At 65.8% G+C, this 113,599-nt stretch carries 96 protein-coding genes, 6 tRNA genes, 1 pseudogene and 1 riboswitch (1 of these 104 only partly in view); of the genes and pseudogenes, 57 read left to right on the top strand and 46 right to left on the bottom strand.

All coding sequences use genetic code 11. The features are described 5' to 3' along the window. The first annotated feature begins 27 nt into the window (after window positions 1–27). Entirely contained in the window at window positions 28–1,539 is a 1,512-nt protein-coding gene (locus ASC78_RS22215; RefSeq protein ID WP_055806359.1) for an alpha/beta hydrolase family protein, read from the top strand. A gap of 123 nt (window positions 1,540–1,662) precedes the next feature. Beyond that, window positions 1,663–2,364, top strand: a complete 702-nt coding sequence (msrA, locus tag ASC78_RS22210) for a peptide-methionine (S)-S-oxide reductase MsrA (protein ID WP_055806357.1) — start codon at window positions 1,663–1,665, stop codon at window positions 2,362–2,364. Window positions 2,365–2,367: 3 nt separating this feature from the next. Here the strand turns inward: msrA and ASC78_RS22205 are convergent, their stop codons facing one another. Continuing rightward, window positions 2,368–3,399: a class I fructose-bisphosphate aldolase gene (locus ASC78_RS22205; RefSeq protein ID WP_055806350.1), complete on the bottom strand. Its 1,032-nt coding sequence runs from the start codon at window positions 3,397–3,399 to the stop codon at window positions 2,368–2,370. Window positions 3,400–3,450: 51 nt separating this feature from the next. Next, window positions 3,451–4,623, bottom strand: a complete 1,173-nt coding sequence (locus ASC78_RS22200; RefSeq protein ID WP_055806347.1) for an NAD(P)/FAD-dependent oxidoreductase — start codon at window positions 4,621–4,623, stop codon at window positions 3,451–3,453. A gap of 85 nt (window positions 4,624–4,708) precedes the next feature. Here ASC78_RS22200 and ASC78_RS22195 point away from each other — a divergent pair, with 85 nt between their 5' ends. From ASC78_RS22195 to ASC78_RS22115, 17 genes are all read left to right on the top strand, one after another. Further along, on the top strand, window positions 4,709–5,602 hold the full coding sequence (locus ASC78_RS22195; RefSeq protein ID WP_055806345.1) for a LysR substrate-binding domain-containing protein: 894 nt from the start codon (window positions 4,709–4,711) through the stop codon (window positions 5,600–5,602). A 14-nt stretch (window positions 5,603–5,616) separates the two neighbouring features. Then, window positions 5,617–6,069, top strand: a complete 453-nt coding sequence (locus ASC78_RS22190) for a GNAT family N-acetyltransferase (protein WP_055806341.1) — start codon at window positions 5,617–5,619, stop codon at window positions 6,067–6,069. 155 nt (window positions 6,070–6,224) lie between these two features. Then, window positions 6,225–7,190, top strand: a complete 966-nt coding sequence (locus ASC78_RS22185) for a MurR/RpiR family transcriptional regulator (RefSeq protein WP_055806338.1) — start codon at window positions 6,225–6,227, stop codon at window positions 7,188–7,190. Continuing rightward, entirely contained in the window at window positions 7,187–8,143 is a 957-nt protein-coding gene (locus ASC78_RS22180; protein WP_055806335.1) for an isoaspartyl peptidase/L-asparaginase family protein, read from the top strand. The genes ASC78_RS22185 and ASC78_RS22180 overlap by 4 nt, the downstream gene beginning before the upstream one ends. Window positions 8,144–8,164: 21 nt before the next feature. Beyond that, a complete protein-coding gene (locus ASC78_RS22175; protein ID WP_055806333.1) occupies window positions 8,165–10,042 on the top strand; it encodes a dipeptide ABC transporter ATP-binding protein in 1,878 nt (625 codons plus the stop codon). Window positions 10,043–10,098: 56 nt separating this feature from the next. Further along, window positions 10,099–11,649, top strand: a complete 1,551-nt coding sequence (gsiB, locus tag ASC78_RS22170) for a glutathione ABC transporter substrate-binding protein GsiB (RefSeq protein WP_055806330.1) — start codon at window positions 10,099–10,101, stop codon at window positions 11,647–11,649. A 135-nt stretch (window positions 11,650–11,784) separates the two neighbouring features. Then, a complete protein-coding gene (gene gsiC / locus ASC78_RS22165) occupies window positions 11,785–12,705 on the top strand; it encodes a glutathione ABC transporter permease GsiC (RefSeq protein ID WP_055806327.1) in 921 nt (306 codons plus the stop codon). Window positions 12,706–12,715: 10 nt separating this feature from the next. Further along, on the top strand, window positions 12,716–13,636 hold the full coding sequence (gene gsiD / locus ASC78_RS22160) for a glutathione ABC transporter permease GsiD (protein WP_055806325.1): 921 nt from the start codon (window positions 12,716–12,718) through the stop codon (window positions 13,634–13,636). A 21-nt stretch (window positions 13,637–13,657) separates the two neighbouring features. After that, complete coding sequence (locus ASC78_RS22155) at window positions 13,658–14,737, top strand: P1 family peptidase (RefSeq protein WP_055806322.1); 1,080 nt, start codon at window positions 13,658–13,660, stop codon at window positions 14,735–14,737. After that, a complete protein-coding gene (locus ASC78_RS22150; protein ID WP_055806319.1) occupies window positions 14,734–15,552 on the top strand; it encodes a M55 family metallopeptidase in 819 nt (272 codons plus the stop codon). Before ASC78_RS22155 ends, ASC78_RS22150 begins: the two co-directional genes overlap by 4 nt. 330 nt (window positions 15,553–15,882) lie before the next feature. Next, window positions 15,883–17,688 (top strand): nitrite/sulfite reductase, encoded by a 1,806-nt coding sequence (locus ASC78_RS22145; RefSeq protein WP_055806316.1) that lies wholly within the window; start codon window positions 15,883–15,885, stop codon window positions 17,686–17,688. Then, window positions 17,685–18,080, top strand: a complete 396-nt coding sequence (locus ASC78_RS22140) for a DUF934 domain-containing protein (protein WP_055806313.1) — start codon at window positions 17,685–17,687, stop codon at window positions 18,078–18,080. The genes ASC78_RS22145 and ASC78_RS22140 overlap by 4 nt, the downstream gene beginning before the upstream one ends. Window positions 18,081–18,101: 21 nt before the next feature. Further along, on the top strand, window positions 18,102–18,734 hold the full coding sequence (locus ASC78_RS22135; protein WP_055806310.1) for a phosphoadenosine phosphosulfate reductase domain-containing protein: 633 nt from the start codon (window positions 18,102–18,104) through the stop codon (window positions 18,732–18,734). A 43-nt stretch (window positions 18,735–18,777) separates the two neighbouring features. Further along, window positions 18,778–19,731, top strand: coding sequence for a sulfate adenylyltransferase subunit CysD (cysD, locus tag ASC78_RS22130; RefSeq protein WP_055806307.1), 954 nt, complete (start codon window positions 18,778–18,780; stop codon window positions 19,729–19,731). Beyond that, the gene (locus ASC78_RS22125; RefSeq protein WP_055806304.1) at window positions 19,731–21,071 is read left to right on the top strand and encodes a sulfate adenylyltransferase subunit 1; all 1,341 of its coding nucleotides are present in this window, start codon (window positions 19,731–19,733) and stop codon (window positions 21,069–21,071) included. Before cysD ends, ASC78_RS22125 begins: the two co-directional genes overlap by 1 nt. Before the next feature lie 43 nt (window positions 21,072–21,114). Beyond that, window positions 21,115–21,444 carry a ferredoxin FdxA gene (gene fdxA / locus ASC78_RS22120; RefSeq protein WP_055806301.1) on the top strand — a complete coding sequence of 110 codons (330 nt, stop codon included), beginning with the start codon at window positions 21,115–21,117 and terminating at the stop codon, window positions 21,442–21,444. After that, window positions 21,402–22,472: an NAD(P)/FAD-dependent oxidoreductase gene (locus ASC78_RS22115; protein WP_055806297.1), complete on the top strand. Its 1,071-nt coding sequence runs from the start codon at window positions 21,402–21,404 to the stop codon at window positions 22,470–22,472. Before fdxA ends, ASC78_RS22115 begins: the two co-directional genes overlap by 43 nt. A gap of 17 nt (window positions 22,473–22,489) precedes the next feature. On the opposite strand, the gene ASC78_RS22110 is transcribed toward ASC78_RS22115, so the two are convergent. Together ASC78_RS22110 and ASC78_RS22105 are read right to left on the bottom strand one after the other, a co-directional pair. Beyond that, window positions 22,490–23,092, bottom strand: coding sequence for a DUF1326 domain-containing protein (locus tag ASC78_RS22110; RefSeq protein WP_082517628.1), 603 nt, complete (start codon window positions 23,090–23,092; stop codon window positions 22,490–22,492). A 103-nt stretch (window positions 23,093–23,195) separates the two neighbouring features. Continuing rightward, entirely contained in the window at window positions 23,196–23,993 is a 798-nt protein-coding gene (locus tag ASC78_RS22105) for a DUF2182 domain-containing protein (protein WP_055806291.1), read from the bottom strand. A 384-nt stretch (window positions 23,994–24,377) separates the two neighbouring features. Between ASC78_RS22105 and ASC78_RS22100 the strand changes: the two genes are divergently transcribed. Then, the gene (locus tag ASC78_RS22100; protein WP_055806288.1) at window positions 24,378–25,727 is read left to right on the top strand and encodes a purine-cytosine permease family protein; all 1,350 of its coding nucleotides are present in this window, start codon (window positions 24,378–24,380) and stop codon (window positions 25,725–25,727) included. Here the strand turns inward: ASC78_RS22100 and thiD are convergent. Further along, window positions 25,681–26,541, bottom strand: a complete 861-nt coding sequence (gene thiD, locus ASC78_RS22095; RefSeq protein WP_055806284.1) for a bifunctional hydroxymethylpyrimidine kinase/phosphomethylpyrimidine kinase — start codon at window positions 26,539–26,541, stop codon at window positions 25,681–25,683. The genes ASC78_RS22100 and thiD overlap by 47 nt on opposite strands. Before the next feature lie 140 nt (window positions 26,542–26,681). Between thiD and ASC78_RS22090 the strand changes: the two genes are divergently transcribed. The 6 genes from ASC78_RS22090 (at window position 26,682) to ASC78_RS22065 (ending at window position 32,095) form a co-directional block, all read left to right on the top strand. Further along, the gene (locus ASC78_RS22090) at window positions 26,682–27,773 is read left to right on the top strand and encodes an FAD-dependent oxidoreductase (protein WP_055806281.1); all 1,092 of its coding nucleotides are present in this window, start codon (window positions 26,682–26,684) and stop codon (window positions 27,771–27,773) included. Continuing rightward, a complete protein-coding gene (thiS, locus tag ASC78_RS22085; RefSeq protein ID WP_055806278.1) occupies window positions 27,770–27,973 on the top strand; it encodes a sulfur carrier protein ThiS in 204 nt (67 codons plus the stop codon). The genes ASC78_RS22090 and thiS overlap by 4 nt, the downstream gene beginning before the upstream one ends. A 34-nt stretch (window positions 27,974–28,007) precedes the next feature. Continuing rightward, window positions 28,008–28,829 (top strand): thiazole synthase, encoded by an 822-nt coding sequence (locus ASC78_RS22080; RefSeq protein ID WP_055806275.1) that lies wholly within the window; start codon window positions 28,008–28,010, stop codon window positions 28,827–28,829. After that, entirely contained in the window at window positions 28,826–29,758 is a 933-nt protein-coding gene (thiE, locus tag ASC78_RS22075) for a thiamine phosphate synthase (protein ID WP_055806272.1), read from the top strand. The genes ASC78_RS22080 and thiE overlap by 4 nt, the downstream gene beginning before the upstream one ends. A 10-nt stretch (window positions 29,759–29,768) precedes the next feature. After that, window positions 29,769–31,928 carry a TonB-dependent siderophore receptor gene (locus tag ASC78_RS22070; RefSeq protein ID WP_055806269.1) on the top strand — a complete coding sequence of 720 codons (2,160 nt, stop codon included), beginning with the start codon at window positions 29,769–29,771 and terminating at the stop codon, window positions 31,926–31,928. A gap of 91 nt (window positions 31,929–32,019) precedes the next feature. After that, window positions 32,020–32,095 (top strand) — tRNA-Asn (locus ASC78_RS22065). Between the two features lie 169 nt (window positions 32,096–32,264). On the opposite strand, the gene ASC78_RS22060 is transcribed toward ASC78_RS22065, so the two are convergent. From ASC78_RS22060 to ASC78_RS28130, 4 genes and pseudogenes are all read right to left on the bottom strand, one after another. Further along, window positions 32,265–33,047 (bottom strand): TIGR04325 family methyltransferase, encoded by a 783-nt coding sequence (locus ASC78_RS22060; RefSeq protein WP_235505172.1) that lies wholly within the window; start codon window positions 33,045–33,047, stop codon window positions 32,265–32,267. A 145-nt stretch (window positions 33,048–33,192) separates the two neighbouring features. After that, window positions 33,193–33,483, bottom strand: coding sequence for a hypothetical protein (locus ASC78_RS22055; RefSeq protein ID WP_055806266.1), 291 nt, complete (start codon window positions 33,481–33,483; stop codon window positions 33,193–33,195). A 709-nt stretch (window positions 33,484–34,192) separates the two neighbouring features. Then, a pseudogene (locus ASC78_RS22050) lies at window positions 34,193–35,987 on the bottom strand (acetate--CoA ligase); the annotation flags it as partial. A 1-nt stretch (window position 35,988) separates the two neighbouring features. Further along, window positions 35,989–36,393, bottom strand: a 405-nt coding sequence (locus ASC78_RS28130) for an acetyl-coenzyme A synthetase N-terminal domain-containing protein (protein ID WP_443082742.1), incomplete at its 3' end; no start/stop codon positions are given. 155 nt (window positions 36,394–36,548) lie between these two features. Here ASC78_RS28130 and ASC78_RS22045 point away from each other — a divergent pair. Further along, window positions 36,549–37,187, top strand: coding sequence for a YqhA family protein (locus ASC78_RS22045; protein ID WP_055806262.1), 639 nt, complete (start codon window positions 36,549–36,551; stop codon window positions 37,185–37,187). A gap of 13 nt (window positions 37,188–37,200) precedes the next feature. Here ASC78_RS22045 and ASC78_RS22040 read toward each other — a convergent pair whose 3' ends face one another. Continuing rightward, window positions 37,201–38,118 (bottom strand): LysR family transcriptional regulator, encoded by a 918-nt coding sequence (locus tag ASC78_RS22040; RefSeq protein ID WP_055806261.1) that lies wholly within the window; start codon window positions 38,116–38,118, stop codon window positions 37,201–37,203. A gap of 101 nt (window positions 38,119–38,219) precedes the next feature. Here ASC78_RS22040 and ASC78_RS22035 point away from each other — a divergent pair, with 101 nt between their 5' ends. Next, the gene (locus tag ASC78_RS22035) at window positions 38,220–38,837 is read left to right on the top strand and encodes an NAD(P)-dependent oxidoreductase (protein WP_055806259.1); all 618 of its coding nucleotides are present in this window, start codon (window positions 38,220–38,222) and stop codon (window positions 38,835–38,837) included. Between the two features lie 57 nt (window positions 38,838–38,894). Here the strand turns inward: ASC78_RS22035 and fumC are convergent, their stop codons facing one another. Further along, on the bottom strand, window positions 38,895–40,292 hold the full coding sequence (fumC, locus tag ASC78_RS22030; protein ID WP_055806256.1) for a class II fumarate hydratase: 1,398 nt from the start codon (window positions 40,290–40,292) through the stop codon (window positions 38,895–38,897). A gap of 549 nt (window positions 40,293–40,841) precedes the next feature. On the opposite strand from fumC, the gene proV reads away from it, so the two are divergent. The 6 genes from proV to ASC78_RS22000 all read left to right on the top strand — a co-directional run bounded on the left by proV (window position 40,842) and on the right by ASC78_RS22000 (window position 47,556). After that, window positions 40,842–42,104, top strand: coding sequence for a glycine betaine/L-proline ABC transporter ATP-binding protein ProV (gene proV, locus ASC78_RS22025; protein WP_055806254.1), 1,263 nt, complete (start codon window positions 40,842–40,844; stop codon window positions 42,102–42,104). A 21-nt stretch (window positions 42,105–42,125) separates the two neighbouring features. Further along, window positions 42,126–43,298, top strand: coding sequence for a glycine betaine/L-proline ABC transporter permease ProW (gene proW, locus ASC78_RS22020; RefSeq protein ID WP_055806251.1), 1,173 nt, complete (start codon window positions 42,126–42,128; stop codon window positions 43,296–43,298). Window positions 43,299–43,320: 22 nt separating this feature from the next. Continuing rightward, window positions 43,321–44,331: a glycine betaine/L-proline ABC transporter substrate-binding protein ProX gene (gene proX / locus ASC78_RS22015; protein ID WP_082517627.1), complete on the top strand. Its 1,011-nt coding sequence runs from the start codon at window positions 43,321–43,323 to the stop codon at window positions 44,329–44,331. A 71-nt stretch (window positions 44,332–44,402) separates the two neighbouring features. Next, window positions 44,403–45,956 (top strand): fumarate hydratase, encoded by a 1,554-nt coding sequence (locus tag ASC78_RS22010; RefSeq protein ID WP_055806250.1) that lies wholly within the window; start codon window positions 44,403–44,405, stop codon window positions 45,954–45,956. Next, window positions 45,953–46,765, top strand: coding sequence for a glutamate racemase (murI, locus tag ASC78_RS22005; RefSeq protein ID WP_055806247.1), 813 nt, complete (start codon window positions 45,953–45,955; stop codon window positions 46,763–46,765). The genes ASC78_RS22010 and murI overlap by 4 nt, the downstream gene beginning before the upstream one ends. Window positions 46,766–46,776: 11 nt before the next feature. Continuing rightward, window positions 46,777–47,556: a hypothetical protein gene (locus ASC78_RS22000; protein WP_200934348.1), complete on the top strand. Its 780-nt coding sequence runs from the start codon at window positions 46,777–46,779 to the stop codon at window positions 47,554–47,556. A 21-nt stretch (window positions 47,557–47,577) separates the two neighbouring features. Here the strand turns inward: ASC78_RS22000 and ASC78_RS21995 are convergent, their stop codons facing one another. The 13 genes from ASC78_RS21995 to ASC78_RS21935 form a co-directional block, all read right to left on the bottom strand. Beyond that, window positions 47,578–48,879: an MFS transporter gene (locus tag ASC78_RS21995; RefSeq protein WP_055806242.1), complete on the bottom strand. Its 1,302-nt coding sequence runs from the start codon at window positions 48,877–48,879 to the stop codon at window positions 47,578–47,580. Window positions 48,880–48,922: 43 nt separating this feature from the next. Beyond that, window positions 48,923–49,555 (bottom strand): DUF6806 family protein, encoded by a 633-nt coding sequence (locus ASC78_RS21990; protein WP_055806239.1) that lies wholly within the window; start codon window positions 49,553–49,555, stop codon window positions 48,923–48,925. Between the two features lie 22 nt (window positions 49,556–49,577). Then, window positions 49,578–49,669, bottom strand: a tRNA-Leu gene (locus tag ASC78_RS21985). A 104-nt stretch (window positions 49,670–49,773) separates the two neighbouring features. Beyond that, window positions 49,774–49,847, bottom strand: a tRNA-Cys gene (locus tag ASC78_RS21980). Between the two features lie 64 nt (window positions 49,848–49,911). After that, window positions 49,912–49,987 (bottom strand) — tRNA-Gly (locus ASC78_RS21975). Between the two features lie 54 nt (window positions 49,988–50,041). After that, the gene (gene lon, locus ASC78_RS21970) at window positions 50,042–52,480 is read right to left on the bottom strand and encodes an endopeptidase La (RefSeq protein ID WP_055806236.1); all 2,439 of its coding nucleotides are present in this window, start codon (window positions 52,478–52,480) and stop codon (window positions 50,042–50,044) included. A 119-nt stretch (window positions 52,481–52,599) separates the two neighbouring features. Further along, on the bottom strand, window positions 52,600–53,865 hold the full coding sequence (gene clpX, locus ASC78_RS21965) for an ATP-dependent Clp protease ATP-binding subunit ClpX (RefSeq protein WP_055806233.1): 1,266 nt from the start codon (window positions 53,863–53,865) through the stop codon (window positions 52,600–52,602). A gap of 121 nt (window positions 53,866–53,986) precedes the next feature. After that, window positions 53,987–54,595, bottom strand: coding sequence for an ATP-dependent Clp endopeptidase proteolytic subunit ClpP (gene clpP, locus ASC78_RS21960; protein WP_055806230.1), 609 nt, complete (start codon window positions 54,593–54,595; stop codon window positions 53,987–53,989). Window positions 54,596–54,727: 132 nt separating this feature from the next. Further along, the gene (gene tig / locus ASC78_RS21955; protein ID WP_055806227.1) at window positions 54,728–56,044 is read right to left on the bottom strand and encodes a trigger factor; all 1,317 of its coding nucleotides are present in this window, start codon (window positions 56,042–56,044) and stop codon (window positions 54,728–54,730) included. A gap of 26 nt (window positions 56,045–56,070) precedes the next feature. Then, window positions 56,071–56,157: transfer RNA gene (locus ASC78_RS21950), tRNA-Leu, on the bottom strand. A gap of 100 nt (window positions 56,158–56,257) precedes the next feature. After that, window positions 56,258–59,413, bottom strand: coding sequence for an efflux RND transporter permease subunit (locus ASC78_RS21945; RefSeq protein WP_055806224.1), 3,156 nt, complete (start codon window positions 59,411–59,413; stop codon window positions 56,258–56,260). Beyond that, complete coding sequence (locus ASC78_RS21940; RefSeq protein WP_055806223.1) at window positions 59,410–60,603, bottom strand: efflux RND transporter periplasmic adaptor subunit; 1,194 nt, start codon at window positions 60,601–60,603, stop codon at window positions 59,410–59,412. The genes ASC78_RS21945 and ASC78_RS21940 overlap by 4 nt, the downstream gene beginning before the upstream one ends. A gap of 100 nt (window positions 60,604–60,703) precedes the next feature. Further along, on the bottom strand, window positions 60,704–62,626 hold the full coding sequence (locus tag ASC78_RS21935) for a potassium transporter Kup (protein ID WP_082517626.1): 1,923 nt from the start codon (window positions 62,624–62,626) through the stop codon (window positions 60,704–60,706). Window positions 62,627–62,697: 71 nt separating this feature from the next. Between ASC78_RS21935 and hpnC the strand changes: the two genes are divergently transcribed. From hpnC to ASC78_RS21910, 5 genes are read left to right on the top strand one after another with little or no spacing between them, the layout of a single operon-like run. Further along, complete coding sequence (hpnC, locus tag ASC78_RS21930; protein WP_055806220.1) at window positions 62,698–63,609, top strand: squalene synthase HpnC; 912 nt, start codon at window positions 62,698–62,700, stop codon at window positions 63,607–63,609. Next, a complete protein-coding gene (gene hpnD, locus ASC78_RS21925; RefSeq protein WP_055806218.1) occupies window positions 63,606–64,445 on the top strand; it encodes a presqualene diphosphate synthase HpnD in 840 nt (279 codons plus the stop codon). Before hpnC ends, hpnD begins: the two co-directional genes overlap by 4 nt. Beyond that, window positions 64,442–65,701, top strand: coding sequence for a hydroxysqualene dehydroxylase HpnE (gene hpnE, locus ASC78_RS21920; protein WP_055806215.1), 1,260 nt, complete (start codon window positions 64,442–64,444; stop codon window positions 65,699–65,701). The genes hpnD and hpnE overlap by 4 nt, the downstream gene beginning before the upstream one ends. Further along, window positions 65,698–66,000, top strand: coding sequence for a hypothetical protein (locus tag ASC78_RS21915; RefSeq protein WP_055806212.1), 303 nt, complete (start codon window positions 65,698–65,700; stop codon window positions 65,998–66,000). Before hpnE ends, ASC78_RS21915 begins: the two co-directional genes overlap by 4 nt. A 35-nt stretch (window positions 66,001–66,035) precedes the next feature. Further along, window positions 66,036–66,341: an NIPSNAP family protein gene (locus tag ASC78_RS21910; RefSeq protein ID WP_055806209.1), complete on the top strand. Its 306-nt coding sequence runs from the start codon at window positions 66,036–66,038 to the stop codon at window positions 66,339–66,341. Window positions 66,342–66,350: 9 nt separating this feature from the next. Here ASC78_RS21910 and ASC78_RS21905 read toward each other — a convergent pair whose 3' ends face one another. Beyond that, window positions 66,351–67,082 (bottom strand): HAD family hydrolase, encoded by a 732-nt coding sequence (locus tag ASC78_RS21905; RefSeq protein WP_055806207.1) that lies wholly within the window; start codon window positions 67,080–67,082, stop codon window positions 66,351–66,353. A 15-nt stretch (window positions 67,083–67,097) separates the two neighbouring features. Between ASC78_RS21905 and hemH the strand changes: the two genes are divergently transcribed. Further along, on the top strand, window positions 67,098–68,132 hold the full coding sequence (hemH, locus tag ASC78_RS21900) for a ferrochelatase (protein WP_055806204.1): 1,035 nt from the start codon (window positions 67,098–67,100) through the stop codon (window positions 68,130–68,132). Here the strand turns inward: hemH and ASC78_RS21895 are convergent. From ASC78_RS21895 to ASC78_RS21855, 9 genes are all read right to left on the bottom strand, one after another. Next, window positions 68,129–68,635 (bottom strand): DUF1993 domain-containing protein, encoded by a 507-nt coding sequence (locus ASC78_RS21895; RefSeq protein ID WP_055806200.1) that lies wholly within the window; start codon window positions 68,633–68,635, stop codon window positions 68,129–68,131. The genes hemH and ASC78_RS21895 overlap by 4 nt on opposite strands. Before the next feature lie 51 nt (window positions 68,636–68,686). Then, entirely contained in the window at window positions 68,687–69,574 is an 888-nt protein-coding gene (locus ASC78_RS21890; RefSeq protein WP_055806197.1) for an alpha/beta fold hydrolase, read from the bottom strand. Beyond that, window positions 69,571–70,638, bottom strand: a complete 1,068-nt coding sequence (locus ASC78_RS21885; RefSeq protein ID WP_055806196.1) for a branched-chain amino acid ABC transporter permease — start codon at window positions 70,636–70,638, stop codon at window positions 69,571–69,573. The genes ASC78_RS21890 and ASC78_RS21885 overlap by 4 nt, the downstream gene beginning before the upstream one ends. A 16-nt stretch (window positions 70,639–70,654) precedes the next feature. Beyond that, a complete protein-coding gene (locus ASC78_RS21880; protein WP_055806193.1) occupies window positions 70,655–71,638 on the bottom strand; it encodes a branched-chain amino acid ABC transporter permease in 984 nt (327 codons plus the stop codon). A gap of 160 nt (window positions 71,639–71,798) precedes the next feature. Next, entirely contained in the window at window positions 71,799–72,518 is a 720-nt protein-coding gene (locus tag ASC78_RS21875) for an ABC transporter ATP-binding protein (protein WP_055806190.1), read from the bottom strand. Continuing rightward, entirely contained in the window at window positions 72,515–73,279 is a 765-nt protein-coding gene (locus ASC78_RS21870) for an ABC transporter ATP-binding protein (protein WP_055806187.1), read from the bottom strand. Before ASC78_RS21870 ends, ASC78_RS21875 begins: the two co-directional genes overlap by 4 nt. A 39-nt stretch (window positions 73,280–73,318) precedes the next feature. Further along, a complete protein-coding gene (locus ASC78_RS21865; RefSeq protein ID WP_055806184.1) occupies window positions 73,319–74,776 on the bottom strand; it encodes an extracellular catalytic domain type 2 short-chain-length polyhydroxyalkanoate depolymerase in 1,458 nt (485 codons plus the stop codon). A gap of 168 nt (window positions 74,777–74,944) precedes the next feature. Beyond that, window positions 74,945–76,132: a substrate-binding domain-containing protein gene (locus ASC78_RS21860; RefSeq protein WP_055806182.1), complete on the bottom strand. Its 1,188-nt coding sequence runs from the start codon at window positions 76,130–76,132 to the stop codon at window positions 74,945–74,947. Between the two features lie 199 nt (window positions 76,133–76,331). Continuing rightward, a complete protein-coding gene (locus tag ASC78_RS21855) occupies window positions 76,332–77,873 on the bottom strand; it encodes a sigma-54 interaction domain-containing protein (RefSeq protein WP_055806760.1) in 1,542 nt (513 codons plus the stop codon). A 158-nt stretch (window positions 77,874–78,031) separates the two neighbouring features. On the opposite strand from ASC78_RS21855, the gene ASC78_RS21850 reads away from it, so the two are divergent. The 4 genes from ASC78_RS21850 to ASC78_RS21835 are packed head-to-tail and all read left to right on the top strand — an operon-like array spanning window position 78,032 to window position 84,583. Further along, on the top strand, window positions 78,032–78,757 hold the full coding sequence (locus ASC78_RS21850; RefSeq protein ID WP_055806180.1) for a CerR family C-terminal domain-containing protein: 726 nt from the start codon (window positions 78,032–78,034) through the stop codon (window positions 78,755–78,757). Continuing rightward, the gene (locus ASC78_RS21845) at window positions 78,754–80,247 is read left to right on the top strand and encodes an efflux transporter outer membrane subunit (protein ID WP_055806177.1); all 1,494 of its coding nucleotides are present in this window, start codon (window positions 78,754–78,756) and stop codon (window positions 80,245–80,247) included. Before ASC78_RS21850 ends, ASC78_RS21845 begins: the two co-directional genes overlap by 4 nt. Continuing rightward, window positions 80,244–81,476: an efflux RND transporter periplasmic adaptor subunit gene (locus ASC78_RS21840; RefSeq protein ID WP_055806175.1), complete on the top strand. Its 1,233-nt coding sequence runs from the start codon at window positions 80,244–80,246 to the stop codon at window positions 81,474–81,476. Before ASC78_RS21845 ends, ASC78_RS21840 begins: the two co-directional genes overlap by 4 nt. Next, window positions 81,473–84,583, top strand: coding sequence for an efflux RND transporter permease subunit (locus ASC78_RS21835; protein WP_055806172.1), 3,111 nt, complete (start codon window positions 81,473–81,475; stop codon window positions 84,581–84,583). Before ASC78_RS21840 ends, ASC78_RS21835 begins: the two co-directional genes overlap by 4 nt. 217 nt (window positions 84,584–84,800) lie before the next feature. Here the strand turns inward: ASC78_RS21835 and ASC78_RS21830 are convergent, their stop codons facing one another. The 3 genes from ASC78_RS21830 to ASC78_RS21820 form a co-directional block, all read right to left on the bottom strand. After that, window positions 84,801–86,315 carry a tripartite tricarboxylate transporter permease gene (locus ASC78_RS21830; RefSeq protein ID WP_055806170.1) on the bottom strand — a complete coding sequence of 505 codons (1,515 nt, stop codon included), beginning with the start codon at window positions 86,313–86,315 and terminating at the stop codon, window positions 84,801–84,803. A 1-nt stretch (window position 86,316) separates the two neighbouring features. Further along, window positions 86,317–86,853: a tripartite tricarboxylate transporter TctB family protein gene (locus tag ASC78_RS21825; protein ID WP_055806168.1), complete on the bottom strand. Its 537-nt coding sequence runs from the start codon at window positions 86,851–86,853 to the stop codon at window positions 86,317–86,319. Window positions 86,854–87,031: 178 nt separating this feature from the next. Beyond that, window positions 87,032–87,991, bottom strand: a complete 960-nt coding sequence (locus tag ASC78_RS21820; protein WP_055806165.1) for a tripartite tricarboxylate transporter substrate binding protein — start codon at window positions 87,989–87,991, stop codon at window positions 87,032–87,034. Window positions 87,992–88,118: 127 nt separating this feature from the next. Between ASC78_RS21820 and ASC78_RS21815 the strand changes: the two genes are divergently transcribed. From ASC78_RS21815 to ASC78_RS21800, 4 genes are read left to right on the top strand one after another with little or no spacing between them, the layout of a single operon-like run. Continuing rightward, window positions 88,119–88,799, top strand: a complete 681-nt coding sequence (locus tag ASC78_RS21815; protein WP_055806162.1) for a response regulator transcription factor — start codon at window positions 88,119–88,121, stop codon at window positions 88,797–88,799. Next, window positions 88,796–90,217, top strand: coding sequence for a sensor histidine kinase (locus tag ASC78_RS21810; RefSeq protein WP_055806160.1), 1,422 nt, complete (start codon window positions 88,796–88,798; stop codon window positions 90,215–90,217). Before ASC78_RS21815 ends, ASC78_RS21810 begins: the two co-directional genes overlap by 4 nt. A 2-nt stretch (window positions 90,218–90,219) precedes the next feature. Then, complete coding sequence (locus ASC78_RS21805) at window positions 90,220–90,654, top strand: RNA-binding S4 domain-containing protein (protein WP_055806156.1); 435 nt, start codon at window positions 90,220–90,222, stop codon at window positions 90,652–90,654. 51 nt (window positions 90,655–90,705) lie between these two features. Further along, entirely contained in the window at window positions 90,706–91,512 is an 807-nt protein-coding gene (locus ASC78_RS21800) for a PPK2 family polyphosphate kinase (RefSeq protein WP_055806153.1), read from the top strand. Window positions 91,513–91,552: 40 nt separating this feature from the next. Here the strand turns inward: ASC78_RS21800 and ASC78_RS21795 are convergent, their stop codons facing one another. After that, window positions 91,553–92,221, bottom strand: coding sequence for a hypothetical protein (locus ASC78_RS21795; protein WP_055806150.1), 669 nt, complete (start codon window positions 92,219–92,221; stop codon window positions 91,553–91,555). Between the two features lie 225 nt (window positions 92,222–92,446). Here ASC78_RS21795 and ASC78_RS21790 point away from each other — a divergent pair, with 225 nt between their 5' ends. After that, the gene (locus ASC78_RS21790) at window positions 92,447–94,255 is read left to right on the top strand and encodes an ABC transporter ATP-binding protein (RefSeq protein ID WP_082517624.1); all 1,809 of its coding nucleotides are present in this window, start codon (window positions 92,447–92,449) and stop codon (window positions 94,253–94,255) included. Window positions 94,256–94,329: 74 nt separating this feature from the next. On the opposite strand, the gene ASC78_RS21785 is transcribed toward ASC78_RS21790, so the two are convergent. The 6 genes from ASC78_RS21785 to cysS form a co-directional block, all read right to left on the bottom strand. Then, a tRNA-Ser gene (locus tag ASC78_RS21785) sits at window positions 94,330–94,422 on the bottom strand. A gap of 26 nt (window positions 94,423–94,448) precedes the next feature. Next, a complete protein-coding gene (locus ASC78_RS21780) occupies window positions 94,449–95,717 on the bottom strand; it encodes an aspartate kinase (RefSeq protein WP_055806148.1) in 1,269 nt (422 codons plus the stop codon). A 67-nt stretch (window positions 95,718–95,784) separates the two neighbouring features. Beyond that, window positions 95,785–96,762 carry a tRNA lysidine(34) synthetase TilS gene (gene tilS / locus ASC78_RS21775; protein ID WP_055806145.1) on the bottom strand — a complete coding sequence of 326 codons (978 nt, stop codon included), beginning with the start codon at window positions 96,760–96,762 and terminating at the stop codon, window positions 95,785–95,787. A gap of 11 nt (window positions 96,763–96,773) precedes the next feature. Next, complete coding sequence (locus ASC78_RS21770) at window positions 96,774–97,754, bottom strand: acetyl-CoA carboxylase carboxyltransferase subunit alpha (RefSeq protein ID WP_055806142.1); 981 nt, start codon at window positions 97,752–97,754, stop codon at window positions 96,774–96,776. 16 nt (window positions 97,755–97,770) lie between these two features. After that, on the bottom strand, window positions 97,771–98,421 hold the full coding sequence (locus tag ASC78_RS21765) for a DNA-3-methyladenine glycosylase family protein (protein WP_055806755.1): 651 nt from the start codon (window positions 98,419–98,421) through the stop codon (window positions 97,771–97,773). Between the two features lie 17 nt (window positions 98,422–98,438). After that, window positions 98,439–99,815 (bottom strand): cysteine--tRNA ligase, encoded by a 1,377-nt coding sequence (gene cysS / locus ASC78_RS21760; RefSeq protein ID WP_055806138.1) that lies wholly within the window; start codon window positions 99,813–99,815, stop codon window positions 98,439–98,441. A 192-nt stretch (window positions 99,816–100,007) separates the two neighbouring features. Between cysS and ASC78_RS21755 the strand changes: the two genes are divergently transcribed. From ASC78_RS21755 to ASC78_RS21735, 5 genes are all read left to right on the top strand, one after another. Beyond that, window positions 100,008–100,598, top strand: coding sequence for a tetratricopeptide repeat protein (locus ASC78_RS21755; protein ID WP_055806136.1), 591 nt, complete (start codon window positions 100,008–100,010; stop codon window positions 100,596–100,598). 88 nt (window positions 100,599–100,686) lie between these two features. Further along, window positions 100,687–101,286 carry a peptidylprolyl isomerase gene (locus ASC78_RS21750; protein ID WP_157634511.1) on the top strand — a complete coding sequence of 200 codons (600 nt, stop codon included), beginning with the start codon at window positions 100,687–100,689 and terminating at the stop codon, window positions 101,284–101,286. A gap of 30 nt (window positions 101,287–101,316) precedes the next feature. Then, a complete protein-coding gene (locus ASC78_RS21745; RefSeq protein WP_055806132.1) occupies window positions 101,317–101,829 on the top strand; it encodes a peptidylprolyl isomerase in 513 nt (170 codons plus the stop codon). 13 nt (window positions 101,830–101,842) lie between these two features. After that, window positions 101,843–102,625 (top strand): UDP-2,3-diacylglucosamine diphosphatase, encoded by a 783-nt coding sequence (locus ASC78_RS21740; RefSeq protein WP_235505171.1) that lies wholly within the window; start codon window positions 101,843–101,845, stop codon window positions 102,623–102,625. Between the two features lie 8 nt (window positions 102,626–102,633). After that, window positions 102,634–103,425 carry a zinc-dependent peptidase gene (locus ASC78_RS21735; protein WP_055806129.1) on the top strand — a complete coding sequence of 264 codons (792 nt, stop codon included), beginning with the start codon at window positions 102,634–102,636 and terminating at the stop codon, window positions 103,423–103,425. Window positions 103,426–103,499: 74 nt separating this feature from the next. Here the strand turns inward: ASC78_RS21735 and ASC78_RS21730 are convergent, their stop codons facing one another. Beyond that, window positions 103,500–106,430, bottom strand: coding sequence for a DUF349 domain-containing protein (locus ASC78_RS21730; protein ID WP_055806747.1), 2,931 nt, complete (start codon window positions 106,428–106,430; stop codon window positions 103,500–103,502). Between the two features lie 135 nt (window positions 106,431–106,565). After that, complete coding sequence (locus ASC78_RS21725; RefSeq protein WP_055806128.1) at window positions 106,566–110,372, bottom strand: DUF748 domain-containing protein; 3,807 nt, start codon at window positions 110,370–110,372, stop codon at window positions 106,566–106,568. A 595-nt stretch (window positions 110,373–110,967) separates the two neighbouring features. Between ASC78_RS21725 and ASC78_RS21720 the strand changes: the two genes are divergently transcribed. From ASC78_RS21720 to nrdR, 3 genes are all read left to right on the top strand, one after another. Next, window positions 110,968–111,822, top strand: coding sequence for a lytic transglycosylase domain-containing protein (locus ASC78_RS21720; RefSeq protein WP_055806125.1), 855 nt, complete (start codon window positions 110,968–110,970; stop codon window positions 111,820–111,822). Window positions 111,823–111,839: 17 nt separating this feature from the next. After that, window positions 111,840–111,966, top strand: a riboswitch (ZMP/ZTP riboswitch). 41 nt (window positions 111,967–112,007) lie between these two features. Further along, window positions 112,008–113,252: a serine hydroxymethyltransferase gene (gene glyA / locus ASC78_RS21715; RefSeq protein WP_055806122.1), complete on the top strand. Its 1,245-nt coding sequence runs from the start codon at window positions 112,008–112,010 to the stop codon at window positions 113,250–113,252. A 19-nt stretch (window positions 113,253–113,271) separates the two neighbouring features. Continuing rightward, window positions 113,272–113,599, top strand: the 5' portion of a protein-coding gene (gene nrdR, locus ASC78_RS21710; protein WP_055806121.1) for a transcriptional regulator NrdR. The gene runs 116 nt beyond the window's last position; only the first 328 of its 444 coding nucleotides appear in the window; it begins with the start codon at window positions 113,272–113,274; the stop codon falls past the right edge of the window.

Raw genomic sequence — 113,599 nt, 5'->3', positions numbered from 1 at the left:
CACCAACAAAGCGGAGAGAGACACCTCATGCATTCAGCGCGCCTGACATTTCTTGCCCTCGCAGCCAGCCTTGCCGTCGCATCCTGCGGCGGGGGTGGCGGCGGCAACGGTTTTGCCTTCACGCCACTGCCTCCGGCTCCGGCTCCCGCGCCACCGGCGCCGCCGCCTCCTCCCCCTCCTCCCCCGCCTGAAGAAACCCGGCTGCAGGACAGCCGCAATTCATTCGCGCCCGCCGATCCTGCGGCCACCACTTTTGCGGCGCTCGCGGCCGACGCAAGCGACACCATCGACAACGCCACCACCAGCCGTTGGGCCGGCATGCTGGGCGGCGCGCAATATCGCGTCGAAGTGCCCGCCAACTGGAACGGCAAGCTCGTGATGTACGCGCACGGCTATGCCGGCGACGTCAACCTGCTGGTGGTGAACAATCCTTCGATCCGCCGCTACCTGATCCAGAACGGCTACGCCTGGGCCGCCTCGAGCTACAGCAAGAACTTCTACGACGTACGCGCCGGCGTGGAAGACACCAATGCACTTGCCCTGCAGTTCAACGCGATCGCCAAGGCCAACGGCCGCGAGCTCGCGGCGCCGTCGAGGCTCTACATCACGGGCCACTCGATGGGCGGCCACATCACCGCGGCGGCCATCGAGGACGAGGCCTACGCCACGGCCAATCACAAGGTGAAGTACAACGGCGCGGTGCCGATGTGCGGCGTGCTCGGCGACACCGAGCTGTTCGACTATTTCTCGGGCGCACAGGTCGCCGCGCAGGCGCTGGCCGGGTTGCCCAAGTACCCCACCGTCAACTGGTCGGACATCAAGGCCCAGGTCACCGGCACGCTCTACACCGCCTTCCCGGGCACGCCGACGGCCACCGGTTTGAAGTTCGCCTCGGTGGTGAAGAACCTCACCGGGGGCGAACGGCCGATGTTCGACCTGGGCTTCACGCAGGGCGGCTCGTTCGCGGCGGTGTGGGGCGTGTTCGGCAGCGACGGCACGGTCAACGGCATCCTGAACAGGAGCACGCTCGACACCAACCGCTTCACCTACACCATCGACGGCGACGTGCCGGGGACCACGGCCCTGAACGCCTCGGTGCTCAAGCTCACCGCGGCCGCCGACGCCAACCGGTTGCGCACCGACGGTCTACGCTGGATACCCAAGGCCAACGGGGATTTCAAGATTCCCGTGGTCACGCTGCACACGCTGGGCGACCTCTACGTGCCCTTCAGCATGGAGCAGATCTACCAGCAGCGCGTGGCGGCCAAGGGCAACGGCGGCTGGCTGGTGCAGCGCGCGGTTCGGGGCATCTCGCACTGCGACTTCACGCTCGCCGAACAGGTCGAGGCCTTCGACGCCATGGTCAAGTGGGAGCGCGACGGCGTGAAGCCGGCGGGCGACGACGTGATCACCGCGGCCACGGTGGCGGACCCGGCCTATGGCTGCACGTTCACGCGCCCGTTGGGCACGGTGGACGAAGGCAACACCAGCAAGGCGACCCGGCCGGGCGCAGCCGCCGCACGCCCCTGCCCGCCCTGATCGGACGTGACCGGCGAGCAGGATTTCGCGCAGCAAGAGGCGGGGAAGCGACATTGACGCCCGTTCCAAACGGCGGCAATGTCGCACCATCGGCGTGGCACCGAACGCCTTGAAGGACGACGCATGAGACTCCTTGCACTCACCGCCGGCACGCTGGTAGCCGCAGCCCTGGCCTGGCACGCCGCGCCCTCGTTCGCCGAGCCGGCGCGCCGCGTGCCCCCGCCCAGGTTCGATGTGATGACGCCGCCGACCGCGATATACGAAACCGCCGTGTTCGCCGGCGGCTGCTTCTGGGGCGTGCAAGGCATATTCCAGCGCGTCAAGGGCGTGAACATCGCCGTGTCGGGCTATGCCGGCGGTGATGCGAAGACCGCACGTTATGAGCAGGTGGGCTCCGGCCGCACCGGCCATGCCGAATCGGTGCGCATCGTCTACGACCCGAAGCAGATCAGCTACGGCAAGCTGCTGCAGATCTTTTTTTCTGTGGTGCACGACCCGACCGAACTGAACCGGCAGGGTCCGGACACGGGCCCTCAATACCGCTCCACTGTGTTTGCCGAGAACATCGAGCAGGCCCGCGTGGCGAAGGACTACATCGCGCAGTTGGATCGGGCCAAGATCTTCGGCAAACCATTGGCCACCACCATCGAAATGTCGAAGCCCTTCTATGCGGCGGAGGCCTATCACCAGGACTTTCTTACTCGCAATCCGAGATACGGCTACGTCGTGATCTACGACATGCCGAAGCTCGAGAACCTCAAGAAGCTGTTTCCGGAGAGCTACCGGGCGACGCCCGTGCTGGTGAACCCGGCAAAGAGCGGGTGAATTTCAGGCGCCTTTCGGCGCATCCGTCGCCGCATCGTAGTTGCCGCGACGTGCTGCCTGGTTGCAGCGCGCGCGATGCACGAGCGCTTTCTGCGCCGATTCGACATTAGCGCGGTCGCCTTTCCAGGCATCCAGGGCCGGCTGCTGGACGGCGCGCGAATATGAAAACGCCAGGGCCCAGGGCAGCCGCGACTTGAATCTCTGGTTCATTGCGTTCAGCCGGGCAGAAGCGAGCTGCGCCGATTGGCCGCCCGAGAGAAATGCGATACCCGGCACTGCGGCAGGCACGGTGCGCAACAGGCACGCCACCGTGGCGTCCGCCACTTCTTCCACGCTCTCCTGCTGCGGACAGGCTTGCCCAGGCAGCACCATGTTCGGCTTCAGGAGCATGCCTTCGAGCAGCACGCCTTGCAGCCGAAGCTGGGCGAACACCGCGTGCAGCGTGTCTTCCGTGATCTCCGCGCAGCGTGCCAGCGAATGATCACCCTCCATCAGCACCTCGGGTTCGACGACGGGAACGAGTCCCGCCTCCTGGCACAGCGCTGCGTAGCGTGCCAGCGCATGGGCATTCACCTCGATGCAGGCGCGAGTGGGCAAGCCAGCCCCCGGCGTGATGACGCCGCGCCATTTGGCAAAGCGCGCGCCCATTCCAGCGTATTCGGCCAGGCGCTCGCGCAGCCCGTCCAGGCCTTCGGTGACCGTTTCGCCCGGATGGCCCGCCAGCGGCTTGGCGCCGGTGTCGACCTTGATTCCGGGAATGATGCCCTCTGCGTCGAGCGCCGAGACGAACGACGCGCCCGTGCTGGTTCGCTGCCGGATGGTTTCGTCGAAGAGGATCGCGCCGCTGATGCATGCGCCCAGGCCCGGCGCGGTAACGATCAGTTCGCGCCAATCGCGCCGCGCGTCCTCGGTCAAGGGGATGCCCAATTTGGTGAAGCGCTTGTGGCAGGTGGCGTTGCTCTCGTCCATGGCGAGCAAGCCCTTGTCCGCGGCGACCAGCGCCTGTGCGGTATCGATCAATGCCTGTGCAGTCATGATGATGTGACCCTCACTTGCAGCAATCGTACGCCCCTGCCCCGCCTCCGGCTAGATCACGTTCTTTTCGACCAGCGGCCGGTTCTCCAGGATCCGCGCGAATGAAAGCGGCGACAGGTCGAGTCCGCGGTATTCGCCGTAGCGGATGAGCTCGGCCACGCCGCGCCCCGCCGCCGGGCACTGCTGCAGGCCATGCCCCGAGAAGCCGTTGGCAAAATACATGTTCTCGCAGCCCGGATGCAGGCCGAGGATCGCGTTGTGGTCGAACAGGTTCATCTCGTAATAGCCGGCCCATGCCCCCGTCATGCGAATGGCTTCGAAGGCGGGCACGCGCTTGCCCAAGGCAGGCCAGATGAAATCGTCGAACACGCGGTAATCGACTTCGAGCGGCGCATCGTCGCGGTCCCGGTCCTGAGGCGGCGAAAAACCACAGATGAAGCGGCGACCCTCGGGCCGAAACCAGATGCCCGACGTGTCGATGACCAACGGACAGCCTGGCAGGGTCTCGGGGCACGAGAAGCTGAACACCATGCGGCGCCGGCCGCGCACCGGCAGGTCGACACCGGCCCAGCCCGCCACCTTCGCCGCCCACGCACCGGCGGCATTGACCACCAAGTCGGCCTGCAGCACGTTGCCGATGTCGAGCTCGACGCCCGTTACCCGATTTCCGCTGCACTGCAAGCCGGTCGCCTTTGCCTGCACATAGAGCGCCCCCTGCGAGATGGCCTTCTTGCGAAAGGCCTGCAGCAGGCTGTAGCCGTCGTACCACCCCTCGCCTGAAAGGCCCAGCGACGCCAGCGCGATTTCCTCGGTCGACATCCACGGAAAGCGCGCCTGCAGTTCGTCGGGCGCCATCAGGAGCACGTCGACGCCATGGGCCTTTTGCAGCGCGTGGTTCTCGCGCAGCACATCGACACCATCCGTCGGCGCCAGGTAAAGGTACCCGGGCTCGACCAGGCCGATGTCGGGCACGTTGTCGCCCACGCGCAAGGTTTCGCCAAGGCCGCGGAAAAATTCGATGCCGTAGAGCGACATCTCGATGTTGATGGCCGTGGAGAACTGCTGCCGGATCGAACTGGCGGACAAGGTCGACGACGCCTGCGTGTACGAGAAGTCGCGCTCGACCACGGTGACCTCGAACGGTTCCTCCAGCGGATCCCGGTTCAGGAAATAAGCGATGGAGGAGCCGATGGCGCCGCCGCCGATGATCACCACACGACGCATGAAATACCCTTTTTGCTGTTCGCCAACGGGCCCATTGTCCCAAGCGCCGCGAAAAATCGCGAGCCCCGCACGCAGAATAGCAACGATGAGAAAAGACATTCCCAACCTTGGTGCGCTGCAGGCCTTCGAGGCTTCGGCACGGCTGGGGAGTTTCACCCGTGCAGCGGCCGAATTGGCCCTCACGCAGAGCGCCGTCGGTCGGCAGGTGGCCTCGCTGGAGCAGCGGCTGGGGGTGCCGCTGTTCTCGCGCGTTCGCCGGCGCCTCACTCTTACCGACACGGGGCGCGAATACGCGGCGCGCATCCGCCGTCACCTCGACCAGATCCGCCGCGACACGTTGGAAATCAGCGCCGGGCACGACATGGGTTTTGTGCTCGAAGTGGCCGTGGTGCCGACTTTCGCCACGCAATGGCTCATTCCGCGCCTGCCCGATTTCAGCCGCCGGCACCCCAACATCACCGTCAATCTCTCGGCGCGGTCGCAGCCTTTCTCGTTCCAGGAGAACGCCTACGACGCTGCCATCTATTTTGGCGACCAATTCTGGCCCGACACCCAGGGCGGGCTGATCTTTTCCGAGGGCGAGATGGTGCCTGTCTGCAGCCCCGCGTTCCGCGATGCCAACGGCCCTTGGGATGAATCGGCCTTCGAACGCTGCCGCCACGTTCACCTGGGCACCCGCGCACACGCCTGGCGCGACTGGTATGCGCAGCAGGGCTGGGACTACACCGTGCACGCCTCGCGCGGGCCGCGCTACGAACTTTTCACCATGGTGACCGCCGCGGCCGCCGCCGGCATGGGCGTGGGCCTCGCGCCGCGCATCCTGATCGAACGCGAATTGCGCACCGGCGAACTCGTCATCCCGATCGACCGCCACCTGGACGTGCGCCAGGGCTACTACTTCGCCCATCCCGAAGGCCGGCCGGCTTCCGGGGCGCTGGAGCATTTCAAGCGCTGGGTGCTCGGGCTCACGCCCGGTTGAAGAGAGATCTCCGCATGAACATTGCGCTCGAACACCCCGATCAACCCGACGTGATCCAGCTCGTCGAGGCGCTCGACGCCTACCAAAAGCCGCTGTATCCGCCGGAGTGCCACTACGGCATCGACATTGCGGCGCTGTCGGCGGCGCACGTGCTGTTTGCGGTTGCACGCGACCAGCGGGGTACGGCCGTGGGCTGCGGTGCCATCGTTCTGGAGAGCGCCTACGGCGAGCTCAAGCGCATGTTCGTGCGCCCGGAACACCGTGGCCAGGGTGTCGCTGCCAAGGTGCTGGCGTTCCTCGAGAACACCGCCGTCGCCAGGGGCTGCAAGAAATTCGCATTGGAAACGGGCATCAGCCAGCCAGAAGCATTGGCCTTCTATGCACGAGCGGGCTATGTCGAACGTGGGCCGTTCGGAAATTACCCGGCAGACCCGTTCAGCGTGTTCATGGAAAAAACACCGGCTTAGCCTCGCCGAGCACACCGTCGCAGACCTCTGGGGCGGCCGCTGCTGGCCTGCAATTTGCTCCTTCGATCAAAAATGACAGAAAATTTTCTTTTTTGTCTTATATTTGTAAACCTATTTTCATCAGGCGCCCCTTTTTCGGGTGCACGACCCCGCGCATGAGCACCAACGTCGACAACACGGGCACCACCGTGGCCCAGCGCATTGCGCAGGCCCTGCCGCGGCTGACGCGTTCGCATCGCCAGGTCGCCGACTTCGTGCTGGAGCACCCACTGCAGGTTGCGACCTTGCCTATCGACGAGCTCGCCGCCGCCGTGGGCGTGTCGGTCGCCACGGCCAACCGCTTTGCTCGGGCGCTTGATTTCGACGGCTACGCCACCTTTCGCGCCGAGCTCGTGCGCGGGTTTGAATCATTGGTGGCGCCTGTGGAGCGCCTGCGCGGCAATCTCGAGCGTCCGACCACCGTGGCCGAGGTGTTCGCCACCGCGCTCGACGAAAGCCGCCGCAACATCGAAGCCACGCGCCAGTCGCTGGACTACGCCGCTTGCGAGGCCGCGGTGCAGCGCATCGGCAAGGCGCGCTCCATTTACATTGCCGGCTTTGGCGCGAGTGCATGGCTCGCGGGACTGCTGCAGCACGGGCTCGATGGCAGCTGCAACGACGTGCGCATGCTCTCCAGCGTCAGCGGCGTGACGCATGCGGCGCGCGCGCTGATGCACGCCGGGCCGCAGGACCTGTTCATCGGCCTGACTTTTCCGCGCTACCTCACGGACACGGTGGCGCTGGCCCAGATCGCCAAGGGTCAGGGTTGCGCCGTGCTGGCGCTGACCGACCGCCCGAGTTCGCCGCTGGCGCCGCTGGCCGACGTGGCGCTCTATTGCCAAACCGAAACCAACTATCGGCCGAACTGCGAGACCAGCGTGCTTGCATTGATCGAGGCACTGACCAGCGCGGTGGCGCTGCGCGCGCCGCGCGCGGTCCAGTCCGCGAGCCGCATCCTGCAGGCCGTGCGGCCCTGGCTGCATGGCGCGCAAGGCCTGCCCCGGGTCGATGCCGCCACACAACCCGCCGGCGCAGCCACCACGGCCGATGCCCGCAAGAAAAAGAAGAAAGCTTCCCGATGAAGAACGTCACGCCCGTCATTGCCATTCACGGCGGCGCCGGCACCATCAACGCCACAACGACCAGCGCGGCCCAGGCGCAGGCCTATCACGATGCCTTGCGGAACGTGGTGCTCGCTGCACAGGCGCTGCTTATCAAGGGCGCATCCGCACTCGACGCCACCTGCCTCGCGGTCGAAATGCTCGAGGACTGCCCGCTCTTCAACGCGGGCCATGGCTCGGTCTTTACGCACGACGAAACGCACGAGCTCGATGCCGCCGTGATGGACGGCGCCACCCTGGCCGCGGGCGCGATTGCAGGCGTGTCCCGCATCCGCCACCCGGTGCGCGCCGCACGCGCTGTGCTCGAAGACGGCGCCCATGTGCTGCTCGCCGGGCCCGGCGCCGAAGCCTTCGCGCGCGAGCACGGGCTGGAGATGGTCGAGCCCTCGTATTTCTCCACCGAGGCGCGCCGCCAACAGCTCCACCGCGTGCGGGGCACCGGCCGCGTGGTCACCGACCATGAAGGCGCGGCCATGACGCCGCCACTCGACGAAGACAAGAAGCTGGGCACCGTGGGCGCCGTGGCGCTCGACATGCACGGCCATGTGGCCGCGGCCACTTCAACGGGCGGCATGACCAACAAGCGCGTCGGCCGCATCGGAGATTCGCCGCTGATCGGCGCCGGCACCTATGCCGACGACCGCACCGCCGCAGTCTCTTGCACTGGCAGCGGCGAAATGTTCATCCGCGTGGCAGCCGCCTACGACGTTTGCGCCCGCATGGCGTACGGCGGCGCCACGCTTGAAGCGGCCACGAATGCGGTCGTGCAGCAGTCGCTGCCCGCCATCGGCGGTACCGGCGGGCTGATTGCCGTCGATCGCCACGGCAACCTGAGCCTCGCCTTCAACAGCGAAGGCATGTACCGCGCCCACGCACGTGGCGACGAATCACCGGTCACGGCCATCTTCGCCTGACGCCCCCCTCCTCGCACTCCCATGTCCACCCCTTCCCTCGCCCTGCCGGACGGCCGCGTCCTCGCCGTCGACGATCTCACCGTGCGCTTCTCGACCTCCGAGCGCACCGTCGATGCCGTCAAGAATCTCTCGTTCCACGTCGACCATGGCGAAACGCTCGCGGTAGTGGGCGAATCGGGTTCGGGCAAGTCGGTCACGTCGCTGGCGCTGATGCGGCTGGTGGAGCATGGCGGCGGCCGCATCCTCGGCGGACGCATGGCGTTCCGCCGCCGCAATGGCGAAGTGCTCGACCTGGCGCAGGCACGCGACACCACGATGCGCGGCATTCGCGGCGCGGACATCGCGATGATCTTCCAGGAGCCGATGACTTCGCTCAACCCGGTGTTCACGGCCGGCGAGCAGATTGCAGAGGCCATCCGTATCCATCAGGGTAAGAGCAATGCGGCCGCGCGCGCCGAGGCATTGCGCATGCTGGAGCTGGTGCGCATTCCCGAAGCGCGCAACGTGCTCGATCGCTTTCCGCACCAGCTCTCGGGCGGCATGCGCCAGCGCGTGATGATCGCGATGGCGCTGTCGTGCAAGCCGCAGCTGCTGATTGCCGACGAGCCCACCACCGCGCTGGACGTGACCATCCAAGCGCAGATCCTCCAGCTCATCCGCGAGCTGCAGAAAGAGATGCGCATGGGCGTGCTCTTCATCACGCACGACATGGGCGTGGTGGCCGAAATTGCCGACCGCGTGCTCGTGATGTACCGCGGCGACAAAGTGGAAGCAGGCAGTTCCGACACGGTCTTCGCCTCCCCCCAGCATCCGTACACCAAGGCGCTGCTGTCGGCCGTGCCCAAGCTCGGCGCCATGCAAGGCACCGACCTGCCCGCCAAGTTCGAACTGCTGCGCACCGAAGGCAGCCCCGACGCCGTGCGGGTCACCGACACCACACCGCAGACCACGGTGCGCGAAGAAGCCGGCCCGATCCTGCGCGTGCGCGACCTCGTGACGCGCTTCGACGTGCGCAGCGGCTTCTTCGGCCGCGTGAAGCGCCGCGTGCATGCGGTTGAGAAGATCAGCTTCGATCTCTACCCCGGCGAGACGCTGGCGCTCGTGGGCGAATCGGGCTGTGGCAAGTCGACAACCGGTCGCTCGCTGCTGCGGCTGGTCGAAAGCCAGAGCGGCGCCATCGAGTTCGGCGGCCAGAACATCCGTGAGCTGCCGACGCGCGAACTGCAGGCGCTGCGCCGAAATATCCAGTTCATCTTCCAGGACCCGTTCGCCTCGCTCGATCCGCGCGTGACGGTCGGTTTCTCGATCATGGAACCGCTCTTGATTCACGGCATCGCCAAGGGCGCCGAGGCGCAACAGCGCGTCGACTGGCTGCTGAAGAAGGTCGGCCTGCCGCCCGAGGTGGCACAGCGCTATCCGCACGAGTTCTCGGGCGGACAGCGCCAGCGCATCGCGATTGCGCGCGCACTCGCGCTCAACCCCAAGGTGGTGGTGGCGGACGAATCGGTGTCGGCGCTCGACGTTTCCATTCAGGCGCAGATCGTCAACCTCATGCTCGACCTGCAGCGCGAGCTGGGCGTCGCGTTTCTCTTCATCTCGCACGACATGGCGGTGGTCGAGCGCATCAGCCACCGCGTGGCCGTGATGTACCTCGGCCAGATCGTCGAAATCGGCCCGCGCCGCGCGGTGTTCGAGGCACCGCAGCACGCCTACACCCGCAAGCTGATGGCCGCGGTCCCGGTGGCCGACCCGTCGCGCCGCCACAAGCCGCGCGCACTGCTCGAAGGCGAGATCCCGAGCCCTATCCGCGCCGTGGGCGACGAGCCCGAGGTGCCGCCGCTGGTGCAGGTTGCGCCCGGTCACTTCGTGGCACGGCACGCCATTGGCGGCGCGTTCTGATTTTTTAACCCGCAGGCCCTCCTGCTTTTTTCTCGAACCGACTGGAGTTTCTTTCCATGAAGCAATCTTCTTCCTCCCTGCGATGGGCATCGGCACTGCTGGGCCTGGCCGCTCTGGCGATGACCGGCACGGCAATGGCCGCGAAAGACGCGGTGCTGTCGATCGGCTATCAGCCCGAGACCCTCGACCCGTACAACACCAACACGACCATCACCACGGCCGTGACCAAGACCTTCTACGAAGGCCTGTTCCAGTTCGACAAGGACCTGAAGGTCCAGAACGTTCTGGCCGAAGGCTACGAAGTGTCGAAGGACGGCCTGGTCTACACCATCAAGCTGCGCCAGGGCGTCAAGTTCCACGACGGCACCGACTTCAACGCCGAAGCCGTGAAGTTCACGCTCGACCGCGTACTGAACCAGGAAAACAAGCTGCTGCGCTACAACCAGTTCAACCGCGTGGGCAAGGTCGAGGCACTCAACCCCACCACCGTGCGCATCACGCTGAAGGAACCCTTCGGTCCCTTCATCAACTCGCTGGCCCATGCATCGGCAGCAATGATCTCGCCCACCGCGCTGAAGAAGTGGGGCAACAAGGACATCGCCTTCCACCCCGTGGGCACCGGCCCCTTCGAGTTCGTCGAGTGGAAGCAGACCGAAGCCGTCAAGGCCAAGAAGTTCGATGGCTACTGGAAGAAGGGCTACCCCAAGGTCGACACGGTGCAGTGGAAGCCGGTGCTCGAGAACAACACGCGCGCCGCAATGCTGCAGACCGGCGAAGCCGATTTCGCATTCCCGATTCCCTACGAGCAAGCCGAGCTGCTGAAAAAGAGCGACAAGCTCGAAGTGGTGGCCATTCCTTCGATCATCACGCGCTTCCTGGCTTTCAACATGCTGCAGAAGCCCTACGACAACCCGAAGGTGCGCGAAGCCATCGGCTATGCCATCAACAAGGAAGCGCTGGCCAAGGTCGCTTTCGGCGGGTATGCCTTCCCCGCGCAGGGCGTGTTGCCGCAAGGCGTGAAGTTTGCCGAGAAGATGGCGCCCATTCCCTACGACGTGAAGAAGGCCAAGGAACTGCTGGCCGAAGCCGGCTACCCGAACGGCTTCGAGTCGGTGCTGTGGAGCGCCTACAACAACACAACCAGTCAGAAGACCATTCAGTTCGTGCAGCAGCAGCTCGCGCAAGTGGGCATCAAACTGCAGGTGCAGGCGCTCGAAGTGGGCCAGCGCACCGAGCAGGTCGATGCATGGCCCGATCCGAAGACGGCCAAGGTTCGCATGTACTACACGGGCTGGTCGTCATCGACCGGCGAGGCCGACTGGGGCCTGCGCCCGCTATTCGCCTCTGAAGCCTGGTCGCCGAAGCTGAACAACATGTCGTTCTACAAGAGCGACGTGGTGGACAACGCGCTGGCCAAGGCTCTGATTACCGTGGACGACAAGGAAAAGGCCGCGCTCTACAAGACCGCGCAGGAAGAGATCCGCAAGGACCTGCCGCGCGTGCCGCTGGTGACCGAGCAGAACCTGTCGGCGCACTCCAAGCGCCTGTCGGGCGTGTTTGTGATGCCTGACGGCAACATCAACATCGACGCGATCTCGGTTAATTGACCCACCCCCGAAGCGGCTCACTTCGTGTAGCCGCCTCCCCCTCAAGGGGGCGACACCAGCGGCCCGGCAAAGCCGGTTCCGCGGTGTCCCCCGATTGGCCCCGAGGCCTTGACGAGGGTTGATTGTCTGTATGCCATGCTGAATTACTTTCTCAAACGACTGTTGGGCCTGATCCCGACACTGCTCATCGTGGCAGTGCTGGTGTTCCTGTTCGTCCACATGCTGCCCGGCGATCCGGCGCGCCTTGCCGCCGGCCAGGACGCCGACGAGCAGACGGTGGCCATGGTGCGACAGGAGCTGGGCCTGGACAAGCCGCTGCCGCATCAGTTCGTAAGCTTCTTCACTCACATGCTGCAAGGCGACTTCGGCACCTCGATCCGCACGCGGCGGCCGGTGTCGACGGAGATCGGCGAGCGCTTCTTCCCCACGGTGATGCTCACCATCACCAGCATGGTGTGGGCGGTGATTTTCGGCATGGGCATCGGCATCGTCTCCGCGGTGTTCCGAAACCAATGGCCCGACCGGCTCGGCATGACGCTGGCGGTGTCGGGCATCTCCTTTCCCGCATTTGCACTCGGCATGCTGCTGATGCAGATCTTTTCGGTCCAGCTCGGCTGGCTGCCCACCGTGGGCGCCGCCACCTGGAAGCACTACATCCTGCCCTCGATCACGCTGGGCGCCGCCGTGGCGGCCGTGATGGCGCGCTTCACGCGCGCATCGTTCGTCGAGGTGATCCAGGAAGATTTTGTTCGCACCGCGCGCGCCAAGGGCGTGCGGGAGCGCACCGTCATCATCAAGCACTGCCTGCGCAACGCGCTGATCCCGGTCGTCACGATGATGGGCCTGCAGTTCGGCTTTTTGCTGGGCGGCTCGATCCTGGTCGAGGCGGTCTTCAACTGGCCTGGCCTTGGCCGCCTCTTGGTCGATGCGGTGCAGATGCGCGACTACCCCGTCATCCAGACGTTGGTGCTGCTGTTCTCGCTCGAATTCATTTTGATCAACCTGGTGGTCGATGTGCTGTACGGCTACATCAACCCCACCATTCGCTACAAGTGAGGCAGCCGACATGACGCAAGCTTCCGGCGTGTCTGCCGAAATCATCGTCCCGCCCGTGGTGGCGGTTCAAACCGCAGGCAAGGTCCGCACGCCCTGGGGCGAATGCTGGCGCCGCTTCAAGAAGCAGCCGGTGGGCATCGTGGCCGCGCTCTTCGTGCTGCTGCTGGTGTTCATCGCGGTGTTCGCGCCGTGGATCGTGCCCTTCGACGCGGAGAACTTCTTCGACTACGACATGCTGAACACCGGGCCCTCGGCCACGCACTGGTTCGGCGTCGATCCACTGGGCCGCGACATCTTCAGCCGCATCCTGATGGGTGCGCGCATCTCGCTGATGGCCGGCTTTCTTTCGGTGCTGGTGGGCGGCTTCATCGGCACGGCCTTCGGCCTGCTCGCGGGCTACTACGAAGGCTGGTGGGACCGCATCGTGATGCGAATCTCCGACGTGCTGTTCGCCTTCCCCGGCATCCTGCTGGCGCTGGGCGTGGTCGCCATCCTGGGCAGCAGCATGACCAACGTGGTGGTGGCGGTGTCGGTGTTCAGCGTGCCGGCCTTTGCGCGCCTGGTGCGCGGCAACACGCTGGTGCTGAAGCAGCAGACCTACATTGAGGCGGAGCGCAGCATCGGCGCGTCGGACTGGACCATCATCGTGCGGCACATCCTGCCGGGCACCATTTCGTCGATCGTCGTGTATTTTTCGATGCGCGTCGGCACGTCGATCATCACAGCGGCCAGCCTTTCGTTCCTGGGCATGGGCGCGCAGCCGCCAACGCCCGAATGGGGCGCGATGCTCAGCGAAGCACGCGCCGACATGGTGACCTCGCCGCACGTGGCGCTGTTCCCCAGCCTGGCCATCTTCTTCACGGTGCTGGCCTTCAACCTGCTGGGCGATGCGCTGCGCGACGCGCTCGACCCGAAGATCGACCGCGAGTAGCCTGCACTTCTTTCTTCATTCATGGCATCGAATCCCCCCCGCATCGGCAACCTGCTCCAGGGTCCGCGCAACGCGATCACCGACGTGGAAGGCGTGACGGTGGGCCACCGGACGCTCGATGACGGCCCGGTGCAAACCGGCGTGACGGTGATCCGGCCGCATGCCGGCGACCCGTTCCGCGACAAGGTGCCGGCCGCCGCAGTGGTGCTCAACGGTTTCGGCAAGAGCGTGGGGCTGGTGCAGATGGCCGAGCTCGGCGTGCTCGAGACCCCGATCGCACTCACCAACACCTACTCGGTGGGCACGGTGGCAACTGCGCAGATCCGCCATTGCGTGACCGCCAACCCCGAGAGCGGCCGATCGCTGCCCACGGTCAATCCGCTGGTGTTCGAGTGCAACGACGGTTTTCTCAACGACATCCAGCGCCTGGCGGTGAGAGAGGCCGACTACCTGCATGCGCTCGAGGACGCCTGCAGCGAGTTTGCACAAGGCTGCGTGGGGGCCGGGCGCGGCATGTCGTGCTTCCAGCTCAAGGGCGGCATCGGCAGCGCCTCGCGCCGGGTGTCCGCGCAGGATGGCGGCGTGCACACAGTCGGCACGCTGGTGCTGGCCAACTACGGCCGCCCATCGCAACTGGTGCTGGCCGGCCAGGCGGTCGGCGAGCAACTGGTGTCCAGGCTGGCCGCAGAAGGCAGCCGGACATCGAGGGAGTCCGAAAAAGGCTCAATCATCATCGTGGTGGCCACCGACGCGCCGCTGGACGCACGCCAGCTGCGCCGGCTGGCCTTGCGCGCGGGCGCCGGCCTGGCGCGCACCGGCTCGGTCTTCGGCCATGGCAGCGGCGACATCGTGCTGGCCTTCTCGACTGCCTGCACGGTGCCCGACCTCGCCGAACGCCCGATGCCGGCCATTGCGCTGGTGCACGAGAGCCTGCTCGACGGCCTGTTCCAGGCCGCGGCCGACAGCACCGAGCAGGCCATTCTTCATGCGCTGTGGCACGCGACGGCCGTCACCGGGCGCGACGGCAACCATCGGGCAACGCTGACCGATTTGCTGCCCTCCTCCGCTCTTTCTTCCTCTGAACCGACACGCGCCCAATGAAAGTCCTGATCTCCACCGACATCGAAGGCGTTGCGGGCGTTTACCACTCGGAGCAGGTGCGCTCCGGCAACCCCGAGTTCGAGCGTGCACGCCTGCTGATGGCGCAGGAGGCCAATGCGGCCATTGCGGGCGCCTTCGATGCCGGCGCCACAGACGTGCTGGTCAACGATTCGCACGGCGGCTTTCGCAACATGCCCCCCGACGTGCTCGATGCGCGCGCCCGCGCGGTGCAGGGCAAACCGCGCTACCTGAGCATGGTGGCCGGCGTCGACGAAGGCGTGGACGCGATCTGCATGGTCGGCTACCACTCGCGCGCGCAGGGGCGCGGCATCCTGGCGCACACGATCAACAGCTTTGCCTTTGCAGGCATCTGGCTCGGCGACCAGGAGCTGGGCGAGGCCGGGCTCTATGGCGCGCTGGCCGGCGAGTACGGCGCGCCGGTGGTCATGGCCAGCGGGGACGACGTGTTCATCGCCGAGAACCGGCCGCTCTTTCCGCACGCGACCTTTGTCGAGACCAAGCGCGCCACGGGGTTCAACAGCGGCGTGTCGCTCTCGCCCGACCGCTCTCGCGAGGCGATCCGGGCCGGCGTGGCGGAGGCTCTGGCCCGGCGCGCCAACGCAAGCCCGCTGGTCTTCAAGGGTCCGCAGATGGTCACGCTGCGCACCCAGTCGCCGGCCATGGCCGACCTGTTCTGCCAGTGGCCGGCCTTCGAGCGCGTCGACGGCGTGACCTTGCGCTTCACTGCGAACACGGTGGAGGCCGCGGTGCGCATGCTGAACTGCTGTTCAGCAATGTCGTCGATGCTGCGCTGAAAGTATTACTCCCTCTCCCTCCGGGAGAGGGCTGGCGTGAGGGCCGGCAACGGTAAACCTTGCGCAATTGCCCTTTCCCCAAGGAGAGAGTGGACAAACGCGGAACTCCTGCGGGCGTTATCCTTGGTCTTGTGAGAGCCCTCTCGCCTTATCCAGAATAAGCATTCAACCGCCCGGAAACCCGCATGGGCGCTGGAGAATAAGCTTATCCGCATAAAGCGCGAACCAAAAAATAGTTTGCTTCCATAAGGCCAGCTTTCAGAATCTCGGCTTCTTGCTGGGGCGCCCCGTTGTACGTGCGGCACCGCACTTCTTCAAGACACACGCACGATGTACCAATACACAGAATTCGATCGCCAGTTCGTCCATCAACGGGCTGCCCAGTTCCGGGACCAGCTCGAGCGCTGGCAAAAAGGCCGTCTCCACGAAGACGAGTTCCGCCCCCTGCGCCTGCAAAACGGCTGGTACGTGCAGCGCTACGCACCGATGCTGCGCGTGGCCGTGCCCTATGGCGAGCTTTCGAGCCGCCAACTGCGCGTGCTGGCCCGCATTGCCCGCGAGTACGACGAGCCCGAGGCCGAGGTCTACAAGAAGGCGCTGGAAACCCAGGGCCTGCTCGGCACGCACAAGCTGCCCACGCACTACGCCCACTTCTCGACGCGCCAGAACGTCCAGTACAACTGGATTCCGCTTTCCAAGTCGGCCGACGTGATGGACCTCCTGGCTTCGGTCGACATGCACGGCATCCAAACCAGCGGCAATTGCATTCGCAACATCACGAGCGACGAGCGCGCCGGCATCGCGATCGACGAGATCGCCGATCCGCGCCCGTTCGCGGAAATCATGCGCCAGTGGAGCACGCTGCACCCTGAATTCGCCTTTTTGCCGCGCAAGTTCAAGATCGCCATCACCGGCGCCACCGAAGACCGCGCCGCCACCGGTTGGCACGACGTGGGCCTGCACGTGGTGAAACACGAGGCTGGCGATGCATCACAAAACATCGCCCCTGGCGATGTGGGCTTCCGCGTCCAGGTAGGCGGCGGCATGGGCCGCACGCCCATCATCGGCACCGTGCTGCGCGAGTTCCTGCCGTGGCAGCAGATCATGAATTACCTCGAAGCGGTGATCCGGGTCTACAACCGCTATGGCCGCCGCGACAACATCTACAAGGCGCGCATCAAGATCCTGGTGAAGGCCGAAGGCCAGCGCTACATCGACGACGTCGAGGCCGAGTACAAGCAGATCCTCGAACACGACGGCGCACCGCACACCATCACGCAGGAAGAGTACGACCGCGTGGCCGCCTCCTTCGTGCCGCCGACGCTCGCCACCCGCGTGCTGCAAAGCGCCGAGAAGACCGACGCCGAGCTGCGCGCCCACGCCGCGGACGACGTGCAGTTCGCCCGCTGGCTGGCCCGCAACGTGGCCCCGCACAAGAACCCCGCGTTGCGTGCTGTCACGTTGTCGTTCAAGCGCCTGAAGCAGGCACCCGGCGATGCCTCGGCCGACCAGCTCGACACGCTCGCCGTGCTGGCCGACCGCTTCTCGGCCGGCGAAGCCCGCGTCACGCACGACCAGAACATCGTGCTGCCCTGGGTGCATGCCGAAGACCTGCATGCGCTGTGGCTTGCCGCCCGCGCCGCCGGCTTTGCCAGCGCCAACGTGCATCTGCTGACCGACATGATCGCCTGCCCCGGTGGCGATTTCTGCTCGCTGGCGAACGCACGTTCCATTCCGATTGCCGAAGCGATCACCGAGCGCTATCAAGACCTCGACGAGCTCGACGACCTGGGCGAGATCGACCTGCACATCAGCGGCTGCATCAATTCGTGCGGCCACCACCACAGCGGCCACATCGGCATCCTCGGCGTCGACAAGGACGGCAAGGAGTGGTACCAGGTGTCGCTGGGCGGCTCCGACGGCTCCGCACTCAGCGGCACCCCGCAGGCGGGCAAGGCGGTCGGCCCCTCGTTCTCGGCGGCCGAAGTGCCGGGCGTGATCGAGGCCGTGCTCACGACGTACCGCGACACCCGCGAAGGCGGCGAAACCTTCATCGACACCCTGCGCCGCGTCGGCCACGACCCATTCAAGGCCGCCGCCAACGGTGCGCGCTTCAAGGTGGAGGAAGCAGCATGAACCGGAACCTGAACATCCTGGCCGCCGAAGAGCACATCGACGACGGCGACCCGAAGGTTCTGCAGCTGCCGAACGATGCCGATCCGCTCGCCATCGAGGTGTGCCTTGAAGACATCGAGCGCATCGACCTGAGCTTTCCGAAGTTCACCGATGGCCGCGCCTACAGCCAGGCATTTTTGCTGCGCCGCCGCCTCGGCTTCAAGGGCGACATCCGCGCCACCGGCGACGTGCTGATCGACCAGCTGGTGCAGATGGAACGCACCGGTTTCTCCAGCGCCGTGCTGAAGGAAGGCGTGGACGCTACCGACGCGCAGCGCCAGTTCGATCGTTTTTCCGCCTTCTACCAGGGCGATGCAGTGAAGACCGCGCCGCACTTTGCGGCTGGCACCTGAGCCCGATTGGAAACCTTAGACATGAGCATCGCCACGGACATCGACTTCGCACGCATCAACACCGAACTCGGCCGCAACTCGGAGGGCTTGGTGGACTGGGCGATCGGCCTGGGCCAGCCTTCGATCATCACCACCAACTTCCGCCCGTTCGAGGCCGTGATCCTGCACATGGTCACGCGCGCAAAGCGGGATGTTCCCGTGGTCTGGATGGACAACGGCTACAACACCGAGGCCACCTACCGCTTTGCCGACGAGGTGACGAAGCTGCTGGGCTTGGACCTGCACATCTACCTGCCGCGCCGCTCGCGTGCGCATCGTGAAGCGGTGGAAGGCCCGACCCCGGCGCTCGACGATCCGCGCCATGCCGCTTTCACGGAAGAGGTGAAGCTGGAGCCCTTTGCCCGCGCGCTGCGCGAGACGGCACCGAAGGTCTGGTTCACCGCGCTGCGCGCCACCGACACGGCGGTGCGTGCGCAGATGGACCCGGTCAGCGTCAATCCGGACGGCCTGATCAAGGTTGCGCCGCTCCTGCACTGGTCGTCCAAGGAGCTGTACGCCTACTGCGAGGCGCATGGCCTGCCCAACAACTTCGACTACGTGGACCCGACCAAGGGCGAAGACAACCGCGAATGCGGATTGCATCTTGCGCATTGAGCGCCAACGCCGCACCGAATCTTCGTATTCAGCACCCCATCCGATGAACGCCCGTACCGAAACCGAACTGCTGGTGCCGCCCATGCACTCTCCCGCGCACCTGTCCAACACCCACCTCGACGCGCTCGAGGAAGAAACCATTTTCATCCTGCGCGAAGTGGCAGCCGCCTTCGAGCGCCCCACCCTGCTGTTCTCGGGCGGCAAAGATTCGCTGGTGCTCTTGAAGTGCGCTGAAAAGGCTTTTGGCGCGGGCCGCATTCCGTATCCGCTGCTGATGATCGACACGGGCCACAACTTCCCCGAAGTGACGGCCTACCGCGACCAGCGCGCCACGGAACTTGGCGCCGAACTCATCGTGCGCAGCGTCGAGGACTCCATGGCGCGCGGCACCGTGCGCCTGGCGCATCCTGGCGAGTCGCGCAACGCGCACCAGTCGGTCACACTGCTCGAAGCCATTGAAGAATTCCGCTTCGACGCGCTGATTGGCGGCGCCCGCCGCGACGAAGAAAAGGCGCGCGCCAAGGAACGCATCTTTTCGCACCGCGACAGCTTCGGCCAATGGCAGCCCAAGGACCAGCGCCCCGAACTCTGGACGCTGTTCAACACGCGCCTGGCACCGGGCGAGCACTTTCGCGTGTTCCCGATCTCGAACTGGACCGAACTCGATGTTTGGCAATACATCGAGCGCGAGCACGTCGGCCTGCCGTCGATCTACTACACGCACAAACGCGAAGTGGTCGAACGCCGCGGCCTGCTGGTGCCGGTGACCTCTCTGACCCCGGCGCGCGACGGCGAAACGGTGCAGGTGCGCGACGTGCGCTTTCGCACCGTGGGCGACATCACGACCACCTGCCCGGTCGAGAGCCTGGCGGCCGATGCCGGCGACGTGGTGCTGGAGACGCTGTCGGTCGACGTGAGCGAACGCGGCGCGACACGGATGGACGATATGACCTCCGAAGCGTCGATGGAAAAACGAAAGAAAGACGGTTACTTCTGATGAGCGCAACGACCACTGCAAACCCCGCTACCGCCGAAATCCACGGCGACACCGGCACCGCCCTGCGCTTCATCACCTGCGGTTCGGTCGACGACGGCAAGAGCACGCTCATCGGCCGTCTGCTGGTCGACAGCAAGACCGTGCTGCAAGACCAGCTCGCTGGTGTGCAGCGCGGCGGCGAAACCGATCTGGCGCTATTGACCGACGGCCTCTCTGCGGAGCGCGAACAGGGCATCACGATCGACGTGGCCTACCGCTACTTCTCGACCGCCAAGCGCAAGTTCATCATCGGCGACGCGCCGGGCCATGAGCAATACACCCGCAACATGGTCACCGCCGCCTCGGCCGCCGACGCCGCCGTGGTGCTGGTCGATGCCACCAAGCTGGCCTGGGCCGCCGAAGTGGAAGACGGCACCGTGGTCAAGCGCGAGCTGCTGCCGCAGACGCGCCGCCACACGCTGCTGGCCCATCTGCTTCGCGTGCAGTCGATCGTGTTCGCGATCAACAAGCTCGACGCCATCGACGATGCCGCCCTGGCCTTCGAGCGCATCTCGACCGCGCTGAACGCATTCGCCGAAGCGGCGGGCGTCGAAGTTGCCGGCATCGTGCCCATCTCCGCCCTCAAGGGCTGGAACGTGGCCACGCGCCATGCTGACTGGGTGGGCTACGAAGGCCCGAGCCTGCTTGAGCTGCTCGAAGAGCTGCCGGTCACCGCGCAAGACGAGGCCGTGCCCTTCGCCTTTCCGGTGCAGTGGGTCGAAAAGTTCTCTTCCTCGGCCGACACCTCGCAGGGCCGCCGCGTGTTCTGGGGCCGCGTGGCTTCCGGCCATGTGGAGCCCGGCCAGCGCGTGACCGTGCTGCCGAGCAACCAGACCGCAACGGTTGCGCAGGTGCTGAGCCACACGCGGCAGCCGAAGGCGGTGCATGCGGGCCACAGCGCCGGCATCGTGCTGGACCGCGAACTCGACGTGTCGCGCGGCGACTGGCTGCTGGCGCCCGGTGCCTTCGAGCCCGTGCGCGAAATCACCGCCACCGTGGCCTGGCTCGACGACGAGCCGCTGGTCGCGGGCCGCGTGTATTGGGCGCTGCAGGGCCACCGCTGGGTCAAGGCCAAGGTGGCGCGCATCGTCGATCGCGTGAACATCACGACCCTCGAATCGGAGCCCGCAACGCAGCTGGAAGCGAATTCCATCGGCGACGTGGTGCTGGCGCTGCAGCAGCCGCTGGCCGTGCTGCCCTTCACGCAATCGCGTGCATTGGGCTCCCTGGTGCTGGTCGATACGGCCTCGCACAAGACCGCTGCTGCCGTGCTCGTGCAGCCTGCCGCCGCAAAGGCCTAAAATCTGGGGTTTTCCCCGACCTCACACTGACGTTAGAAGACAAATGACCCACGTCGTCTCCGAAGCCTGCATCCGTTGCAAATACACCGACTGCGTGGACGTATGCCCCGTGGATTGCTTCCGCGAAGGCCCCAACATGCTGGTGATCGACCCGGACGAGTGCATCGACTGCGCGGTCTGCATCCCCGAGTGCCCGGTCAATGCAATCTACGCCGAGGAAGATCTCCCGGCTAACCAGATCGCCTTCATCAAGCTGAACGCGGAACTCGCGCTGGCCGACGGCTGGAAGAGCATCACCAAGCGCAAGCCGGCCCTCCCCGACGCCGAAGAGTGGAAAGACAAGACCGACAAGATCGGGGAGCTGGTGCGCTGAGCGCCTCGGCAGTCCCCATTGAAACCGACGCCCTGATCGTCGGTGCCGGGCCTGTCGGCCTGTTCCAGGCCTTCCAGCTGGGCCTGCTCGAGATCTCCTGCCACATCGTCGATGCGCTGCCCGCCGCGGGCGGCCAGTGCGTGGCGCTCTACGGCGACAAGCCGATCTACGACATTCCCGGCACGCCGGTGACCAGCGGACGCGGCCTTGTGCAATCGCTGTTGGAGCAGGTGGCGCCGTTCAAGCCGCAGTTCCATTTCGGCGAACAGGTCGCCACGCTCGAACGACAGGCCGATGAGCGCCTGCTGCTCACGACCTCGGCAGGCAAAGCCTTCCTGGCCAAGACGCTGTTCATCGCAGCGGGTGTTGGCGCCTTCGTGCCCAAGCGCATCACGGTCGAAGGCATTGCGCAGTTCGAAGGCACTTCGCTTTTCTATCATCCCGAATCGCTGGACCGCTTTGCGGGTCAGACGGTGGTGGTGAACGGGGGCGACGATGTCGCGCTCGAAACCGCGGTTGCGCTCACCACCATCGCGAAGCAGGTCACGCTGGTCCACCGGCGCGATGGCTTCCAGGCCGATGAGACGAATATCGCCGCGATGCGCGCCCTCGTGGCCGCGGGCAAGTTGGCCTTCAAGGTCGGCCAGCCCGCCGCTTTCGACGGCAAGCGACTGCAGATCACCACGCCCGACGCAACGACCATCGACCTGCCGCTGGACGCGTTGGTCGCCTGCCTCGGCATCTCCCCGCGCCTAGGCCCCATTGCCGACTGGGGCCTGGAGCTCGAGCGCAAGCAGGTGCCGGTCGACACCGAAAAATACGAGACCCGCGAGCGCGGTGTTTTCGCCGTGGGCGACATCAACACCTACCCGGGCAAGAAAAAGCTCATCGTCTGCGGCTTCCACGAGGCCACGCTGGCCGCCTGGGGCGCCACCGCCATCGTGTTTCCGGGCAAGGCCGTGCCGCTGCAGTACACGACCACCAGCACGCGGCTGCACGAGCTGCTGGGCGTGGCTACTTCGCGCTAGGCAACAGCGTACGGTACTCAGCCGGCCCAGTGGACCTTGTGCAGCGTGCCGGAGTCGCCCTCCCAATCGCGCACATCGGGCTCGGTCCAGCGCATACCCTTCACGCTAGCAATCTCCATCGAGGTGCTCTGGAAGGCCCCCTGCGCCGCCGTGCCCTGCACCGTTGCGGCCTGGCCCGCGCCGTCCTTGTAGCGGGTGAGCGTGCCTTTGGTCACACCGCCCACCGAGAAAGACGTCACGTCGCCGCCTTGAATGTCGATCGGCACGCTCTTCGCGGGCAGCCACTTCGTGATCGCTGGCCCGAGCACGGCACCGAACATGCCGCCCTTCTTGCCCGAAAACACCGCCTCGAGCGCACTGCGCTGCGCATCGCTGGCGCTGCTGTCCAGGTACAAGCGGGCGGTGCCATTGCCGGCAAAGAAATTGCCGGGCCACCAGGCCGAGACCGCGGCACGGCAGCCACCCACGTCCTGGCCATCGATCGCACCCTTTTCGATGTCGATCAGCAACGCGCCGCCGCACCAACCCTCGTCCGGGACGGTATCCGGGCCGAGCCAGCATGGGCACAGCGCCTTGCAACTGCACATCTCGAGCATCGTCGCATCCATCTGCCAAGTCATCGTCGTCTCCTTCGGCCGCCTGAAACAGCCAACGCCCACGCAACCCAGCCTCACATAAAAGTATAGGCAACGGCGAGTCGAATTTCCAGGCCGCAAGCCCGCCTCAGCCCAGCACCAAGACCCCCAAGCCCGCCGCGATCATTAACACGCCGACGACGCGCGCGGCTTGGTGCCCGAAGGGGAGCGCCTTCTCCACCAACACGGCGGCGGACAGCAGCGCGATCCACAGCAGGTTCATCACACCGGCGACAAAGAGCAGCGCCATCAGCAGCCAGCAGCAGCCGACACAGAAAGCGCCGTGCCGCAGGCCCATCCTCACCGCACCGGTCCACCCGTCGCGCCACTCGGTGAGCAGAAAGCCGAGGGGCAGCCGGCACTTCGACAGGCAGACGTTCTTGATGGGAAGAAATTGGTAGACGCCCGCCGCGATCAACAGCAGCGCGTTCAACGAGGCGCTGGAACTGCGCATCGTGGGTCCGAGCAGTTCGGTCGTGTGCAGCGCCCACTGCGCGGTGGTTGCAACCACGCTGAAGCCGCCCCACACCAGCAGGTAGCCGAGCAGGAAAGCAGCCGTCGCTGCGATCGGCGAAAGCCCCGCAGGCCGCGAGCGGCTTACGTTCAGGTAGGCGAACAGCATTGGCGCCGCACTCGGCACCATCATGCCGACCATCATCACCATCCACATGGCCAAGCCGAGCGCGAACTCCCGCGCGCCCCACTCTCCCATCGGCATCAGCCACATCGCGCGCGCGCTGTGCAGTGGGCTCTCCATCGCTGCCGTCGCTTCGGCCATGATCGCCAGATACAGCCACGCGAGAGCAACGAGCAGCACCAGGCACGCCCCCACCAGCCGGCGATCGCGCCGTGCGCGAGCGAGCTGTGCGTCGGCTAAGGCATTCAACACTGCCGCTCCCGCTGAGTACAGGGAGCAATATTTTAGGCCTGCGCACAGGAGCAGCCTAGTTCCCAGGCTCGCGTGGCGGCTTCAGGCCAGCGGCGGCTAGCGGTTCAATTCGCCGCCAAATTCTGCCGTGCGCCGCAACTTTTCGAGCCGCCCGCGGCATGGGAGCCTAAAATACTGGTTCGCTAGGGGTGCTTGGGCGGCTTGCCGTCCCTGCTGAGAAAGTCCCTTTGAACCTGATTGCACCTCCTTTGTTTACTTAGGAGGTCCGAGGTAATCCTCGCGCAGGGAAGCTGGTCCGGCGGCCTGTCGCGTTGTCTCGCGCGATGGCTCCGCCGCCGGAGCCTCGCCCACCTGCCAAACCTTTTGCACTGGAGCAACTGGATGGCACATGACAACGAACTTTCTTCCGCCAACGAGGCGCTGACGCCGCTGCCCGCGTCGCAGCGCGTGTTCGGCTGGCACGACCACGCATCGCTCTGGTTCAGCCTGGGCGTGGGGCTGCTGGTGATGCAGATCGGCGCCTACCTGGTGCCGGCGGTGGGCACGCGCGACGCGGCCATCGCGATCGTGCTGGGCTCGCTGCTCGGCGCCGGCCTGCTGGCCTGGACCGCGCGGCTGGGCTGCGAAAGCGGCCTGGCAAGCGCCGGGCTGATGCACGCCACCTACGGCAGTGCCTTTGCGCGGCTGCCGGTGCTGCTCAACATCGTGCAGCTGGTGGGCTGGACCACCTTCGAGCTCGTCATCATGCGCGAGGGCACGCAGGCCATTGGCCAGCAGGCGTTCGATTTGACGCTCACCGGACCACTGGGCGACGCTCTCACCACGCTGCTCTGGGGCGCGGTGCTGCTGGCGCTGCTCGCGGGTTCCATGGTCAAGCTGGTGCGGCGTTTCGTCAGCCGCTTCGGCCTGCCGCTGGTGGTGCTGTCTCTGCTGTGGCTCACCTGGCAGTTCGCGACGCGGCTCGAGGCCAAGGGGCTGGACGCCTTCTGGGCGCGGCCGGGAGCCGGCGGCATGGGCATGTTCAGCGCGCTCGACCTGGTGATTGCGATGCCGGTGTCGTGGCTGCCACTGGTGGCCGACTATGCGCGTCATGGCAAACGCAACGCGAGCGGGCAACGCGGCCTCGGCAGCGCATTCACCGGCACCTGGCTCGGCTACGCGCTGGCCAACATCTGGTGCTATTCGCTCGGCGTGATGGTCGTGAGCGTGGCGGAGCCGGGCACCGGTCTGGTCACCGCCCTGCTGCTCGCGCAAGGCGGGCTGGTGGCGCTCGGCCTGATCCTCATCGATGAACTCGACAACGCGTATGGCGACGTGTACTCGGGCGCGGTGTCCACCCACAGCCTGCTGCCGCGCTGGAGCGTGCGGCGCTGGGGCCTGCTGCTCGCGGCGCTGTGTACCGCGCTGGCGCTGGTGCTGCCGATGCACACGCTCGAGCCTTTCTTGCTGATGCTGAGCTCGGTGTTCGTGCCACTCTACGGCGTGATCCTGGGGCGGCTCGGCACGGGCCAGGGCATCGCATCAATCGGTGTGCGCCGGGTCGACCTGGGTGCGGCGCTGATCTGGATTGCCGGCATTGCCGCCTATCACGCCTTGGCCAAGTGGGCGCCCCAGTTCGGCTCGGCGCTGCCGACGCTGGCGGCCACATTTCTCTTGGCCTGGATCAGCCGGCCCAAGCCCACGTCTACGACGGCAGGCGGTGCGTCGGCACTGGTGCAAAGCCGTGGTTGAGCGGACCATGGCCTGCGCCGACTCGCACATCCGCCCCGGCCGCCATGGCGCCGATGACATAGGCACGCGCGCGTTCGACGGCCTGGGGCAACCCGAAGCCCAGCGCCAGATGCGCCGCAACGGCGGACGACAACGTGCAGCCCGTGCCGTGCAGGTTGCGGCTTGCGATGCGCCGCGAGGCCAGGCGCTTGCGCGCGCCGTCGTTTTGCAGCAGCACGTCGACCACGTCATCGCCAGGCAGGTGGCCGCCCTTGAGCAGCACGGCATTCGCACCAAGCGCCAGCAGTTCGTCGGCCGCAGCGTCGAGCGCATTGACGCCATCGATGGCATGGCCGATGAGCAAGGCGGCCTCGTCGAGATTGGGCGTGATGACCACGGCGCGCGGGAACAGCTCGCGCACCAGCACCTGCACGGTTTCCGAAGCGATCAGCCGGTCGCCGCTAGTCGCGACCATCACCGGGTCGAGCACCACGTTGGGCAGCCGGTAGTGATCGATGGCCCAGGCCACCACCTCGACCACCTCGGGCGCATGCAGCATGCCGAGCTTGACCGCATCAACGCCGATGTCCTCGACCACGGCCTGGATCTGCGCCTTGAGAAAAGCCGGCGGCACGCCGTGGATGCCAGACACGCCGAGTGTGTTCTGCGCGGTGAGCGCGGTGATGGCCGTCATGCCGTAGCAGCCGAGCGCGGCGAAGGTCTTCAGGTCGGCCTGGATGCCGGCGCCGCCGCCGCTGTCGGAGCCAGCGATCGAGAGCACGCGCGCGTAGCGCAGGGGCGCTTGCGGCGCGTCGGGATGTGCAGCTTGGGTCATGCGGAAAATTATCGGCGAATGGCCCTGCCTTGCTCCCTCCCCTCCCGGGGGAGGGTTGGGGTGGGGGCAAGCGGCGTATCCATGGGGCGCTGTGGCTGCCCCCATCCCGGCCTTCCCCCAGAGGGGGAAGGAGCAAAGCCATGAGCCTGGCATTTCAATCGGCCGCAATCCTTGGCGCGGGCCTCATGGGCCGGCTGCTTGCGGTCACGCTCGCGCAGGCCGGTTGCAAGGTCGAACTGTTCGAAGCCGGCAGCCCTGAGGCCGAAGGCGCCGCCGCGCGCGTGGCGGCTGCCATGCTCGCGCCGCTGGCCGAATCGGCTGTGGCTCCGGTGCCTGTCGTCCGCATGGGGCAGTACGGACTGTCGCGTTGGCCCGAACTGCTTGCGCCCTTGGCACAGCCCGTATTCTTCCAACGCGAAGGAACGCTGGTGCTGTGGCACCGGCAGGACGCCGCCGAAGCCGCGCGGCTCGCGCGCGTTCTGGCACGCACCGGTGCGGAGGTGCCCGAACTCGCCGCGATGCAAACGCTCGATGGTGCCGGCGTTGCCGCGCTGGAGCCGTCGCTCGGCCAGCGCTTCGCACAAGGCTTGTTCCTTCCGGGCGAAGGCCAGCTCGACAACCGCGCGCTCTTGGCTTCCCTGCTCGCCACGCTGCAAGCCAGCCCCGAGGTCACGCTGCATTGGCAGTCGCCACGCGAACCGGGCGATTTTTCTCCGGGTACGCCGGGCCAGCCCGACTGGGTGATCGACTGCCGCGGCCTTGGCGCCCGCCCGCAGTGGAATGCACTGCGCGGCGTGCGCGGCGAGGTCATTCGCGTGCATGCGCCCGAGGTGGCGTTGCAGCGGCCCACGCGGCTGGTGCATCCGCGCTATCCGCTCTACATCGCACCCAAGCCTGGCGGCGTGTTCGTGATCGGTGCGACCGAGATCGAGTCGGACGACATGTCGCCCGCCAGCGTGCGCTCCACGCTCGAACTGCTGAGCGCGGCCTACGCGGTTCACAGCGGCTTCGCAGAGGCTCGCATCCTCGAGATCGCGACGCAGTGCCGACCCACGCTGCCCGACAACCTGCCCGCCATTCGCCAGCCGCACCCGCGCGTGCTGCAGATCAACGGCCTGTACCGCCACGGTTTCATGATTGCGCCCGCCGTGCTCGATGCCGCCATGGAGCTGCTCGTGCAGGGCCACTCCACGCTCGCGCAGAACCTTGGCCTCAAGACATCCGAAGCATGACGATGAACGTCCTGATCAACGACAAACCTTTCACGCTGCCAGACGGTGCCACGGTGGTCGACGCGCTCGCCGCAGTGGGTGCCGTGCCGCCGTTCGCGGTGGCCGTGAACCGGGAGTTCGTGCCGCGCTCGGCCCATGCGGGGCGCGCACTGCAACCCGAAGACCGCATCGAAGTGATCCGCCCCGTGACCGGCGGCTGAACCAACGACCCACAGAGATGGAGACAACCGCACCATGACAACCACATCTTCCGTTCCGGACAACGATCCGCTGGTTCTCTACGGCCAGACCTTCCACAGCCGCCTGCTGCTTGGCACCGCGCGGTATCCGTCGCCGGACCTGCTCGAGGCCGCGGTGAAGCGTGCAAAGCCCGCCATGCTCACCGCTTCGCTGCGGCGCCAGTCCGCGAGCCCGGGCGCAAGCGATAGCGGCAACGGTTTCTGGGAACTGCTGCGCCGGCTCGCCGTGCCCGTGCTGCCCAACACCGCCGGCTGCCACAGCGTGCAGGAAGTGATCGCCACGGCGCAGATGGCGCGCGAGCTCTTCGGCACGCCGTGGATCAAGCTCGAACTGATCGGCGACGACTACACGCTGCAGCCCGACACGCTGAACCTCGTCGATGCCGCATCGCAGCTGATTCGCGACGGTTTCCAGGTGCTGCCCTACTGCACCGAAGATTTGGTGCTGTGCCAGCGGCTGGTCGATGTGGGCTGCCAGGCCGTCATGCCCTGGGCCGCGCCCATCGGCACCGGCCGCGGGCCGGTCAATCCCTACGCGCTGCAGTTGCTGCGCGAACGGCTGAGCGTGCCGATGCTGGTCGATGCGGGTCTCGGCCTGCCCTCGCATGCCTGCCAAGTCATGGAGTGGGGCTACGACGGCGTGCTGCTCAACACTGCGGTGGCACTCGCGCAAGACCCGGTGGCGATGGCTGGTGCCTTCGCTGATGCCGTGCAAGCCGGCCGCGCCGCCCATCGCGCCGGCGCCATGGCTGCGCAAGACTCCGCCCAGCCAAGCACGCCGGTGCTCGGCACGCCCTTCTGGCATCACGCAGCATGATCACATCGAACGACCCTCGGGCTGTTGCCCATGCCATCGTCGCAGCCCACGGGTTGCGCTTCGGCGCCATCACGGCCGCAGCCATTTCGGCGAGCAATTTTTCCTCGGACGATCCGGTGTACCGCGGCGCGAAGCAGGCCTGCTCGGCACTCGGCTTCATCGAGATCGATGCCGAATGCCTCGCGCTCGCGTGGCGGGCACAGACCGTGCGCGAGGGCGCGTTCGAGGCGAACCAATGGCCTGAGACACCGGCCGATTTCGGCCTCCGCGCCTTTCCGCCTTCGGCGCGCGACGATGCCTTCGCGCCCTGCCCCGAACGCCTCGGCCTGTACGCCGTATTGCCCGATGCGCAATGGGTCGACCGCATGGCGCGCGCCGGTGTTCCCACGGTGCAGCTGCGCTTCAAGTCGGACGACGCGGCGGCCATCGAACGCGAAGTGCGAGCGGCTGTCGACGCGGTGCGTGGCACGGGTGCGCTGCTGTTCATCAACGACCATTGGCAGACAGCGATCGCCGCCGGTGCCTACGGCGTTCACCTGGGCCAGGAAGACCTCGATGCGCTCGCGCCCGAACAGGTGCGGCGGATACGCGATGCGGGCCTCCGGCTCGGCGTCAGCACCCACGGTTATGCCGAGATGGTTCGCGCCGATGCGGTGAGCCCGAGCTACATCGCCATGGGTGCGGTGTATCCGACCACCCTCAAGAAGATGGCGACTGCCCCGCAGGGCGTGGCGCGGCTCGCGGCCTATGCGCGCCTGTTGCGCGGCTATCCGCAAGTGGGCATTGGCGGCATCGACGCGGTGCGGCTGCCCGAGGTGCTTGCCACGGGCGTCGGCTCGGTGGCCGTAGTGCGCGCGCTGGTGACAGCAGAAGATCCTGAGGCCACGGCCGCGCAATGGATGGCTGCCATGGGCGCAGCCTCCGCCTGAACAGAACAAGATGACAAAACAAATCCACGCTCCCTCACGTCCGCTGTCACCCATCTCGCATGCAGTGGCTGCCGCCCTCCTTCTGGCCGCCACCTGGGCGCAGGCCCAGCAACAGACAGAACTGCCCGCCATTACGGTGAACGAAAGCAATGCGGCGCCACAAGCCGAGGTGAGTGGCTTCGGCGACGTACCGCTGCGCGAACTGCCCCTGTCGGCCACGGTGATCGGCGGCACGCAGCTTCGCGAGAGCGGCGCACGTCGCCTCGCGGACCTCACGCAGTTCGACTCCTCCGTGACCGATGCCTACAACTCAGCTGGGTATTGGGACTACCTGACGGTGCGCGGCTTCGTGCTGGACAACCGCTTCAACTACCGGCGCGAAGGCTTGCCGATCAGCGCCGAGACTTCGATCCCACTCGACAACAAGGAACGCATCGAGATATTGCGCGGCACCAGCGGCATCCAGGCCGGCACCAGTGCGCCGGGCGGACTGGTCAACTACATCGTCAAGCGTCCCACCGAGCAAGACCTGCGCACGCTGCGCCTTGAAACCACCAGCCGCGGCAGCGTGTTCGGCGCGCTCGATCTCGGCGGGCGCTTCGGTGCGAACCGCGAGTTCGGCTATCGGCTCAACGTGGCGAACGAAAACCTCAAGCCGCTCACGCACAACCTGGACGGCAACCGCAACCTGTTTTCGCTGGCGGCCGATTGGCGCATCACGCGCGATTCGGTGCTCGAGTTCGAGATCGAACGCAGCCACAAGACGCAGCCGAGCCAGAACGGCTTCAGCCTGCTGGGCAACACGCTGCCCGCGCCGGTCGACCCCAAGATCAACCTCAACAACCAGCCGTGGTCGCAGCCCTCGGAGTTCAACGCGCTGACCGGCAGCCTGCGCTTCAGCCAGGCGCTCAATGCCGACTGGCGCTGGAGCGCGCAGATCGGCCAGCAACGGCTCAAGACCGATGACCGACTGGCCTACGCGTTCGGCTGCGGCGCTGAAGGCAACTACGACCGCTACTGCTCGGACGGCACCTTCGACTTCTACGACTTTCGCAGCGAGAACGAGCGGCGCACGCAAACCGCCGGCAGCCTGAACCTCAAGGGCAACGTCATGACTGGCAGCGTGAAGCACGAGTTGGGCTTCGGCCTGCTTGCGAGCCGCGTGCGCAACCGCTTCCAGGACCAGGCGTACAACTACGTCGGCACCGGCAACGTGTGGGCCACGGCCGTGGTTCCGCCGGATCCCACGCTGACGGACGCCAACACCAATCGCGACGAGCGCTCGACCGAGCTCACGGTGCAGGACGCGATCCGCTGGAACAGCCGCCTCACCACCTGGCTTGGCGTGCGCCACACGCGGCTGGACCGCGACAGCATCCGCACCGACGGCACGCGGCCCACGGGCTACAAGGACGGCATCACCACGCCATGGGTTGCGGCGAGCTATGCCATCCAACCCGGGCTCCTGGCCTATGCAAGCTGGGGCAAGGGCGTCGAATCGCAGGTGGTGCCGAACAAGAGTTCGCAATACACCAATGCCGGCGAGGCACTGCCCGCACTGACCTCGCGCCAATGGGAAATCGGGCTCAAAGGCGGAAGCGAAACCTTCGGTTGGCAGCTGGCGTATTTCGACATCAAGCGCCCTATGACGAACCTCGATGCCTGCAACCGGCTCGGCACCACGCCGTGCGACGCGGGCTACGACGGCAGCGCAGTGCACCGCGGCCTCGAAGCGGGTGCGCAATGGAACGCGGGACCATGGCGCCTCGGCGGCAGCGTCACGCTCATCGATGCCAAGCGTCACGGCAGCATTGCCGAACCCGCGACCAACGGCCAGTCGCCCACCAACGTACCCAAGCAGGTGCTGCGCGCGCAGGCCGGCTATCGCGTGGCCTCGGTACCGGGCCTCGAACTGCTGGGGCAGCTTTCGCACGAAGGCCGGCGCAACGTGCTGCCCGATGGCTCCATCACCCTGCCCTCATGGACGCGCGTCGATGCGGTGCTGCGTTACGACACCAAGATGCGCGGTGTTCAGACCAGCTGGAGCCTGGCCGTCGACAACCTGTTCGACCGCCGCTACTGGAAGGAATCGCCCTACCAGTTCGGCCACGTGTATCTCTTTCCGGGCGCGCCCCGCACGCTGCGCCTCGGGCTGAGCGTGTCGCTCTGAATGCGAGCTCCAAAAAATTTTCAGAAATTTATTGCGGTCACATGGGTGCACTCGAAAGGCCCAAAAAATCACGCTATAATCTGAGGCTTGTTCCTCGATAGCTCAGTCGGTAGAGCGCCGGACTGTTAATCCGTAGGTCCCTGGTTCGAGCCCAGGTCGAGGAGCCAAAATAAGCCGCAAGGCCTCTGGATGCCCTGCTACTCAAAAGGTAGCAGGGCATTTCCTTTTGGGGCCGTGCCCAAAGCCTGCGGGCTTTGTTGCTTGGAAATCTCAGCTGTGGTTCCGGCCGCGAGGCTTCATGAGCGCGCCGGCCCCAACACTCAGCTGGTACCTACATCAAGCCAAATCGAAGCAGCAACCGGCATAGTACGGCTTGTCCCCGCCCTCGACAAATGGCACTTCGATTGTCAGGACCTCATTGCGCCAAGCATCGCGGCGCTTGTAGCCAGCGCTTCTGAGTTCGGCCCACAGTTCTTCGACGTGCTGGATGCGATAGGGGCAGAACGCAATGCCGATGCTGTTGATCGTGTAGAGCGTGCGTTCGGGGTGCACCGCCGTCGTGTTCAACACAATGCGTTTCGGCTTTACCGGGAGAACGGCCAGGATTTCACCGATGCGCTGCGGCAAATACTGCAGGCTGCCCGAGGCATACAGCACGTCGCAGCCGCTTGCTTCGCTGTAATTGGTGGTGAAGTCCAACTGGGCGCTCGCGTCGCGCTGAGCGGCCAGTTCCTTCCCTGTTTGCGCCACACCGGGGACGTCGCAGACGGTCCAGCGCAGGTCGTCGGGATACGGCAGAACACGGCGAAATGCGTAGTACTTGATTCCCACGTTGCCACCCAGGTCGAACACGTGCCGCATCCCGTCATTGAACGGTCTTCCCAGCCAAAAAAGGCCCGGATAGTCGTAGAAGTAAATTTGATGGCTGTAGAGCTCACCAGCCGCCTTGGCGTTGCTATACCCCACGGCCTTCGAATCAGGCGCGCCAGCCTCCGCGGCGGCAAAGTTTTCGAACGAGCCCATGAAGAGGTTCTCGGTTTCGTTGACCAGGAACTTGCGCCGATAGGCTTGGATGCGATAACGCAAGGGCAGCAGGTCGGGAAGCAGGTCGGGAAGCATGAACTGGTCTCCTCTCTGGCTAAGACAACACCACTCCGCGGCGCCCTACCGGCACGTCGTCGCGCCGAGTACGCCGAACGGCCAAATCCTAGCGATCCTTTCCGGGTGGAAAGCATGCGTTTTTCGCCCTCGATTCGCCCGGCCTTCAACTCAACGCAGAGCTCCGCATTCGATTCCTGACTAGTTGCACCGTCCTACTCATTCGCCGAGGTTCGTTGAGCATCTTGTTGATTTCCGCGAAACCGTCCTCGGTGATGCGCATCACGGTGGCTGTTCGTGCGGCGTTGTACTTGCCGGCCGCATCTGATGCTGGTGCGATCTCCGCCTCAATGAGACCTGTCGCTTTCAGCACGCTCACATGCTGGACGTCTTCGGATCGCGTCACGACCTTTGGCAAGGTGACGTGCTGCAGGCTCAACAGATAGAACAAGGGCATGGCCGTTACCTCTTCGATGCGTTTGTTGTCGAGATTGGGCGCTTGCTCGCGTCGCTCCTTCGTTGGAGAACTCGAAGGTATGCCACTGCGCTTGTCGGCCTGTCAGACGCCAGCCAGCAACGCTGTAGCCCGCCGCTTCGTGCCTGGCTCGCCAAGAAATTTCCACCGGCAGGTTGTTCCATCCACGTTCCCCAGTGAGGTGGACAATTGCGCCGCTTGTTGCCCGTGTCAGGACAGTGCGTTTCGCCGTGTAGTCACTGTAGAAATTGCGCCGCATGTACGCACGGGCGGTGCGCACTTTCTCCACGGAGACAATCGTCCGGCCACGTCTACAACTTCCCATGACAAATCGCCTCCCAGAGGCAGGAACGGTTTGCAGGACCGGCGGGCGTCCGATCGACATTGCCCTGGAAGGCCAGCTCGCAGAGATCGTGACCAAGACCGATAGGTGAAGTGCCCGGGCTGCACCGGCCCATCGTGCACACGCTGAAGGGCACGAAATACGCCTACGATGGGATCTCGGCGATGCTCAAGCAGGCGCAGGACCGTGTGCGCGAGACACCGAGTTCCACGTAAGACCTGTTAATCCGTAGGTCCCTGGTTCGAGCCCAGGTCGAGAAGCCAAAACGAGCAAGGCCTCTGGATGCCCCGCTACTCAAAAGGTAGCGGGGCATTTCCTTTTGGGGCGCGCTCAAGCCCTCAATTCGCTTCAGTTCTTCTGCGCCAACTGCTCCAGAATGGCCGGATTCTCCAGCGTGGACGTGTCCTGCGTGATCGCCTCCCCCTTGGCGATGCTGCGCAACAGGCGCCGCATGATCTTGCCGCTGCGCGTCTTGGGCAGGTTGTCCCCGAAGCGGATGTCCTTGGGCTTGGCAATGGACCCGATCTCCTTGGCCACCCAGGCACGCAGCTCGTTGGCGATCTGCTTGGCTTCTTCGCCGGTCGGGCGGGCGCGCTTGAGCACCACGAAGGCACACACCGCCTCGCCCGTCACGTCGTCGGGCCGGCCCACCACCGCCGCTTCGGCCACCAGGTCGGTCTTGGACACCAGGGCCGATTCGATCTCCATCGTGCCCAGGCGGTGGCCCGAGACATTGAGCACGTCGTCGATGCGCCCGGTGATGCGGAAGTAGCCGCGGTCGGCACTGCGCACCGCCCCATCCCCGGCCAGGTAGATCGTGCCGCCCATCTCCTCGGGGAAGTAGCTCTTCTTGAAGCGCTCGGGGTCGTTCCAGATGGTGCGGATCATCGAGGGCCAGGGCCGCTTGATGACCAGCATGCCGCCCGCGCCGCTCGGGGAAGTAGCTCTTCTTGAAGCGCTCGGGGTCGTTCCAGATGGTGCGGATCATCGAGGGCCAGGGCCGCTTGATGACCAGCATGCCGCCCGCGCCATTGGGCAGGTCCTTGCCGGTCTCGTCCACGATGGCGGCCATGATGCCCGGCAGCGGCAGGGTGCACGAGCCCGGCACCAGCGGCGTGGCCCCGGGCAGCGGCGTGATCACGTGGCCGCCGGTCTCGGTCTGCCAGAAGGTGTCGACGATCGGACATTGCTCGCGSCCGATATGGCGGTGGTACCACATCCAGGCCTCGGGGTTGATGGGCTCGCCCACCGAGCCGAGGAKGCGCAGGCTCGAGAGGTCCCAGTTCTTCGGGTGCACCTTCTCGTCGCCTTCGGCCGCCTTGATGAGCGAGCGGATGGCGGTGGGCGCGGTGTAGAAGACGCTGACCTTGTGCTTCTCGATCATCTGCCAGAAGCGCCCGGCATGCGGGAAGGTGGGGATGCCTTCGAACACCACCTGGGTGGCGCCGGCGGCGAGCGGGCCGTAGGCGACRTAGGTGTGGCCGGTGATCCAGCCGATGTCGGCGGTGCACCAGAACACGTCYTCGGGCCGGATGTCGAAGGTCCAGTCCATGGTGAGCTTGGCCCACAGCAGGTAGCCGCCGGTGGCATGCTGCACGCCCTTGGGCTTGCCGGTGGAGCCGGAGGTGTAGAGGATGAACAGCGGGTGCTCGGCGTTCACGGGCACGGGCGGGCAGTCGGTGCTCTGGCCGGCCAGGGCTTCGGTGAAGCTCTTGTCGCGGCCTTCGACGCGGGCCCAGGCGGTGGGGGTGCGCTCGTAGACGAACACGGTCTGGATCGAYTCGCAGCCGCCCATGGCGATGCCGTCGTCGACGATGGCCTTGAGGGGCAGCTCCTTGCCGCCGCGCAGCTGGTAGTTGGCGGTGATGACGGCCACGGCGCCGGCATCGATGATGCGCTCCTGCAGGGCCTTGGCCGAGAAGCCGCCGAACACGACGCTGTGGGTGGCGCCGATGCGSGCGCACGCCTGCATGGCGATGACGCCTTCCACGGTCATGGGCATGTAGACGATGACGCGGTCGCCCTTCTGGATGCCTGAGGCCTTCAGGGCATTGGCGAACTGGCTCACGCGGGCGAGCAGTTCCTTGTAGCTGACCTGGGTGACGGCGCCGTCGTCGGCCTCGAAGACGATGGCGGTCTTGTGNCAGGGCATTGGCGAACTGGCTCACGCGGGCGAGCAGTTCCTTGTAGCTGACCTGGGTGACGGCGCCGTCGTCGGCCTCGAAGACGATGGCGGTCTTGTGYTCSACGGGGGTGCCGATGTGCTTGTCCAGGCAGTTGGCGCTGGCGTTGAGTTCGCCGTCGCCGAACCATTGGTAGAARGGGGCGTTGGATTCGTCCAGGGTCTTGGTGAAGGGTTGGGTCCAGGTGAGGTTGTCYTTCGCCAGGCGGGTCCAGAAGCCTTCGAAGTCCTGCTCGGCTTCCTGGCACAGGGCCTCGTAGGCGGCCATGCCGGAGATGCGGGCGCCCTGGGTGGCGCGGGCGTCGGGCGGGAACACGCGGTTCTCGACAAGGACGGATTCGATGTTCTTGGATGCGCTGCTGCTCATTTCTTGTCTCCTGGGTAGGTGCGGCCGTAATGTCGGCGGGCCCACTTACGGGTCACTGACGGGTCCGTCCAGGTCCGATGTTAGTTCGCAGGGTTATCACGAGTCGGTCACGGGGGCACCTCTAGAATCGCCAGTCGTTCCCAACCTCCCGTCCAATGTCCGCTCCCGAATCCTTCGACCGCCCCTCAAAGCCCATTCCCGGCGCCAGCTCACCGCTCCGGCCGCTGCCCAAGCTGATTTTTGCGAGCCGTTGGCTGCAGCTGCCGCTGTACCTGGGGCTGATCGTGGCGCAGGCGGTGTACGTGGTGCACTTCCTGGTCGAGCTGCTGCACCTTGTCGAGGCCGCCTTTGGCAGCAAGGACGCGCTGCAGGCCCTGATCACCAGCATCGGCTACAAAACCACTGCGCCGGTGGGCACGCTCAATGAAACGGTGATCATGCTGGTGGTGCTGGCGCTGATCGACGTGGTGATGATCTCGAACCTGCTCATCATGGTGATCGTGGGCGGCTACGAAACCTTCGTGAGCCGCATGGACCTGGAAGGCCACCGCGACCAGCCCGAATGGCTGAGCCACGTGAACGCGTCGGTGCTCAAGGTGAAGCTGGCCACGGCCATCATCGGCATCAGCTCGATCCACCTGCTGAAGACATTCATCAACGCGGACAACTACACCGACCGCGTGCTGATTGCGCAGACCGTGATCCACATCGCGTTCCTGTTCTCGGCCATGGCCATTGCCTACACCGACAAGCTCATGACGTCGAACGCGCCGCAAGGCAGCGGATCGCACTGAGCCCTGCCCGTTTCTAGCCTGCGTGCGGCAGATCCCACGCGGGCACGTCGGTGAATCGCTCGGCCAGAAAGTCGAGCATCGTGCGCAGCGCGGCCGGCATGTGCTTGCGCGAGGCATACACCGCGTACATGCCCACCACCTGCGGTTCGCAATCGGGAAAGAGCGGCACCAGTTCGCCGGCCTTCACAAGGCCGGCTGTCAGGTAGGTTGGCAGCATCGCAATGCCCGCCCCGGCCCGCGCCAGTTGCATCAGGCTTGCGGCATCGTTGGTCGACAGGTTGCCGCCCACGGCCACCGAGACCGGCTCCCCGTTGTCCTTGCGCGTGAAATTCCAGAGGCTGCGCCCGAAGTACGAGTGCGTGAGGCAATTGCGCTCGGCCAGTTCCTCCACGCGCACCGGCTTGCCGTGTTCCTTCAGATAGCCGGGTGACGCGCAAACCACCGACCGGCAGTCGGTGAGCCGCCGCGCGATCAGGTTGGGATCGATCTCCACCGCCACTCGAATGGCGAGATCGATGCGCTCGTCCACCAGGTTCACCGCCCGGTCGAGCAACACCAGGTCGACCGCCACCCCGGGATACAACCGTACGTAATCGGCCACGGCGCTCGCCAGCTGCGCCTGCGCGAAGGAGGTGCTGGCCGTGATGCGCAATTGACCCCGCGGCGCCTCGGCCGGGTGCCGCACGGCGGCCTGCATGTCGCCCGCGAGTTCGAGCACCTGCCGGCAGCGCGGCAGCAGCTCTTCGCCCGCCGCAGTGAGGCTCAGCCGGCGTGTCGTGCGATGCAGCAGGCGCGCGCCGGTCCATTGCTCGAGTTCGGCCACGTAGCGCGTGACCACCGGCCGGGAAAGATCGAGCTTGTCGGCCGCGGCCGTAAGGCTGCCCGAGTCGACCACCGTGACGAACACGCGCATTGCATTCAATCGATCCATTCGAACGATTTTAGGAATAAACAAACGCGAAATTCGAGGTATTTCTTTCGAAAGCAGAAACCTAAGATGAGCTTCATCGCATCAACTTTTCAGGAGCATTCATGAGCCACATCGCCATCATCGGCGCCACCGGACGCGCCGGCGGCCGCCTTCTCGAGGAGGCCCTCCACCGCGGCCACACCGTGACCGCCATTGCGCGCAAGGCCAGCGAAAAGCTGTCGGGCCGCGCCGATGTAAAGCCCGTCGACGTCGACGTGCTCGACGCTCCCGCGCTCGAAAAAGCGCTGGCCGGGCATGACGCCGTGTTCAGCGCCGCGCACTTCTCCACGGTGCCGCCCGCCGCCATCATCGAGCCGACCAAGCGTGCTGGCGTGAAGCGCCTGCTGGTGGTCGGCGGCGCCGGCAGCCTGTTCGCGGCGCCGGGCCTGAAGGTGATCGACACGCCGAACTTCCCCGAGGCGTACAAGGCCGAAGCCTCCGCAGGCGCCGCTTTCCTCGAGGTACTTCGCAATGAAAAGGAACTCGACTGGACCTTTCTCTCGCCTTCCGCCGAATTCGTCGAAGGCGAGCGCACGGGCAAGTTCCGCCTGGGCAAGGATGATCTGCTGGTGAGTGCCGAAGGCCGCAGCTGGATCAGCTTCGAGGACTTCGCGATCGCGTTCATCGACGAGCTCGAGAAGCAGGCACATTCGCGCCAGCGCTACACGGTCGGATACTGATCGGCCGGCAAACAAAAAAGGACCCACGCGGGTCCTTTTTCATTGGTCGATTCGGTCTTACCGGCCGGTCATGTTTTCAGGAACGACCCACTGGTCGAACTGCTCGGCCGTGAGGTGTCCCGAGGCAATCGCCGCCTCACGCAAGCTCGTCCCCTCCTTGTGCGCCTTCTTGGCGATGTAGGCTGACTTGTCGTACCCGATGTGCGTGTTGAGCGCCGTCACCAGCATCAGCGAGCGCTGCACCAGTTCCGTGATGCGTTCGCGGTTCGGCTCGATCCCCACCGCGCAGTGGTCGTTGAAGCTCACCATGCCGTCGGCCAGGAGACGCACGCTCTGCAGGAAGTTGTGCGCCACCATCGGTCGGAACACGTTCAGTTCGAAGTTGCCCGAGGCGCCGCCGATGTTGATGGCCACGTCGTTGCCGAACACCTGCGCGGCCAGCATCGTGACGGCTTCGCTCTGCGTCGGATTGACCTTGCCCGGCATGATGGACGAGCCGGGTTCGTTCTCGGGAATACTGAGTTCGCCAATGCCGCTGCGCGGCCCGCTCGCGAGCCAGCGAACGTCGTTGGCAATCTTTGTCATGCTGGCCGCGAGCGTCTTGAGCGCGCCGTGCGCATGCACCAGCGCATCGACGCTGGCCATGGCTTCGAACTTGTTGGGTGCGGTCACGAAAGGCAGGCCCGTGAGCTTTGCGAGTTCGGCGGCCACCTGCTCGGCATAGCCCTTGGGCGCATTGAGCCCGGTGCCGACGGCCGTGCCGCCCAGCGCCAGTTCGCACAGGTGCGGCAGCGCCGCGCGCACATGCGCCTCGCCGTGCGCCAGCTGCGCCACGTAGCCCGAGAACTCCTGGCCCAGCGTGAGCGGCGTGGCGTCCTGCAGATGGGTGCGGCCGATCTTCACGATGTCGGCGAAGTCCTTCGACTTTTTCTCCAGCGTGCCGCGCAGCTTGGCAATGGCGGGCAACAGCTTGTGCGTGATGGCTTCGACGGCGGCCACGTGCATGGCCGTGGGGAACACGTCGTTGCTCGACTGGCTGCGGTTCACGTCGTCGTTCGGGTGCACGAGGCGCCCTTCCCCGCGCTCGCCGCCGAGCAGTTCGCTCGCGCGGTTGGCCAGCACTTCGTTGACGTTCATGTTGGTCTGCGTGCCCGAGCCGGTCTGCCAGACCACCAGCGGAAATTCGCCCGGATGCTTGTCCGCAATGACTTCGTCGGCCGCGGCCACGATGGCCTGGGTCTTCTTTTCGTCCTGCAGCCCGAGCGCATGGTTGACCACCGCCGAGGCGCGCTTGACCTGCGCCAGCGCCTTGATGATCTCGCGCGGCTGCTGCTCGCCGGAGATGTCGAAGTTCTGCAGCGAGCGCTGCGTTTGCGCACCCCACAGCTTGTCGGCCGGCACGTCGATCGGTCCGAAGGTATCGCGCTCGGCACGGGTCTTGGGGGAAGTCGTCATGATGAAAAAAGCTCCGCGGTCTTGGATGGTTGCGCCCGCTCAGCGGGCGCGCTGCCGAGTATGGCCTCGATAAGAATGGCTCGCATTTGCCTAGGCTTATTTGCCCCGAGCGCCCGGCCCACGATACGCCCCGGGCTTGACTCGCGTAATGTCAAAAAGTTATAATTGCAGGCTTCAGACGACCAACAAGTCATGTTGGTTGCCCTTGCGCTACTCGCGGATCGCCGAATCCCGTCGCGGTGCAAGGCTCTCCCCGCCGGGCCCTGCCCGGCAACCCGGCCGGATCTTTCCGGCCCCATTGCCACGTCACGCTCATCCAGGCGGCGCCCCTCGACCAGGCCCGCCGCTCTGCGAATGAAGCATCCGGCGGGCACTGGCTTCGTCGCCATGTCGTCTTCAGTGCCTGTCGGCAGCCTTCAAGGCTCGCCGGGCCATTGCACGCGCGTTTTTCACGCGCTCTGTTCGGGCAGCCTCATCGGCTGATGGCGTGGCCGTTGCCGCCCTCCGGGGCGGCGCTGTGTCCAACCATCACACAAGGAGCCCCGGCGTATGGCCAAAGGAATTCTCATCGACCATGTTTTCAAGGTGTTCGGCGACTCGCCCGAACAGGCGCTCGAGCTCGTCCGGCAAGGTTTTTCGAAGAAGGAAATCCTCGCGCAGACGGGCCAGTCGATCGGCGTGTTCGACGCCACCTTCGAGATCCAGGCCGGCGAGGTCTTCGTCATCATGGGTCTCTCGGGGTCGGGCAAATCGACGCTGGTGCGCCTCTTGAACCGGCTGATCGAGCCGACCGCGGGCCGCATCGTGATCGACGGCGCGGACATCAACGAGCATTCGGATGCAAAGCTGCGCGCGCTGCGCCGCAAGGACATCAGCATGGTGTTCCAGTCCTTCGCGCTGATGCCGCACATGACGGTGCGCGAGAACACCGCCTTTGGCCTCGAACTGTCGGGCACCAGCAAGAAAGAACGCCTCGCGCAGGCTGACCTGGCGCTCGCGCAAGTGGGTCTTGCGGGCTGGGGCGACAGCTATCCCGACGAGCTCTCGGGCGGCATGCAGCAGCGCGTGGGCCTGGCGCGCGCGCTGGCTTCCGATCCGTCGATCCTGCTGATGGACGAGGCCTTCTCGGCCCTGGACCCGATCATCCGCACCGAGATGCAGTCCGAGCTGTTGCGGCTGCAGAAGGAGCAGCGCCGCACCATCGTCTTCATCTCGCACGACCTGGACGAGGCCATGCGCATCGGCGACCGCATCGCGATCATGAAGGACGGCCAGGTGATCCAGGTCGGCACGCCCGACGAGATCTTGCGCAGCCCCGCCGACGACTACGTGCGCAGCTTCGTGCGCGGGGTGGACGCGGCGGCGGTGTTCAAGGCGGCGGACATCGCGCGCAAGTCGCTCACCGTGGTCTGCGAGCACCCCGAGCGCGGTGCGCATGCGGCACTCAAGGTGCTGGAAGACCAGGACCGCGACTTCGCCTATGTGACGAGCCCGACCAGGCACTATCTGGGCACCGTGTCGGCCGATACGCTGCGCGCGGCGCTCGACGGGCATAAGGGCCCGCTGGGCCTGCGCCACGCGTTCCTGAACGACCTGGGCGTGATCGAGGCCGACGCGCCGGTGGCCGGCCTGATCGGCCAGGTGGGCCAGGCGCCGTGTGCCGTGCCCGTGGTGGCCGGCGACGGCCGCTTCTGCGGTGCAATCAGCAAGACGACGCTGCTGAAGTTCCTCGACCGCGACACGCCGCCGATCGATCCGGCGCACCAGCCCCAGCAACCCGTCCCTGCTGCGGCCGCCGTGGCCATTGCCTGACCGACTTCGAAGGACCCATTGATGAACGACACCGCACTGCCTTCCGAATTCACTCCCTTGAACGATACCGCCACCGCGGTGGCCCCGCAGGCGACCGCGCCGGTCGACCCGTGGGCCGCACTGTCCGCCGCGCCCGACGCCTCCGCAACGAGCGCCTGGCTCGACGCGCCCGTTGATGCGGCCCGTCAGCTCGCCGGATCGGCCGACGCCACCACCAGCGGCCTCCAGCTGCACCGCCTCTGGGACGGCTCACTGCCCGTCGAATCCTGGATCAACCAGGGCCTGGGCTGGGTGGTCGAGCACTTCCGCCCCTTCTTCCAGACCGTGCGCCTGCCCATCGACAGCACGCTGAACTGGGTGCAGGGCCTGCTGACCGGGCTGCCGACACTCGCCATGATCGCCCTCATCGGCCTGTTCGCCTGGCAGTTCGCGGGCCGTGCGCTCGCCATCGGCACCACGGCGGCGCTGCTGCTCGTGGCCATACTGGGCATCTGGCCCGAAGCCATGGTGACGCTGTCGCTGGTGCTGACCTCGTTGGTCTTTTGCATGGTCATCGGCCTCCCCCTCGGTGTGCTGCTGGCCAGCAGCGACCGCGCCCAGCGCCTCACGCGCCCGGTGCTCGACGCGATGCAGACCACGCCCGCTTTCGTCTACCTGGTGCCGGTGGTGATGCTGTTCGGCATCGGCAACGTGCCGGGCGTGATCGTGACGATCATCTTCGCGCTGGCCCCGCTGGTGCGGCTGACCAACCTGGGCCTGCGCCAGGTGCGGCCCGACCTGATCGAGGCCGCGCGCGCCTACGGCGCCTCGCCGTGGCAGATGCTGGTGAAGGTGCAACTGCCGCTGGCCATGCCGTCGATCATGGCGGGCATCAACCAGGCGTTGATGCTGTCGCTGTCGATGGTGGTGATCGCCTCGATGATCGCGGTCGGCGGCCTGGGCCAGATGGTGCTGCGCGGCATCGGCCGGCTCGACATGGGCCTGGCGACCGTGGGCGGACTGGGCATCGTGCTGCTGGCAATTTCGCTCGACCGGCTGACGCAGGCGATGGGCAAGTCGCGCCGCAGTGCCGGGCGGCGCTGGTGGCACACCGGCCCGGCCGGCTTTGCGCTGCATCTGCTGCAGCGCCTGGTGAGCACGCCCCCGCACCACGCGAGCGAGCCTGTACCGGCCCTGTCCACGCAAGCGCAATGAGCTCCCGCGAAGGATCCAACGCATGAAGAAAACCCGTCTCCACCTCATCGCCCGCGGCCTGCTGGCACTCGGCTTCGTCGCTTTCGGCATGGCTGCGCAGGCCGCCGACGACCTGCCCGGCAAGGGCGTCACCGTGCAGCCGCTCAAGAGTTCGCTCGCCGAAGAGGCGTTCCAGACGCTGCTCGTGATGCGCGCGCTCGAAAAGCTCGGCTACACCACCCTGCCCATGAAAGACCTGGAGCCCGCCACCGAACACCTGGCCATCGCCAACGGAGACGCCACTTTCATGGCCAACCACTGGAGTCTGCTGCACGCCGATTTCTACAAGAACAGCGGCGGCGACGCCAAGCTCTCGCGTAAGGGCGTGTACTCGGACGGCGCCGTGCAGGGCTACCTCATCGACCGCAAGACGGCCGAGCAATACAACATCACCAACATCGCGCAGCTGAAGGACCCGGCCATCGCCAAGCTGTTCGACGCAGACGGCGACGGCAAGGCCGACCTGACGGGCTGCAACCCCGGCTGGGGCTGCGAGCTGGCCATCGAAAACCACCTGGCGGCCTACCAGCTGCGCGACACCGTCACCCACAAGCAGGGCAGCTACGCCGCGCTGATGGCCGACACCATCGCCCGCTTCAAGCAGGACAAGCCGGTGCTGTATTACACGTGGACGCCGTATTGGGTGAGCGCCGTGCTGCGGCCCGGCGCGGACGTGGTGTGGCTTCAAGTGCCCTTCTCGTCCTCCCAGGCCGGGAACGCGGACACGCAGCTTCCGAACGGCAAGAACTACGGCTTCCAGGCCAACCAGGAGCAGATCGTCGCCAACAAGGCCTTCGTCGAGAAGAATCCCGCGGCCGGCAAGCTGTTCGAGGTGATGAAACTGCCGATCGGCGACATCAACGCCCAGAACCTGCGCATGAGCCAGGGCGCCAACACCCAGCAAGACCTGGAGCGGCACACCGACGGCTGGATCCGGGTGCACCGGCCGCTGTTCGACGGCTGGATCGAGGAAGCCCGGGCCGCCGCAAGGTAGCGTAACGGGGCCGGGCGCGGCGGCTGAGATAATCGGGGGGCGTTTCCACACTCCAAAAAACACCCCCCACCATGACGACCACGATCCAGCAGGCCGACCTGATCGAATCGATCAGCGCCGCGCTGCAGTACATCAGCTACTACCACCCCGCCGACTACATCGCCCACCTGGCCAAGGCCTACGAGCGCGAGCAAAGCCCCGCCGCCAAGGACGCCATTGCGCAGATCCTGACCAACAGCAAGATGAGCGCGACCGGGCACCGCCCGATCTGCCAGGACACGGGCATCGTCAACGTGTTCCTCAAGGTGGGCATGGACGTGCGCTGGGGCGGCTTCACCGGTTCGCTGGACGACGCCATCAACGAAGGCGTGCGCCGCGGCTACAACCACCCCGACAACACGCTGCGCGCCTCGGTCGTGGCCGATCCGCAGTTCGACCGCAAGAACACCAAGGACAACACGCCCGCCGTGATCTTCACCGAGATCGTTCCCGGCAACACCGTCGAAGTGACCGTGGCGGCCAAAGGCGGCGGCAGCGAAAACAAGAGCAAGCTGGTCATGCTGAACCCCGGCGACAGCGTGGTCGACTGGGTGCTCAAGACGGTTCCAACCATGGGCGCCGGCTGGTGCCCGCCGGGCATGCTGGGCATCGGCATCGGCGGCACGGCCGAGAAGGCCGCGCTGATGGCCAAGGAAAGCCTGATGGACGACCTCGACATGCACGAGCTGCAGGCCAAGAAGGCTTCGGGCGCCGAACTCAGCAAGGTCGAGGCGCTGCGCATCGAACTGTACGAGAAGGTCAATGCGCTGGGCATCGGCGCGCAGGGCCTGGGCGGCCTGGCGACCGTGCTCGACATCAAGATCAAGATGTACCCGACGCACGCGGCCAGCAAGCCGGTCGCGATGATCCCCAACTGCGCGGCCACCCGGCATGCCCACTTCGTGATGGATGGCAGCGGCGCGGTCTACCTCGACCCGCCTTCGCTCGACCTGTGGCCCGACGTGAACTGGGCGCCCGACGAAAAGAAGAGCAAGCGCGTCGACCTGGACAAGCTCACGCCCGCCGAAGTGGCGAGCTGGAAGCCGGGCGACACCCTGCTGCTCAACGGCAAGATGCTGACCGGCCGCGACGCCGCGCACAAGCGCATTCAGGGCATGCTGGCCAAGGGTGAGAAGCTGCCGGTGGACTTCACCAACCGCGTCATCTACTACGTCGGCCCGGTCGATCCGGTCGGCGATGAAGCCGTGGGCCCTGCCGGCCCGACCACCGCCACGCGCATGGACGGCTTCACCGAGATGATGCTGGCCGAAACCGGCCTGATCGCGATGATCGGCAAGGCCGAGCGCGGCCCGGTCGCCATCGAGGCCATCAAGAAGCACAAGAGCGCCTACCTCATGGCCGTGGGCGGCGCCGCCTACCTCGTGAGCAAGGCCATCAAGACTGCCAAAGTGGTGGGCTTCGAAGACCTGGGGATGGAGGCCATCTACGAATTCGACGTGGTCGACATGCCCGTGACGGTGGCGGTCGACGCCGGCGGCACCAGCGCGCACATCACCGGCCCGGCCGAGTGGCAGAAGCGCATTGCCAGCGGCGAGTTCAAGACCATCATGATGGAAGAAGCTTGAGCTTGATAGGTGTCTTCGACAGCGGCGTGGGAGGGCTCAGCGTGCTCGCCGCGCTGCGCGCCGAACTGCCGCACGAACGCTTCGTGTACTTTGCGGACACGGCCTATGCGCCGTATGGCGAGCGCGGCGATGACTATGTGATCGAGCGCTCGCGCAAAGTGGCCGAGCAGCTCATTCAAGAGCACGGCATCAAGGCGCTGGTGGTGGCCTGCAACACGGCCACGACTGCGGCGATCCACCTGCTGCGCGCCGAGCATCCGTCCTTGCCCATCGTGGGCCTGGAGCCTGCGCTCAAGCCCGCCGTGGCAACGAGCCGCACCGGCCACATCTCGGTGATGGCCACGCGCGGAACACTCTCCAGTGCCAAGTACGCGGCCCTGCGAGATTCTTTCTCTGGGTCCGCGACTGTTCGCGCCGTGCCGTGCGATGGCCTCGTCAAAGCCATCGAGGGCTTCGACACCGCGGGCATCGAAATGCTCTGCGCCCGCTACATGGCCGAGGCCGGCCCCTTTGGACACGCGACGGGCGAAGTCGACACCGTGGTGCTCGGCTGCACGCACTACCCGCTCGTGAAGAGCCAACTTCAGCGCCATGCGCCGCCCGCGCTGCGCTTCATCGACACCGGCGCGCCGGTCGCACAGCAGACCCGGCGCGTGCTGGCCTCTCTCGGCCGCCTGGCAGACGGCGGTGAAGGCGGCCTGCAGCTGCAGGGCAGCGGGGATCTGGCCGTGCTCGAAGCCGCAGCTGCGCACTGGCTGCAGCGGCCGCGGCAAACCGATGCAGCCATGCCCGCCCCAATCCCCACCTGAATTCGATTCGAATGCGCTGCACTTTGCGCCTTGCCTTGCTCCTGCTGTGCCTTTCGGCCGCCGGCCTGAGCCACGCCGCCTGCGAAAGCGGGCTGGCCGAGCGCATGCATGCCAAACTGCATCCGAATCGCCCGCTCGATGAACGGCTGGCCGCCTGCAAGCCATGGCCCGCCTTTCCGGGGCGCAGCATCGTGGTGCTGCCGGTGCCGCGCGAAACGAGCAGCACGGGCGCCAAGGTCTTCGACCTCGAGCTGCTGCTGATCCAGCGGCCCGACAACGGCAACACCGAGCGCGACGTGGTGATCGGCCGCATCTTCCAGCCCGAGGCACTCGACGAAGACAGTGCGACCGCCATCCAGGACATCCGGATCGACACCTCGCGCTATGTGCTGTCTTCCGACACGCGTGCCTTCGGGCTGCGCGTGCGCTACAGGGGCACGGCGCCAGGCAGTTCGGTCGCGAGCGAAACCATCCGCCTCTACGTGCAGCACGGCAGCAAGCTGCGCCAGGTGCTGCCGGAGGTCGAGCTCGACCACGACAGCGGCGGATGGGACAGCAGTTGCACCGGCCGCATCGAGAAACTGCGCACCATGCTGTCGGTCGGCAAGTCGGCGAGCAATGGCTACGCCGATCTGCAATTCGCGCGCACATTGGTCCAGAGCCATGCTCAACTGCAGGAAGACCAGGGCTGCGCGGAGAGGTCCCTGCCCGCGCGGTTCAGCACCGTCACGCTGCGCTACGACGGCGAGCGCTACCGGGTGCCCAAGTCGCTACAGCAGCAGATGCCCTGAGCGGCAGGCCTTATTGGCTGCCTATCGGCTGCGCAAAGCGGCTTCACGGCCGCGGGCCATGTCGATGGGCAGCAACAGCAGCAGCCCCGCCACGAACAGGGCCGCAGTCGAGAGAATGGCGATACGCTGGTTGCCGCCCGCGGCCCACGTGATGGCGCCGTACATCAGCGGACCGATGATGCTCGCCAGGCGCGTGGCGAAGGTCCAGAGCCCGAAGAATTCGGCCAGTTGCCGCGGCGGCGCAAGGTAGCCGGTCATTGCGCGGCCGGCCGACTGGCTGGAGCCCATGGCGAGCCCTGCAATGGCGGCAGCCCACCAGAACGCGCCCTTGGTGGTGGCCATGGCTGCAATCACGCAGACCGCGATCCAAGCCACCAGCGTGCCGGCCAGCGCGAACTTGTGGCCGACGCGGTCTTGCACGTAGCCGAAGGCAAACGCGCCGACCGCGGCCGCAATGTTCAGCACGAAGATCAGCACCATCGTCTCGCTCGCCACGAAGCCGATCACCTGCTCCGCATAGATGGCCGCCAGCGTGATGGCCACCGCCACGCCGCCCTGGTAGCACACGGTGCACACCAGCAGCCACATGAAGTCGCGGTAGGCGCGTGCCTCGCGAAAGGTTGCGCGCAATTGCCGCCAGGCGCTCGGCGCGCCGCCAGCCGTTCGGGGCCGTGCGCGCTCGGGCAGCAGCGCAAACGTTGCGCAAGCGGCCGTGCCGTAGATGGCGGCCGTGATCAGCATCGTGACCGGCACGAAGTGCGAGGCGGGCAGCCCCTTGGCTTGCGAGGACAGCACGTAGGCAAGGCACAAGCCGAGCGCGAGCATGCCGCCGACGTAGCCGAAGGCCCAGCCCCATCCGCTGACCTTGCCCATGCCTTCGGCCGTCGCGAGCTCGGGCAGGAAGGCGCCGGTCAGCGACTCGCCGTACGAATAGAAGGTGTTGGAGACGATCACCAGTCCCATGGCCACCGCGACGCCTGCGGCACCCGAAAAGCTTGGCGTCAGTGCAAGCGAGGCCGTGCCAACCACGCAGCCCGCCGTCGCCACGGCGAGCACGCGCTTCTTGGCCGCGTGGCGATCGGCCCAGGCCCCAATGGCGGGCATGGAGAGCATCACGATGGCGTAGGAGACGCTGAGGGCCGCGGTCCAAGCAAAGGCGGCCCAGGGCGCGCCCTTGGCGATGCCGCCTACGAAGTAGGCGGCGAACACGGCCGTGATGACGACCGTGGTGTAGCCCGAATTGGCAAAGTCGTACATTGCCCAACCGAACACCTCGCGCTTGCGCACGCCGGCATTCAGGGCAGAAGACGGGAACAGCGCCATGCGGCGGTGAATCGCGCGGCGCCTGTGAAAAGGCTGAACCGCGTCAGTGCAGGTGGCGCGGACGGCGACCGCCGCCATGCCCACCACCGCTGCCGCTGCCGCCGGTGCCGCGCGGGCGCTTGCCGATCTCGAGCGAATTCACGAGTGCATCGAAGCGGTCGCTGAAGAGGCGATCGATCTCCGACACCACGCCGCCGAGTTCGGCGCCATCGAAGTGGCGCTCCATCAGGTTGACCACGTCTTCCACCAGCAGGTCGCGCTGCACCTGCATGATCGCGGCCGGATTCGGGCCGACGAACAGCATCAGGAAATCGTCGCGCGACTCTTCGTCGGGGTCGCCCTCTTCCTCATCGAAGTCGGTGTCGTAGAAGGTGACCTCGATGGCGGCACCGCGCTCCGACAATTCATTCAGGGCCATGCACATCTCGTCGAGTGCCTGGCGGAAGTCGTCGTCTCCGGGCACCGTCCAGCACATCTGGAGCATGTGGTCCTTTTGCTCGAAACGGATGCCGGGCTCTTCTTCGTAGGTGCTCGTGGCGCCGTCGGCCAGCGACTTGGCGCCCGAATAGGCCCACAGTGGCTTGAGTGCTTCCTGGATCTGGTCGAAGGTGACGTCAGACCGCAGCGGCACGTCGCCGTGCACATGGATTTCAAATGGAGCGTTGTAACGAGGCATGGAGTGCTCCCTTGTCTAAGTATGGTGCCCGGAACGGGGGTCGAACCCGTATGCCCCGATTAAGGAAGCGGCGGATTTTAAGTCCGATGTGTCTACCAATTTCACCATCCGGGCCTCGGTTTGAACATCGACGATAACCCAAACGAAACGAGCCCCGGCAACGCAGGTTGGCGGGGCTGTTTTTTTGATGGAGGGTGGATCGAATTGATCAGGAGAGGTGGAGGCGCGACCCGGAGTCGAACCGGGCTAGACGGATTTGCAATCCGTTGCATAACCGCTTTGCTATCGCGCCACGCTGCTGAAAACGAAATCGAACTCGCGAAAAAAAGGGAAGCAGTGCTTCCCTTTTTCAAAACTGGAGCGGGAAAAGAGTCTCGAACTCTCGACCTCAACCTTGGCAAGGTTGCGCTCTACCAACTGAGCTATTCCCGCGTTTCGAGCCTCGAATTATAGAACACTTTTTCGGGGCTCGGCAAGTTCCGCCGATCAATGTTTGACCGAGCCTTCGGAGGCCCGCGCTTCGCGCTGCTTGGCCAGTTCGGCCACGGCAGCGGCGGAGGCCGCGACTTCCTCGTCGGACAACGGTTCGGGCATCTTCTCGAGCGCGATCTCCAGGACCTTGTCGATCCACTTCACGGGCACGATCTCGAGGCCGTTCTTCACGTTCTCGGGAATGTCCTGCAGGTCTTTCGCATTCTCTTCGGGAATCAGCACGGTCTTGATGCCGCCGCGGAGAGCAGCCAGCAGCTTTTCCTTCAGGCCACCGATAGCCGTGACTTCGCCGCGCAGCGTGATCTCGCCGGTCATGGCGACGTCGGCACGCACGGGGATGCCCGTCAGCGCCGACACGAAGGCGGTGGTCATCGCAGCGCCCGCGCTCGGGCCGTCCTTGGGCGTCGCGCCATCAGGCACGTGGATGTGGATGTCGCGCTTTTCGAACACCTCGTCCTTGATGCCCAGGCGGCGCGAGCGGCTGCGCACCACGGTGCGCGCGGCCTCGACCGATTCCTTCATCACGTCGCCCAGCGAACCCGTGCGGCTGATCACGCCCTTGCCGGGCATGGTGACAGCCTCGATGGTGAGCAGGTCGCCGCCCACTTCGGTCCACGCCAGACCGACCACCTGGCCGACCTGGTTCTGCTTCTCGGCCAGGCCGAAGCTGTACTTGCGAACGCCCAGGAACTCGTTGAGGTTGGTGCCATCCACCGTGACCTTCGGCGTCATCTTCTTGAGCAGCAGGCCCTTCACCACCTTGCGGCAGATCTTGGAGAGTTCGCGCTCCAGCGAACGCACGCCGGCTTCACGCGTGTAGTAGCGCACGATGTCGCGCACGGCTTCTTCGGTGACGAGCAACTCGTCTTCCTTCACGCCGTTGTTCTTCATCTGCTTGGGCAGCAGGTACTTGATCGCGATGTTGGTCTTCTCGTCCTCGGTGTAGCCCGAGAGGCGGATGACTTCCATCCGGTCGAGCAGCGCCGGCGGGATGTTCATCGAATTGGAGGTGGCGACGAACATCACGTCGGAGAGGTCGAAGTCGACCTCGACGTAGTGGTCGCCGAAGGTGTGGTTCTGCTCCGGGTCGAGCACCTCGAGCAGCGCGCTCGACGGGTCGCCGCGGAAGTCGGTTCCCAGCTTGTCGATCTCGTCGAGCAGGAACAGCGGATTGCGCGTGCCGATCTTGTTCAGCCCCTGCAGCACCTTGCCCGGCAGCGCGCCGATGTAGGTGCGGCGATGGCCGCGGATCTCGGCTTCGTCGCGCATGCCGCCAAGCGCCATGCGGGTGTACTTGCGGCCGGTCGCCTTGGCGATTGACTGCCCGAGAGAGGTCTTGCCCACGCCGGGCGGCCCCACCAGGCACAGGATGGGTGCCTTCACCTTGTCGACGCGTTGCTGCACCGCGAGATATTCGAGGATGCGGTCCTTGACCTTCTCAAGGCCGTAGTGGTCGGCATTGAGCACCGCCTCGGCATTGGCCAGGTCGTGCTTGATCTTGGTCTTCTTGCTCCAGGGCAGAGCCACCAGCACGTCGATGTAGTTGCGCACCACGGTGGCTTCGGCCGACATGGGCGACATCAGCTTGAGCTTCTTGAGCTCGCCCTCGGCCTTCTTGAGCGCTTCCTTGGGCATCTTGGCGAGCTTGATCTTCTTCTCGATCTCCTCGATGTCCGCGCCCTCTTCGCCTTCGCCGAGCTCCTTCTGGATCGCCTTGACCTGCTCGTTCAGGTAGAAGTCGCGCTGGTTCTTTTCCATCTGCCGCTTCACGCGGCCACGGATCTTCTTGTCGACGTTGAGGATGTCGACTTCGCGTTCGAGTTGGCCGAACAGGTTCTCCAGGCGCGACTTGACGTCGGCCAGGTCGAGCACGGCCTGCTTGTTGTCGAGCTTGAGCGGCAGGTGGGCCGCGATGGTGTCGGCCAGGCGGCCCGGATCGTCGATGCTGGAGATCGAGGTGAGGATCTCGGGCGGGATCTTCTTGTTGAGCTTGACGTACTGGTCGAACTGCTGCATCACGGCACGGCGCAGCGCCTCGACCTCGGTGCCCTTCTCGCCGCCTTCGGGCGCCTCTACCGGCGTCACGTTGGCTGTGAAATGGGTTTCACCGTCGTCGATGCGGTTCACGCGGGCACGTTGCTGGCCTTCGACCAGCACCTTCACGGTGCCGTCGGGCAGCTTGAGCATCTGCAGGATGGTGGAGACGCAGCCGACCTCGAACATGTCCTCGACCGAGGGCTCGTCCTTGGCGGCGGCTTTCTGCGCCACCAGCATGATGCGGCGCTCGGCCTCCATGGCCAGCTCGAGTGCCTTGATGCTCTTGGGGCGCCCCACGAAAAGCGGAATCACCATGTGGGGAAACACGACCACGTCGCGCAGCGGCAGCAGCGGCAGGTCGATCGCGTCGGCAGGCAGGGGGGTATGACCGGACATGAATATCCTTTGATTGATCAGGCAAAGATGGATGGGCCTGCGGGCATTTCAAGCCCGTGCACCCGTTCTTTGTCGAAGGCGCCGGCGGCCTCGGTGGAAAGCGCCGGCGCCGCGTTCACTCAGGCCTTCTTGGCCGCCTCGCGGTACACGAGCAGCGGCGGCTTGTTTTCATCGATTGTGGATTCTTCGACCACAACCTTGTCGACGTTGGTGGCATTCGGCAGCTCGAACATGGTGTCGATCAGCGACTGCTCGAGGATGGAGCGCAATCCGCGCGCGCCAGTCTTGCGCGCCAGCGCCTTGCGCGCAATGGCCTTGAGCGCCGCGGGACGGATCTCGAGGTCGACGCCTTCCATCTGCAGCAGCTTGGTGAACTGCTTGACGACGGCGTTCTTGGGCTCGGTCAGGATCTGCACCAGCGCGTCTTCGCTGAGCTCGGCCAGCGAAGCCACTACGGGCATGCGGCCCACGAGTTCGGGAATGAGGCCGAACTTGATCAGGTCTTCGGGCTCGACTTCGCGGAACACCTCGGTGATGCTGCGCTGCGCCTTGCTCTTGACCGAGGCGCCGAAGCCGATGCCCGAGGCCTCGGTGCGGTTTTCGATGACCTTCTCGAGGCCGGCAAAGGCGCCGCCGCAAATGAACAGGATGTTGGTCGTGTCGATCTGCAGGAAGTCCTGGTTCGGGTGCTTGCGCCCGCCCTGGGGCGGCACGCTGGCCATGGTGCCTTCGATGAGCTTCAGGAGCGCCTGCTGCACGCCCTCGCCCGACACGTCGCGGGTGATGGAGGGGTTGTCCGACTTGCGCGAAATCTTGTCGATTTCGTCGATGTAGACAATGCCGCGCTGGGCCCGCTCGACCTCGTAGTTGCAGCTCTGCAGCAGCTTCTGGATGATGTTCTCGACGTCTTCGCCCACATAGCCGGCTTCGGTCAGCGTGGTGGCATCGGCCATGACGAAGGGCACGTCGAGCATGCGCGCCAGTGTTTGCGCCAGCAGCGTCTTGCCCGAGCCCGTGGGCCCGATCAAGAGGATGTTGCTCTTGCTGAGCTCGACGTCGTCGCCCTTGGCCTTTTCCTTGTGGCGCAGGCGCTTGTAGTGGTTGTAGACCGCCACCGACAGCATTCGCTTGGCCGGCTCCTGGCCGATCACGTAGTTGTCGAGGTTGGTCTTGATCTCCAGCGGCGTGGGCAGGTCGCTGCGCGCCTCGCGCGCCTCTTCACCGGCCGGGAGCTCGTCGCGGATGATTTCGTTGCAAAGGTCGATGCACTCGTCGCAAATGAAGACCGAAGGGCCCGCGATCAGCTTCTTGACCTCATGCTGGCTCTTGCCGCAGAACGAGCAATAAAGCGTTTTTTCGCTGGAGGAGCCTTTTTTATCGGCCATGGACAGGTGCCTCGTAAAGGGGTAGGGACAATGATAACGAAACAAAAACGGCGTTTCCCTTGTGGAAAACGCCGCTTTTGCCTTTTTGGCGCCACCGGCGCCTTGGCGCAGGTTTTACCGATCAACCGCGCTTGGCAATGACCTGGTCGACCAGGCCGTAGTCCTTGGCTTCGTCAGCGGTCAGGAAATAGTCGCGTTCGGTGTCCGACTTGACTTTTTCGAGCGGCTGGCCCGTGCGTTCGGCCAGGATGCGGTTCATCTGGTCCTTGGTGCGCAGAATGTCGCGGGCATGGATCTCGATGTCCGTCGCCTGGCCGCGCGCGCCGCCGAGCACCTGGTGAATCATGATCTTCGAATTGGGCAACGAAAAGCGCTTGCCCTTTTCACCGGCCGCCAACAGGAAGGCGCCCATGCTGGCTGCAAAACCGATGCACATCGTCGACACGTCGGGCTTGATGAACTGCATGGTGTCGTAGATGGCCATGCCGGCGCTCACGCTGCCGCCCGGGGAGTTGATGTAGAACGAAATGTCCTTGTCCGGGTTCTCGCTCTCCAGGAACAGCAGCTGCGCCACCACGAGGTTGGCGGTCTGGTCGTTGACCTCGCCCACCAGGAAAATGATGCGTTCCTTGAGAAGACGCGAGTAGATGTCGTAGGACCGCTCGCCGCGGCCCGACTGCTCGATGACCATCGGGATCATGCCGAGGCCTGTGATTTCCTGTGCGCTCATTGATTTGCTCTCCGGAAGGGGTTCGTTCGCTGTTCGAATTTAACTGTACGCCTGAGTGAAATGGGGCTCGTGCCGCAAAGCACAAGCCCCATTGGCGTCGCGGGCGGCGGCACAGGCCGGACGGCCCGGCGCTCAGCCCTGCTGCTGCGCCATCAGTTCGTCGAACGTGACCGACTTCTCGTTGACCTTGGCCTTGGCGAGCACGAATTCGGTCACGTTGTTCTCGATCACCACGGCTTCGACTTCGGCCAGGCGGTTGTTGTCGCTGAAATACCAGCGCACCACGTCGGCCGGCTTTTCGTAGCTGGCGGCCAGCTCGTCGATGTGGGCCTTGATCTGCTCGGGCTTGGCCTGCAGGTTGTTGGCGCGCACCAGTTCGGCCACCACGAGGCCCAGGCGCACACGGCGCTCGGCTTGGGGACGGAACACTTCGTCGGGAATCGGGGCCTTGTCGGCGTCCTTGATGCCGCGCTGCTTGAGCTCGGCGCGGGCGCCTTCGACCATGCGGTTCACTTCGGACTGCACGCTGGCGTTCGGCAGGTCGAGCTCGGCGTTGGCCACGAGGGTGTCCATCACGGCGTTCTTGTTGCGGGCCAGCAGGCGGAACTTCACCTCGCGCTCGAGGTTCTTCTTGATGTCGGCGCGCAGGCCCTCGACCGTGGCTTCGGCAATGCCGAGCGACTTGGCGAGCTGTTCGTTGACTTCGGGCAGGTGCGAAGCCTCGATCTTCTTCACGGTGACCATGAAGTCGGCTTGCTTGCCGGCCACGTCCTTGCCGTGGTAGTCGGCCGGGAACGACAGCGGGAAGGTGCGGCTGTCGCCAGCCTTCATGCCGCGCACGGCATCTTCGAATTCCTTCAGCATCTGGCCTTCGCCGACGATGAACTGGAAGTCTTCGGCCTTGCCGCCCTGGAACGGCTCGCCGTCGATCTTGCCTTCGAAATCGACCGTCACGCGGTCGTCGTCTTGCACCACGGCGTCTTGCGCACGCTGGGCGAAGGTGCGGCGCTGGCGGCGCAGGATGTCGAGCGTCTTGTCGATCGCGTCGTCGCCCACTTCGGCCGAGAGCTTCTCGACTTCGGCGCCCGACAGGTCGTTGATCTTGACTTCGGGGAACACTTCGAAGACGGCGTCGAAGGCCAGCTGGCCTTCGGGCGACTCTTCCTTCTCGGTGATGCGGGGCTGGCCGGCCACGCGCAGCTTGGCTTCGTTGGCGGCTTGCGAGAAGGCCTCACCGACCTTGTCGTTCATGACTTCGTAGTGCACCGAGTAGCCATAGCGCTGGGCCACGACGTTCATTGGCACCTTGCCCGGACGGAAGCCGTCCATCTTGACGGTGCGCGCGAGCTTCTTGAGGCGCGAATCGACTTCGGACTGGATGGTGCCGACCGGCAGGGTCAGCGTGATCTTGCGTTCGAGCTTCTCGAGAGTTTCAACGGTCACGGTCATGGTGTCTTCCTTGTGAGGGGTGTGGCTGGTGCGCGGGGCCGGACTCGAACCGGCACGTTCTTGCGAACGTCAGGACCTAAACCTGGTGCGTCTACCAATTTCGCCACCCGCGCTATGCCAATTTTTTCAGGTGAATGCAAAAGCGGACGGCCCTGGTGCCACGGAGAACCGAAGCCCAAAGACCGTCCGCCTGAAATCGGTCAACCGCGTATTTTAAGCGCTAATCGGAGGCTCTTTTGGCTCCCGCTTGACGCGGAACGCCGCGGCATACATTGCCGGCAGCGCCAGCAGGGTCAATACCGTCGCCACGATCAGGCCGCCCATGATGGCCACGGCCATCGGGCCCCAGAACACGCTGCGAGACAGCGGGATCATCGCCAGCACGGCCGCCGCGGCCGTGAGCACGATGGGACGCAGGCGCCGCACGGCTGATTCGACGATGGCGTCCCAGGCCGGCACGCCCGCCTCGCGGTCACTTTCAATCTGGTCGATCAGGATCACCGCGTTACGCTGGATCATGCCCATCAGCGCAATCACGCCCAGAAGCGCCACGAAGCCGAAGGGCCGGTTCAGCAGCAGCAGCGCACCCGCCACGCCGGCAATGCCCATCGGGCCGGTGATGAACACCAGCAGCGAGCGGCTGAAACTGTGCAGCTGCAGCATCAGCAGCGTGAACACCACGAACAGCATGATCGGAACGCCCGCGACGATGGAGGCCGAGCCCTTGCTGCTTTCCTCGACCGCGCCGGCGACCTCGATGCGGTAGCCGCCCTGCCCGGCCGCGTGCCAGCCGGCTTCGAGCTGGCGCAGCTTCGGCAACAGCTGCTCGGTCACCGTGGCGCCCTGCAGGCCCTCGACCACGTCGCCCTGCACCGTGATGGCGTAGTCGCGGTTCTCGCGCCACATCACGCCGGGCTCCCAGCTGAACACGGGCCGCGCAATCTGCGTCAACGGAATCGAGCGGCCCGAGGTGGTGGGCAGGTAGGCGTTGCCGATGTCCGAGATGGCCTCGCGCTCGTCCGCCGACTGTCGCAGCACGATGTCGATCAGCAAGTCGTTCTCGCGGTACTGGCCCACCGTGGTGCCCGAGAACATCGTCTTGGACGCCTGTGCGATCGCCTGGCTGGTGACGCCGAGCGCGCGCGCCTTGGCCTGGTCGACCTCGAGCCGGATCACCTTGACCGATTCGTTCCAGTTGTCGTTCACGCCGCGCATGTTCGTGTTCTCGCGCAGCACGGCCTTGACCTCGTCGGCATGCGCGCGCAGCTGGGCGGGCTCGGTGCCGATGACGCGGAACTGCACCGGATACGGCACCGGCGGCCCGTTGGGCAACAGCTTCACGCGGCCGCGCACTTCAGGAAATTCCTGCGCCAGCAGGGCCGGAAGCTTGATGCGCAAACTCTCCCGCACCTTCAGGTCCTTGGCCAGCACGATGAGCTGCGACACGTTGGTCTGCGGAAACACCTGGTCGAGCGGCAGGTAGAAGCGCGGCACGCCGGAGCCGATCCAGGTGCTGACCGTCTTCACACCCTCTTCCTTCATGATGCGCTGCTCGACCCGCTTGGCAACCTCTTCGTTCGCGGGGAACGAGGTGCCCTCCGGGAACCAGATGTCCACCATGATCTCGGGCCGGCTCGAATCCGGGAAGAACTGCTGCTGCACCTTGCCCATGCCGACGATGCCCAGCGCAAAGATGAGCACCGTGGCGCCGATGGTCAGCCAGCGGTGCTGCACGCACCAATTCACCGTGCGGCGAAAGGTGTTGTAGAACGGCGTGTCGAACAGCTCGTGCGGCGGCGCATTGGGATCGTGCGGCTTCACCTTGAGCAGCAGCGTGCCCAGGTAAGGCACGAAGTACACCGAGACGATCCACGACAGCACCAGCGCGATCACGGTCACCGCGAAGATCGCGAAGGTGTATTCGCCCGTCACAGACTTGGCAATGCCGATCGGCAGGAAGCCCGCCGCAGTGATGAGCGTGCCGGTGAGCATGGGCTTGGCCGTCACGTCATAGGCAAAGGTGGCGGCACGGACCTTGTCGTAGCCCTCCTCCATCTTCCGCACCATCATCTCGACCGCGATGATCGCGTCGTCCACCAAGAGGCCGAGCGCGATGATCAGCGAGCCCAGCGATATCTTGTGCAGCCCGATGCCGAAGTAGTTCATCGCCAGGAAGGTCACGGCCAGCACCAGGGGAATGGTGATGGCAACCACCAGCCCCGGCCGCATGTCGATGTACCAGCCGAAGCGCCCGCCCTTGTGCAGGCCGAGCGAGATGATGCTCACAGCCAGCACGATGGCCACCGCTTCGATCAGCACGCCGACGAATTCATTGACCGAACTGGCCACCGACACCGGTTGGTCCTGCACCTGCGCCAGCTTGACGCCGGCCGGCAGGCGCTGGTCGATGGTTGCCGTGGTGGCGCGCAGCGCCTCGCCCAGCGCGATGATGTCGCCGCCCTTGGCCATGGAGACGCCGAGCGCAATGACTTCCTTGCCCTGGTGGTGCACCTTGACGGCTGGCGGATCGACGTAACCGCGGTGAATCTCGGCAATGTCGCCGAGCTTCAGCTGGTTGCCAGAACTGCCGCGGATCGGCATGTCGCGCAGCTGCTCCACGCTGGTGAACTGCCCTGCCACGCGCACCTGAACCACGTCGAGTGGCGACTGGATCGTCCCGGCGCTTTCCACCGCGTTCTGCGAGCCCAGCTGGGCCAGCACCGCGTTGAAGTCGAGTCCCAGCTGTGCTACGCGCTTCTGCGAGATCTCGATGTAGACCTTTTCGTCCTGCACGCCGAACTGGTCGACCTTGGCGACGTCTTTCACGCGCAGCAATTGCTGGCGCACTTCGTCGGCCAGGGTCTTGAGTTCGGCGTAGCTGAAGCCGTCGCTCTCCAGCGCATAGATCACGCCATAGACATCGCCGAAATCGTCATTGAAGAACGGTCCCTGGATGCCCGGCGGCAAGGTGTTGCGGATGTCGCCGATCTTCTTGCGCACCGTGTACCAGACGTTGGCCACGTCGCCCGGCTTGGACGAATCCTTGATCTGGAAAATGATCTGCGACTCGCCGGGCTTCGAATAGCTGCGGATCTTGTCGGCATAGGGCGCCTCCTGCAAAGAGCGCTCCAGCTTGTCGGTCACCTGCTCGGCCACCTGCTGCGCCGTGGCGCCGGGCCAGTAGGTGCGCACCACCATGGCACGGAAGGTGAACGGCGGGTCTTCGTCCTGGCCGAGCTGGAAGTAGGCAAAGGCTCCCAGCACCATCAGCACCACCATCAGGTAGCGCGTGAGGGGCGCGTGATCCAGCGCCCATTTGGAGAGATTGAAGCCTGCGGGCTTGTCGGTGGTCGCAGTGCCCTCGCTCATTTGGCAGCACCTGCTGCGATCTCCTTCTTCGTGGCCGAAACGGCCGCGGCGGATTGCGCGGGCTGCGTCGCATTGGCGGCCGCCGCGGCGGCCTCCTTGCTCTGGTAGATGGTGACCTTCTGTCCCGGTGAGAGCACGTGCACGCCCGCGGCCACCACCATCATTCCGGGCGCGAGCCCGCCGCCGATCACGGCCTCGTTGCCGTCGGCCGTGGCCACCTGCACGGGCTGCGAGCGCACGGTCATGGTCGCCTTGTCCAGCACCCACACCGAGGTGCCCTTGCCCTCCTGGCGCAGCGCGCTGGTCGGGAGCTTCATGACCGCGCCGCCTGCGCGCGCCAATGCCTGCGGGCGGGCATAGACGGTGGCGCCGAGCGCCGGCGACGTGGCTGCGTCGATCGCCACCTTGACTGAATAGGTGCGCGTGACCGCGTCAGCGCTGGCCGCCACTTCGCGCACCTCGCCCTGCAGTTCTGCGCCGCCCGACCAGCCGCGCACCGTGACCGGCGAGCCTGGCTTGATCAGGGCAGCGCGGTCTTCGGGCACCGCAAACACCACGTCGCGCGCGCCGTCCTGCGCGATGCGGACGACCGGCGTGCCGGCCTGCACCACCTGGCCCGGCTCGGCTTCGATGGCGGTAATGATCCCGGCCACGTCGGCCACCAGCGTGGTGTAGCTCGCCTGGTTGCCTTGCGACGAAAGTTGGGCCTGCGCCTGTTCGAGCTGCGCCTGTGCGGCCTTCCAGGTGGACTCGCGGCGTTCCAGCTCGGCGCCGCTGATGAAGTTCTGCTCACGCAGTTCGCGGTAGCGCTTGAGGTCCGCCGCCGCGAGATCGCGGTTGGTCTGCGCCGCGGCCAGTTGGGCGCGCGCCGCTTCGGCTGCCAGCCTGTAGTCCTGCGGGTCGAGCTGGGCCAGCACCTGGCCGGCCTGTACGTGCTGGCCGAGTTCGGCCTGGCGCTTGGTGATCTTGCCCGCCACCCGGAATCCCAGACGCGATTCGACCCGGGCCCGAACCTCGGCCGAGAACTCGGGCTGGGCGTCGATGTCGCTGGTGCCCACCGTCACCAGCTTGACCGCACGCACGGGTTCCTCGGCTGGTTTCGACTGCGAACAGCCGGCCAGGAACAAGGCGGGAAGCAGCAGCCATGCAATGGCGCCGCGGGCAGGAGAAAAGCCGGAAGAGGCGGTCATGAGACACCCTGGAAAGGTCGAACCTTGGTCATTACTGACCCACTGGTTAGTAATTTAGGGTAAACCTCAAGGACTGTCAATCGCGGTCTTCAATGAATCGCTAGGTTCTCTGCCCCATCTCGACCAGGCGGTTGTCGGGAAGCTCGAAATAGTCGGACGCCCTGCCCGAATTGCGCTGGAGCCAGCCGAAGAGCGCGCGGCGAACCGGGTTCATGCCCGGAAGGTTCTCCTCCCCGACCGAGGCACGCGAGACGAAGTACGAGGTCTTCATCGAATCGATGGCCAGCCCTTTCTGATAGGCGAATATCCGAATGAATTCGGGCACGTCGGGCCGCTCCATGAAGCCGTGCCGCGCAGTGACTACCCAGATCCCGTCCATCACGTGCTCGGCCTCGATGCGGATGCGCGCGTCGATGCGCGGGGTGTCGCAGACCAGCACGCGCAGCACGATCACCTGCTCATGCAGCACCTGGTTGTGCTTGAGGTTGTGGAGCAATGCGTGGGGCACCGCCGTAGCGTCGGCATTCAGGAATACCGCCGTGCCCTTCACCCGGTGCGGCATATCGAGCGCGAGCGATTCGAAGAATGGCTTGAGGGGCAGGCTTTCGGCCGCGGCGGCCTCCAGACCCAGCCGGCGACCCTTTGCCCAACTCGTGAAAAGCACCAGCACCCCGGCCGCCACGGCCAGCGTGAGCCAGCCGCCTTCAGTCACCTTGAGGCTGTTGGCCGCCACGAACGTCAGGTCGACCACGGCAAAAGCCGCCACGCCGAGCACCACCGCCACCCGGTTCCAGCGCCACAGGCCCCAGGCCACGATTCCCGCCAGCAGCGTGGTGGTGACCATCGTGATCGACACCGCAATGCCATAGGCCGCCGACAGCGCCTCCGAACTGCGAAAGCCCAGCACCAGCAGCAGCACCCCGGTCATCAGCAGCCAGTTGACCACCGGCACATAGATCTGGCCGATGGACGAGCCCGAGGTCTGCACCACGCGCATGCGCGGCAGGTAGCCCATGCGCATGGCGTGCGCCGTAAGCGAAAAGGCGCCCGAGATCACGGCCTGCGAGGCAATCACGGTGGCCATGGCGGCCAGCACCACCATCGGCACCACGCCCCAGGCGGGAAAGAGCCGGAAGAACGGGTTGTCGACGGCCGCGGGATCCGCCAGCACCAGCGCACCTTGGCCGAAATAATTAAGTACCAACCCCGGCAGCGCGATGAAGAGCCAGGCGAGCCGGATTGCCCGCGTGCCGAAGTGGCCCATGTCGGCGTACAGCGCTTCGCCCCCGGTAAACGCGAGAAAAACAGCGCCTAGCACCGCCAGTGACTGCAGCCGGTGCTCGACCAAGAAGCCGATGGCCCGGCGCGGATCGAGCGCCCCCAGCACTTGCGGGTGCTGCAGCACCTGCCAGCCGCCTGCGAGGGCCAGCACCCCAAACCAGAGCAGCATGACCGGCCCGAACACCTTGCCCACCGCCCCCGTCCCCTTGCGCTGCACCGCAAAGAGCCCGAGCAGGATGAGGATGGTGATAGGGATCACCGCGCGCTGCAGCACCGGCGCCTGCACCTCCAGCCCCTCCACGGCCGACAGCACGGAAATGGCAGGGGTGATCAGGCTGTCGCCATAGAACATGGCCGCGCCGAGCAGGCCGAGCGCCCCAATGGCATTCCACAGCCATGGGCGGGCCTGCGTGCCTCCCGCCGCGCTGCGGGCAAGCGCCTGCAGCGCAAGAATGCCGCCCTCGCCGTCGTGGTCGGCGCGCAGAACGAACACCACGTACTTGAGCGTAACCACGAACATCAGGCCCCAGAAGATGAGCGAAAGCAGGCCCAGCACCGAATCGGGCGTGAACGCGACGCCGTGCTCGGGGTTCAGCGTTTCCTTGAACGCATAGAGCGGCGAGGTGCCGATGTCGCCAAACACCACGCCCAGCGCCGCGATCGTCAGGCCCGGCCCTGCCGCATGAGACGCCTCGCCGTGCGTCGGACTCTGGGCAGCGGGGACCTGTGCCTGTGAATTCATGAAATCGGGAGATTGGATTGGAGGTGACGCCGCGAGCATAGTGCGCGGCACGTGTCGCGGACAATCGCCGCGTGCCTGAACCTACCCACATTGCCGCGCCGCCGGCGCATTACGAGAATTTTCCCGTGGCCTCATGGCTGTGCCCGCCTCATCTGCGGCCGCCTATTGCCGCGATCTACCATTTCGCGCGCACTGCGGACGACATCGCGGACGAAGGCGATGCCTCGCCCGAAGAGCGGCTCGCTGACCTGCGCGCCTACCGCGAAGAGCTCCGCGCCGCCGCACGCGGCAGCGTGCCGGCCGACTCGCGCTGGCCCCATGTCTTCGGCCCGCTGGCGTACAGCATCGCGCAGTTCGCGCTGCCCGAGGAATTGCTGGCCGACCTGCTGAGCGCATTCATGCAGGACATCGAGAAGACGCAGGGCGGAGGAACCTACGCCGACCGTGCCGAGCTGCTCGACTACTGCCGCCGCTCCGCCAACCCGGTCGGCCGCCTGCTGCTGCATCTGTACGGCGTGCACGACGCAGAGGCACTGGCGCAAAGCGACGCCATCTGCAGCGCCCTGCAACTCATCAACTTCTGGCAGGACCCGAGCGTGGACCTGCCGCGCGGCCGCTTCTATCCGCCGCTGGCCGACTGCGCCCGGCGCGGCCTGACGCGCGAGAGCTTCAAGGCCTTCATGCCGGTGGCCGACGCGCCGCCGCCGCAGGAAGCCATCAACCTGATCGCGGTCGAAAGCGCCTGGGCGCGCGAACTCATGGCCCAGGGCGCCCCGCTGGTCCACCGCCTGCCGGGCCGCGCCGGCTGGGAACTGCGCTTCGTGGTCCAGGGCGGCTTGCGCATCCTCGACAAGATCGAAGACCTGGGCTTCGACACGTTCTCGCAACGTCCCAAGATCAGCAAGACCGATGCGCCCTTGCTGGCCTGGCGCGCGCTCCGGATGCGGAGACAATTGCCGCCCATGAAAGCGTCCCTCCGATGACTCCCGAGCAATACGTACAAGACAAGGCCGCCGCCTCGGGCAGCAGTTTCTATTACGCCTTTCTGTTCCTACCCAAGCCACGGCGCGCCGCGATCACGGCGTTCTATGCCTTCTGCCGCGAGATCGACGACGTGGTCGACGAGGTCAGCGACCCCGGAGTGGCGGCCACCAAGCTCGCCTGGTGGCGCACCGAGGTGGCGCAGTCTTTTTCAGGCCCGCCGCGCCACCCGGTGATGCAGGCGCTGGTGCCGCATGCCACCGCCTACGGCATCGAGCCCAGGCAGCTCAACGAGGTGATCGAAGGCTGCCAGATGGACCTCGACCAGACCCGCTACCTCGACTTTCCAGGCCTTGCCCGCTACTGCCACCTGGTGGCCGGCGTGGTGGGCGAAGTCGCGGCGCGCATCTTCGGCCAGACCGATCCGCAGACCACCGCCTATGCGCACAAGCTCGGTCTGGCGCTGCAGCTCACCAACATCATTCGCGACGTCGGCGAAGACGCGCTGCGCGGCCGCATCTACCTGCCCGTGAACGAGTTGCAGAAGTTCGACGTCAAGGCGCACGAGATTCTCAACCGCGTGCATTCGGAGCGCTTCGTCGCCCTCATGAAGTTCCAGGCCGCGCGCGCGCACGCGGCGTACGACGAAGCCCTTGCGTTGCTGCCCGCCGCGGACCGCCGTGCGCAAAAGCCCGGCCTCATGATGGCCAGCATCTACCGCACGCTGCTGCGCGAGATCGAGCGCGACGACTTCCAGGTGCTGAACCAGCGCGTGAGCCTGACGCCGGTGCGCAAGTTCTGGCTGGCATGGAAAGTCCAGGCGCTGGGGAGCATTTGAAGACCGCAGTCATCGGCGCCGGCTGGGCCGGGCTCGCCTGCGCCGTCGAAGCCACGCGGCTCGGCCATGCCGTGACGCTGTTCGAGACCGCGCATATGGCGGGCGGTCGCGCTCGGCGCGTCGACCACATGCATGGGCTGACGCTGGACAACGGGCAGCACATCCTCATCGGCGCTTACACCGCCACCTTGCAGCTGATGCGCGACGTGGGCGTGGACGTCGACAAGGCCCTGCTCCGGTTGCCGCTCTCGCTGCGCTTTGCCGACGGCGGCGGGCTGAAGCTGTCGAGGCTGCCAGCGCCGCTCGATCTGCTGGCTGGCGTCTTCACGGCGCGCGGCTGGTCGTGGCGGGACAAGTCCACGCTGCTGCGCACCGCAGTGCAGTGGCGCCTGCGCGGGTTTCGCTGCGACCCGGGCACGACTGTGGCCACGCTCTGCGCCGGGCTCACGCCGCGCGTGATGGAAGAGCTGATCGAGCCGCTGTGCGTCTCCGCGCTCAACACGCCGATCGATCAATCGAGCGGCGAGGTGTTCCTGCGGGTGTTGCACGATGCGCTCTTCAGCGGCAGCGGCGGCGCCGACCTGCTGCTGCCGCGCGTCGACCTTGGCGCGCTGTTTCCCGATGCGGCCCTGGCGTGGCTCGCTCAACATGAGGCCACGCTGCGCATCGGCGTCCGCGTGCACGCGATCTGGCCGGACGGCACTTCATGGCGAGTCGACGGCGAGCGCTTCGACCGCGTCGTCCTGGCCTGTGCGCCGTGGGACGCCGCGCGGCTCGTCCGCGCTTCCGGCCTGCCGGCGCAACACTGGTGCGAGACCACCGAGGCCTTGCGCTTCGAGGCCATCGCCACGGTCTATCTGCGCGGCGCCACGCCGCTGGCGGAACCGATGCTGGCACTGCGCAGCCGCCCCGACACCGCACCGGCGCAATTCGTGTTCGACCGTGGCCAGCTTGGCGGACCCGAGGGCGTGCTTGCCATGGTCGTCAGCGCGAACGAAACCCCGCGCGAGGCGTTGGAGCATCAGGCCATGGCACAAGCCGCAACCCAGCTGGGCCAGACCGCGCTCAAGCCCGTCCAGACCGTGGTCGAGAAGCGCGCCACCTTTGCCTGCACGCCCGGGCTTGTTCGACCGGCAACGAAAATCGCTCCAGGGTTGCAGGCTTGCGGCGACTACACCGAAGGCCCCTACCCCGCGACACTCGAAGGCGCAGTCCTGAGCGGACTGGCCGCCGCCAACACATTGACAGCACCATGACCGAATTGCGCTACCTGGATTTCGACTACAGCGAAGACACCGAAGGCCACGGCACCTTCGACGCCATGGCCTCGACCGCGCCCGAAAAAACACGCGAGGTGCTGGCCGAAGTCGCGGAACTTCTGGCCTGGGCCAACGCCACCTTCCCGGATGCGCAAGGCGCGCTGGAAGACGGAGCGGCCTGGGATTTTGACTTGCAGCAGACCCGGGAAACGCCGGACCTCGACACCGTGACCTTCTCGCTCAGCGGCACCGCCGATTTCTGCGCGGCGCTGCGCGAGCAATTCAAGTTGGACTGAAACCCGATTGCCGCCCCCCATTCACTGAGAGAAACATGGTCACCTGCTACCTGCGCTACATCGTTGATCCGTACAAGCTCAAGGAATTCGAGTACTACGGCAAGCTCTGGATCCCGCTGGTCGAGAAATTCGGCGGCCAGCACCACGGCTATTTCCTGCCGTCGGAGGGTGCGAACAATGTGGCGCTCGCGATGTTCAGCTTTCCGAGCTTCGCCGCCTACGAGCAGTACCGCGCCGATTCGATGCAGGATGCCGAGTGCCAGGCTGCGTTCAAGTACGCCGAGGACACCCGCTGCATCCTCAGCTACGAGCGCAGCTTCTTCCGGCCCGTGTTCTCGTAGAGCGCGAACTCAAGCGCCAAGTGCCACGCACAGCGCGTGGAGGTTCGGCACGATCAGTTGCGGACGCGCGCCGTGCACCCACGGCCGCTCGTCGCGCACCAGCCAGGCGGCCTGCATGCCGGCATTGAGCGCGCCGACCACGTCGAGCTCCGCGTCGTCGCCCACGTGCAGCACGTCCTTCGGCAGCAGGCCGACCGAGGCGGCCGCAGCACGAAATATCGGCGCATGCGGCTTGCCGCTGCCGAAGGCGCGCGCATTGAATGCGGTGCGAAACCAGCGGCCCACGCCGGTCAGGTGGATGTCGGCATTGCCGTTCGAAATGGCCACCAGCGGATAGCGCTCGCTGAGCCACTTGAGCGCCGGCAGCGCGTCTTCATACAGCGTCACACGCTGGCGCTCAGCAAAGAAGGCGTCGAAGGCCGGATCGGCCAGCGCCGGATCTTCGCCCGAGCGCTTCAGCGCCGTGCGGATCGATTCGCGGCGCAGCGCGCTCAGGTCATGCGCAAGGTCCGAACGTTCCTTGGCGGTGGCTTCGCGCAACTCGCGCAGAACGCCGGGGTTCAGCAGCAGCGAAGCGGTCTTGGGTGCTTCGCGCAGCAGCCATTCCTGCAGCACGGTCTCGGCACGTTCGATGGTCGGCCAGATGGGCCAGAGGGTGTCGTCCAGGTCGAGCGAGATCGCGGAGATGCGCTTGATGTCGAGTGGCTCAGCGCCCGCCAGCGCCGTGGAAACGGAAGTCATGCCCGAGAATATCGCATGCCTCAAGACAACGGGAACAACAGTTCCATCGCCGCGCGCACCGCCGTACTCTGGTGCAACCTCGGCTCGCCAGATGCCCCCACCACGCCCGCCGTGCGGTCCTACCTTGCGGAATTTCTCGGCGATCCGCGCGTGGTCGAAATTCCGAAGCTGCTCTGGGCCGTGATCCTGTACGGCATCATTCTGCGCGTGCGGCCCGCCAAGTCGGCCGCCAAGTACGCGAGCATCTGGATGGCCGAGGGGTCGCCGCTCAAAGTGTGGACACAGAAGCAAGCCACCCTGCTTGCCGGCTGGCTCGGCGAACGCGGGCACCGCGTGTTGGTGCGTGATGCAATGCGCTACGCCAGCCCCTCGATCGCCTCGCGGCTCGACGCGCTGAAGGCTGAAGGCGCAGCGCGCGTGCTGGTGCTGCAGGCCTATCCACAATATTCGGCCACCACCACGGCCAGCGTGATCGATGCGGTGAACGACTGGAGCCGCCGGCAGCGCCTGATTCCGGAGTTCCGCTTCGTGAACCAGTACCACGACGATCCGGCCTACATCGAGGCGCTTGCGCAAAGCATCGAGCGCCACTGGAAGATCGAAGGCCGCGGCGAGGTGCTGCTGATGAGCTTCCACGGTATTCCTGCGCGCAACGTCGCGCTCGGTGATCCATACCAGGCGCAGTGCCTCGAAACCGCGCGCCTACTTGCCACGCGCCTCGGGCTTTCGGCCGCGCAGCACCGCGTCACCTTCCAGTCGCGCTTCGGCCGCGCCAAGTGGCTCGAGCCCTATACCGAGCCCACCCTGCGCGAACTCGGCGCGAGCGGCGTCAAGCGGGTCGACGTGGTGTGCCCGGGCTTTCCGGCCGACTGCCTGGAGACGCTGGAAGAAATTGCGATGGAGGGCCGCGAGGCCTTCATGCATGCCGGTGGCGAGGCCTTCAGCTACATCCCGTGCCTGAACGACAGCCCGGCCTGGATCACCGCGCTGGCGGGCATTGCCGAACGCAACCTCGCGGGCTGGCCCACGCAGCGCCCCGCCAGTACTTAGAACTTGCCCAAGTAGTCCATCTTGCCGATGGGCATGCCCTTGTGGCGCAGCACGTCGTAGGCTGTGGTCACGTGGAAGAAGAAGTTGGGCAGCGCGAACTGGAGCAGGTAGCGCTGCGCGGTGAAATGCGCTTCGCTTTCGCGCACCTTGACGGTCACTTGGCGCTCCTCCTGGCCGTCGATCAGCGTACGGTCCACGGTGGAGAGAAACGCCTGCGTCTTCGCGATGCGGGCCAGCAGTTCGTCGTACGTCTTTTCCTCATCGGGAAAGCTCGGTGCCGTGACGCCCGAAATGCGTGCCACGCCGAGCTTCGACGCATCGCTCGCGCGCTGGATCTGCCCAACCAGCGGGATCATGTCGGGTGCGAGCCTGGCATCCACCAGCGTCGCCGGGTCGATGTCGTTGGCCTTGGCGTGCGCCAGGCTCTTCTCGAGCACGTGGGTGAGTTGGCCGAGCCCGCGCGAGAAGACCGGCACGGAAAGGTCGTACAGCGAAAGCGCCATGGATAAATCCTTGTGGTTGGAATCGGCGGCGATTGTCTCGCCGACTCGCGCCTAGCGGCCGGCGGCCCGGATAAACCCTTCAATCAGATCCAGTTGTTCCGGCACGTTGAGCGCAGGCGCGTGGCCGCACCCCTGGATTTCAATCACCTTCAGCAACCCCGCGGCGCCCGGCCCCCGCTGCTGCATCTGCTGCGTGACCTCGGGCAGCACCAGGTCCGACTCGGCGCCGCGAAGGCACAGCACCGGCACCTCGATGACGTCGTAGTGCGGCCAGATCAGGTAGTCGTTGTCATGCGCGCTGAACTGCCGGACCATCGCCGGGTCATAGTGCGGCGTCACGCGGCCGTCGGGCAGGCGGCGGGTGGAGCTTTCGGTCAGGCGGCGCCATTGCGCATCGCTGAGCCAGCCATAGGGCTTGTAGACGGTGCGAAAGAAAAGCTCGAGCTCGGCCACGGTGTCGAATGCGGGCGGTTCGCCGGCGTATGCGCGGATGCGCTCGATGGCCGCCTGCGCGAGCTCCGGCGCGTTGTCGTTGAGCGTGAGGCTCGCAATGCGCGCCTTCATGCGCGGCTCGAACAGGCCCGACGCGCAGACCGTGCCAACGGCGCCGCCCATCGAGGTGCCGACCCAATGCACGCGGCCCAGGCGCAGCTCGTCGCACAGCGCAGCGGCCATGCGGGCGTAGAACGAGAGCTGGTATTCCTCGTCGGGCAACGTGCTCCACTGGCTCAGCCCTCGGCCGATGGTGTCGGGGCAAATCACGCGGAAGCCGCGCGCTGCAAAGTGCTGTGCCAGCTCGTCCATGTCGCGGCAGGTGCGCGCGAGGCCATGCCACGCGATGATCACTGGGGCATCTGGCGCACCCCAGTCGAGCCAATGGATTTCGCGGCCCGCAAGCTGGGCGTAGCGGGACACCGGAACGGGAAGATCGTTGCTCATCGTGCAGCCCTCGCCCTCAGCTTGCCGACGATGCCGGTCGGAAAGTAATAGACCGAGAGCACGAACAGCACTCCCAGCCACAACAGCCAGCGGTCGGGCGACAGCAGCGCCGCAAGCCACGGCAACCCGCTCGCGGCCTCGCTGCCCACGCGCAGCAGGTCTTGCAAATAGCTTTGCGCCAGAACGAACAGCACCGCGCCGATGGCCGCGCCGTAGATGGTGCCCATGCCGCCGATCACCACGATCAGCAGCACGTCGATCATGATCTCGAAGCTCAGCGAAGTGTCGGGTCCGTTGTAGCGCAGCCAGATCGCGAGCATCGCCCCGGCCAGCGTGGCGAACAGGGCCGACAGCACGGCTGCCGTGGTGCGGTACACCACCACGCGGTAGCCGATGGCCTCCGCGCGGAACTCGTTCTCGCGGATGGCCTGCAGCACGCGGCCGAAGGGCGAATTCACGATGCGCAGCAGCGCGAGCACCAGTACCACCGCGGTCACGAACAGCAGGCAGTAACACAGCAGGCGGCCATCGAGCGAGACGCCCAGAAAGGGTTCTTCGGAGAACTCGAAGCTCGGCGAGATCAGCTCGGGCAGCTTGAAGGTGAGTCCGTCTTCGCCGCCCGTGAAATCCGACAGCTGCGAAGCCAGCGTCTGAAACGCCGAAGCCACCGCCAACGTGATCATTGCGAAGAAGATCGCGCGCACCCTGAGCGAGAACAGGCCGATGGCGAACGAGAGCACCAGGGAGATCGCGAGCGACGCCGCGAGCCCCAGCAGCACCGCGCCCCAGCTGGGCCCGAGCCGTGAAGCCGAGATGGCGATGCCATAGGCGCCGATGCCGAAGAACATCGTGTGGGCGAAGCTCACGATGCCGGTGTAGCCCAAGAGCAGGTCGAAGCTTGCGACCAGCACCACGAACACGAGGATCTTGGCCGCGACGCTGAGCGCCTTCACGCCCGGGAAGATGAACGGCGCGAACGCCAGCGCGATGAAAAGCGCCACCAGCAGCAGCGCCAGCAGGCGGCTCCTCGGCGTGTCGTTGGAGAGAAGTCGTTTCAGGAACATGGCGGCTTCTTCTTTCTCAACGATTCGCCACGGGGTACACGCCCTGCGGCCGCCACAGCAGCACGGCCACCATCAGCAGGATGCTCGCGAACTGCGTGAGCGTGGGCAGCAGAAAGCCGATGTAGTTGGTCATGAGCCCCACCAGCAGCGCTCCGATCAGCGCGCCGCCCGTCGAGCCGAGCCCACCGATGATGATCACGATGAAGATCAGCACGTTGACCTGCGCGCCCATCTGCGGCACCAGGTTCTGCTGAAACAGCCCCCACATCACGCCGCCCAGGCCGGCCAGTGCGCTGCCCACCACAAACACGCCGACGAACAGCCGGCCGATGCGGTAGCCGAGCGACTCGACCATCTCGCGGTCCTGCACGCCGGCGCGGATGAGGAGACCGATCTTGGTACGGCCCAGCGTCCATGCGAGCAGGCCGAACACCACGATGCCCACCGCCACTGCAAGCAGGCGGTACTTGCTGATGGCCGCATCGCCGATCAGCAGCGAGCCGCGCAAGGCTTCGGGCAATGGCAGCGGCACCTGTGCCGGCCCCCAGATCACCTTGATGAGCTCCTCGCCGATGATCATGCCGCCCATCGTGATGAGGATCTGCTTCAGGTGCTGGCCGTAAACGGGCCGCACAATGAAGCGCTCGAACGCGAGTCCAACCGCACCGGCCACCGCCATGGCGACCAGCATCGCCGGGAACACGGCGACGAGGTTGCGCCACAGCTCGCCCGAACCGGTCCAGTCGCCCATCAGGCCGAGCACGCTGCTGGCCACGAAGGCGCCGAGCGCAATGAACACGCCGTGGCCGAAGTTGAGCACGTCCATGAGGCCGAACACCAGCGTGAGGCCCGAGGCGATGATGAAGATGATCATGCCCATCGCCAGGCCCGCGACCGTGAGCGTGAGCCAGGTCGAGAACGAGCCCGTGAGCGGCAGCGCGGCCAGCGCGAGGATGGGCGCGAGAAGCAGCGGCTTCCAGTCGAAGTCGAGTGCCTTCATTGCTGCGCTCCCCGTTCTTGCTCCCTCTCCCGCTTGCGGGAGAGGGTTGGGGTGAGGGCCAGCGGCGCCAACATGACGGCATAACCATTGCACAGGCCGCCTGCCCTCACCCTAGCCCTCTCCCGCGAGCGGGAGAGGGGACAAGAAGACATCACGTTCGTCATAGCGCTAGACCCAAAAGAGATTGCTGCAATTGCGCATCCGCGGAGAACGCCGCCATCGAGCCGCTGTGCACCACGCGGCCGTTGTCCATCACCGCGACGTTGTCGCCCAGGCGCTGGGCGAAGTTGATGTTCTGCTCCACCAGCAAGATCGTCACCCCGCTGCGCTTGAGCTCGCCGAACGCATCGATCATGTTGTTGATCATCACGGGCGCGAGGCCCTTGCTGGGCTCGTCGATCAGCAACAGCTCGCGCGGCTCGACGATGGCGCGCGACACCGCGAGCATCTGTTTCTGACCGCCCGAGAGCTTGCCGGCGGGGTGATTCCAGAACTTCTCGACCGCGGGAAACAGCTTGAAGATCCACTTCAGCCGCGTGTCGTCGATCTGCGCAGCGTTCTTGGCACCACGCGCGGCGAGCAGCATGTTCTCCTTCACGGTGAGGTCGGAGAAGATGCCCATGTTCTCGGGCACGTAGGCAATGCCAAGCTCCGCGATCTGCGGCGTGTGCATGGCGGTGATGTCTTTGTCGCCGAAGCGCACCCGGCCCTCCGACGCATGCCACAGGCCCATGATGGTCCGCAGCGTGGTCGTCTTGCCCGCGCCGTTGCGGCCGAGCAGCATGGTGAGCTGGCCCTTGGGCACAGCGAGGTCGACACCGTGGAGGATGTGGTACGCCCCGATGTGCGTGTGCACGCCTTGTAGTTCGAGCAGGTTCATGCGGCCTCCTTCGCGATACCGAGGTACGCCTCCTGCACCACCGGCGAGGCAATCACCTCGGCCGGTTCGCCATCGGCCACGAGCGTGCCGTTGTGCAGCACGATGATGCGGTCCGCGAGTTCGCGCACCACGTCCATCTTGTGTTCGACCAGGAGGATGGTCTTGCTCTTGTCCTGCTTCAGCTTACGGATCAGGTCGAGGATGACGGGTGCTTCGGCCGCATTCATGCCGGCCGTCGGTTCGTCGAACATGAAGACCTTGGGCTCGAGCGCCATCAAGAGTGCCACCTCGAGCTTGCGCTGGTCGCCGTGCGGCAGGCTGGCCACCGTGGCATGTTCGCGCGACTTCAGCGCCACGTCGGCCAGGATCTGGTCGGCGCGTTCGGTCAGCGCCTTGTGGTCGCTCCAGATGCTCCACAGGTTGAGACCGCGGCGATGCGCGCCTTCGCGCGTGGCCTGCACCGCCAAGCGCACGTTCTCCAGCACCGTGAGGTTGGGGAACAGGTTCGTGAGCTGAAAGGCTCGTCCCAGCCCTGCGTGCGTGCGCGCCGATGGCGACAGGCCTGAGAGCGGTTGCCCGTCGAGCGACACCGTGCCCGCGCTCGCCTTGAGCTGGCCCGAGATCAGGTTGAAGTAGGTGGTCTTGCCCGCGCCGTTGGGGCCCACGATGGCCGTCAGCGTGCCCGGCGCGAAGGCGCAGCTCACGCTGTTGACGGCCACGTGCCCGCCGAAGCGGATGGTCAGGTCTTTCGTCTCAAGCATCGTTGGTCATTGCAAATGAAAGTCGGTGTAGATCGGCGCTCAACAGCTGCCGATCACGTAGTAGTTCGGACCGGTCTGCTTCAGCGTGGTGGTGACGTAGATGTTCCACAGCCCCATCGATTGCCCTGAGCCGTAGGCATAGGTGAGGCCCCACAGGGCGTAGGCACGCCCGGCCACGGTGTGCGCATAATTGCTGGCGGTGTAGCAGGTGCCGCCGCCACCGCTTCCGGCAAGCGTGGTGCCCGTGGCCGCGGCCGACATCGCGCCCTGAGCATTGCTGGCGTCCAATGCCGCCACGGTCCAGCTGTAGGTGGTCGACGCGGCCAGGCCGCTGTCGGTGTAGTTGGTGCCGGCCACCGGCGCGGCGTTGACCTTGCTGCCGCCGCGATAAACGTTGTAGCCGCTCGCGCCGGAGACACCCGCCCAGCCGATCACCATGCTGCTGCTGGTCGCGCCGGATGTGCCCACGCCGGTGGGCGCTGGCAGCGACGAGCCGCCGCCGGAGCCGGTCACGCGATCGACCATGGCCTTGAGCGCCACCATCTGCGGGCCCGACTTCTTCGCGTAATTCGCGTTGTCGTAGCCCCACCAGTCCCAGCAGCTGTTGGTGGCCGCCGTGCTGGTCTGCGGATAGATCAGCACGATGTTGTTGGTGTCCGCCCAGCGGTTGTAGCCGGTCTTGCGCACGTACTGATCGCCTACGTCGGTGTAGTTCTGCTTGCAGCCGTGCAGCACCATGTGCACGCGGCACGAGGTGGTGGTGCAGGCCTGCGGCACGTAGATCCAGCCGGTGGCGGCCACGCCGTGGCCGGAGATGAACTCCGATTGGTTGAACTCCGTGAACGTGCCGCCCAGAGTCCCGTTGTTGCGCGGGTTCAACGGGCCATAGAGATGCTGCAGGATCTCGCCCGCAAGATCGAAGCCGCAGTTGTTGATGTAGGGCGCGGCGGTGGTGCTGCACGCGGCGCCGAAGTCGTCCGTGACCATCGCGTGGCCGGCGCCAATGGTGTTCTTGTAGACCGTATTGGCCGTGGGCACGAAGCTCTGGTAGTAGGTCTTCAGGTCGTCCATCACGGCTGGCTTGACGGTGTTGTCCGAGGTGCCGGAAAACAGGTACACCTTGGAGCCGCTCATGTTCGATGCCGGATCGATCGCACCGCTGGCGGCCCAGCTGTTGGTGGTGCTCACGAGGGTCGAAACCGGAATGCTGGTGCTGTGCGCCATGCAGCGGCCGGTGGCATTGACCACCGAGCCCTCTGCGCAGTAGTACGGTCCGCCGGCCACCACACCGGCACCGCGCTTGAAGGTGGCCGAATAGGCCACGTGCAATTGCACAGCCATGAAGCCGCCCGCCGAGAGGCCGGACACGCTCACCTCCGCCGGGTTTGCGCCCAGCGACGGCAGCGGCACCGCCGCAGTGGCCGTGCAGGCATACACGCCAAACGCCATTGCCGCAGCCGCGGCCAATCCCTTCCAGTTCCCTCGCATCGCTGCCATCGCTGTCTCCTTGCATTGCAGGCGCGTCGAACGCTTGCTTGATTGCTGACGAATGGGCCATTGGTTGCGCTGCCACGTCCGCCACGAAGGCGCAGGCTGGCGCTTCGCCCGGCGGCCATGCCGGGGCGAAAGGGACGCGGCCTCAGGACCGCGGTATCGGGGTGCCGATCAGCGCTTGTTCTTGATCGGGATGTCCATCTCTTCAGGCTTGATCTCGCGCACCAGCTCCGGCACACCCCATGCAAAGGCGGGGTCGTTCTTGATCTTGAAGTGGTACATCGACTGCATCGCCTGGTGGTCTTCCTTGCGGAAGGTCATCTTGCCCTTGGGCGTGTCGAAGCTCATGCCTTCCATGGCGGTGATGAGCTTGTTGGTGCCGGTGTCGCCGCCGGTCTTCTTGAGCGCGGTGACCACCGCCATCGCGGCCGAGAAACCGCCGGCCGTGAAGAAGTCCGGCGGGGTCTTGAACTCCTTGTAGTGCGCCGCGACGAGGGCTTCGTTCACCGGATTCTTCGGGATGCCGAAGTAGTAGTACGCCGCCCCTTCCATGCCCGGCAGGTTCTTGTAGGCCGCCATGGCCGGCAGGATGTTGCCGCCAGTCGCGATCTCGATGTTGTAGCGCTTCAGGTCCAGGTCGACGATCTTGAACGGATTGCCCGCGCCGGCCCAGACGATCCAGATGATCTTGCGGCCCGGCTGGTCCTTGAGCTTGTCGATCAGGCGCTGTGCGCCGGCCGTGAAGTCGGTGGTGGCGGGGGGCAGATATTCCTCATGCACCAGCTTCGCCTTCTTGAGCGCGGCGCCGAAGGCCTTCACGCCGTCGCGACCAAAGGCGTTGTCCTGCGCGAGCGTGGCCACGGTCACGCCGGCCTTGTCGATGGCCACCGCGTTGGAGATCGCGTCCTGGCTCGAATTGCGGCCGGTGCGGAAGATGTACTTGTTCCATTTGTCGCCGGTGATCGAATCGGCAACCGCCGGCTCCACGATCAGGATCTTCTTGTACTCCTCGGCCACCGGCAGCATGGCCAGCGCCACGCCTGAAGCGGTGGGGCCCACGGCCAGCGCGGCCTTGTCGTCGGAATACGCGGCCGCCAGCAGCGACTTGCCAAGGTCGGGCTTGCCCTGGTCATCCTTCTCGATGACCACGAGCTTCTTGCCATTGACCGTCATCGTGCCGCCGGTGGCGTAGTCCAGGCCCATGGTGAAACCGGTCTGCGTCTGCTTGCCATAGGCCTCGAGCGGACCGGTCTTGCTGTAGATGTGCGCAATGCGGATTTCGTTGGACTGGGCCCATGCGGGGGCTGCGGCGGCGCAGGTGGCGAGTGCGGCCAGGGCTACGAGGTGGCGACGGTTCATTCTTTGTCTCCTGAAATAGGTGACTGAATATTGCACAGTTCGTGCCACCCATTAACATGTTGATAACAAAGGGTTCTTCATTGGGAAGAAGCCAGCATCGACTGAACTTAGAACACTTGTTGTGTGTTTTTTTCAGGCATGTGTTTGTTTTTCAGTCAGGGTTTTCGAGAGTGCGCCTGCCCCGCTCTCCGAGGGTCGGTCAAAGACCCTGGCTCGTCATCCGTTCGTACAAGGTGGCGCGCGAAATTCCGAGCAGCCTGGACGTGGCCAGCTTGTTGTTGCCCGTGGCCGCGAGCGCGGCGGCAATCGCCTTGCGCTCCAACTCCGCGATCTGCTGCGCCAACGGACGCAGCAGGTTGCCATCTTCGTCGCCGGGCGCGTGCGACGCATCGGGCAGCTCGATCTGCTCGAGCCCCGCTTCGCGAAGGATGCGTTCGAGCTGCGCGGCATCGATGCGCTGCGAGTCGCTGCGCATGGTCACCTGCTCCAGCACGTTGCGCAGCTCGCGGATGTTGCCACGCCAATGCTGGCCGGCAAGGAGCGCCAGCGCATCGGGAGTGACTTCGGGCGGCGCCTCGCCGCTGCGCAGCGCCATGTCTTCGCCCAATGCCTCGACCAGCGCCGGAATGTCGCTGCGGCGCTCGCGCAGCGGCGGCACACGCAGTGGCAACACGTTGAGGCGGTAGTACAGGTCTTCGCGGAACTGGCCGCGGCGCACCAGCTCGGGCAGGTCGCGCGAGGTGGCGGCAATCACGCGCGCATCGAAGGGCACTAGCTTGTTGGAGCCGAGCGGCTCGATCTCCCCTTCTTGCAGCGCACGCAGCAGCTTGGCCTGCAGGCCGAGCGGCATGTCGCCGATCTCGTCGAGGAACAGGCTGCCGCCGTCGGCCAGCTTGAATTTGCCCTCGCGGCCGCGACGGTCGGCACCGGTGAAGGCTCCCGGCGCGAAGCCGAAGAATTCGGCCTCCAGTAGCGTGTCGGGCACGGCCGCGATGTTGACGCTGACGAACTGCCCCTTGGCGCGTGCCGACGATGCGTGGATCGCATGCGCGAGCAGTTCCTTGCCGGTGCCGGTTTCACCGAGCAGCAGCACCGGGCTCGTGGACTGCGCGGCGCGCCGCGCATGGCGCTTCACCTCCACCGCCGCGGGGCTGCTGCCGATGAAGCTGGCAAAGGTGTACTTGGAGCGGCGCTGCCCGTCGGCCGCGTGCTGGTAGAGCGGGTTGTTGCGCTGGCTCGCGAGCTCGCGCCGCGCGTCGTCGAGGTCGCGCTGCAGCAGCGCGAACTTGCTGATGAGCGGCTGCAGCGTGGTTTCGGGCTGGTCGAACAGCACAATGCCGATGGCGCCGATGACCTCTCCCGCCCTGCCCTCGCGCCCATCGCTTTCGGCACGCAGCGGAATGCGGCTGACAACGAAAGTACCCGCCTTGTTGGTGAGCAGGTCGACCAGGATCGGCTCGCCGGTTTCGAGCACGCGCCGCATCTGCGTGTTGGGGATCACGTCCTCGACCATATGGCCCATGAACTCGTCGATCGATGAGAAGCCCAGCGCTGGCAGGAAGCGCCGGTACCCTTCGTTCACCCACACGATGCGCCCGCTGCGATCCACCAGGAACATGCCCTGGCTGATGCTCGAGAACAGATGGAACATCGATCGCGCGGCCAACGCGAGGATGCCGTCGGCATCCAGAGGCAGAGCGGGTAAAGCGGGCGGTGCGGAAACGGGCGGAACAGCAGACATGGGCGGATCGTAGCGCGCATCAATCGCCTGCGAATCGAGCATCAATGCGTCTTTGGAAAATGCCCAGAATGCGCATTGGCCGGACAGTGAGAAGAAAGCCCTCATGTGGGCATAAGTAAATCAATCGTTTGATTGCCCACAATGGTCTAATCGCCGGCATGAGCGCCCCAGCCCTCCAAGCCATTTCCGCCCGCGCGCCGCGCAGCGACGGACTCGAAGCGCGCCAGCGCCTCCTCTATGCCGCCCTTGCGCTCTTTGCCGCCAACGGCTATGCCAAGACCTCGACCCGCGAGATTGCACGCGCGGCGGACGTCAACATCTCGGCCATCAGCTACTACTTCGGCGACAAGGCCGGGTTGTATGCCGCCACCTTCGGCGAGCCGATGGGCGGCAATGCCGGAGACTTCGTTTCGCTGTACGACGCGCCCGATCTGCCGATGGAAGAAGCACTGCGCATCTTTTTCACCCGCATGGTCGAGCCGCTCAAGCAGGGCGAGATCGTGCGGCAATGCATCCAGTTGCACATGCGCGAGATGCTCGAGCCGACCAGCCAGTGGGCCAAGGAATTCGAGCGCGACATCAAGGCGCCGCACATCGCCATCGCCGGCGTGCTGTGCCGCCGCCTGGGTCTTGCGCGGCCCGACGACGACGTGCATCGCCTGACCTTCGCCATCACCGGGCTCGCGGTGCAGCTTTTCGTGAGCCAGGATCTCGTCGACGCCATACGCCCCTCTTTGCTGAACACGCCGAAAAACGTGGACACCTGGGCGCAGCGCCTCACCGGCTACGCCGTTGCGCTGGTCGAGGCCGAAGCCCTGCGCCGCAAAGCCATTGCCAAGCCCGCGGCCGTACCTGCTGCCCGCTCCGGGAGAAAGAAGACATGAGACGACTCCGATGGTTTGCCACCGTGTGCCTGCCCTTGGGCCTCGGCCTTGCCGGCTGCGGCCTGACTCGCCCGCCGGCCACGGTGGAGGCGCCCTTCCCCCCGCAGTGGCATGCGCCGCTGCCCCACGGCGGTTCGGTGGTTTCGCTGGCCGACTGGTGGCGCCAACTCGACGACCCGTTGCTGGTCGAACTGATTGCCGCGGCCGAAACCGCAAGCCCCAATCTCGCGAGCGCCGCCGCGCGCGTGGCCGAGGCGCGCTCCACGCGCGTGCAGGCCGGCGCCGCGCTGCTGCCCAACCTGGATGGCACGCTGTCGGCCAGCCGCGGTGTGTCGGGCTCTTCCTTCGGCGCGGGCGGCACGACGGCCTCCTCGTCCACCAGCAGCAGTGCGGCCATCGCGCCGGTGACCACGCTGCAAGCCGGCTTGCAGTCCAGGTGGGAGATCGACCTGTTCGGCCGCCTGCGCGCCGATCGCGATTCGGCCGAGCAGAAGTTGAGCGGCGCCACCGCGAAATGGCATGACGCGCGCGTGGCCGTCGCGGCCGAAACCGCGAACGCCTACTTCGCCGAGCGCGCCTGCCAGCAGCAGCTGCGCGTGGCCGAATCGGATGCGAAATCGCGCGGCGAAACCGCGCGCCTCACGGACCTGTCGGCGCGCGCCGGCTTCACTGCGCCGGCCGACGCCGCGCTGGCGCGCGCCAGCGCCTCGGATGCCTCGGGCCGCCTCACGCAGCAGCGCGCCCAGTGCGCGGTACAGCGTAAGGCGCTGGTGGCGCTCAGCGGCATCGACGAGCCCACGCTCGAACAGAAGCTGGCCGCCTCGCCCGCGCAGCGTGCGCTGCCCGTGGTCGGCAGCATCGCCAGCGTGCCGGCCGAGGCCATCTCGCAGCGGCCCGACGTGTACGCGGCCGAGCTCGGCGTGGCATCGGCCAGCGCCGACGTGGGTTCCGCCGAAGCCGAGCGCTATCCCAAGCTCAGCATCTCGGGCTCCATCGGCCGCATGCAGATCCGCACCAGCGGCTTTCGAGAATCGCTCGACACCTGGTCGATTGGCCCGGTGTCGCTCACCGTGCCGTTGCTCGACTTCGGCGCACGCGCGGCCAACAGCGATGCGGCCAAGGCGCGCTACACCGAAGCCGTGTCGCTCTACCGCGCGAACGTGCGGCAGGCGGTGCGCGAGGTGGAGGAAGCACTGGTCAACCTCGACGCCACCGACGCGCGCGCCACCGACGCCGACTCCGCGGTGAAGAACTACCAGGCCTCTTTCGACGCCACCCAGACCCGCTATAGCAGCGGCCTGGCGAGCCTGTTTGAGCTCGAGGATTCGCGCCGCACGCTCTTTGCCGCTCAGACCGCGCGCGTCTCGCTGCAACGCGAACGCGCCCAGGCCTGGGTTGCGCTCTACCGCTCGATGGGCGGCGGGTGGGCCCGCCCCGAATCGCCCCCGATGACTTCCAACCCGGCCGCCAAGGTCGCGACGTCGCCATGAAAAGTATCAAACGCTCCACCCTTGCCATCGCGCTGCTGGCGCTCGTCATCGTCATTGCGGCGGCCGTGTGGCTGACACGCAAGCCGGCGAGCGAGTCCGGCGCCCCGGCGGCGGCCGCCAAGGACAAGGCGGGTGCTCCGGCTGCCCGGCCGACGTTGACAGTCACGGTCGCCAAGCCCGAACTCACCGAACTCACGCTGACGCTTGCGGCCAACGGCAATGTGGCCGCCTGGCAGGAGGCCATCGTGGGCTCCGAATCCACCGGGCTCCGGCTCGCCGAAGTGCGCGTGAACGTGGGCGACCTGGTGAAGAAGGGCCAGGTGCTCGCCGTCTTCTCGCCCGAGACGGTGCAGGCGGACATCGCGCAATCGCGTGCCTCGCTGGCCGAAGCCAGGGCCACCGCCGCCGACGCAGCCGGCAACGCGGCGCGTGCCCGCACGCTGCAGGCCACGGGCGCGCTGAGCCAGCAGCAGATCAACCAGTACCAGACCGCCGAGCAGACCGCCAAGGCACGTGTCGAGGCCGCCGAAGCCGTGCTCGCCGCGCAGCAGGTCCGCGGTCGCAACACGCAGGTTCTGGCCCCCGACGACGGCGTGATCTCATCGCGCACCGCCACGGTCGGCAGCGTGGTGGCCTCCGGCACCGAGCTGTTCCGGCTGATCCGCCAGGGCCGGCTCGAATGGCGCGCCGAGGTCACCTCGGCCGAGCTCAGCCGCATCGCGGTGGGCACCACGGCCTTCGTGGTCAGCGCCAGCGGCGCGCAGGTGCGCGGCAAGGTGCGCAGCATCGCGCCCACGGTCGATCCGCAAACGCGCGCGGCGCTGGTCTACGTCGACCTGCCCAACGTGCAGCAGAACACCGGCATCAAGGCCGGCATGTTCGCGCGCGGCGACTTCGAGCTCGGCCGCAGCTCGGCGCCCACCGTGCCGCAGACCTCCATCGTTCCGCGCGACGGCTTCAACAACGTCTTCATGCTGCTGCCCGACAACCGCGTGGCGCAGCTGAAGGTGCAGACCGGCCGCCGCGTCGGTGAGCGTGTCGAGATCACCAGCGCGCTGCCCGAAGGCGCGCAGATCGTGGTGCAAGGGGCCGGCTTCCTGAACGACGGCGACCTGGTGCGCGTCGTGCCGGCGTCCGCCCCTGCAGCTGCGGGTGCACAGCCCGCCGCGGCGCCGGCCTCGGCCGCCGCGGGCAAGCAGGACGCGAACGATACGAAGGCACGGCCATGAACGTTTCCGCATGGTCCATCCGCAACCCGATTCCGGCGGTGATGCTGTTCGTGCTGCTCACCTTCGGTGGGCTGCTGTCGTTCAACGCGATGAAGGTGCAGAACTTTCCGGACATCGACCTGCCGACCGTGACGGTCTCGGCGGCTCTCCCCGGTGCCGCGCCTTCGCAGTTGGAGACCGACGTCGCGCGCAAGCTCGAGAACTCCATCGCCACGGTGCAGGGCCTCAAGCACATCACCACCAAGGTGCAGGACGGCGCCGCCACGCTGATCGTCGAGTTCCGACTCGAAAAGCCGGTGCAGGAAGCCGTGGACGACGTGCGCTCCGCGGTGCAGCGTGTGCGCGCCGACCTGCCGGCCGATGTGCGCGATCCGGTGGTCACAAAGCTCGACTTCGCGGCCCAGCCGGTGCTGGCTTTCACCATCGCCTCGGCGCGCATGGACATCGAGGCGCTGAGCTGGTACGTGGACAACGACATCACCAAGAAGCTGCTCGCGCTTCCGGGCGTGGGTGCGGTGAACCGTGTGGGTGGCGTCACGCGCCAGGTGCATGTCGACCTCGATCCGGCCAAGCTGCAGGCGCTCGGCGCCTCGGCGGCCGACATCTCGCGCCAGCTGCGCCAGGTGCAGACCGAAAGCGCCGGTGGCCGCATCGACCTGGGCGGCAGCGAGCAGCCGGTGCGCACCATGGCCACCGTGCAGTCGGCCGACCAGCTCGCCGACATGCAGATTGCGCTCTCCGATGGCCGGCGCGTGCGGCTCGACCAGGTGGCGCGCATCAGCGACACCATCGCCGAGCCGCGCGCCGCCGCGCTGCTGAACGGCAAGCCGGTGGTCGGCTTCGAAGTGGCCCGCAGCCGCGGCGCCAGCGAGGTGGAGGTGGGCCGCGCCATTCAAAAAGCGCTGGCCGACCTGCGTGTGCAGCGGCCCGACATCGAACTGACGGAAGCCTTCAACTTCGTCGACCCGGTGGAAGAAGAGTACGACGGCTCGCTGCACCTCTTGTACGAGGGCGCCATCTTGGCGGTGATCGTGGTGTGGCTTTTCCTGCGCGACTGGCGCGCCACTTTCGTCTCGGCCGTGGCGCTGCCGATGTCCGTCATCCCGGCCTTCATCGGCATGCACCTGTTGGGCTTCTCGGTCAACGTGATCTCGCTGCTCGCGCTCTCGCTGGTGGTGGGCATATTGGTGGACGACGCCATCGTGGAGGTGGAAAACATCGTGCGTCACCTGCGCATGGGCAAGTCGCCTTACGAGGCCGCCATGGAAGCGGCCGACGAAATCGGCCTGGCGGTGATCGCCACCACCTTCACGCTGATTGCGGTGTTCCTGCCAACGGCCTTCATGAGCGGCATCGCCGGCAAGTTCTTCAAGCAGTTCGGCTGGACGGCCTCGCTGGCGGTGTTCGCTTCGCTGGTGGTGGCGCGGGTGCTCACGCCCATGATGGCGGCCTACATCCTGAAGCCGGTGGTCGGCGCCGAAAAGGAGCCGCGCTGGCTCACGGCCTACATGCGCGCGGTGGAATGGAGCACGCACCATCGCTTCAAGACGATGGTGCTGGCCACCCTCTTCTTCTTCGGTTCGCTGGCGATGATCCCGCTGCTGAAGACCGGCTTCATTCCGCCGGACGACAACTCGCAGACGCAGATTTACCTCTCGCTCGCGCCCGGCTCCACGCTCGCCCAGACCACTGCGGCCGCTGAAGAAACGCGGCGCCGCGTGATGCAGATCAAGCACGTGAAAAGCGTCTACACCACCGTGGCGGGCGGCAGCGCGGGCGGCGATCCCTTCGCCAACTTCGGGACGCCCGAAACCCGCAAGGCCACGCTCACCATCAAGCTCGACGAGCGTGGCGACCGCCCGCGCAAGCAGGTGATCGAGAACCAGATCCGCACGGCACTTGAAACCCTGCCCGGCGTGCGCAGCACCGTGGGCCTCGGCGGCTCGGGTGAAAAGTACATCCTCGCGCTCACCGGTGAAGACCCGGCGGCGCTGGCCAGCGCGGCAAGCGCGGTCGAGAAAGACCTGCGCACGGTTCCCGGCCTCGGCAACATCACCTCGACCGCGAGCCTCGTGCGCCCCGAGATCGCCGTGCGCCCCGACTTCGCGCGCGCAGCCGACCTGGGCGTGACCAGTTCAGCCATCGCCGAGACGCTGCGCGTGGCCACGCTCGGCGACTACGACCAGGCACTGGCCAAGCTCAACCTTGCGCAGCGGCAGGTGCCCATCGTGGTGAAGCTCGAAGACTCGGCGCGGCAGAATCTCGACCTGCTCGGCCGCCTCTCGGTGCCCGGCGCGCGCGGTCCCGTCATGCTGAGCCAGGTGGCTTCGTTGACGATGGAAGGCGGTCCGGCCGTCATCGACCGCTACGACCGCTCGCGCAATGTCAACTTCGAGATCGAGCTTTCAGGCGTCGGGCTCGGCGATGCCAAGACCGCGGTGACGGCGCTGCCCTCGATCCAGAAGCTGCCGCCCGGCGTGCGCGTGACCGAGGTCGGCGACGCGGAAGTGATGACCGAGCTGTTCGCGAGCTTCGGCCTTGCGATGCTCACGGGCGTGCTGTGCATCTACATCGTGCTGGTGCTGCTGTTCAAGGACTTCCTGCATCCGGTGACGATTCTTTGCGCGCTGCCGCTGGCGCTTGGCGGCGCCTTCGTGGGCCTGCTCATCGGGCAGAAGGCGCTTTCGATGCCATCGCTGATCGGGTTGATCATGCTGATGGGCGTTGCCACCAAGAACTCGATCCTGCTGGTGGAGTACGCCATCGTGGCGCGCCGCGATCACGGCATGACCCGGTGGGAGGCCCTGCGCGATGCCTGCCACAAGCGCGCCCGGCCCATCATCATGACCACGCTGGCGATGGGTGCGGGCATGCTGCCGATTGCGGTGGGCCTGGGCGCGGCCGATTCGAGCTTCCGGTCGCCGATGGCGATGGCGGTGATTGGGGGGCTGATTACGTCTACCGTGTTGAGCCTGCTGGTGGTGCCGGCTGTGTTCACTTATGTGGACGACATCGAGCACTGGATTCGGCGGACTGTGCGGAAGGTGCGGGGGCAGCCGGCCGATCCGCATATCGATGATGACTTGGTCGAGCGGCAGGCTGGCTGACTCTTGTTCTCTCTTTGAGGTGGCGTAGCTTCTTTGACGCTGCGCGCTGTTTGTTTCCCGAGGCCGGGATATCCGCCCGGCGGCGGACTCACTTTCTTTTGGCGAAGCAAAAGAAAGTGAGTCGCCCGCCGGGGCGACACCCGGCCTCGGGAAGTAACCGCCGCGCGGCGGTATAAAACCAACTATCCTTCGCGCCCTCAAAAGAGGGCAGTAAGAGTCAGACCGCCAACCGAGCCAACTTCCGCTCACTCATGCGCTTCGCCACACGCGGCAACACCAGCACAGCCACAATGATGACCACCAGCGTGATCGACATAGGCCGCTGGAAGAACACCGCAGCACTGCCCTCGCCGATCGACATGGCATTGCGCAGCTGCGCTTCGGCCAGAGGCCCCAGGATCATGCCCACCACCACAGGAGCGGTCGGAAAGTCGAAGCGCCGCATCACCACGCCGAGCAGGCCAATGCCGTACAGCAGGAACAGGTCGAACGCGCTCTGGCGCATGCCGTAGGCACCGACCGTTGCGAAAATCAAGATGCCCGCGTAGAGCTGCGGCTTCGGAATCTTCAGCAGCTTGACCCAGAGGCCGACCATCGGCAGGTTCAGCACCAGCAGCATCACGTTGCCGATGTACAGCGACGCGATCAGCGCCCACACCAATGCGGCCGAGGTGGTGAACAACTGCGGACCCGGCTGGATGCCGTAGTTCTGGAATGCGCCGAGCAGGATGGCGGTGGTGTTCGAGGTCGGAATGCCGAGCGTGAGCAGCGGGATCAGCGCTGCCGTCACCGTGGCGTTGTTGGCGGCCTCGGGGCCGGCCACGCCTTCGATGGCGCCCTTGGTGCCGAACTCGGCCTTGGCATCCGCATCCTTGGCCAGCTTCTTTTCCGTCGCATAGCTCAGGAAGGTCGGGATCTCGGTGCCGCCGGCCGGGATGCAGCCGAACGGCGTGCCGATGGCGGTGCCGCGCAACCATGCAGGAATCGAGCGCTTCCAGTCGCGCGACGTCATGTGGACGCGGGTCAGCTTGTTCTGGCCTTCGACCACCTTGCCCTCGTAGAGCACGGCGTACAGCACTTCGGCCACCGCAAACAGGCCCACAGCCACCAGCACGATCTCGATGCCGTCGAGCAGTTCGGGAATGCCGCCGGTATAGCGGCCCTGGCCCGAGATCTGGTCGAGCCCGACGCAGCCGGCAGCCAGGCCGACGAACAGCGCCGTCATGCCGCGCAGCGTGCTCTTGCCCAGCACCGCACTCACCGTGGTGAAGGCCAGCAGCATCAGCAGGAAATACTCGGGCGGCCCGAGCTTCACGGCGAACTCGGCCACGAACGGCGCGAACAGCGTGACGATGACCGTGGCGATGGTGCCGGCCACGAAGGAGCCGATGGCAGCGGTGGCGAGCGCAGCGCCCGCCCGTCCGCTCTTGGCCATCTTGTTGCCTTCCATCGCAGTGACCATGCTGGCCGTTTCACCCGGCGTGTTCAGCAGGATCGACGTGGTCGAGCCGCCGTACATGGCGCCGTAGTAGATGCCCGAGAAGAAGATCATCGAGGCCGTGATCTCGACCTTGCCGGTGATCGGCAGCAGCATGGCAACCGCCACGGCGGGCCCGATGCCCGGCAGCACGCCGACGGCCGTGCCGAGGGCGCAGCCCACCAGGCACCAGAGCAGATTGACAGGGGTGATCGCCGCGGCGAAACCCGTCATGAGTGCGTTGAAGATTTCCATGTCAGATCCAGCCGGTGGTCGTCAGGCCCGGCAGGTTGATGGCCAGGAACTTGGTGAACATCCAGAACACAGGTGCGGCAATGAGCGCGCCGGTCAGCAAATCGATGGCCCAGGTTCGCGGCAGATTGGCCGAAGGCTGTCCACTCGCGCGGCGCAAGCCCTGCACCGCCAGCACGTAGCAGAACGTGCAGCTCAGGATGAAGCCGAGCTGTGTGATAAGCGCCGCATTGAGCAGCAGGCCCGCCGAAACCCAGACGAAGCCCGGCCAGTAGGCCCGCTCGGCGCCTGTGGGTGCGTCAAGCTCGCGAAAGCCGCCGGTGCGTGCTTCCCACAGGATCCAGCCGCCGCACAGCGTGAGCACGCCCGACACCAGCCACGGCAGGAAGTTGGGCCCGACGCCGCCATAGCCGGCTTCGGAAGGAATGCCGATGGCGCCGAAAGCCAGCGCCAGACCGGTCAGCAGCACGCCGGCACCAACCAACGTTTGCGGCCATATGGCCGCGGGTTGCGGCGAGACCGAGGATTCTGGAGTTGTCATTTTTTGCTCCCACAGTCAGGGAAAAGAAGGAGGCCCGTTGATAGGCCTCGCTATCGAAAGAGCCCCCATCCCCTTCCAGAAACACCGAGGAACCGGCTCTGCCGGGCCTCTGGTGTTGCCCCCGGTAGGGGGAGGGAGAAGCGACACGAAGTGCGCGGAGCCTGGGGGCGAGCCAAAGTCAGACCATTCCGGACTTGACCATGATGGCACGCAAGCTGGCGAAGTCGTCGTCGACGAACTTGGCAAACGCCTCGCCCGAGAGCACGGCCGGCGTCCAGTCGTTCTTCTTGAGCGTCTCGGCCCACGATGGGCTCTTGAGGGCGGCCAGCACCATGTCGGTCAGAGCCTTGCGCTGGTCGGCGGTGATGCCAGGGGCACCGTACACGCCGCGCCAGTTGCCGATCTCGACATCGATGCCCTGCTCCTTGAGCGTAGGCACGTTGATGCCCGGCAGGCGCTGGGCGGACGTGACGGCAATGGCCTTCATCTTGCCGGCGGCAATGTACTCGGCGAACTCGCTGTAGCCGCTCCCGCCGATGGTGACGTTGCCGCCCAGAATGGCCGCCGTGGCCTCGCCGCCGCCCCGGAAGGCCACGTAGTTGATCTTGGACGGATCGGCGCCGACCTTCTGCGCGATCATGGCCGCGGCAATGTGCTCGGTGGAACCGCGCGAACCGCCGCCCCACTTCACGCTGCCGGGATCTTTCTTGAGCTGATCGACCACGTCCTTCATGGTCTTGAACGGCGAATTGGCCGGCAGCACGAAGACGTTGTATTCGGTGGTCATGCGCGCAATGGGCGTGGCCTGCGACAGGCTGACCGGCGGCTTGCCGGTGATGATGCCGCCGAGCATGACGGAGCCCATCACCATGAGTGCGTTCGGGTCGGCCTTGGAGCCATTCACGAATTGGGCCAAGCCCAGTGCGCCGGCGGCGCCGCCCTTGTTGTCGTAGGTGACCGTGTCGGCCAGCTTGGATTCGGTCAGAGCCTTGCCCAGCGCGCGGCCCGTGGTGTCCCAGCCACCGCCCGGGTTGGCTGGAATCATCATCTTGACGTTGGCTGCAGCGCGTGCCGACAACGGCAACGCTCCGACGGCGGCCAGCGCGGCCAATGACTTCAAAAAGGTGTCGCGACGCATCGATGTCTCCTGGTAACTAAAGAAAACCTGACTTGGACCTGAGCCGCTATCATGCGCCGCCCTGCTGTCAGTTGGCTGTCCACCGGACTGGGGAAAACACCGAAGTACCATTCCCCCTCCACGCCCCATGAAGCTGCTGCTGGTCGAAGACGATCCCTCGATGCAGGTTACCCTGCAGCGCGCCCTCGCCCGCAGCAAGATCGACGTGCGCATCTGCGGCGACGGCGCCTTGGCCGTCGAGCAATGGCGCGCCCTGGAGCCCGACGTGGTGGCGCTCGACCTGAGCCTGCCGAACCTGGACGGCCTCCAGGTGCTGGCCGAGGCGCGCGCTGCGGGGCTTCGCACGCCCGTGCTGCTGTTGACCGCCCGCGGCACGGTGGGCGATCGCATCATGGGCCTGAATGCCGGGGCCGACGACTACCTTCCCAAGCCCTTCGATCTCGACGAGTTGGAGGCGCGCATCCGGGCGTTGCGCCGGCGCCACCAGAATGCCGGCACCGACGTGATCTTGAATCCGCAGGAGGTCGGCGGCCTGCGTTTCGAGCCCGAAAGCGGCGCCATCTACCACCGTGGCGGCATCCTGGAACTCACGCCACGCGAACTGGCGCTGCTCAAGGCGCTGATGATGAAGCCGGGCCATGCGGTCAGCAAGGAACGGCTTTTCGAGCTCGTGTTTCCGGGCGAGACCGACGTGCAATACGAGGCCGTCGAGGTGGTGGTGTATCGCCTGCGCAAGAAGCTCGTGGGCACCGGCGCCGCGCTGATGACGCTGCGCGGGCTGGGCTATCTCTTGCGCGCGGAACCATGAAGGCCGCCTTGTCGCTGCGCGCGAGGCTGCTGTTCGGCATTCTCGCGCCGGTGGCGCTGTTCATCGTGATCAACAGCGTGAGCCTGTACCGGCAGAGCCTGGCCGCGGCCACCACCGCCTACGACCGGACCTTGCTCGCGTCGGCCAAGACCATCGGCGAACAGCTCGACGTGGAAGGCTACGACGAAGCAGCACGGCTGCGCGCCATCGTGCCTTACTCCGCGCTCGAGGCCTTCGAGGCCGACAACCGCAGTCGGCTTTTCTACCGGGTTTCGGCGCTTGATGGCGAAATGGTGTCGGGCTTTGGCGAACTGCCGTTCTGGCGCGGCCGCATCCCTGATCGCGGGGCCTATTCGGCGCTGGTCGATTTCTACGACGCGAGCTTTCGCGGCCAGCCGGTCCGCATGGCGGTGCTGCTGCAGCCGGTGTCCAGCGGCCGCGGCCGCGGCATGGCCGTGGTGCAGGTGGCCGAAACCCTCGAGCTGCGCGAAACGCTGGTGCGCAAGCTGCTCGTCGACATGCTGTGGCGCCAGCTGCTGCTGATGGGCGTGATTGCGCTGGTCACAGTGCTGGTGGTGCAACGCGCCACGCGGCCAGTGCGGGAACTCGGCGAAGCCATCGAGAAGCGCGCGGCCGACGACCTTTCACCCATCGATGCGCCCGATGCGCCGCGTGAACTGCGGCCGCTGGTCGACGCCACCACCGAGGTCATGGGCCGGCTGCAGCGCCTGCTCGACCACCAGAAGCGCTTCGTGCGCGACAGTGCTCATCAGTTGCGCACGCCGTTGGCCGTGCTGAAGGCGCAGGTCCAGTCGGCAAGGCGCGGCGATGTGGCGCCGGAACAGGCGCTCCGCGAAATCAGCCAGACGGTGGAGCGCGCGACCACGCTCGCCAACCAGATGCTGTCGCTCGCCAAGGTCGAGCAGCTGCGGCAGCAGCCGGAATCGGTTCCGCTGGAACTCGGCGAGGTGGTGAGGCAGATTGCGCTGGATCTCTCGCCGCTGATCGCCGACAAGTCGCTCGATTTCGAGTTGGACATCGACCACCCCGTGATGGTGCGCGCGCACCAGTGGATGCTGCAGGAGCTCACGCGAAACCTGCTGCACAACGCCATCAAGCAGAGTCCGCCGGGCGGCGCGCTTTCCGTCGTGGTGCGCTCCGACGAGGACGAAGCCGTGCTGACGGTGCGCGACGAGGGGCCCGGCATTTCGGCCGAACTGCGCCAGCGCCTGTTCGCGCCCTTCTCCGCCGGCGACACGGCCAGCGGCTCCGGGCTGGGCCTCGCAATCTGCCGCGAAATCGTGCTGGCGCTGGGCGGGCGCATCAGCCTGGACAACCGCAGCGTGCAGGAAAATTCCGCACAGGTGGTCGGGCTCGACGCTGTCGTGCGGCTCCCTGTCTACCACCACAATTCCTGAATATGGATCGCTTGCGCATCGACAAATGGCTCTGGGCCGCCCGCTTCTTCAAGACGCGCTCCCTGGCTGCGGATGAGATCGGCAAGAACCGGATACAGGTCAATGGCGACATCGCCAAGGCCTCGCGCGAGGTCAAGGCCGGGGACACCGTTGCCATTCGCTTGGGCGCAGTGACGCGGACTGTCATGGTGCGCGGTCTGAGCGGCCAACGAGGTCCGGCGCCCGTGGCGCAGCAACTCTACGAAGAAACGCCGGAGAGCATTGCCGCGCAGGCTGCGATGCGCGAACAGCGCCGCATGGGCAGCGAGCCGGCCCTGGCCATCGTGCAAGGCCGGCCGACCAAGCGCGACCGGCGCGAGCTCGACGGCGCTGCACGGCATGCCGATTGGGACAACCGGTGGAGCGCGTCCATCGATCCGGACGACACCGATCGCTGATCGCCCGCTGCCGATCGCGTACGCTGCGTGTTTTTGCACGGAGCCCGGTTCATGGCCAGCCTCAAGAAATACCGCGTCGGCAGCACCTTCAAACTCTCGCAGGTAAGTCCCGGCGAAACACCCTTTCTCGAGGGAAACACGGCCGCGCAGGTCGCCGAAATCGACGCCCTCGCGGTCGAACTCGACGAGATGCAGGATCTGCTGCATGCCGAAGGCCGCCGCAAGGTCCTCTTGGTGCTGCAAGGCATGGACACCAGCGGCAAGGACGGCACGGTGCGCTGGGTTTTTTCGCGCACATCTCCGTTGGGTGTCCGGGTCACGGCCTTCAAGGTGCCCAACGACGACGAACGCGCCCACGACTATCTCTGGCGCTGCCATGCGGTCGTGCCGCGCGCGGGCGAAATCGCGGTGTGGAACCGCAGCCACTACGAAGACGTGCTGGTGCCGGTGGTCGAGGGCTGGATCGACAAGGCCGAAGCCAGGCGCCGCTATGCGCAGATCAACGACTTCGAGCGCCTGCTGGTCGAGACCGGCACGGTCATCGTCAAGTGCATGCTGCACATCGACAAGGACGAGCAGCGCGAACGCCTGCAGGCACGCATCGACACGCCCGGCAAGCAATGGAAGTTCAGCCTGGGGGACCTGGAGGTGCGCGCCAAGTGGAACGCCTACCAGGAGGCCTACGACAAGGCGCTGCGCGCAACCTCGACCGAGCACGCGCCCTGGTACGTGATACCCGCCAACCACAAGCGGCACCGCAATCTCATGATTGCCCGGCTGCTCATGAAGACGCTCCGGGAAATGAAGCTCAAGGTGCCGGGCGCGGAACCCGCGCTCAAAGGCATGATCATCAAGTGATCGGGCGAGTGCTGCGCGGATTGCGCAGCGCTCGCGAGCGTCAGGAGCGGCGGCTGGTCGCTTGGCCCAGCACGCGGCACTTGCCGAATTCGCAGCGAACGGGCAAGTTCGCGCCGTTCGAACACGGTACGTTGTACGACTCGTAGCCGGGGCCCTTCGCGATCAGTTCCGCCCGCGGCTGGATGTTGCACTGGCCCGCCTTGGCGACCACTTCGGCGTTGTACGTGTCCACACCCGTTCGGCGCGGGGCCAGAACGATCTCCGGATTGAAGGAGTGGCCGTAGAAGGTGTCCCGCACGTTGGGGTCAAGATTGCGATAACCGCGCTTTGCCATGCAGTGCACGATTGCGATCTGCTGGTGCTCGGCAATCACGCTGGCGTCGGGGCGATAAGACATGTCGATCGCCGCAGCCGCGATGCCCCCCTGGGCAGCCGCAGCCACAATGCCCTGGCCGTGCACGGTGATCAACCCGAGGCCCAACGCCAGCCACATGGCGTCGCCAGACTCGCTACGCGCGGTGATCCGGGTTGCCGCAGTGCGGCAATCGGCCACGTCGCTGTCATAGCGAGCCTTGTCGACGCCCTCCATGGCCACCATCGGCACATACGACAGGCCCGATCCTGTTCCGGGCTGCGTCGGAGTCGGCGGCGTGCTGACGCACCCGGCCAATGCAACAACGGCGCACACGATGCTCAGCAGCAGCTTCATGGAATTCCCTCGTCCTCTTTCGCGATATTTCCGTCGATTTAACCATACAGATGGTTACTTTTGCGCCAATTTTGTCGCAACCTCGCGACGGCCAGCGGCTTGAATGCTTTTGGCTACAGGCTTCGGAAATACCGCAGATGCGCGGCGAAGTCGCTTTTTTCATGAAACGATCTACCGCACGCCGCCAAGCTTCTTCGAGAAACGAGATCACGACCCCGACACTGCATGAACACGAACCCCGGCAGCGCGATCCGCGAACTTTATGCAGCCCTATGGCACTTCGCCGCTGGCGCCCGCGGGCAGTTGCTGGGGGCCACGGCGCTGCTCGGCGCATCGCAGCTGATCCGGCTCGCCTTGCCCTACCTGGCCGGCCAGGCCATCAACGCACTGCAGCGCAACGAGTTCGGCACCGCCGGCCGCTGGATCGGTACGCTGGCAGGCGTATACATCGGCGCGTGGGCCTTGCATGGGCCTGGCCGCATCCTCGAGCGCAACGTGGGCGTGAAGGTCCGCGAGGCGCTGGCGGACCGGCTTTATGCCCGCCTTGCCGCCGCGCCGCTGGTGTGGCACAACAGCCACCATTCGGGCGAACTGCAGCACCGCGTGCATCAGGCCAGCCGGGCACTGTCCGACTTTGCGCAGAACCAGTTCATCTGGCTCACGAACGCCGTCAACTTCGTCGGGCCGCTGATCGCGCTGGCGCTGCTGTCGCGCAGCAGCGGCCTCACGGCCCTGGCGGGCTATGTGCTCATCGCCATCGTCATCGTGCAGATCGACCGGGCGCTGATGCGCCTGGCCCGCGCCGAGAACGACGCCGACCGCCGCTACGTGGCGGCCCTGCTCGACTTTCTGGGCAATGCCTCGACAGTGATCGGCCTTCGCCTGCAGGGTGCCTCCCGGCTGCTGTTGCGCCGCCGCATGGCCGCCGTTTCGAAGCCGCTGAAGCGCACGGTCATTCTCAACGAGGGCAAGTGGTTCGCGGTCGATCTGATGGGCCTGGCGCTGACCTGGGGCCTGGTGGTGATCTATGTGTGGCAGGCACGCACCCCGGGCCAGGCCGTGATGCTGGGCGCGGTGTTCATGATCTACCAGTACGCGCAGCAGGCTGCCGGCGTGGTGACGTCGGTTGCGGCCAATTTTTCGTTCTTCGCGCGCATGCATACCGACTACAGCAGTGCCGAGCCTATCTGGCAGGCGCCCATCGGCAGTGCGGAAGAAAACCCGCCCGACCGGGTGCCCGAACATGAGCGCATTGATCCCGATGCTGCGTGGAAGACGCTGGAGATCGAAGCGTTGCAATGGAACTACGCTCCACGCGGCTCGGCAGCGCCGTCCGACGGCGAGCCGGTGCGTGGTGGCCTCGAGGCCGTGACGCTGACGCTTCGCCGCGGCGAACGCATCGCGCTCGTCGGCCCAAGCGGCGGCGGCAAGAGCACCTTGCTGCGCGTGCTGGCGGGCCTGTACGCACCGCACGGAGGCACGCTTTCCATCGACGGCCGGCCGGCCGATTGGACGCAGCTGCGCCGCATCGCCACGCTCATCCCGCAGGAAACCGAAGTGTTCGAAGCCAGCGTCCGCGAAAACCTTTCGTTTGGCCAACCGCTCTCCGACGACGCGCTGCGCGCGGCACTGCACGTGAGCGCGTTCGACGAAGTGCTCAGGGCCACGAATGGCGACCTCGAAACGTCCGTGTCCGAACGCGGCTTCAACCTGTCAGGCGGGCAGCGCCAGCGCCTTTGCCTGGCGCGCGGCGTTCTGGCGGCCGAGGGCAGTTCACTGCTGTTGCTCGACGAGCCCACCAGCGCGCTCGACGCCGGCACCGAGGCGCGTGTGCTGGAGCGAATTGCCAATGCCTTCCCACGCGCCTGCGTGATCGCGTCGATCCATCGCCTGAGCCTGCTCGATCGCTTCGACACCGTGGTGGTGATGGAAGCCGGCCGGGTTCTCGACGCCGGGCCGCGCGACGCGGTGCTGAAGCGACAGCCGATGCTGCAGCGACTGGTTGCGCCTGGGGAGAGTGAGATTTCCCAATGACAAACGCCCCTTGCGGGGCATGCCAATGAAAAACGCCCCTTGCGGGGCGTTTTAAAGCGTTAACACGCTTGGCTTGGCGGAACCGGAGGGATTCGAACCCTCGATGAGGCTCTACACCCCATACTCCCTTAGCAGGGGAGCACCTTCGGCCACTCGGTCACAGTTCCTGAAAGAAGCCGAGATTATGCCACCGTCAGGCGGCCGGTTGATCCAGATCGAAGGCTTTGTGCAGCGCGCGCACGGCCAATTCCATATATTTTTCGTCGATCACGACCGAGGTCTTGATTTCGCTGGTCGAAATCATCTGGATGTTGATGCCCTCTTCGCTCAACACGCGGAACATCTTGCTGGCCACGCCGACGTGGCTGCGCATGCCGATGCCGACGATGCTGACCTTGCAGATCTTGGTGTCACCCACGATTTCGGTCGCGTTCAGCGAGGGCATGACCTTGGTCTGCAGCAGGTCGACCGTCTTCGCATACTCATTGCGATGCACGGTAAAGCTGAAGTCGGTACGGCCATCCTTGCTGAGGTTCTGGATGATCACGTCGACCTCGATGTTGGCGTCCGCCACGGCGCCGAGGATGTGATACGCGATGCCTGGCTTGTCGGGCACGCCGAGCACCGAGATCTTGGCCTCGTCGCGGTTGAAAGCGATGCCGGATACAACGGCTTGTTCCATGTTTTCGTCTTCCTCGAAAGTGATCAGCGTGCCGGACTTGGCCTCTTCATTGATGTCGATGTCCCACGGCGTGAAGCTCGAAAGCACACGCAGCGGCACCTTGTATTTGCCGGCGAATTCGACCGAGCGGATTTGCAGCACCTTGGATCCCAGGCTCGCCATTTCGAGCATCTCTTCGAAGCTCACGGTCGAGAGGCGGCGCGCATCGGGCTCCACGCGTGGGTCGGTGGTGTAGACGCCGTCCACGTCGGTGTAGATCAGGCACTCGTGCGCCTTCATGGCGGCCGCAATGGCCACGGCGGAGGTGTCGCTGCCGCCACGGCCCAGCGTGGTGATGTTGCCGTCTTCGTCCACGCCCTGGAAGCCGGTGATGACAACCACCTTGCCGGCGTCGAGGTCGGCGCGCACGCGCTCGTCGTCGATGCTCTCGATGCGGGCCTTGGTGTACGAGTTGTCGGTGCGCACCGACACCTGCCAGCCCGCGTAGCTCACGGCTTCCATGCCTTCGGCTTGGAGGGCAATGGCCAGCAGCGCCGACGAAGCCTGTTCGCCGGTCGAGGCGAGCATGTCGAGTTCACGGCCATGGGCCTCGCTCGATTTGCTTGGTGCCAATTCCTTGGCCAGGCCAAGCAGGCGATTGGTCTCGCCGCTCATGGCGCTTGGCACCACGATCATCTGGTGGCCGGCGCGTGCCCATTTGGCGACGCGCTTGGCAACATTCTTGATGCGCTCGGTCGAGCCCATCGACGTACCGCCGTATTTGTGAACGATCAATGCCATGGGTGAATTCAGAGAAAAAGAAAGGGCCGCTCCACGCCGGAGTGCAAGCGCGGCGCCCTGCAAGCCGTCAGCGCGAAGCCTTGGGCGAGGGCCCGGAATTGTACCAATGCAGAAAATCGCCCCTGCGCTCGATGAAACCACTGGCCACCTTCAGGTGGATGCGATGGCCACGTGTGGTGCAGGCGCGAACCTGGTCCAGCAGTTGTTCCAGCTGCGCCGCGCTGGGCGCACAGCCGTGCGCCTGCATGAGCCAGTGCCGCAGCACATTGGCCTGCCGCGCGCGCGAAAGCGCTTGCAGCTCTGCGACACGGGGCGGATCTCCCACCACGGCCAGATCTTGCGCGGCGAGTTCGCTCAGCAATTCCTGCCCCTGCGCGGCATGGCCGATGCTGCGGGCGAAGGTGGCGCGGAATTGCGGAAAAGTCCGCGCTAGCGCGGGCAGCAGCACTGCGCGAATCCGGTTGCGCGTATAGCGCTCGTTCTGGTTGGTCGGGTCCTCGATCCAAGGCAAATCGAGGCCTTCGAGCCAAGCGCGGATATCGGCGCCCGGGACAGCCAGCAATGGCCGATAGATGTCGAGCCCGTGGCGCTGCGCATGCGCGGGCATCGCAGCCAGGCCAGGAAGACCCGCGCCCCGGGAAAGGGCGAGCAACAGGGTTTCGACCTGATCGTCCGCATGGTGCCCCAGAGCTATGGATTTGATAGCGCCAGCGGGTTCGCCCTCGCGCGCCATTGCCGCAAAAGCTTCGTACCGGGCGCGCCGGGCCGCATCTTCGGGGCTGTCGCCCTGCGCATGCCGGGCATCGACGCGGTGCACCACCAGCGGCACGCCGAGGCGCTCGCACACCGCGGCGCAGTGCCGTTCGAAATCGTCAGCGGCGGCCTGCAGCCCGTGGTGCACGTGAAACGCCACCACCTGCCCTGGCCAGACGGATGCGCAGGCGGCCAGCAAGGCCGTGGAATCCGCGCCGCCGCTGAAGCCCACCGCCAGCGGCAGATGCGCCGGCTCGAACGCGGCCATCGCGCGTTCGAAGGCTTCGTTCATGGGGCGCTTGCTTATCTGCCGGCGTCGGCCTTGGTGTCGTTGAACCGGCCGTAGCTCTGCAGGCGCTCATAGCGGCGATCGAGCAGTTCCTTTGGCTTCAGGTCGCTGACCTGGCGGAAGGCATCGTTGAGCGCACGCTTGAGGAAAGCGGCCATCTGGCGATGGTCGCGGTGCGCGCCGCCAACCGGCTCATTGACGATCTTGTCGACCAGGCCCAGGGCCTTGAGGCGGTGCGCCGTGATGCCGAGGGCATCGGCCGCTTCCTGGGCCTTGTCGCTGGTTTTCCAGAGAATGGAAGCGCAGCCTTCGGGGCTGATCACCGAGTAGATGGAGTACTGCAGCATCACGAGCTGGTCGCCCACCGAGATGGCCAGCGCGCCGCCGGAGCCGCCCTCGCCGATGATGGTGACGATGATCGGCACCTCGAGCTGCGCCATCTCGAAGATGTTGCGGCCGATGGCTTCGGACTGGCCGCGCTCCTCGGCATCGATGCCGGGGTAGGCGCCCGGCGTATCGACGAAGGTGAAGACTGGCAGCTTGAATTTTTCGGCCGTCTTCATGAGGCGCAAGGCCTTGCGGTAGCCCTCGGGCTTGCTCATGCCGAAGTTGCGCGCGGTGCGCTCCCTGGTGTCGCGGCCCTTTTGGTGGCCCAGCACCATGCAGGGCGTGCCGTTGAAGCGCGCGAGGCCGCCCACGATCGAGAGGTCGTCGGCAAAGTGCCGGTCGCCGTGCAGTTCGACGAAGTCGGTGAAGATTTCGTTGACGTAGTCGAGCGTGTAGGGGCGTTCCGGATGCCGGGCAATCTTGGTGATCTGCCAAGGCGTCAGGTCGCTATAGATGTCTTTGGTGAGCTGCTGGCTTTTCTTGCCGAGCTGGTCGATTTCCTCCGAGATGTCGACCGCCGATTCGGTCTGTACATAGCGCAGTTCTTCGATCTTGGATTCGAGTTCAGCAATGGGCTGCTCGAAGTCGAGGAAGGTTCGTTTCGCCAACGTCTTCTCCTGTTGTTCAGTATGCGACCGGTACCGGGTCGAGCGAGCGCCAAATATACCAAGTCGCCACGCTGCAATACGGCGCCCAGGCCACGGCAACGTCGCGGGCATCGCTGCGGCTCACCGGATCGCCCGAAAAATAATTGACGCTGATGCCATTGAGCAGGCCGAGGTCGTCGACCGGCAGCACATTGGGGCGCATCAGGTGGAAGATGAGGAACATTTCCGCCGTCCAGCGGCCGATGCCGCGAATAGCGACCAGTTCATCGATGATGAGCTCGTCGGCCATGTCCTTCCAGGCGTCGACGTGCACCGCGCCGGAATCGAAATGAATGGCGAGATCGACCAGGTACTCGACCTTGCGTGCCGAGAGCCCTGCCCCGCGCATGTCGTCGACCTTGAGCTTGAGCACGTTGGCCGGCGTCAGCTTTCGCGGCAACACCGCGAACTTGTCCCAGACCGTTTGCGCGGCCTTCACCGAAATCTGCTGGCCCACGATGCTACGCGCGAGCGTGGTGAAGGCATCGCCGCGCGATTCGAGGCAGGCATCGCCGAACTTCGGGATGAGCCGCTTCATGACACGGTCTTTCTTGGCCAGGTGCTTGCAGGCCTCTTCCCAATAGTCCGGCGTGTAGATCTGAACCACCGGATTTTTTGAAGCGGGCATGGGGTTCGTGGTTCCGTTCACTGCGCGGCGGCCCAGGTCGTGCCCGTAGGCGAATCCTTGAGCACGATGCCCTGCGCCAGAAGGTCGTTGCGGATGCGGTCGGCTTCGGCAAAGTTCTTTGCGGCCTTGGCGGCCGCGCGCTGCGCAATCAGCGCCTGGATGGTGGCTTCGTCCAGTGTGGCGCCCGCGCGCAGGAAAATCTTTGGGTCGCTCTGCAGAATGTTCAGGCAACCGCCCAGCGCCTTCAGCAGCCCGGCCTGCGCGGGTGACTGCGTGCGGTTCACCTCGCCCGCCAGATCAAACAGCACCGCGACCGCCTCGGGCGTTGCAAAGTCTTCGTCCATTGCGGCTTTGAAGCGCGCCGCGTAGGGGTCGCTCCAGTCGACGGTCACGGCTTCTGGCGCGACCAGGTCGAGCGCCGTATAAAGGCGCTTGAGTGAATTGCGGGCGTCGTCCAAGTGCACGTCGCTGTAGTTGAGCGGACGGCGATAGTGCGCCCGCACCACGAAGAAGCGAATGGTCTCGGCGTCGTATTTCTTGAGCACATCGCGGATCAAGAAGAAGTTGCCCAGGCTCTTGGACATCTTCTCGTTGTCGGTCACGATGAAGCCGTTGTGCATCCAGTAATTGGCCAGCGGCTTGCCGGTGGCACCTTCGCTCTGCGCAATTTCATTCTCGTGATGCGGGAACTGAAGGTCTTCGCCGCCGCCGTGGATGTCGAGCGTTTCGCCGAGCAGTTCGCAGGCCATGGCCGAGCACTCGATGTGCCAGCCCGGACGGCCCGGTCCAAACTCGCTGCCCCACTTCACTTCATCAGGCTCGCTCGCCTTGGCGCTCTTCCAGAGCACGGGGTCGAGCGGGTCGTCCTTGCCATCGAGCACGGCCACGCGTTCGCCGGCATGCAGCTCGTCGATGGACTTGCCGCTGAGCTTGCCGTAACCCGGGAACTTGCGGATCGCGTAATTGACGTCGCCGTTGTCGGCGCGGTAGGCCAGCCCCTTTTTCTCGAGGGTGCCGATCATCGACAGCATCTGCGGGATGTAGTCGGTGGCACGGGGCTCGTGCGTGGGCCGCTCGATGCCGAGCGCGTCGGCATCTTCGTGCAGCGCGTCGATCATGCGGTCGGTGAGCGAGCGGATTGTCTCGCCGTTCTCCACCGCGCGGCGGATGATTTTGTCGTCGATGTCGGTGATGTTGCGCACGTAGGTCACCACATGGCCGCTGGCCTTGAGCCAGCGCTGCACGAGGTCGAACGCAATCATGGAGCGGGCATGGCCCAGGTGGCAGAGGTCGTACACCGTCATGCCGCAAACGTACATGCGCACCTTGCCGGCTTGCAATGGGGAGAATTCCTCCAGTTCACGCGAGAGCGTGTTGTAGATGCGCAGACTCATGAGGCTCGGAAAACGTCGCTTCGCGCACGTGCGGCACGGGCGAACGACGGTGTATTTCAGGGGTGACGGGACAGTAGCTGCGAGAGGTTGGACATGGCCCCTCGGCTACAATGCAACGCAGTATAAACGGCTACCGCCGTGTCCTTTCGGGTGTTTTCGAGGCCCGCATTTCCCCAATTCTGCCGAGGCTTCATGAAGCACGTCGCATTCACCAAACTCTCCCTTGCCTTTGCTCTGCTCTTCAGCCTGTGGGGTTCCGCTGCGTACGCCAACGACTACGACGACGTGAACACTTTGCTGCGCCAGGGCAAGTCGAACGAGGCGCTCGCCAAGGCCGATGCCTACATCGCCGGCAAGCCGCGCGACCCGCAGATGCGCTTTCTGCGCGGCGTGATCCTCACCGAACAGAAAAAGCAGAACGAGGCCATTGCCGCGTTCACGCAATTGACGCAAGACTTCCCGGAACTGCCCGAGCCCTACAACAACCTGGCGGCGCTCTACGCATCGCAGAGCAAGTTCGACCAGGCGCGCGCGGCGCTGGAACAGGCACTCAAACTCAATCCCAACTACGCCACCGCGCACGAGAATCTCGGCGATGTGTACGCGCGCCTCGCGGCCCAGGAATATGTGCGGGCGCAGCAATTCGCCAGCACCAATGCCAGCGTCGGGCCCAAGCTCTCGCTGATTCGCCAGATCTTCACCCCCAAGACCGAAGCCGATGCCTCGGCCCTGCCGGCAGCACCGCCCGAAGCTCGCAAGCCGGTCGGCCGCGCGAGCAAGTAGCTGCAAGCAGCGGGCCACGGTGCATTGGCGCCACGGCAGCTTGCATTGCACGGCCCGCGTCCCACATCATTCGCACACGGAGTTTTCCTTGACGACGACCCAATCCCTTTTCCCGTCCGCCCGATTCAGCCGCCGCGCCGCGCTGGTGCTGGCCTCTGCCCTGGCCTTCGCTGGCGCCGCCTACGCACAGGCCGGACCGCGCGTGAAGCTCGACACCTCGGCCGGCGACATCCTGGTCGAGCTCGACCAGGCGAAAGCGCCCAAGACGGTCGAGAATTTCCTGCAGTACGTCAAGGACAAGCACTACGACGGCACCGTGTTCCACCGCGTGATCGACGGCTTCATGATCCAGGGCGGCGGCTTCACGCCTGAAATGCAACAAAAGCCGACCCGCGCGCCTATCGCCCTCGAAACCAGTAACGGCCTCAAGAACGACAGGTACACGATCGCGATGGCCCGCACCGGCAACCCGAACTCGGCCACCTCGCAGTTCTTCATCAACGTGAAGAACAACGACTCGCTCAACGCACCCAACCCCGACGGCTACGGCTACACCGTGTTTGGCCGTGTCGTGGGCGGCACCGAAGTGGTCGACAAGATCCGCGCCGTTCAAACGGGCAACAAGGGCGGCATGCAGAACGTGCCGCTCGAGCCCATCATCATCAAGTCCGCCACACTGGCGAAGTAGTTTCCGAACATCCGAAAGAAGGACTCCCTCATGAGCAACCCCAAAGTCGAACTCCACATCAAGAACTACGGCGTGATCACGCTCGAACTCGACGCCGGAAAGGCGCCCAAATCGGCCGAGAATTTCGTCAACTATGCGAAGAACGGTCACTACGACAACACGGTGTTCCACCGCGTGATCCCCGGCTTCATGGTGCAAGGCGGCGGCTTCGAGCCCGGCATGAAGCAAAAGCCCACCGGCGCTGAGATCGAGAACGAAGCCAACAACGGCCTCAAGAACGACAACTACACGGTTGCCATGGCCCGCACGAGCGCACCGCACTCGGCCACCGCCCAGTTCTTCATCAACGTGGCTGACAACGGCTTCCTGAATCACACCGCTCCCTCGGCCCAGGGCTGGGGCTACGCCGTGTTCGGCAAGGTCACCGGCGGCACCGACGTGGTCGACAAGATCAAGGCCGTCAAGACGGGCCGCAAGGGCTTCCACGACGACGTGCCGCTCGAAGACGTCGTGATCGAAAAGGCCGTGGTCGTCTCGGAATAAGGACAGGCGCGGCATGGGCTCGGACGTGGCGGCACCTGCGGCTTTCAAGGAGCTGCTCGCCCCGCCCGCGTGGCGCACCGTCGACCTGATCTCCGACCTGCACCTGCAGGCCGGCGAGCCCGCCACCTTCGAGGCCTGGCGCGGCTATTTGCAGACCACGCCGGCCGATGCATTGATCATCCTCGGCGACCTGTTCGAAGTGTGGGTGGGCGACGACTCGGCCGCCCTGCCCGGCTTCGAGGCCGAATGCGCTGAATTGCTGCGCCGTACGGCCGAGCGGCTGCCGGTGTACTTCATGCATGGCAACCGCGACTTTCTTGTCGGCCCGGCGCTCGCCGCCCAATGCGGCTTTACGCTCTTGGACGACCCCACGGTGCTGGTGCTGCATGGCGAACGCTGGCTGTTGAGCCACGGAGACATTCTTTGCCTGGACGACACCGAGTACCTCCAGTTCCGCGCCCAGGTGCGCACGCCCGAATGGCAGGCGGCCTTCCTGGCGCGTCCGCTGGTCGATCGCCGCGCGCTCGCGCGCTCCATGCGCGCGCAAAGCGAAGACCGCAAGCGCGATCCGTCGGCGCGCTGGGCCGACGTGGACGGCGACGCCGCCCGCCAATGGCTTCAGCAAGCGCGTGCACACACGCTGGTGCATGGGCACACCCACCGCCCCGCCGACCACGACCTCGGAGACGGCCTCAAGCGCGTGGTGCTGAGCGACTGGGACGCCGCGGCCCATCCGCCGCGTGCGCAGCTGCTCTGCCTTTCCACCGCCGGCGCGCAGCGCGTCGACCTGCGCTAGCGCCGCCCATGTTCAAGTGGCTGCGCCGCCTGCGCGCCCTGCCCCCGATTCCCGAAGCCGCTTGGTGCGCCACGCTCGAGCGCTATGCCTTTCTGGGTGCATTGCCTCTCGATGCGCAGCAACGATTGCGCACCCTGGCAGCCGAATTTTTGCGCGACAAGGAATTTCATGGCACCCAGGGCTTCGTCATCACCGACGAGGTTGCGCTGGCGATTGCCGCACAGGCGGTGCTGCCAGTGCTGAACCTCCCGGGTGGACTCGACTGGTACGACGATTTCGTTGGCATCGTGGTGCATCCATCCGAGGTGGTCGCGCGCCGCAAGGTCGTCGACGAAGCGCAGGTGGTGCATGAATACGACGAGGTGGTGGCCGGCGAGGCCATGGACCGCGGACCGGTGATGCTGAGCTGGCAGGACGTGCTCGCGAGCAGCATCACGGCGAGCGGCGGCTACAACGTGGTGATCCATGAGTTCGCCCACAAGATCGACATGCGCGGCGGCGATGCCGACGGCTGTCCGCCGCTGCCGCCCGGCTTTGCGGGCAAGCGCAGTGCACGCGAAGCCCGCGCAGCCTGGCTGGCCGTACTGCAGCCGGCCTACGAAGACTTTCGGGAGAAGACCATCCTTGCCGACCGCTTCGGCGCCGAACCACCGTGGCTCGACGATTACGGCGCGACGTCGATCAGCGAGTTCTTTGCCGTGGCCTGCGAAGCCTACTTCGTGAACCGTGCGAACTTCGCCCGCGATTTCCCGGCGGTGCTGCGTCTCTTCGATGAATTCTTCCAGCCTGAAACGGCCTGACGACCGCAGTTGCTGATCACTGAAATGAAAAAGCCCGCGTTCAGCGGGCTTTCTCGTGCACTTGCGCCGACGCCTTACTTGCGCAGCAAGGCCTTCAACGCGTTCTGCAGGCGGCGCGCACTGGCTGCGTCGTGTGCCGCGGCCAGCACCTTGCCGGCGTCCTGGCCCCAGGTCTGGGCCGGCGGCGGATCGCCGCGCTTGGTCAGCAGCTTGAGCTGCAGCGCGCGGCGTGCATCGAGCTGCTCGGCAGGGGTCGGCACTTCGGCGGCCATTTCGAGCCGCAGCAGGGCCTCCGCCGCTTCGTCGGGAGCGGCCTTGGGTTCCGAAGCGACGGCCTGAGACCAGCCGCTGCGCACTGCGGGCGTCACCGCGCGCCCCAGCTCCTGCACGCTTGGCAGCTTCGAGGCGTCGCGCTGTTCCCATGCACCGAGCACTTGTGTGAGTGCTTCGCCATGCGCCTGTGCCGCCAGCTTGCGCAGCGCCATGTCTGCACGTTCGAGGGCTTCGCGCTGGGCGCGGAAGGCGGCATCGCCGAGTCTCGGGCCACGGTCCTCGAAGCGAGGCGGACGATCGCCGAAGCGGCCGGCCGGTGCGCCACGGTCGCCGCGCGCATCGGGACGAGGGGCTCCGCGGTCGCCAGGACGGCCAGGACCGCCCGGGCCAGGACGCGCGCCGTCGCGCCGGTCGCCGAACCTGCCGCCGGCGCGGCCTGCAGGTGCCGCTTCCGTCTTCCTGCTCCCGGGACGATCGTCACCGCGCATGGCCACGACCGGCTTGGATGCAGGCTTCGGTGCCGCCGCAGGTGCCGGGGTCTCGACAGCAGCCGCTTCGCCATCTTCGTGTGCCGCGTCATCGGTGCGCGCGGCCGCGTCGGCGCCGTCGGCCGGTGCGACGAGGTCGGGAGTTGAAGCTTGAGCGGCTTCGACATGTGCAGCCGGCAAGGCTTCGGCATCGCTCGAGCCCGGTGCCTGTTCGGCGCTTTCGCCGAACTCGGCCGCAGCCTGGCCGGGCGCAACCACCTCGGTGGCGCCGACCGAGGGGCCGTCGCTGGACGCGGCCGGCGCTTGCTCGGGCTTCGCGGCGGGCGTCGGCGGTGGCGCTTCGCCGCGCAGCGCGGCTTCGAGGCGCGCGATAGCGGCGCGGATCTTCTGCACGTCGCCGCCGGCATTGGCCGCGTCGAGCGCCTTGGAAGCCTCGAGCACATGACGATCGTGTTCGCTCATGGCGGAGGCCGACTTCTCGCGCTCCGCCGTCTTGCGGTTGAAGGCTTCGTCGATGGGCGCGCGGAACGCGTCCCACAGCTTCTGTTCGTGGCGGCGGTCGAGCGGCACGCTCTGGGCTTCCGCCTGCCAGCGCTGCTGCAGCGCCTTGACCGCATCGATGCGCAGCATGGGTTGGGCGCCGAGTTCGGCAGCCTCCGCGATCATGGCCTGGCGCCGTTCGATGCTGGCCTTTTGTGCGGTCTCGAAGGGCGCACGCGCGGCCCCGAAGGCGTCGTTCCACTGCGGCTGCAGTTCGGCAAAGACCTTCTCGCCCACGTGGCCGGCATCGCGCCAGCGGTCGGCAAACTGATGCAGCGCGCGGTTGTGCGCCTTCAAGTCCGAAGAGGCGGCATGCTCTGCCGCCCAGGCCTTGACCTCTTCGATGAGCGCCACGCGATGGGCGCGGTGCTCGGCCGCATCGGCGCGAACCTTTTCGAGCCAGGCTTCCACCACCTTGTGGGCTTCGTTGCAGGCTTCGTCGAAGCGCTTCCAGAGCGCGTGGTTCGGCACGCCGCCCTGGTCGGCTTGTTTCCACTGGTCGCGCAGCGAGCGCAGCGTTTCCTGCATCTTGCGGCCGCCGAGCGCCTGGCCTTCAGGACGCTTGAGCAGGCCTTCGGCCTTGGCGACGAGGTCTTCGCGCACCTTGTCGGCGCTCCAGCGCTGCCAACCTTCGAGCTCACCGGCGGCAACCAGCGCCGCATGCACGCGCGCCTCGAGCGGCGCATCGACCAGCTTGCCGTGTTCCTTCAGCACTGCACGCAATGCTGCGGCCGCACCGGCGCTGGCCTTGCCGTGGCCTTCGGCCGTTTCCTGTTCGAGCTTGGCAAGCGCGGCCTGCACGGCGTCTTGCGCAGCGGCACGCACGGACGGGTCGACCTTGGGTGCGGCAGGCTTGGCAGGCGCTGCCTTGGGGGCCACCACTTCGCCGCGCGCGGTACGCAGTTCGTCGGCCCACACGGGCACCGGCGGCAGGGGGGCCGCGGCATCGGCAGCCGCGGCCTGCGCCTGGGCCAGCGCACCGTGGAACGCATCGGACACGACCAGCAATTGCGCCTTCGACGACTCGAGTTGGGGGGCAAACCTGGCGTCGAGGCTGTTCCAGTTGGCATCGGCCGTGATTTCGCTGGCCTGCTGTTGCCAGTGGGTCACGTCGGCGCGCAGCGATTCTTCGGCGGCCTGGGCGTCTTGCCAGCTCTTGGTCGACAGCACTTCGAAGCGCTGTGCGAGCAGCACGGCGGCTTCGCGGTGCACCTGGGCGCGGTGCTGCAGGTCTTCGATGCCCTTGACGCGCTCGGCGAGTTGCACCTTGAAACCTGCCAGCGGCTCTCGCGACAAAGGAGCGCCGGCCTTGGCGGCATCGCGCTGCCAGGCGAGCGCATCGGCAATGTTGAGCTTGGACTGGGCCAGCAAGGCCTCGGCCTTTTGCGCCCATTCGGCCGCAATGGCTTCCTGGCCCTTGGCGCGCTTGAGCTCGTCGAGCTTTTCACGCAACAGGCGTGCGGCGCCCTTGTCGCGGCCGCTCAGCTCCTTGAAGACTTCCTGCATTTGCTCAGGCGCGGGGTTTCCCGCGAGCCAGTCGCGGATGCGCGCGGCGCGCTCGCCCGAAGTTGGCGCGGTGAAGGCGCCGCCGGTGAGCGTGTCGAGGGCCTGGAGGTCGTGTGGCTTGGAAGAAGTAGAGGTCACTTGCGCGAAATCGTTGTCTGAAGAGAGAAAGCGAAGGCGCCGGCAAAGGCCGGCGCACATCGACATTTTCACCCACTTGTGGCGGGCGGTTGAATTACATGCCGCAACAGCGGCCAAAAGGCCGCCGGAAAAGCGGCGCTGGCTGCCTACATATATAGCGGAGCCGCAAGAAAAACCAAGTGCTTACCGTGCGGGTTACCTCGTGGCGAGCTTGAGTTCGGCGCCCGGCTTCCAGTCGGCACCGCTCGCCGCGGTTTTGACGGCGCCCAGGAACAGGCGTTCGCTAGGCAGCTTTTGCGCCAGCAGGTAGTCGCGCACCACGGCACCGCGCTCGACCGCCAATTGCCGGATCGACTCCTCGTCGACCGGAACACTCGCGAGCAGCAGGTTTTCCATCTCCTTCACCGGCAGGTCCTTGGCGAGTCCGACCATGTTGCGCGGCTTGGTGATGTCGGCGCGCTTGTACACGGCGGTCAGCAGTTCGGGGTATTCAGCGTCGGTGACCGGCGGCATGTCGGTGCCCGCCTGGCCGCTACGCACCGCCACGCGCCGCTTCTCCGCCTGGGCGAGCTGGCGCAAGCGCTGGCGCTGGTAGGCGTCGCGCTCCCGTTCGAGGCTGGCCGTGCCGACCACCGTCATCTGCAGAGTTGGGCGATCCGTGAGTGCCTTGACGACTTTGTCCAGGCTTTCCTTGGCGCTGGCGCCGAGCACCGAACTGCCGGCATCGAATGTGATGGTGCTCGATTCGCTGCTGCCGCCGCCGAGTCCTCCGGTCAGGAGATTGAATGGCGCTGTCGCGGCTTTGACGATGAGGTTGACCACGGCCTTGAAGATCAGAGGACCGATGCTGAATTGCGGGTCGTTGAGCGAGCCGCTGAGCGGCAGCTCGACATCGATCACACCGTTGCGGTCGGCCAGCAGGGCCACCGCGAGCCGCACTGGCAGGCTGTTGGGGGCGCCCTGCACTTCTTCGCCGAACTGCAACTGGTTGAGCACCAGCTTGTTGGTGGCTGTCAGCTGACCATCGGGCGCTATCTTGTAGTTGACGTCCATGCTCATCTTGCCGCGCTCGATGCCATGGCCCGAATAGCGCACGGAGTACGGCGAGAGCGGGGCCAGGTCGAGGTCGCGCATCTTGGCCGTGATGTCGAGTTCGATCGGCTTGACCAGCGGGTTGAGCTTGCCGGTAATTTCCAGCGCGGCGGTCTGCTGCGCCTTGCCGCGCAGTTCGAGGTCGGCCAGCGCGGGGCGGCCGCTCTCGCCCTTGGGCGGATTCGACGAGAAGGAACTGAGCTTGCCGGTCAGTTCGCTCAGGTCGGCCGAGTAGTTGGGCTTCACGAACAGGTCGGTGAAGTCGATCCGCCCGTTGACCAGGCTCATCGGGCCGAAGTTGATGACCGGTTTTGGCCCGGCATCGGCTTCGGCCTGCGCGGTGGCAACGGGCGCCGAGGCCGGCCTGGACGGCTCGGGGCTGCCGCCGACCATGGACTCGGCCGATGCCGGTGCGCCGCCCGCCTGCAGCGGCGGACGCGTCGTGGTGGTGGTTCCGCCCGGGCTCCTGCGGGTCTTCGCCTCGGCGCTGGCCGCGACAGCGGCATTGGCGTCCGCTTCTCCCTTTTTGGTGAGGTTCACCAGATTCAAACGGCCGGTCGGGTCGACGATCACGCGGGCGAAGAAATCGGTGAGCGTGGTTTCGCGCACGTCCACCGCCGGCGCCGCATTGGGCGCCATGCTCACCTGCAGGCCGCGCAGGCTCAGCGTCTTCCAGCTCAGCAGCTGGTTGGTATTGCGGTCGAAGCCGGGCGACTGCGTGAGCGAGATGCTGTTGGCGCGGAAGTCGTCGAGCGCGGTGTCGCCGGCCAGCTTGAGGGTCATGCCCGCCGGTGCGCTCGCATAGCGCACGGTGCCGCGGTAGCTCGCGAAGGCACGGCGAATGTCCACGTTGAGCGCATCGGCGTAATAGGCCTTGAAGGCATGGGCGGGGAACGACGCCACGTCGAGCCTGCCCTCGGCCGCGAGCGGCTTGAGCACCAGGTTGCCCTTGTAGTCGAAGCGGCCCGGCTCGGAACGACGCGAACCGATGCGGCCCGAAATCTGCAGGGGCGACACCGTGGCGGTGTCGGGTGCGATCTTCTGGGCGTTCACATTCAGCGCGGTGAACTCGACCGCGACCGGCGTCGCGCTGGCCTTGTCCGCGTATGAAAGCGTGCCATCCTTGATTGCCAGGGTGCCGATGGTCAATGCCCAGGGCTTGGTGTTGGCGCCGGGCGGCGCCGTGGCGGAACCCGCGCCGGCGGGCTTGGGCGCAGCCACCTTGGCCTGCGCGCCGTTCCCGTTGGCCGGCGCCTTGAGCCAGCGCTCGAACATCCAGCGCTTTTCGCTGTCGCGCTCGACGTTGACCTTGGGGTTGGTGGCCGTGAACGAAGCCACGTTCAGCGTGTGCTTCGTCATGTCGACTTCGGCATCGACCAGCTCGAAGCGCCCGACGCTCGCCAGCGCGGTCTTGGCCTGCGTCAATGCAAGGCCGTCAGCGGCCAGGCGTCGGGCCTTGAACCTGAGATCGGGCTCGGCCCAGGCGATGTCGATCTGCCCACTGAGCTTGCCGTCGAGCGTGGGCTCGAGGCTGTGCGCCAGGTACGGTGCCGCCAAGGACAGCGGCAGCGCATCGACTTCGGTCTGCACATCGGCCTTCTTGTCGGTGGCGCTGCCCTGGAACTTGAGCGTTGCGCCGCCGATGGCGGTGCTGCCGCTGAACTGGGCCGGTTTTTCCATGGGCCAGGTGATGCCGGCCACATCGAGGCCGAGCGCGCTCGCCTCGACGGCCGCAGCAGGCTGTACCGTTTCGTCGCGCCACCCGATGCGCCCGCCGCTCAAGGCGATCTTGTCGACCTGGACCTTGAGCTTCGGCTTTTGGGGCCCCTTTCCGTTTGGGGCGCTGGCTGCGGCAGCGGGCGGCACCACTTTTTCCGCGGCTCCGGTGGCGGGATCAGTGGCGAGCAGATTGAGTTGGCCCTTCGCGTCACGCGCGACCGCGAGCTTGGGGTTGGCAACCGCAACTTCGCTCAAGTGAAAAACCGACTCCAGCGGGCGCACGTCCGCCAACGCCAGTTTGAGCGAGTCGAAGGCCAGCAGATCGCGACCCAGGGCGTCGCCCAGCTTGGCGCCATGCGCTTCGACCGTGCCGGTGATCTTCAGGCCGGCGGTGGCGGCTTGCTGGAAGTCGATTTTCAGGTCGGCGTCCAGGCTGCCCGCCTGCAGCTTCACCGGCAGGCCACCCGGCATGTATCCGAGGTAGGGCGCGAGATCCAGCCCCTTGAACTGCACGTGGGCATCGGTCTTTCGGCTCTTCGCGAACGGCGTGGTGAGGGCCGCCGAATCGAACTTGCTGCCGTTGAGCGCAAAAGCGAGCTTGGGTTCGGTGTTGACGTCGCGCTTGGAGGCAAGGTTGCTCAGGAACGGCACGTCGAGCGCAAAGCCGCGCAGTTCGTGCCTGCGCTTGACCGTCTGGTCGTCAAAATCGACCGCGCCGTTCTTGATCGAGATGTTGTAGATCGCAAAGCGTGCCGGCTCGGCGTTGGGGTCGGACGGCGGCGTGGCCGCGAGCTTGGCCAGGATGTCGTCGATGTCGTACTTGCCGTCGGCAAGGTGCGTGAGAAGGATGGCCGGCGCGTCGATGGTGACGGCGTCGATCACCGGCGCCAGTCGAACGAGCGATTGCAGCTCGGCATCGGCATAAATGCGTTTGACGGCCACCTGGGGCCGGCTGCCGTCGGCGGTGGCAATGCGCAGGTCGTTCAGTGCGAGTTCGAGGGTCCAGGGCTTGAAGTCGATCTTGCCGACCGTGACCTGCCGTCCGAGCTTCTCGCTCGCGATCTTCTCGAGCTGGCTTTTGGCGATAGGAGGTACCGCCAGCCAAGCCACGATCCAGAGTGCCAGAAGAGCCAGCACTGCGACGATCCCACGTCGCACCCATTTGTTTTGTTTGAGCGAAGCTGCATCCATCGCGGGAGTGTGCCGCAAAGAAAGATCGAGACAGAAACAAGAAAGCCCGGTAAATCGACTGAATGTCTCATTACCGGGCTTGATGGCGGGCCTAAGACCCATGCCATCGATTCGCGCGACCGGAAGTCAATGGTTCCTGCCGTGCTGGCAGCAAGAGATTGCCGCCGCGAGTCCTCTGTCGTTCCAGTCCTTGACTTGCACATGGACTGTATGACTTCGGAACACGCCTGAATAACTCAGGCGGGTTCAGATTAGGCGCCCCGCCTCTGCATTGCAATCCTCTCCGCCAAGGGATTACCCTCGCATCGACCCGTGGGCTAGAAACAATCTGTTTATCTTGTAAAAACATAAAGAACAGCTTTGATATGCTTGACCGGGTATTTAGCGACGTTAGAATCCCGCCTGCCCCTGGCTGCCAAGACCCAGCAGGGGCCCCCTGAATCCGCCGCCGAATTTCCACCGGCTTGATCAGGCCGCCGCGCTCCTACCCCCACACCTCCACGCGCGGAGCCTGATTCGTACCAATCCAAGCGCCGCAGCCTTCATCCACCGCCTTCCAGCGTTGCGAACAGGTGCCGCACAGAAAGGAAGAGCGATGAGCAAGGCGTTTGATGCCACGGCCCGCGGGCTACGGACCTTTGCGTCCGATGTGGCAGACGGCTTTTTTGAAATCACCCACAACGGCTTTGCACTGGTCGGGCTGGCCATCGTTTTCGCGGCGCTTGCCCTCGTGGCGCGGCCCGATCTGCGCCAGTCGGGTGAAGAACAACTGATGGGCTGGCTGCAATCGCGCAAGCCCGCACCCGAAGCCACCGACCTGGAGCCGACCGCCATCGTGCGCACCACGGCCGCAAGCCCCGGCGACCTGCCCAAGCAGCAGGCCGCCGTGGCCTATTGGCTCAGCAAGAAGTACCGCGTCGCCGCCGAACCGCTGAGCGTCCTGGTCGCCGAGGCCTATCACCTCGGCAAGCGCACCAAGCTCGACCCGACCCTGATCCTGGCCATCATGGCCGTCGAATCGAGCTTCAATCCGTTTGCCCAAAGCCACGTGGGCGCCCAAGGCCTGATGCAGGTCATGACGCGCGTGCACGGCGACAAGTACGAAAGCGCGGGCGGTACCCTCACCGCCTTCGACCCGGTGACCAACATGCGCGTTGGCGTGAAGGTGCTGCAGGAATGCATTGCCCGCGCCGGTTCGCTCGAACGCGGACTGCGCTACTACGTGGGCGCCGCCAATCTCGATGACGACGGCGGCTACGCGGCCAAGGTGCTCGCCGAGCACGAACGGCTGCTTCAGGTGGCCAATGGCCGCAACCCGCCCACCACGACGCAATCGGCGCCGGCCGTGCGGCCGCAGCCGATTCCCGTGACGACGCCGTCCAAGCCGCAACAGGCCTCCGAGCCGGCAGCCGACCCACAGAAAGTGGCCCTGCTTTCAGAAGTTTCCTGAGGCCCTGCGCTACACTTCACCCCGTACGCGACTGGCGATAGGCGCAGCACCCCCCGCGGTGCCCCGCGCTGACGTGGAATACCACTGGGAAGCGTGCCGCCTGACATCCATGCAGGCGTTCAGCCGTTCGCCTGGGCAGCCCTTGTTTGGTTGAAGAACAAGGACCTCGTCTTCAAAGGACTGCCATGTACCACCGCAATATTCTGGTCGAACAGACCGATCCCGAAATCTGGGCTGCCATCCAGGCCGAAAACGCGCGCCAGGAACACCACATCGAGCTGATTGCGAGCGAAAACTACGCCTCGCCGGCCGTGATGCAGGCGCAGGGCTCGCAACTCACCAACAAGTACGCCGAAGGCTACCCCGGCAAGCGCTATTACGGCGGCTGCGAGCACGTCGACGTGGCCGAGCAGCTGGCCATCGACCGCATCAAGCAGATCTTCGGCGCCGACGCCGCCAACGTGCAGCCGCATTGCGGCGCCTCGGCCAACGAAGCCGTGATGCTGGCCTTTTTGAAGCCCGGCGACACCATCATGGGCATGAGCCTGGCCGAAGGCGGCCACCTGACCCACGGCATGCCTCTCAATATGAGCGGCAAGTGGTTCAACGTGGTGAGCTACGGCCTGGACGCCAACGAAGCCATCGACTACGACGCGATGGAGCGCAAGGCGCACGAGCACATGCCCAAGCTCATCATCGCGGGTGCCTCGGCCTACTCGCTGCGCATCGATTTCGAGCGCTTTGCCAAGGTGGCCAAGGACGTCGGCGCGATCTTCATGGTCGACATCGCCCACTACGCCGGCCTGGTGGCCGCGGGCGTGTATCCCAACCCGGTGCCGCACGCCGACGTGGTGACCTCCACCACCCACAAGAGCCTGCGCGGTCCGCGCGGCGGCATCATCCTGATGAAGTCGCAGCACGAGAAGGCCATCAACAGCGCCATCTTCCCGGGCCTGCAAGGCGGCCCGCTGATGCACGTGATCGCCGCCAAGGCCGTCGCGTTCAAGGAAGCCATGACGCCTGAGTTCAAGACCTACCAGCAACAGGTGGTCAAGAACGCCCAGATCGTGGCCGACACGCTGACCGAGCGCGGCCTGCGCATCGTGAGCGGACGCACCGAGAGCCACGTCATGCTGGTCGACCTGCGCGCCAAGGGCATCACCGGCAAGGAAGCCGAAGCCGTGCTGGGTGCCGCTCACATGACGATCAACAAGAACGCGATCCCCAACGACCCCGAAAAGCCGATGGTCACGAGCGGCGTGCGCATCGGCACCCCTGCCATGACCACGCGCGGCTTCAAGGACGAAGAGGCGCGCATCACCGCGAACCTGGTCGCCGACGTGCTGGAGAACCCGCGTGACGCCGCCAACATCGATGCGGTTCGCGCCAAGGTCCACGCGCTGACAAGCCGATTCCCGGTCTACCGCTGATCCAGCAAGACGTGGCCGCATGAAATGCCCTTTTTGCGGTCATCTCGAAACGCAGGTCGTCGAGACCCGCGTGTCGGAAGACGCTGATTTCGTGCGCAGGCGCCGCCAATGCAGCGCCTGCGACAAGCGCTTTACCACCTATGAGCGGCCGGACGTCAACTTTCCGGTCGTCGTCAAGAAGGACGGCAGCCGCGCCGACTTCGACTCGTCCAAGGTTCGAGCCTCGATGATGCTGGCGCTGCGCAAGCGGCCGGTGAGCATCGAGCAGATCGACAACGCCCTGCTGCGCATCGAGCAGAAGCTGCTCGCCAGCGGCATGCGTGAAATCGATTCGACCAAGGTGGGCG

Source organism: Variovorax sp. Root318D1 (assembly GCF_001424835.1).
GTDB lineage: Bacteria > Pseudomonadota > Gammaproteobacteria > Burkholderiales > Burkholderiaceae_C > Variovorax.
This window is presented reverse-complemented; position numbering and strand designations above follow the sequence as displayed.

What these genes read in the sequence shown, in the direction of transcription:
- thiD (WP_055806284.1), bottom strand. Translation starts at nt 26,541, where the DNA reads ATGACCCAAGCTGCACATCCCGACGCGCCGCAAGCGCCCCTGCGCTAC.
- tig (WP_055806227.1), bottom strand. Translation starts at nt 56,044, where the DNA reads ATGACCGTGACCGTTGAAACTCTCGAGAAGCTCGAACGCAAGATCACG.
- gsiC (WP_055806327.1), top strand. Translation starts at nt 11,785, where the DNA reads ATGCTGAATTACTTTCTCAAACGACTGTTGGGCCTGATCCCGACACTG.
- ASC78_RS21995 (WP_055806242.1), bottom strand. Translation starts at nt 48,879, where the DNA reads ATGGCGCTGTTCCCGTCTTCTGCCCTGAATGCCGGCGTGCGCAAGCGC.
- ASC78_RS22125 (WP_055806304.1), top strand. Translation starts at nt 19,731, where the DNA reads ATGAGCGCAACGACCACTGCAAACCCCGCTACCGCCGAAATCCACGGC.
- fumC (WP_055806256.1), bottom strand. Translation starts at nt 40,292, where the DNA reads ATGACGACTTCCCCCAAGACCCGTGCCGAGCGCGATACCTTCGGACCG.
- clpX (WP_055806233.1), bottom strand. Translation starts at nt 53,865, where the DNA reads ATGGCCGATAAAAAAGGCTCCTCCAGCGAAAAAACGCTTTATTGCTCG.
- ASC78_RS21765 (WP_055806755.1), bottom strand. Translation starts at nt 98,421, where the DNA reads ATGCCCGCTTCAAAAAATCCGGTGGTTCAGATCTACACGCCGGACTAT.
- ASC78_RS21795 (WP_055806150.1), bottom strand. Translation starts at nt 92,221, where the DNA reads ATGAAGCTGCTGCTGAGCATCGTGTGCGCCGTTGTTGCATTGGCCGGG.
- ASC78_RS21880 (WP_055806193.1), bottom strand. Translation starts at nt 71,638, where the DNA reads ATGAAGGCACTCGACTTCGACTGGAAGCCGCTGCTTCTCGCGCCCATC.
- thiE (WP_055806272.1), top strand. Translation starts at nt 28,826, where the DNA reads ATGATCACATCGAACGACCCTCGGGCTGTTGCCCATGCCATCGTCGCA.
- ASC78_RS21745 (WP_055806132.1), top strand. Translation starts at nt 101,317, where the DNA reads ATGAGCAACCCCAAAGTCGAACTCCACATCAAGAACTACGGCGTGATC.
- ASC78_RS22175 (WP_055806333.1), top strand. Translation starts at nt 8,165, where the DNA reads ATGTCCACCCCTTCCCTCGCCCTGCCGGACGGCCGCGTCCTCGCCGTC.
- hemH (WP_055806204.1), top strand. Translation starts at nt 67,098, where the DNA reads ATGCCTCAAGACAACGGGAACAACAGTTCCATCGCCGCGCGCACCGCC.
- ASC78_RS21720 (WP_055806125.1), top strand. Translation starts at nt 110,968, where the DNA reads ATGAGCAAGGCGTTTGATGCCACGGCCCGCGGGCTACGGACCTTTGCG.
- ASC78_RS22150 (WP_055806319.1), top strand. Translation starts at nt 14,734, where the DNA reads ATGAAAGTCCTGATCTCCACCGACATCGAAGGCGTTGCGGGCGTTTAC.
- ASC78_RS22000 (WP_200934348.1), top strand. Translation starts at nt 46,777, where the DNA reads ATGCGCTGCACTTTGCGCCTTGCCTTGCTCCTGCTGTGCCTTTCGGCC.
- fdxA (WP_055806301.1), top strand. Translation starts at nt 21,115, where the DNA reads ATGACCCACGTCGTCTCCGAAGCCTGCATCCGTTGCAAATACACCGAC.
- ASC78_RS22145 (WP_055806316.1), top strand. Translation starts at nt 15,883, where the DNA reads ATGTACCAATACACAGAATTCGATCGCCAGTTCGTCCATCAACGGGCT.
- lon (WP_055806236.1), bottom strand. Translation starts at nt 52,480, where the DNA reads ATGTCCGGTCATACCCCCCTGCCTGCCGACGCGATCGACCTGCCGCTG.
- ASC78_RS22100 (WP_055806288.1), top strand. Translation starts at nt 24,378, where the DNA reads ATGGCACATGACAACGAACTTTCTTCCGCCAACGAGGCGCTGACGCCG.
- ASC78_RS21990 (WP_055806239.1), bottom strand. Translation starts at nt 49,555, where the DNA reads ATGCCTCGTTACAACGCTCCATTTGAAATCCATGTGCACGGCGACGTG.
- ASC78_RS22110 (WP_082517628.1), bottom strand. Translation starts at nt 23,092, where the DNA reads ATGACTTGGCAGATGGATGCGACGATGCTCGAGATGTGCAGTTGCAAG.
- ASC78_RS22070 (WP_055806269.1), top strand. Translation starts at nt 29,769, where the DNA reads ATGACAAAACAAATCCACGCTCCCTCACGTCCGCTGTCACCCATCTCG.
- proX (WP_082517627.1), top strand. Translation starts at nt 43,321, where the DNA reads ATGAAGAAAACCCGTCTCCACCTCATCGCCCGCGGCCTGCTGGCACTC.
- ASC78_RS22090 (WP_055806281.1), top strand. Translation starts at nt 26,682, where the DNA reads ATGAGCCTGGCATTTCAATCGGCCGCAATCCTTGGCGCGGGCCTCATG.
- cysD (WP_055806307.1), top strand. Translation starts at nt 18,778, where the DNA reads ATGAACGCCCGTACCGAAACCGAACTGCTGGTGCCGCCCATGCACTCT.
- ASC78_RS21875 (WP_055806190.1), bottom strand. Translation starts at nt 72,518, where the DNA reads ATGAACCTGCTCGAACTACAAGGCGTGCACACGCACATCGGGGCGTAC.
- ASC78_RS21815 (WP_055806162.1), top strand. Translation starts at nt 88,119, where the DNA reads ATGAAGCTGCTGCTGGTCGAAGACGATCCCTCGATGCAGGTTACCCTG.
- ASC78_RS22060 (WP_235505172.1), bottom strand. Translation starts at nt 33,047, where the DNA reads ATGCTTCCCGACCTGCTTCCCGACCTGCTGCCCTTGCGTTATCGCATC.
- ASC78_RS22080 (WP_055806275.1), top strand. Translation starts at nt 28,008, where the DNA reads ATGACAACCACATCTTCCGTTCCGGACAACGATCCGCTGGTTCTCTAC.
- ASC78_RS22185 (WP_055806338.1), top strand. Translation starts at nt 6,225, where the DNA reads ATGAGCACCAACGTCGACAACACGGGCACCACCGTGGCCCAGCGCATT.
- ASC78_RS21810 (WP_055806160.1), top strand. Translation starts at nt 88,796, where the DNA reads ATGAAGGCCGCCTTGTCGCTGCGCGCGAGGCTGCTGTTCGGCATTCTC.
- ASC78_RS21855 (WP_055806760.1), bottom strand. Translation starts at nt 77,873, where the DNA reads ATGTCTGCTGTTCCGCCCGTTTCCGCACCGCCCGCTTTACCCGCTCTG.
- gsiD (WP_055806325.1), top strand. Translation starts at nt 12,716, where the DNA reads ATGACGCAAGCTTCCGGCGTGTCTGCCGAAATCATCGTCCCGCCCGTG.
- ASC78_RS22135 (WP_055806310.1), top strand. Translation starts at nt 18,102, where the DNA reads ATGAGCATCGCCACGGACATCGACTTCGCACGCATCAACACCGAACTC.
- ASC78_RS22155 (WP_055806322.1), top strand. Translation starts at nt 13,658, where the DNA reads ATGGCATCGAATCCCCCCCGCATCGGCAACCTGCTCCAGGGTCCGCGC.
- ASC78_RS21800 (WP_055806153.1), top strand. Translation starts at nt 90,706, where the DNA reads ATGGCCAGCCTCAAGAAATACCGCGTCGGCAGCACCTTCAAACTCTCG.
- ASC78_RS21885 (WP_055806196.1), bottom strand. Translation starts at nt 70,638, where the DNA reads ATGTTCCTGAAACGACTTCTCTCCAACGACACGCCGAGGAGCCGCCTG.
- ASC78_RS21790 (WP_082517624.1), top strand. Translation starts at nt 92,447, where the DNA reads ATGAACACGAACCCCGGCAGCGCGATCCGCGAACTTTATGCAGCCCTA.
- ASC78_RS21890 (WP_055806197.1), bottom strand. Translation starts at nt 69,574, where the DNA reads ATGAGCAACGATCTTCCCGTTCCGGTGTCCCGCTACGCCCAGCTTGCG.
- ASC78_RS21825 (WP_055806168.1), bottom strand. Translation starts at nt 86,853, where the DNA reads ATGACAACTCCAGAATCCTCGGTCTCGCCGCAACCCGCGGCCATATGG.
- proV (WP_055806254.1), top strand. Translation starts at nt 40,842, where the DNA reads ATGGCCAAAGGAATTCTCATCGACCATGTTTTCAAGGTGTTCGGCGAC.
- ASC78_RS22215 (WP_055806359.1), top strand. Translation starts at nt 28, where the DNA reads ATGCATTCAGCGCGCCTGACATTTCTTGCCCTCGCAGCCAGCCTTGCC.
- ASC78_RS21830 (WP_055806170.1), bottom strand. Translation starts at nt 86,315, where the DNA reads ATGGAAATCTTCAACGCACTCATGACGGGTTTCGCCGCGGCGATCACC.
- ASC78_RS21895 (WP_055806200.1), bottom strand. Translation starts at nt 68,635, where the DNA reads ATGGCGCTTTCGCTGTACGACCTTTCCGTGCCGGTCTTCTCGCGCGGG.
- ASC78_RS21905 (WP_055806207.1), bottom strand. Translation starts at nt 67,082, where the DNA reads ATGACTTCCGTTTCCACGGCGCTGGCGGGCGCTGAGCCACTCGACATC.
- ASC78_RS22045 (WP_055806262.1), top strand. Translation starts at nt 36,549, where the DNA reads ATGTCCGCTCCCGAATCCTTCGACCGCCCCTCAAAGCCCATTCCCGGC.
- ASC78_RS21735 (WP_055806129.1), top strand. Translation starts at nt 102,634, where the DNA reads ATGTTCAAGTGGCTGCGCCGCCTGCGCGCCCTGCCCCCGATTCCCGAA.
- ASC78_RS21935 (WP_082517626.1), bottom strand. Translation starts at nt 62,626, where the DNA reads ATGAATTCACAGGCACAGGTCCCCGCTGCCCAGAGTCCGACGCACGGC.
- ASC78_RS21850 (WP_055806180.1), top strand. Translation starts at nt 78,032, where the DNA reads ATGAGCGCCCCAGCCCTCCAAGCCATTTCCGCCCGCGCGCCGCGCAGC.
- ASC78_RS22195 (WP_055806345.1), top strand. Translation starts at nt 4,709, where the DNA reads ATGAGAAAAGACATTCCCAACCTTGGTGCGCTGCAGGCCTTCGAGGCT.
- ASC78_RS22180 (WP_055806335.1), top strand. Translation starts at nt 7,187, where the DNA reads ATGAAGAACGTCACGCCCGTCATTGCCATTCACGGCGGCGCCGGCACC.
- ASC78_RS21945 (WP_055806224.1), bottom strand. Translation starts at nt 59,413, where the DNA reads ATGAGCGAGGGCACTGCGACCACCGACAAGCCCGCAGGCTTCAATCTC.
- ASC78_RS21940 (WP_055806223.1), bottom strand. Translation starts at nt 60,603, where the DNA reads ATGACCGCCTCTTCCGGCTTTTCTCCTGCCCGCGGCGCCATTGCATGG.
- ASC78_RS21910 (WP_055806209.1), top strand. Translation starts at nt 66,036, where the DNA reads ATGGTCACCTGCTACCTGCGCTACATCGTTGATCCGTACAAGCTCAAG.
- ASC78_RS21845 (WP_055806177.1), top strand. Translation starts at nt 78,754, where the DNA reads ATGAGACGACTCCGATGGTTTGCCACCGTGTGCCTGCCCTTGGGCCTC.
- ASC78_RS21740 (WP_235505171.1), top strand. Translation starts at nt 101,843, where the DNA reads ATGGGCTCGGACGTGGCGGCACCTGCGGCTTTCAAGGAGCTGCTCGCC.
- clpP (WP_055806230.1), bottom strand. Translation starts at nt 54,595, where the DNA reads ATGAGCGCACAGGAAATCACAGGCCTCGGCATGATCCCGATGGTCATC.
- ASC78_RS21860 (WP_055806182.1), bottom strand. Translation starts at nt 76,132, where the DNA reads ATGAACCGTCGCCACCTCGTAGCCCTGGCCGCACTCGCCACCTGCGCC.
- thiS (WP_055806278.1), top strand. Translation starts at nt 27,770, where the DNA reads ATGACGATGAACGTCCTGATCAACGACAAACCTTTCACGCTGCCAGAC.
- msrA (WP_055806357.1), top strand. Translation starts at nt 1,663, where the DNA reads ATGAGACTCCTTGCACTCACCGCCGGCACGCTGGTAGCCGCAGCCCTG.
- ASC78_RS22190 (WP_055806341.1), top strand. Translation starts at nt 5,617, where the DNA reads ATGAACATTGCGCTCGAACACCCCGATCAACCCGACGTGATCCAGCTC.
- ASC78_RS21865 (WP_055806184.1), bottom strand. Translation starts at nt 74,776, where the DNA reads ATGGCAGCGATGCGAGGGAACTGGAAGGGATTGGCCGCGGCTGCGGCA.
- ASC78_RS21725 (WP_055806128.1), bottom strand. Translation starts at nt 110,372, where the DNA reads ATGGATGCAGCTTCGCTCAAACAAAACAAATGGGTGCGACGTGGGATC.
- ASC78_RS21730 (WP_055806747.1), bottom strand. Translation starts at nt 106,430, where the DNA reads ATGTGCGCCGGCCTTTGCCGGCGCCTTCGCTTTCTCTCTTCAGACAAC.
- ASC78_RS21820 (WP_055806165.1), bottom strand. Translation starts at nt 87,991, where the DNA reads ATGCGTCGCGACACCTTTTTGAAGTCATTGGCCGCGCTGGCCGCCGTC.
- ASC78_RS22055 (WP_055806266.1), bottom strand. Translation starts at nt 33,483, where the DNA reads ATGCCCTTGTTCTATCTGTTGAGCCTGCAGCACGTCACCTTGCCAAAG.
- ASC78_RS22040 (WP_055806261.1), bottom strand. Translation starts at nt 38,118, where the DNA reads ATGGATCGATTGAATGCAATGCGCGTGTTCGTCACGGTGGTCGACTCG.
- ASC78_RS21805 (WP_055806156.1), top strand. Translation starts at nt 90,220, where the DNA reads ATGGATCGCTTGCGCATCGACAAATGGCTCTGGGCCGCCCGCTTCTTC.
- ASC78_RS21870 (WP_055806187.1), bottom strand. Translation starts at nt 73,279, where the DNA reads ATGCTTGAGACGAAAGACCTGACCATCCGCTTCGGCGGGCACGTGGCC.
- ASC78_RS21915 (WP_055806212.1), top strand. Translation starts at nt 65,698, where the DNA reads ATGACCGAATTGCGCTACCTGGATTTCGACTACAGCGAAGACACCGAA.
- ASC78_RS21835 (WP_055806172.1), top strand. Translation starts at nt 81,473, where the DNA reads ATGAACGTTTCCGCATGGTCCATCCGCAACCCGATTCCGGCGGTGATG.
- tilS (WP_055806145.1), bottom strand. Translation starts at nt 96,762, where the DNA reads ATGAACGAAGCCTTCGAACGCGCGATGGCCGCGTTCGAGCCGGCGCAT.
- ASC78_RS22205 (WP_055806350.1), bottom strand. Translation starts at nt 3,399, where the DNA reads ATGACTGCACAGGCATTGATCGATACCGCACAGGCGCTGGTCGCCGCG.
- ASC78_RS22200 (WP_055806347.1), bottom strand. Translation starts at nt 4,623, where the DNA reads ATGCGTCGTGTGGTGATCATCGGCGGCGGCGCCATCGGCTCCTCCATC.
- gsiB (WP_055806330.1), top strand. Translation starts at nt 10,099, where the DNA reads ATGAAGCAATCTTCTTCCTCCCTGCGATGGGCATCGGCACTGCTGGGC.
- cysS (WP_055806138.1), bottom strand. Translation starts at nt 99,815, where the DNA reads ATGAGTCTGCGCATCTACAACACGCTCTCGCGTGAACTGGAGGAATTC.
- ASC78_RS22035 (WP_055806259.1), top strand. Translation starts at nt 38,220, where the DNA reads ATGAGCCACATCGCCATCATCGGCGCCACCGGACGCGCCGGCGGCCGC.
- proW (WP_055806251.1), top strand. Translation starts at nt 42,126, where the DNA reads ATGAACGACACCGCACTGCCTTCCGAATTCACTCCCTTGAACGATACC.
- ASC78_RS21780 (WP_055806148.1), bottom strand. Translation starts at nt 95,717, where the DNA reads ATGGCATTGATCGTTCACAAATACGGCGGTACGTCGATGGGCTCGACC.
- ASC78_RS22010 (WP_055806250.1), top strand. Translation starts at nt 44,403, where the DNA reads ATGACGACCACGATCCAGCAGGCCGACCTGATCGAATCGATCAGCGCC.
- glyA (WP_055806122.1), top strand. Translation starts at nt 112,008, where the DNA reads ATGTACCACCGCAATATTCTGGTCGAACAGACCGATCCCGAAATCTGG.
- hpnD (WP_055806218.1), top strand. Translation starts at nt 63,606, where the DNA reads ATGACTCCCGAGCAATACGTACAAGACAAGGCCGCCGCCTCGGGCAGC.
- ASC78_RS22140 (WP_055806313.1), top strand. Translation starts at nt 17,685, where the DNA reads ATGAACCGGAACCTGAACATCCTGGCCGCCGAAGAGCACATCGACGAC.
- ASC78_RS21840 (WP_055806175.1), top strand. Translation starts at nt 80,244, where the DNA reads ATGAAAAGTATCAAACGCTCCACCCTTGCCATCGCGCTGCTGGCGCTC.
- ASC78_RS21755 (WP_055806136.1), top strand. Translation starts at nt 100,008, where the DNA reads ATGAAGCACGTCGCATTCACCAAACTCTCCCTTGCCTTTGCTCTGCTC.